The sequence below is a fragment of the Streptomyces sp. NPDC005784 genome (assembly GCF_042871525.1).
In the GTDB taxonomy this organism is placed as follows: Bacteria; Actinomycetota; Actinomycetes; order Streptomycetales; family Streptomycetaceae; genus Streptomyces.
Genome location: NZ_JBIAIQ010000021.1, coordinates 57,672 through 159,870, shown reverse-complemented (window position 1 = coordinate 159,870; position 102,199 = coordinate 57,672). Strand labels below are relative to the sequence as shown.

General features: G+C 70.2%; 89 protein-coding genes, 1 other RNA gene, 3 pseudogenes and 1 riboswitch (1 of these 94 running past the window's edge). Of the genes and pseudogenes, 55 read left to right on the top strand and 38 right to left on the bottom strand.

The features are described from left to right. Positions 1 to 211: 211 nt before the first annotated feature. Positions 212 to 1,597 (bottom strand): glycine betaine/L-proline transporter ProP, encoded by a 1,386-nt coding sequence (gene proP, locus ACFYR3_RS28885; protein WP_355848460.1) that lies wholly within the window; start codon positions 1,595 to 1,597, stop codon positions 212 to 214. Positions 1,598 to 2,044: 447 nt separating this feature from the next. Between proP and ACFYR3_RS28880 the strand changes: the two genes are divergently transcribed. After that, positions 2,045 to 4,093, top strand: coding sequence for a bifunctional glycosyltransferase 87/phosphatase PAP2 family protein (locus tag ACFYR3_RS28880; RefSeq protein WP_389285070.1), 2,049 nt, complete (start codon positions 2,045 to 2,047; stop codon positions 4,091 to 4,093). Between the two features lie 204 nt (positions 4,094 to 4,297). Here ACFYR3_RS28880 and ACFYR3_RS28875 read toward each other — a convergent pair whose 3' ends face one another. Next, complete coding sequence (locus ACFYR3_RS28875) at positions 4,298 to 5,542, bottom strand: cytochrome P450 (RefSeq protein WP_355848466.1); 1,245 nt, start codon at positions 5,540 to 5,542, stop codon at positions 4,298 to 4,300. A gap of 341 nt (positions 5,543 to 5,883) precedes the next feature. Here ACFYR3_RS28875 and ACFYR3_RS28870 point away from each other — a divergent pair, with 341 nt between their 5' ends. Then, positions 5,884 to 7,053: a steroid 3-ketoacyl-CoA thiolase gene (locus tag ACFYR3_RS28870; RefSeq protein WP_355848469.1), complete on the top strand. Its 1,170-nt coding sequence runs from the start codon at positions 5,884 to 5,886 to the stop codon at positions 7,051 to 7,053. A 104-nt stretch (positions 7,054 to 7,157) separates the two neighbouring features. Here ACFYR3_RS28870 and ACFYR3_RS28865 read toward each other — a convergent pair whose 3' ends face one another. The 7 genes from ACFYR3_RS28865 to ACFYR3_RS28835 form a co-directional block, all read right to left on the bottom strand. Next, positions 7,158 to 7,847 (bottom strand): YoaK family protein, encoded by a 690-nt coding sequence (locus tag ACFYR3_RS28865; RefSeq protein WP_389285069.1) that lies wholly within the window; start codon positions 7,845 to 7,847, stop codon positions 7,158 to 7,160. Between the two features lie 199 nt (positions 7,848 to 8,046). Further along, complete coding sequence (locus ACFYR3_RS28860) at positions 8,047 to 8,466, bottom strand: transglycosylase SLT domain-containing protein (protein WP_328555801.1); 420 nt, start codon at positions 8,464 to 8,466, stop codon at positions 8,047 to 8,049. Between the two features lie 378 nt (positions 8,467 to 8,844). After that, positions 8,845 to 9,723: an ECF transporter S component gene (locus ACFYR3_RS28855; RefSeq protein WP_389285068.1), complete on the bottom strand. Its 879-nt coding sequence runs from the start codon at positions 9,721 to 9,723 to the stop codon at positions 8,845 to 8,847. Then, positions 9,720 to 11,549, bottom strand: a complete 1,830-nt coding sequence (locus tag ACFYR3_RS28850) for an ABC transporter ATP-binding protein (protein WP_389285067.1) — start codon at positions 11,547 to 11,549, stop codon at positions 9,720 to 9,722. Before ACFYR3_RS28850 ends, ACFYR3_RS28855 begins: the two co-directional genes overlap by 4 nt. Continuing rightward, the gene (locus tag ACFYR3_RS28845; RefSeq protein ID WP_389285066.1) at positions 11,546 to 12,835 is read right to left on the bottom strand and encodes an energy-coupling factor transporter transmembrane component T; all 1,290 of its coding nucleotides are present in this window, start codon (positions 12,833 to 12,835) and stop codon (positions 11,546 to 11,548) included. Before ACFYR3_RS28845 ends, ACFYR3_RS28850 begins: the two co-directional genes overlap by 4 nt. Before the next feature lie 10 nt (positions 12,836 to 12,845). Further along, positions 12,846 to 13,502, bottom strand: a complete 657-nt coding sequence (locus ACFYR3_RS28840; RefSeq protein ID WP_389285065.1) for an SCO2322 family protein — start codon at positions 13,500 to 13,502, stop codon at positions 12,846 to 12,848. After that, on the bottom strand, positions 13,499 to 14,740 hold the full coding sequence (locus tag ACFYR3_RS28835) for a prenyltransferase/squalene oxidase repeat-containing protein (protein ID WP_355848487.1): 1,242 nt from the start codon (positions 14,738 to 14,740) through the stop codon (positions 13,499 to 13,501). Before ACFYR3_RS28835 ends, ACFYR3_RS28840 begins: the two co-directional genes overlap by 4 nt. 133 nt (positions 14,741 to 14,873) lie before the next feature. Then, a riboswitch (cobalamin riboswitch) is annotated at positions 14,874 to 14,937 on the bottom strand. 154 nt (positions 14,938 to 15,091) lie between these two features. Here ACFYR3_RS28835 and ACFYR3_RS28830 point away from each other — a divergent pair. Further along, the gene (locus ACFYR3_RS28830) at positions 15,092 to 15,754 is read left to right on the top strand and encodes a phosphotransferase (RefSeq protein ID WP_355848489.1); all 663 of its coding nucleotides are present in this window, start codon (positions 15,092 to 15,094) and stop codon (positions 15,752 to 15,754) included. A 106-nt stretch (positions 15,755 to 15,860) separates the two neighbouring features. Here ACFYR3_RS28830 and ACFYR3_RS28825 read toward each other — a convergent pair whose 3' ends face one another. Continuing rightward, positions 15,861 to 16,940, bottom strand: coding sequence for a PP2C family protein-serine/threonine phosphatase (locus ACFYR3_RS28825; RefSeq protein WP_355848492.1), 1,080 nt, complete (start codon positions 16,938 to 16,940; stop codon positions 15,861 to 15,863). Positions 16,941 to 17,130: 190 nt separating this feature from the next. On the opposite strand from ACFYR3_RS28825, the gene ACFYR3_RS28820 reads away from it, so the two are divergent. Continuing rightward, positions 17,131 to 19,227 carry an ATP-binding protein gene (locus tag ACFYR3_RS28820; RefSeq protein WP_389285064.1) on the top strand — a complete coding sequence of 699 codons (2,097 nt, stop codon included), beginning with the start codon at positions 17,131 to 17,133 and terminating at the stop codon, positions 19,225 to 19,227. 349 nt (positions 19,228 to 19,576) lie between these two features. Here the strand turns inward: ACFYR3_RS28820 and ACFYR3_RS28815 are convergent, their stop codons facing one another. Beyond that, complete coding sequence (locus tag ACFYR3_RS28815; protein WP_389285063.1) at positions 19,577 to 20,656, bottom strand: MBL fold metallo-hydrolase; 1,080 nt, start codon at positions 20,654 to 20,656, stop codon at positions 19,577 to 19,579. A gap of 193 nt (positions 20,657 to 20,849) precedes the next feature. Between ACFYR3_RS28815 and ACFYR3_RS28810 the strand changes: the two genes are divergently transcribed. Both ACFYR3_RS28810 and ACFYR3_RS28805 read left to right on the top strand, forming a co-directional pair. After that, the gene (locus tag ACFYR3_RS28810) at positions 20,850 to 22,307 is read left to right on the top strand and encodes an aldehyde dehydrogenase (RefSeq protein ID WP_355848501.1); all 1,458 of its coding nucleotides are present in this window, start codon (positions 20,850 to 20,852) and stop codon (positions 22,305 to 22,307) included. A 2-nt stretch (positions 22,308 to 22,309) separates the two neighbouring features. Beyond that, positions 22,310 to 22,543, top strand: a complete 234-nt coding sequence (locus tag ACFYR3_RS28805; RefSeq protein ID WP_261708451.1) for a ferredoxin — start codon at positions 22,310 to 22,312, stop codon at positions 22,541 to 22,543. 73 nt (positions 22,544 to 22,616) lie between these two features. Here the strand turns inward: ACFYR3_RS28805 and ACFYR3_RS28800 are convergent, their stop codons facing one another. Further along, entirely contained in the window at positions 22,617 to 23,318 is a 702-nt protein-coding gene (locus ACFYR3_RS28800; protein ID WP_355848504.1) for a TetR family transcriptional regulator, read from the bottom strand. A 239-nt stretch (positions 23,319 to 23,557) separates the two neighbouring features. Here ACFYR3_RS28800 and ACFYR3_RS28795 point away from each other — a divergent pair, with 239 nt between their 5' ends. Genes ACFYR3_RS28795 through ACFYR3_RS28785 form a run of 3 tightly spaced genes read left to right on the top strand, consistent with a single transcriptional unit; the run spans position 23,558 to position 26,879 of the window. Continuing rightward, entirely contained in the window at positions 23,558 to 25,033 is a 1,476-nt protein-coding gene (locus ACFYR3_RS28795; protein ID WP_389285062.1) for a glycosyltransferase family 4 protein, read from the top strand. Next, positions 25,027 to 25,800, top strand: coding sequence for a class I SAM-dependent methyltransferase (locus tag ACFYR3_RS28790; protein WP_355848510.1), 774 nt, complete (start codon positions 25,027 to 25,029; stop codon positions 25,798 to 25,800). Before ACFYR3_RS28795 ends, ACFYR3_RS28790 begins: the two co-directional genes overlap by 7 nt. Next, complete coding sequence (locus tag ACFYR3_RS28785; RefSeq protein WP_355848512.1) at positions 25,797 to 26,879, top strand: prenyltransferase/squalene oxidase repeat-containing protein; 1,083 nt, start codon at positions 25,797 to 25,799, stop codon at positions 26,877 to 26,879. Before ACFYR3_RS28790 ends, ACFYR3_RS28785 begins: the two co-directional genes overlap by 4 nt. A 76-nt stretch (positions 26,880 to 26,955) precedes the next feature. On the opposite strand, the gene ACFYR3_RS28780 is transcribed toward ACFYR3_RS28785, so the two are convergent. The 7 genes from ACFYR3_RS28780 to ACFYR3_RS28750 all read right to left on the bottom strand — a co-directional run bounded on the left by ACFYR3_RS28780 (position 26,956) and on the right by ACFYR3_RS28750 (position 34,386). Then, positions 26,956 to 27,249, bottom strand: a complete 294-nt coding sequence (locus ACFYR3_RS28780; protein WP_355848663.1) for a hypothetical protein — start codon at positions 27,247 to 27,249, stop codon at positions 26,956 to 26,958. Positions 27,250 to 27,667: 418 nt separating this feature from the next. Then, positions 27,668 to 28,678: an LLM class F420-dependent oxidoreductase gene (locus tag ACFYR3_RS28775; protein WP_355848515.1), complete on the bottom strand. Its 1,011-nt coding sequence runs from the start codon at positions 28,676 to 28,678 to the stop codon at positions 27,668 to 27,670. Between the two features lie 114 nt (positions 28,679 to 28,792). After that, positions 28,793 to 29,626 (bottom strand): hypothetical protein, encoded by an 834-nt coding sequence (locus ACFYR3_RS28770; RefSeq protein WP_389285061.1) that lies wholly within the window; start codon positions 29,624 to 29,626, stop codon positions 28,793 to 28,795. Positions 29,627 to 29,799: 173 nt separating this feature from the next. After that, positions 29,800 to 30,774 carry an N-acetylmuramoyl-L-alanine amidase gene (locus ACFYR3_RS28765; protein ID WP_389285060.1) on the bottom strand — a complete coding sequence of 325 codons (975 nt, stop codon included), beginning with the start codon at positions 30,772 to 30,774 and terminating at the stop codon, positions 29,800 to 29,802. Positions 30,775 to 31,030: 256 nt separating this feature from the next. Beyond that, entirely contained in the window at positions 31,031 to 31,444 is a 414-nt protein-coding gene (locus ACFYR3_RS28760; RefSeq protein ID WP_356782348.1) for a hypothetical protein, read from the bottom strand. A 277-nt stretch (positions 31,445 to 31,721) separates the two neighbouring features. Further along, on the bottom strand, positions 31,722 to 32,372 hold the full coding sequence (locus tag ACFYR3_RS28755; protein ID WP_355848526.1) for a class I SAM-dependent methyltransferase: 651 nt from the start codon (positions 32,370 to 32,372) through the stop codon (positions 31,722 to 31,724). Positions 32,373 to 32,640: 268 nt separating this feature from the next. Next, positions 32,641 to 34,386, bottom strand: coding sequence for an MFS transporter (locus tag ACFYR3_RS28750; RefSeq protein WP_389285059.1), 1,746 nt, complete (start codon positions 34,384 to 34,386; stop codon positions 32,641 to 32,643). A gap of 295 nt (positions 34,387 to 34,681) precedes the next feature. Between ACFYR3_RS28750 and ACFYR3_RS28745 the strand changes: the two genes are divergently transcribed. The 5 genes from ACFYR3_RS28745 (at position 34,682) to ACFYR3_RS28725 (ending at position 41,407) form a co-directional block, all read left to right on the top strand. After that, entirely contained in the window at positions 34,682 to 37,111 is a 2,430-nt protein-coding gene (locus ACFYR3_RS28745) for an acyl-CoA dehydrogenase (protein WP_389285058.1), read from the top strand. Between the two features lie 7 nt (positions 37,112 to 37,118). Continuing rightward, positions 37,119 to 38,312, top strand: a complete 1,194-nt coding sequence (locus ACFYR3_RS28740) for a lipid-transfer protein (protein ID WP_389285057.1) — start codon at positions 37,119 to 37,121, stop codon at positions 38,310 to 38,312. Positions 38,313 to 38,549: 237 nt separating this feature from the next. Then, on the top strand, positions 38,550 to 39,983 hold the full coding sequence (locus tag ACFYR3_RS28735; protein ID WP_389285056.1) for an MFS transporter: 1,434 nt from the start codon (positions 38,550 to 38,552) through the stop codon (positions 39,981 to 39,983). A 51-nt stretch (positions 39,984 to 40,034) separates the two neighbouring features. Further along, entirely contained in the window at positions 40,035 to 40,574 is a 540-nt protein-coding gene (locus ACFYR3_RS28730) for a SigE family RNA polymerase sigma factor (RefSeq protein WP_389285055.1), read from the top strand. Further along, positions 40,574 to 41,407, top strand: coding sequence for a hypothetical protein (locus tag ACFYR3_RS28725; RefSeq protein WP_355848543.1), 834 nt, complete (start codon positions 40,574 to 40,576; stop codon positions 41,405 to 41,407). Before ACFYR3_RS28730 ends, ACFYR3_RS28725 begins: the two co-directional genes overlap by 1 nt. Before the next feature lie 98 nt (positions 41,408 to 41,505). Here ACFYR3_RS28725 and ACFYR3_RS28720 read toward each other — a convergent pair whose 3' ends face one another. Then, positions 41,506 to 42,138 carry a response regulator transcription factor gene (locus tag ACFYR3_RS28720; protein WP_355848666.1) on the bottom strand — a complete coding sequence of 211 codons (633 nt, stop codon included), beginning with the start codon at positions 42,136 to 42,138 and terminating at the stop codon, positions 41,506 to 41,508. A 377-nt stretch (positions 42,139 to 42,515) separates the two neighbouring features. Here ACFYR3_RS28720 and ACFYR3_RS28715 point away from each other — a divergent pair, with 377 nt between their 5' ends. Continuing rightward, on the top strand, positions 42,516 to 44,009 hold the full coding sequence (locus ACFYR3_RS28715; protein ID WP_355848669.1) for an alpha-L-arabinofuranosidase B: 1,494 nt from the start codon (positions 42,516 to 42,518) through the stop codon (positions 44,007 to 44,009). A gap of 186 nt (positions 44,010 to 44,195) precedes the next feature. Here ACFYR3_RS28715 and ACFYR3_RS28710 read toward each other — a convergent pair whose 3' ends face one another. Genes ACFYR3_RS28710 through ACFYR3_RS28700 form a run of 3 tightly spaced genes read right to left on the bottom strand, consistent with a single transcriptional unit; the run spans position 44,196 to position 47,061 of the window. After that, complete coding sequence (locus tag ACFYR3_RS28710) at positions 44,196 to 45,446, bottom strand: sensor histidine kinase (protein WP_389285054.1); 1,251 nt, start codon at positions 45,444 to 45,446, stop codon at positions 44,196 to 44,198. A 14-nt stretch (positions 45,447 to 45,460) separates the two neighbouring features. Continuing rightward, entirely contained in the window at positions 45,461 to 46,180 is a 720-nt protein-coding gene (locus ACFYR3_RS28705; RefSeq protein WP_355848549.1) for an ABC transporter permease, read from the bottom strand. After that, complete coding sequence (locus ACFYR3_RS28700) at positions 46,180 to 47,061, bottom strand: ABC transporter ATP-binding protein (protein ID WP_355848672.1); 882 nt, start codon at positions 47,059 to 47,061, stop codon at positions 46,180 to 46,182. Before ACFYR3_RS28700 ends, ACFYR3_RS28705 begins: the two co-directional genes overlap by 1 nt. 382 nt (positions 47,062 to 47,443) lie before the next feature. Here ACFYR3_RS28700 and ACFYR3_RS28695 point away from each other — a divergent pair, with 382 nt between their 5' ends. The 3 genes from ACFYR3_RS28695 (at position 47,444) to ACFYR3_RS28685 (ending at position 50,476) form a co-directional block, all read left to right on the top strand. Continuing rightward, positions 47,444 to 48,301 carry a MaoC/PaaZ C-terminal domain-containing protein gene (locus ACFYR3_RS28695; protein ID WP_355848552.1) on the top strand — a complete coding sequence of 286 codons (858 nt, stop codon included), beginning with the start codon at positions 47,444 to 47,446 and terminating at the stop codon, positions 48,299 to 48,301. A gap of 34 nt (positions 48,302 to 48,335) precedes the next feature. Then, the gene (locus ACFYR3_RS28690; protein WP_355848555.1) at positions 48,336 to 49,412 is read left to right on the top strand and encodes a Zn-dependent alcohol dehydrogenase; all 1,077 of its coding nucleotides are present in this window, start codon (positions 48,336 to 48,338) and stop codon (positions 49,410 to 49,412) included. A 107-nt stretch (positions 49,413 to 49,519) separates the two neighbouring features. Continuing rightward, the gene (locus ACFYR3_RS28685) at positions 49,520 to 50,476 is read left to right on the top strand and encodes a 3-oxoacyl-ACP reductase (protein ID WP_355848558.1); all 957 of its coding nucleotides are present in this window, start codon (positions 49,520 to 49,522) and stop codon (positions 50,474 to 50,476) included. A 242-nt stretch (positions 50,477 to 50,718) separates the two neighbouring features. Here ACFYR3_RS28685 and ACFYR3_RS28680 read toward each other — a convergent pair whose 3' ends face one another. Together ACFYR3_RS28680 and ACFYR3_RS28675 are read right to left on the bottom strand one after the other, a co-directional pair. Beyond that, positions 50,719 to 50,889 carry a hypothetical protein gene (locus tag ACFYR3_RS28680; RefSeq protein ID WP_261708426.1) on the bottom strand — a complete coding sequence of 57 codons (171 nt, stop codon included), beginning with the start codon at positions 50,887 to 50,889 and terminating at the stop codon, positions 50,719 to 50,721. 1,482 nt (positions 50,890 to 52,371) lie between these two features. Beyond that, positions 52,372 to 53,484: pseudogene (locus ACFYR3_RS28675) on the bottom strand (hypothetical protein); the annotation flags it as partial. Between the two features lie 270 nt (positions 53,485 to 53,754). On the opposite strand from ACFYR3_RS28675, the gene ACFYR3_RS28670 reads away from it, so the two are divergent. The 3 genes from ACFYR3_RS28670 to ACFYR3_RS28660 are packed head-to-tail and all read left to right on the top strand — an operon-like array spanning position 53,755 to position 56,888. Continuing rightward, the gene (locus ACFYR3_RS28670; RefSeq protein ID WP_355848561.1) at positions 53,755 to 54,606 is read left to right on the top strand and encodes a Nif3-like dinuclear metal center hexameric protein; all 852 of its coding nucleotides are present in this window, start codon (positions 53,755 to 53,757) and stop codon (positions 54,604 to 54,606) included. Next, on the top strand, positions 54,603 to 55,346 hold the full coding sequence (locus ACFYR3_RS28665; protein ID WP_328558295.1) for a C4-type zinc ribbon domain-containing protein: 744 nt from the start codon (positions 54,603 to 54,605) through the stop codon (positions 55,344 to 55,346). The genes ACFYR3_RS28670 and ACFYR3_RS28665 overlap by 4 nt, the downstream gene beginning before the upstream one ends. A gap of 12 nt (positions 55,347 to 55,358) precedes the next feature. Continuing rightward, the gene (locus tag ACFYR3_RS28660; protein ID WP_389285053.1) at positions 55,359 to 56,888 is read left to right on the top strand and encodes a bifunctional RNase H/acid phosphatase; all 1,530 of its coding nucleotides are present in this window, start codon (positions 55,359 to 55,361) and stop codon (positions 56,886 to 56,888) included. 12 nt (positions 56,889 to 56,900) lie between these two features. On the opposite strand, the gene ACFYR3_RS28655 is transcribed toward ACFYR3_RS28660, so the two are convergent. Next, positions 56,901 to 57,701, bottom strand: a complete 801-nt coding sequence (locus tag ACFYR3_RS28655; RefSeq protein WP_355848570.1) for a helix-turn-helix transcriptional regulator — start codon at positions 57,699 to 57,701, stop codon at positions 56,901 to 56,903. A 130-nt stretch (positions 57,702 to 57,831) separates the two neighbouring features. On the opposite strand from ACFYR3_RS28655, the gene ACFYR3_RS28650 reads away from it, so the two are divergent. Beyond that, positions 57,832 to 58,848, top strand: coding sequence for an NAD(P)-dependent alcohol dehydrogenase (locus ACFYR3_RS28650; RefSeq protein ID WP_355848573.1), 1,017 nt, complete (start codon positions 57,832 to 57,834; stop codon positions 58,846 to 58,848). Between the two features lie 70 nt (positions 58,849 to 58,918). Here the strand turns inward: ACFYR3_RS28650 and eda are convergent, their stop codons facing one another. Both eda and yaaA read right to left on the bottom strand, forming a co-directional pair. Further along, entirely contained in the window at positions 58,919 to 59,563 is a 645-nt protein-coding gene (gene eda / locus ACFYR3_RS28645) for a bifunctional 4-hydroxy-2-oxoglutarate aldolase/2-dehydro-3-deoxy-phosphogluconate aldolase (RefSeq protein ID WP_355848576.1), read from the bottom strand. A 69-nt stretch (positions 59,564 to 59,632) separates the two neighbouring features. Beyond that, the gene (gene yaaA / locus ACFYR3_RS28640; RefSeq protein WP_355848579.1) at positions 59,633 to 60,433 is read right to left on the bottom strand and encodes a peroxide stress protein YaaA; all 801 of its coding nucleotides are present in this window, start codon (positions 60,431 to 60,433) and stop codon (positions 59,633 to 59,635) included. A 127-nt stretch (positions 60,434 to 60,560) separates the two neighbouring features. On the opposite strand from yaaA, the gene ACFYR3_RS28635 reads away from it, so the two are divergent. The 4 genes and pseudogenes from ACFYR3_RS28635 (at position 60,561) to rnpB (ending at position 64,522) form a co-directional block, all read left to right on the top strand. After that, positions 60,561 to 61,994, top strand: a complete 1,434-nt coding sequence (locus tag ACFYR3_RS28635) for an RNB domain-containing ribonuclease (RefSeq protein ID WP_355848581.1) — start codon at positions 60,561 to 60,563, stop codon at positions 61,992 to 61,994. A 294-nt stretch (positions 61,995 to 62,288) separates the two neighbouring features. Then, positions 62,289 to 63,131, top strand: coding sequence for an AraC family transcriptional regulator (locus tag ACFYR3_RS28630; RefSeq protein ID WP_355848584.1), 843 nt, complete (start codon positions 62,289 to 62,291; stop codon positions 63,129 to 63,131). A 78-nt stretch (positions 63,132 to 63,209) separates the two neighbouring features. Continuing rightward, positions 63,210 to 63,989: pseudogene (locus ACFYR3_RS28625) on the top strand (DMT family transporter); the annotation flags it as partial. A 118-nt stretch (positions 63,990 to 64,107) separates the two neighbouring features. Further along, positions 64,108 to 64,522, top strand: an RNA gene (gene rnpB / locus ACFYR3_RS28620) — RNase P RNA component class A. 173 nt (positions 64,523 to 64,695) lie between these two features. Here rnpB and ACFYR3_RS28615 read toward each other — a convergent pair. From ACFYR3_RS28615 to ACFYR3_RS28580, 8 genes and pseudogenes are all read right to left on the bottom strand, one after another. Further along, the gene (locus ACFYR3_RS28615) at positions 64,696 to 66,042 is read right to left on the bottom strand and encodes a tyrosine-type recombinase/integrase (RefSeq protein ID WP_389285052.1); all 1,347 of its coding nucleotides are present in this window, start codon (positions 66,040 to 66,042) and stop codon (positions 64,696 to 64,698) included. 1,203 nt (positions 66,043 to 67,245) lie between these two features. Next, positions 67,246 to 68,127, bottom strand: a complete 882-nt coding sequence (locus tag ACFYR3_RS28610) for an aminoglycoside phosphotransferase family protein (protein ID WP_389285076.1) — start codon at positions 68,125 to 68,127, stop codon at positions 67,246 to 67,248. Then, complete coding sequence (locus ACFYR3_RS28605) at positions 68,127 to 69,092, bottom strand: hypothetical protein (protein WP_389285075.1); 966 nt, start codon at positions 69,090 to 69,092, stop codon at positions 68,127 to 68,129. Before ACFYR3_RS28605 ends, ACFYR3_RS28610 begins: the two co-directional genes overlap by 1 nt. Before the next feature lie 186 nt (positions 69,093 to 69,278). After that, positions 69,279 to 69,464 (bottom strand): annotated as a pseudogene (locus ACFYR3_RS28600) (helix-turn-helix transcriptional regulator); the annotation flags it as partial. Between the two features lie 349 nt (positions 69,465 to 69,813). Beyond that, entirely contained in the window at positions 69,814 to 70,011 is a 198-nt protein-coding gene (locus ACFYR3_RS28595) for a DUF397 domain-containing protein (RefSeq protein ID WP_389285051.1), read from the bottom strand. A 12-nt stretch (positions 70,012 to 70,023) separates the two neighbouring features. Further along, positions 70,024 to 70,926, bottom strand: coding sequence for a helix-turn-helix domain-containing protein (locus tag ACFYR3_RS28590; RefSeq protein WP_389285050.1), 903 nt, complete (start codon positions 70,924 to 70,926; stop codon positions 70,024 to 70,026). 463 nt (positions 70,927 to 71,389) lie between these two features. Then, the gene (locus ACFYR3_RS28585; protein WP_389285074.1) at positions 71,390 to 71,875 is read right to left on the bottom strand and encodes a TrmO family methyltransferase; all 486 of its coding nucleotides are present in this window, start codon (positions 71,873 to 71,875) and stop codon (positions 71,390 to 71,392) included. Between the two features lie 75 nt (positions 71,876 to 71,950). After that, positions 71,951 to 73,336 carry a Tat pathway signal protein gene (locus tag ACFYR3_RS28580; protein WP_389285049.1) on the bottom strand — a complete coding sequence of 462 codons (1,386 nt, stop codon included), beginning with the start codon at positions 73,334 to 73,336 and terminating at the stop codon, positions 71,951 to 71,953. A 275-nt stretch (positions 73,337 to 73,611) separates the two neighbouring features. On the opposite strand from ACFYR3_RS28580, the gene ACFYR3_RS28575 reads away from it, so the two are divergent. The 21 genes from ACFYR3_RS28575 to ACFYR3_RS28475 all read left to right on the top strand — a co-directional run bounded on the left by ACFYR3_RS28575 (position 73,612) and on the right by ACFYR3_RS28475 (position 93,708). Beyond that, complete coding sequence (locus ACFYR3_RS28575; protein ID WP_389285048.1) at positions 73,612 to 74,103, top strand: ATP-binding protein; 492 nt, start codon at positions 73,612 to 73,614, stop codon at positions 74,101 to 74,103. 74 nt (positions 74,104 to 74,177) lie between these two features. Continuing rightward, positions 74,178 to 74,861 carry an HAD family hydrolase gene (locus tag ACFYR3_RS28570; protein ID WP_389285047.1) on the top strand — a complete coding sequence of 228 codons (684 nt, stop codon included), beginning with the start codon at positions 74,178 to 74,180 and terminating at the stop codon, positions 74,859 to 74,861. Next, positions 74,858 to 76,705 carry a hypothetical protein gene (locus ACFYR3_RS28565; protein ID WP_389285046.1) on the top strand — a complete coding sequence of 616 codons (1,848 nt, stop codon included), beginning with the start codon at positions 74,858 to 74,860 and terminating at the stop codon, positions 76,703 to 76,705. Before ACFYR3_RS28570 ends, ACFYR3_RS28565 begins: the two co-directional genes overlap by 4 nt. Next, positions 76,702 to 77,658, top strand: coding sequence for a thymidylate synthase (locus ACFYR3_RS28560; protein WP_389285045.1), 957 nt, complete (start codon positions 76,702 to 76,704; stop codon positions 77,656 to 77,658). Before ACFYR3_RS28565 ends, ACFYR3_RS28560 begins: the two co-directional genes overlap by 4 nt. A gap of 8 nt (positions 77,659 to 77,666) precedes the next feature. Further along, positions 77,667 to 79,385, top strand: coding sequence for a carbamoyltransferase (locus ACFYR3_RS28555; protein ID WP_389285044.1), 1,719 nt, complete (start codon positions 77,667 to 77,669; stop codon positions 79,383 to 79,385). Then, positions 79,382 to 80,431 carry a hypothetical protein gene (locus tag ACFYR3_RS28550; protein ID WP_389285043.1) on the top strand — a complete coding sequence of 350 codons (1,050 nt, stop codon included), beginning with the start codon at positions 79,382 to 79,384 and terminating at the stop codon, positions 80,429 to 80,431. The genes ACFYR3_RS28555 and ACFYR3_RS28550 overlap by 4 nt, the downstream gene beginning before the upstream one ends. 96 nt (positions 80,432 to 80,527) lie before the next feature. After that, positions 80,528 to 81,040, top strand: a complete 513-nt coding sequence (locus ACFYR3_RS28545) for a topology modulation protein (protein ID WP_388267294.1) — start codon at positions 80,528 to 80,530, stop codon at positions 81,038 to 81,040. A 31-nt stretch (positions 81,041 to 81,071) separates the two neighbouring features. Further along, positions 81,072 to 81,917, top strand: a complete 846-nt coding sequence (locus ACFYR3_RS28540; RefSeq protein WP_389285042.1) for a class I SAM-dependent methyltransferase — start codon at positions 81,072 to 81,074, stop codon at positions 81,915 to 81,917. Then, complete coding sequence (locus ACFYR3_RS28535; protein ID WP_388267290.1) at positions 81,914 to 82,672, top strand: phosphotransferase; 759 nt, start codon at positions 81,914 to 81,916, stop codon at positions 82,670 to 82,672. Before ACFYR3_RS28540 ends, ACFYR3_RS28535 begins: the two co-directional genes overlap by 4 nt. 2 nt (positions 82,673 to 82,674) lie before the next feature. Further along, positions 82,675 to 83,331, top strand: coding sequence for a histidine phosphatase family protein (locus ACFYR3_RS28530; RefSeq protein WP_388267391.1), 657 nt, complete (start codon positions 82,675 to 82,677; stop codon positions 83,329 to 83,331). Beyond that, positions 83,328 to 84,164: a phosphotransferase gene (locus tag ACFYR3_RS28525; protein WP_389285041.1), complete on the top strand. Its 837-nt coding sequence runs from the start codon at positions 83,328 to 83,330 to the stop codon at positions 84,162 to 84,164. Before ACFYR3_RS28530 ends, ACFYR3_RS28525 begins: the two co-directional genes overlap by 4 nt. Positions 84,165 to 84,196: 32 nt before the next feature. Further along, positions 84,197 to 85,198 carry an NAD-dependent epimerase/dehydratase family protein gene (locus tag ACFYR3_RS28520; RefSeq protein ID WP_389285040.1) on the top strand — a complete coding sequence of 334 codons (1,002 nt, stop codon included), beginning with the start codon at positions 84,197 to 84,199 and terminating at the stop codon, positions 85,196 to 85,198. Between the two features lie 26 nt (positions 85,199 to 85,224). Next, on the top strand, positions 85,225 to 86,346 hold the full coding sequence (locus tag ACFYR3_RS28515; protein ID WP_389285039.1) for an adenosylhomocysteinase: 1,122 nt from the start codon (positions 85,225 to 85,227) through the stop codon (positions 86,344 to 86,346). Between the two features lie 5 nt (positions 86,347 to 86,351). Beyond that, the gene (locus ACFYR3_RS28510; RefSeq protein ID WP_389285038.1) at positions 86,352 to 86,918 is read left to right on the top strand and encodes an NUDIX hydrolase; all 567 of its coding nucleotides are present in this window, start codon (positions 86,352 to 86,354) and stop codon (positions 86,916 to 86,918) included. A 25-nt stretch (positions 86,919 to 86,943) separates the two neighbouring features. Further along, positions 86,944 to 87,756 (top strand): 3-deoxy-manno-octulosonate cytidylyltransferase, encoded by an 813-nt coding sequence (locus tag ACFYR3_RS28505; RefSeq protein WP_389285037.1) that lies wholly within the window; start codon positions 86,944 to 86,946, stop codon positions 87,754 to 87,756. Positions 87,757 to 87,949: 193 nt separating this feature from the next. Next, complete coding sequence (locus ACFYR3_RS28500; protein ID WP_389285036.1) at positions 87,950 to 89,452, top strand: hypothetical protein; 1,503 nt, start codon at positions 87,950 to 87,952, stop codon at positions 89,450 to 89,452. A 786-nt stretch (positions 89,453 to 90,238) separates the two neighbouring features. Continuing rightward, positions 90,239 to 91,717: an ATP-binding protein gene (locus tag ACFYR3_RS28495; protein WP_389285035.1), complete on the top strand. Its 1,479-nt coding sequence runs from the start codon at positions 90,239 to 90,241 to the stop codon at positions 91,715 to 91,717. 34 nt (positions 91,718 to 91,751) lie between these two features. Then, positions 91,752 to 92,174 (top strand): roadblock/LC7 domain-containing protein, encoded by a 423-nt coding sequence (locus ACFYR3_RS28490; protein ID WP_389285034.1) that lies wholly within the window; start codon positions 91,752 to 91,754, stop codon positions 92,172 to 92,174. After that, positions 92,174 to 92,548, top strand: a complete 375-nt coding sequence (locus ACFYR3_RS28485; RefSeq protein ID WP_388267271.1) for a DUF742 domain-containing protein — start codon at positions 92,174 to 92,176, stop codon at positions 92,546 to 92,548. Before ACFYR3_RS28490 ends, ACFYR3_RS28485 begins: the two co-directional genes overlap by 1 nt. Continuing rightward, the gene (locus ACFYR3_RS28480; RefSeq protein ID WP_389285033.1) at positions 92,526 to 93,143 is read left to right on the top strand and encodes an ATP/GTP-binding protein; all 618 of its coding nucleotides are present in this window, start codon (positions 92,526 to 92,528) and stop codon (positions 93,141 to 93,143) included. Before ACFYR3_RS28485 ends, ACFYR3_RS28480 begins: the two co-directional genes overlap by 23 nt. Beyond that, positions 93,136 to 93,708, top strand: coding sequence for a GAF domain-containing protein (locus tag ACFYR3_RS28475; protein ID WP_388267267.1), 573 nt, complete (start codon positions 93,136 to 93,138; stop codon positions 93,706 to 93,708). The genes ACFYR3_RS28480 and ACFYR3_RS28475 overlap by 8 nt, the downstream gene beginning before the upstream one ends. Before the next feature lies 1 nt (position 93,709). Here the strand turns inward: ACFYR3_RS28475 and ACFYR3_RS28470 are convergent, their stop codons facing one another. Continuing rightward, positions 93,710 to 94,909, bottom strand: a complete 1,200-nt coding sequence (locus tag ACFYR3_RS28470; RefSeq protein ID WP_389285032.1) for an acyl-CoA dehydrogenase family protein — start codon at positions 94,907 to 94,909, stop codon at positions 93,710 to 93,712. Positions 94,910 to 95,568: 659 nt separating this feature from the next. Here ACFYR3_RS28470 and ACFYR3_RS28465 point away from each other — a divergent pair. Continuing rightward, entirely contained in the window at positions 95,569 to 96,507 is a 939-nt protein-coding gene (locus tag ACFYR3_RS28465) for a hypothetical protein (protein WP_389285031.1), read from the top strand. 140 nt (positions 96,508 to 96,647) lie between these two features. Here ACFYR3_RS28465 and ACFYR3_RS28460 read toward each other — a convergent pair whose 3' ends face one another. Beyond that, the gene (locus tag ACFYR3_RS28460) at positions 96,648 to 97,118 is read right to left on the bottom strand and encodes a hypothetical protein (RefSeq protein ID WP_389285030.1); all 471 of its coding nucleotides are present in this window, start codon (positions 97,116 to 97,118) and stop codon (positions 96,648 to 96,650) included. 351 nt (positions 97,119 to 97,469) lie between these two features. Between ACFYR3_RS28460 and ACFYR3_RS28455 the strand changes: the two genes are divergently transcribed. From ACFYR3_RS28455 to ACFYR3_RS28425, 7 genes are all read left to right on the top strand, one after another. After that, complete coding sequence (locus ACFYR3_RS28455; protein WP_389285029.1) at positions 97,470 to 98,288, top strand: hypothetical protein; 819 nt, start codon at positions 97,470 to 97,472, stop codon at positions 98,286 to 98,288. Between the two features lie 91 nt (positions 98,289 to 98,379). Further along, the gene (locus tag ACFYR3_RS28450; protein WP_389285028.1) at positions 98,380 to 98,955 is read left to right on the top strand and encodes a GntR family transcriptional regulator; all 576 of its coding nucleotides are present in this window, start codon (positions 98,380 to 98,382) and stop codon (positions 98,953 to 98,955) included. Between the two features lie 884 nt (positions 98,956 to 99,839). Further along, positions 99,840 to 100,148: a hypothetical protein gene (locus ACFYR3_RS28445; RefSeq protein WP_389285027.1), complete on the top strand. Its 309-nt coding sequence runs from the start codon at positions 99,840 to 99,842 to the stop codon at positions 100,146 to 100,148. Positions 100,149 to 100,242: 94 nt separating this feature from the next. After that, positions 100,243 to 100,971 (top strand): hypothetical protein, encoded by a 729-nt coding sequence (locus tag ACFYR3_RS28440; RefSeq protein ID WP_389285026.1) that lies wholly within the window; start codon positions 100,243 to 100,245, stop codon positions 100,969 to 100,971. 410 nt (positions 100,972 to 101,381) lie between these two features. Further along, on the top strand, positions 101,382 to 101,660 hold the full coding sequence (locus ACFYR3_RS28435; RefSeq protein WP_389285025.1) for a hypothetical protein: 279 nt from the start codon (positions 101,382 to 101,384) through the stop codon (positions 101,658 to 101,660). Continuing rightward, positions 101,657 to 102,118, top strand: coding sequence for an NUDIX domain-containing protein (locus tag ACFYR3_RS28430; protein WP_389285024.1), 462 nt, complete (start codon positions 101,657 to 101,659; stop codon positions 102,116 to 102,118). Before ACFYR3_RS28435 ends, ACFYR3_RS28430 begins: the two co-directional genes overlap by 4 nt. A 59-nt stretch (positions 102,119 to 102,177) precedes the next feature. Continuing rightward, positions 102,178 to 102,199: the start of an ATP-binding cassette domain-containing protein gene (locus tag ACFYR3_RS28425; protein ID WP_389285073.1), read on the top strand. 1,832 nt of this gene lie beyond the right edge of the window; only the first 22 of its 1,854 coding nucleotides appear in the window; it begins with the start codon at positions 102,178 to 102,180; its stop codon lies beyond the right edge, outside the window.

Sequence of the window (102,199 nt, the reverse complement as noted above, 5' to 3'; positions counted from 1 at the left end):
GGAGCGTCCCGCTTCGCGGGACGCTCCCGAAAACCAGCACGAACCCTTACGGACCACCCACGCCAGGGTTGACGAAACAGATAGGGGCACCCCCCCGGCGGCCCGGTCCCAGAGCAGGGCGCGGGGAGGACGCCCCCGGCGGCAGGGCGAGGGGAGACGCCCCGGCCCGGTTCCGGGGCAGGGCGCGGGGAGGGCGCCCAGAGGTGCGACGTCAGTGGCGGGCGGGTTCCACGGCGGGCGCGGAACCCGGGAGCGGCCGGCCCGCCGACTCCGCCATGAACCAGACGGCCGCACCGCCGATGATGGCCGCGGCCATCATGTAGTACGCGGGCATCATCATGTTCCCGGTCGCTCCGATGAGGGCCGTGACCACCAGCGGGGTCGTGCCGCCGAAGAGCGAGACCGAGATGTTGAAGCCGATGGACAGCGAGCCGTAGCGGACCCGCGTCGGGAAGAGAGCCGGGAGCGCGGCGGGCATCGCGGCGGTGAAGCAGACCAGCAGCAGACCGAGGGCGCCCATGCCGAGCGCGACGGCGAACAGGCTGCCCTGGCGGATCAGCAGCAGCGCCGGGACGGACAGGGCGAGGAAGCCCGCGCAGCCCGCGGCGATCACCGGGCGACGGCCGATCCGGTCGGTCAGGGCGCCCGCGAAGGGCTGCACGATCATCATCAGCGCCATCACGCCGAGGACCACGAGCAGACTGTGCGTCTCGTCGTACTTGAGTTCGCTGGTCAGGTAGCTCGGCATGTAGGACAGCAGCATGTAGTCGGTGACGTTGAAGACCAGCACCAGGCCCACGCACAGCAGCAGGGTGCGCCACTGGCCGGCGATCATCTCGCGCAGCGGCACCTTGGGACGGTCGGCCTCGGACTTCTCGATCTCCGCGGCGAACGCCGGGGTCTCCTCCAGGCGCATCCGCAGATAGAGGCCGATGATGCCCATCGGGCCCGCGATCAGGAACGGGACGCGCCAGCCCCAGGACAGCAGGTCGTCGGTGGACAGCAGGGCGGTCATGAGGGTCACCAGACCCGCGCCGCCGATGTATCCGGCCAGCGTGCCGAACTCCAGCCAGCTGCCGAAGAAGCCGCGCCTCTTGTCGGGCGCGTACTCGGCGATGAAGGTCGAGGCGCCCGCGTACTCGCCGCCGGTGGAGAAGCCCTGCACCAGACGGGCCGCGAGCAGCAGGATCGGGGCGCCGACGCCGATCGTGCCGTACGACGGGATCAGGCCGATCGCGAAGGTGCCCGCCGCCATCATGATCATGGTGAGCGCGAGGACCTTCTGGCGGCCGATCCGGTCGCCGAGCGGGCCGAAGACCATGCCGCCGAGCGGGCGGACGAGGAAGGCCGCGGCGAAGGCGCCGAAGGTCGAGAGCAACTGGGCGGTCGGGTTGCCGGAGGGGAAGAAGACCTTGCCCAGGGTCACGGCGATGTAGCTGTAGACACCGAAGTCGAACCATTCCATCGCGTTGCCGAGCGCTGCCGCCTTCACGGCGCGCCTGACGAGCGCGGGGTCGGTGACGGTGACCTCGGGGGAGGCCGGGCGTGCGGGGGTCGGGACGGGTGCGGCGTGGGCTGTCGGGGTCGCGGTCTGCAAGGGCCTTCCTTTCGCCGGGGACAGGGACGGGTTCGCCCGGGGGCGGACCGGTGGCTCGCTCGGACGTGGGCCGACGGTTCGCCCGGAGGCGGACCGGTGGCTCGCCCGGGGCGGGCCGAAAAGCGACCTTAGGACGGTTCGTCCACGTCACGTGCGGTGCGCGACCCGCCGCACAGCGCACATAAATGCCGCGTACGCAGGCGCGACGAGGTGGCCGGGACGGTCTCTTCGGAGGGTCATTTGTGATCTATGTCGCGACGTCGAGGGGGGACCTGACCCTTCGCCGACTATCGTCATTCGGACAAAACGGAGACGGATGTCAGGTGAAGCGGGGGTTTCCTGTGTCTCTCGACGAGGGTGGTCGTGCCCCATAAGGTCCTGATATGGACTGACGTATGGGATGTGTGGGACAAGAAGGAATCAACGGGGCGGGAGAGCCGACGGGGCGTGGCGAACGTGGAGCACGGCGGACGAGCGGGCAATGCCTTCGCGGGGGTGGCGGAGACGGCGCGAGCACGGCTGCGCGCGCTCCGCGTCGGGCTCTGGGTGATCGCCGCGATACTGGCCGTACGACAGGTCGCCGCCGTCCTCAGTACGCCCAAGGCGGACCGGCTGACGGATCTGGAGACCTGGGTCGGCCCGAACGGCGTACTGCATGTGAAGGGCTCGCTGTACGACTCGACGCGCTTCACCGGCACCCCGTTCGGCGGACTCGTCCTCAAACCGCTCACCCGGTCGGCCGAACAGGCTCTCGGCTGGGGCTGGACCTTCGGCACCCTGCTGCTCGTCGTCGCGCTCGGCATGGTCGCCGCGCGCGCCCTGCCGCCCCCCGTGAGCCGGCGTACGTCCCTGCTCGCCGCACCCGTCGCCATCAGCCTGCTGATGCTGTCGCTCCCCGTACGCAACGCCCTCTACCTCGGCCAGACCAGCATCATCCCGGTGCTGCTCGTCCTGCTCGGCTGCTTCGCCGTCCGCGGGGAGCGCGCCTGCGGGGTCCTCATCGGGCTCGCGGCGGCCCTCCAGCCGACCGTGCTGCTCTTCGCGCCGCTGCTCTGGTTCACCGGGCGCCGCCGCGCCGCCGCCTCCACCGGGACCACCTTCGCCGCCCTCACCGGGCTCGCCTGGGCCGTGATGCCGCACGACTCGAACACCTACTGGGTGCACCACCTGGCGGGCGTCGGCCTCGGCAAGGACGCCGACGACGTCGCCAACCAGTCCCTGCACGGCGCGTTGCTGCGGCTCGGCCTCACCGGGCCGCTGGAGATCGCCCTGTTCCTGGCGCTCGGCGCGGCCGTCGCCGCCGTCGGCCTCCGTCGCGCGGTGCGCTGCGCACGCGACGGGCAACTGCTGCTCGCCGTGGCCATGACCGGCTGCGTCGCCGTCGTCGTCGCGCCCACCACCTGGCAGCACCAGCTGCTGTGGGTGCTGCTCGCGCTCGCCGGCCGGGTCGGGCGGAGGGCCTCGGACCGCTATGTGTGGCCCGTCGCCGTCGTCCTCGTCATGACGCTGCCCGCCAGGATGATGCTGCCGGACAAGCCGCTGCTCGAGCCGTTGCGCGACAACGTGGTGCTGATCGCCGCGCTGGCCGCCGCCACCGTCGTACCGTTCCTGTCCCGCACCTCGGAGTTCTACCGGGCCCCGATCCCCACCGACCACGCGGCGCCCGTCCCCGCCCGGTGGAAGCGCGTGCCGCTGCTCCCGTTCCTGGGCCGGGTCCTCACCCGCCCGAACCTGCTGCTCGAACTGCTCCTGATCCGCGTCGGCTACTCCGCCTACGCGTCCGTGCGCCTCGCCGTGACAGGCGGCTCCAACGCGGACGGCCGGGCCGCCGCCGAGCACCACGGCGGCCAGATCCTCGCCGTGGAGCGGTTCCTGCGCCTCGACATCGAGCGCGGGGTCAACCACGCGGTGGTGAAGGTCCCCTTCCTGCGGGACTTCTTCGACTTCTACTACCAGTCTTTCCACTTCGGCGTCCCGCTCACCATCCTCGCCGTGCTCTACGTCCGCCGCCCCGCCGACTACCGCTGGGCCCGCTCCGCCCTCGGCTTCACCACCCTGCTCGCCCTCGTCGGCTTCTGGCTCTACCCGCTCGCCCCGCCGCGCCTGATGCCGGGCCTCGGGGTCATCGACACCGTGCACGGCGCGCAGGACTTCTCCAAGCCGGACTACGGCACCCTGACCGAGCTGACCAACCAGTACGCGGCGATGCCCTCGCTGCACTTCGGCTGGTCCCTGTGGTGCGGGGTCGTCATCGCGGTTCTGGCGCCCAGGTGGTGGATGAAGGCGCTGGGCCTGCTGCACCCGTTCTTCACGGTCTCCGCGATCGTGGCGACCGGCAACCACTGGGTCCTGGACGCCGTGGGCGGCGCGGCCGTGGTCGCCGCGGGCTTCGGCCTGACCCATCTCCTCCAGGGCCCGCGGCCCCGGACCCCGATGAAACGGGCCGAGGTCGGCACGAAGGAGCCGGTCCCGGCGATGGGCCGCACTCCGAGCTGATCCGGTACGCCCCGGCTCGGATGTGCGGGTGCGGGTGCGGGTGTGTCGGTTGTGCGGGTTGTGCGGGTTGTGCGGGTCGTGGCCGTGCCTGCGCCCGTGTGCGGGTCTCGGGGGAGGCAGGGGCGGGCGCGGGGGAGTGCCCCTGCCTCCCTCGGGACGGGCCGACGGTGCCGGGAGGCCGTCGGCCCGAGCATGCGGCTCCCGTCAGACGTGACTGACCTGGAGTTCCTTGACGCCGTTCAGCCAGGCGGAGCGGAGGCGGCGCGGGTCGCCGACGAGACGCAGGTTCGGCATCGCGTCGGCGATGGCGTTGAAGATCAGGTCGATCTCCAGGGTGGCCAGGGACTTGCCGAGGCAGAAGTGCGGGCCTCCGCCGCCGAAGCCGAGGTGCGGGTTGGGGTCACGGGTGATGTCGAAGACCTCGGGGCTCTCGAACACCTCGGGGTCGTTGTTGGCGGAGGAGTAGAAGATGCCGACGCGGTCGCCCTTCTTGATCCGCTTCCCGCCCAGCTCGGTGTCCTGGGTCGCGGTCCGCTGGAAGGCGACGACGGGGGTCGCCCAGCGGACGATCTCCTCGGCGGTGGTCTTCGGCCGCTCCCGCTTGTAGAGGTCCCACTGCTCGGGGTGGGTGAGCAGGGCGTGCATCCCGTGCGTGATGGCGTTGCGGGTCGTCTCGTTGCCGGCGACGGCCAACAGCAGGACGAAGAAGCCGAATTCGTCGGAGGCGAGGTTCCCCTCGTCCTCCGCCGCCACCAGCGTGCTCACGATGTCCTTGGCGGGGCACTGCTTGCGGTCCGCCGCCATGTTCATCGCGTACGAGATGAGTTCGGTGGCCGACTCGGCGCCGATCTCCTCGGTGATCGCGTACTCCGGATCGTCGTACGCCACCATCTTGTTGGACCAGTCGAAGATCTTGACGCGGTCCTCCTGCGGGACACCGATCAGCTCGGCTATGGCCTGCAGCGGCAGTTCGCAGGCGACCTGGGTGACGAAGTCGAAGGCGCCGTCGGGGCCGGCCTGCGCGAGCGCGTTCGCGACGATCGAGCCGGCCCGGGCGCGCAGCGCGTCCTCCAGGGAGCGGATGGCGCGCGGGGTGAAGCCGCGTTGCACGATCTGACGGACCCGGGTGTGCTCGGGCGGGTCCATGTTGAGCATGATGAGCCGCTGGACCTCGATCTGTTCGCGCTGGATGTGCTCGTTGAAGCGGATGACGGCCGTGTTGAGGAACGAGGAGAAGAGCTCGGGGTGCGTCGAGACGTACTTGACGTCCGCGTGCCGGGTGACGGCCCAGTAGCCGTCGTCCTCGAAGCCCGCGACACCGGGCTGTTGCGGGATCCAGCGGACCGGTTCGGCCCGGCGCAGCTCGGCGAACTCCGGGAGGGGCACGCGGTGGTGCAGCACATCGGGGTCGGTGAAATCGAACCCGTCGGGCAGCGCTGGACAGGGCATCGGCAACTCCAGGTCTCGCGCCTACGGTGGTGCCTGCGGTGGTGACGGGCCGTCCCCGCGGATAGTTCTGACGGTCCATCAGGAACGTGGAATCGCCGTGAAGGTAGTAACGGGTTCTACAAGTGGCAAGAGGTGCGGGCCCACCAATTGCGTGCGGGATTCGTGCAGATCACGACTTCGGGAGCTGCAGGACCCTTGCGGCGCGGGGGGTTCGCTCAGCAAACTGCACGCAGAACTGGTACGCGTTCTAGTTCTGCGCGGTGGGTGGGCCGGGACGCCCCGCGCTGCGCGGGTCAGCAGGGCCTGGCCGCCGGGCAGGCCTGAGGAGAGGACGAGCCCCCATGGCCGCGGAACCCGTGATCGTCGAAGCCGTACGGACCCCCATCGGCAAGCGCGGTGGCGCGCTCGCCAATCTGCATCCCGCCTATCTCCTGGGCGAGACCTACCGTGAACTGCTCGGCCGCACCGGCATCCCCGCCGACTGCGTCGAGCAGATCGTCGGCGGCACGGTGACCCACGCCGGCGAGCAGTCGATGAACCCCGCGCGCACGGCCTGGCTGACGATGGGGCTGCCCTACGAGACGGCGGCGACGACGGTCGACTGCCAGTGCGGCTCCTCGCAGCAGGCCTCGCACATGACCGCCAACATGATCGCGGCGGGTGTCATCGACGTCGGGATCAGCTGCGGTGTCGAGGCGATGTCGCGGGTGCCGCTGGGTTCGGGGTCCAAGCACGGTCCGGGCAAGCCGTTCCCCGACGAGTGGAACGTGGACCTGCCGAACCAGTTCGAGGCCGCCGAGCGCATCGCGCGCCACCGCGGTCTGACCCGCGAGAACGTCGACTCCCTCGGGCTCATCTCGCAGGAACGGGCCGCCATCGCCTGGTCCGAGGAGCGGTTCAAGCGCGAGACGTTCGCCGTGCAGGTGCCCACCACCGAGGACGAGCAGCGGGCCGGGCAGGGCATGTGGCGGCTCGTCGACCGGGACGAGGGGCTGCGCGACACGTCCATGGAGGCGCTGGCGAAGCTGAAGCCGGTGATGCCGACGGCCGTTCACACGGCCGGCAACTCCTCCCAGATCTCCGACGGCGCGTCCGCCATCCTGTGGGCGTCCAAGCGGATGGCGCGGGCGCTGAAGCTGCGGCCGCGGGCGCGGATCGTGGCCCAGGCCCTGGTGGGTTCCGATCCGCACTTCCACCTGGACGGCCCGATCGACGCCACCCGGGCCGTGCTCGGCAAGGCCGGGATGTCCCTGAAGGACATCGACCTCGTCGAGATCAACGAGGCCTTCGCGTCGGTGGTGTTGAGCTGGGCGCAGGTCTTCGGACAGGACCTGGAGAAGGTGAACGTGAACGGCGGCGGCATCGCGCTGGGCCATCCGGTGGGTGCCACGGGGGCCCGGCTCATCACCACGGCGCTGCACGAACTGGAGCGTGGCGACAAGGAGTTCGCGCTGATCACGATGTGCGCGGGCGGGGGGCTGGCCACGGGGACGATCATCCAGCGGCTGTAGGCGCCGTTCGGCGGCCGTGAAGAGGGTGCGGGTGCAGGTCCAGGTGCGGGTGTAGGCACATCCGCGTGCCGCGTGTGCCGCGCTTCCGGTGCTCCGGAGGGGCGTCACTCCCGGCCGGAGGCCGTCACCGCGAGTGCCGCCGGGACGAGTGCGGCGATCAGCAGCGGGAAGCCCAGGCCGTGGTTCAGGACCAGCCAGGCGCCGAGCAGGGCGCCCGCCAGCATCGCCGCCACGGAGGCGATGCGGCGCGGGGTGTTGTGGTGGCCCGCGCCGCTGCCGAGGCGGGAGTCGGCGGCCAGGCCCGTCAGGGTCATCGTCAGGACGGTCGTCGTCAGGTCGGCCACGCCGAGCTTGCGGACCGTCGCGTTGCGCAGGCCCATCGCGAAGGCCGTGACGGCGATCACGGTGTAGGCCGTGGCGGTGGCGTCCGGGGCGGCGAAGGCGACTGCCGCACAGGCGGCCGTCAGGACCGCCTCGGCGGCGAACGTGCCGCGGGCCCAGGTGCGGCGCGAGCCGTTGCCGAACCGCGCGGCGATCCGTCCGCCGGTCGCCGCGCCCGCCAGGAAGCAGCACAGCGAGGTCAGTGTGTGCGGTACGGAGAAGCCGGGCGCTCCGGCCGCCGCGAAGCCGAGCACCACTACGTTGCCGGTCATGTTCGCCGTGAAGACGTGCCCCAGGCCCAGGTAGCTCACCGCGTCGATGAGTCCGCTGACCACGGTCAGCGACAGCAGCGCGGATGTCAGTCGCAGGCCTCGTGACTCAGGGTCGTGCGGCGTGTCCGTCTGCGTGGTCATGGAGGTCAGTCCACCACGGGGGCGCTCGCGCTCGCGTCCGGTGCCGGGTTTGTCGCGGGCCGGTTCAGCCCTTCCGGCGTTCGAGGAGCGGGGTCCGGGGCGAGCCCCGGGGGCGGGACGGACGAGTCCGGGTACGACGAAGGCGGCAGCCCCGGGAACGGGGTGCCGCCTTGCGTGTGCTGTGAGGCTCTTGGGCTGATCAGTACCAGCCGTTGGCCTGCCAGAAGTTCCAGGCGCCGGCCGGGCTGCCGTAGCGGGAGTTCATGTAGTCCAGACCCCACTTGATCTGCGTCTTGGGGTTGGTCTTCCAGTCGGAGCCGGCGGAGGCCATCTTGGAACCGGGCAGGGCCTGGACCAGGCCGTACGCGCCGGACGAGGAGTTCGTGGCGCTGATGTTCCAGCCGCTCTCGTGATCGACGATCTTGCTGAAGGCGTTGAACTGCGAGGCGTCCGGAATCATCGCGTGGGCGATCGACTTCGCGGAGGAGGCGGCGGTCGGCGTGGCGGCCTGGGCGGGCGCCGCGACCAGAACCATACCGGCGGTGGCAGCGGCCACGGCGGTAGTGGCGAGGGCCTTCTTCGGGGAGGAGACGATGCGGCGGATGACAGAGACGGACACGGAGAACCTGTTTCTTAGGGGGCATGGAGTCGCTCGTACGCCGTGACCACGTGGTGTGTGGAAGGGGCGGCGTACGTCGGCGCCGCGACCCGTATGGGCTCGTGGCGCCTGGCGACTGCTCCAGACAAACAGGATCGGAGCCCGTCCGCAATGACCCCCTTTACTAGTGGTGGTCGCATCCGGGGTGAAAGTCCCTCATGTGACGTGGCTCTCAAACCCCAGGTCAGAGGGCATAATGACGCGTCCATGCCATGAGATTCAGTCTACGAAGCCGCTTCGTATGTGACGGGGGTCCTGTGGGCCGCTTCACCCCGCACCTGACGGACGGTACGGGGGTGCCCACCCAGTGCGGCCGGGCGGTGTGACGCGGGCCGCAGCTCAGCCGGGGTCGAAGGTGACCGGGCTCTCGAAAGCGGCCCGGCGCGTGGCCCGGCGCAGTGCCTTGAGGAGGGTCGGGCCGATCGTCAGGGTCAGGACGACGGTGACGACCGCCCGGCCCAGGTCCCAGCCGAGCGATGTGGCCAGGCAGTACGCGAGGAAGCGGGCGAGGTTGGCGGGGAGGGCGGCGTGCGGGTCGAAGGCGATGTTCGAGGCCAGCGCGTCCATGAAGGGCCAGCCGGCCAGATTCATGACGGTGCCGTACGCGAAGGCGGCGAGGAAGCCGTATCCGGCGAGCATCAGCAGCTCTCCACGGCCGCGGAGCCGGTCCGGACCCGGCAGCAGCCCCGAGCCCATCGTGAACCAGCCCATGGCCAGCATCTGGAAGGGCAACCAGGGGCCCACCCCGCCGGTCAGCAGCGCCGACGCGAACATGGTCACGGACCCGAGCACGTACCCGAAACCCGGCCCGAGCACCCGCCCGCTCAGCACCATCAGGAAGAACATCGGCTCGATGCCGGCGGTCCCGGCCCCGATCGGGCGCAGCGCGGCGCCGGTCGCGGCCAGCACGCCGAGCATGGCGACCGCCTTCGGGCCCAGCCCCGACTCGGAGATCGTCGCCGCGACCACCGCGACCAGCAGGACGAGAAGCCCCGCGAACAGCCATGGAGCGTCCTGCGCGTGCGCGCTGACCTGCGAGCCGGTCCCCGCGAAGAGCGGCCAGCCGAATCCGGCGGCTCCGGTGGCACTGACCAGGGCCAGCGCGGCGACGGAACGCGGGCCGAGGCGGACGGCCCTGGCCTGGCGCTGTGGCTCTGGCTGCGGCCGGGGCTGCGGCTGCGACGGGGGACGGCGGGCCGAGGCGTCGGCGGCGCTCATGCGAGGGCCCTTCTGACCTGGGCGACGGTGAGCCACTGCTCGGGGGCCAGGATCTTGGCGACCTGCGGGGCGAACGACGGGGACGCGACGACCACCTCGGCGGTGGGGCCGTCGGCGACGACCTCACCGTCCGCGAGGATCACCACACGGTGGGCGAGCTCGGCGGCGAGTTCCACGTCGTGGGTGGCCAGCACGATGGCGTGTCCCCCGGCGGCCAGCCCGCGCAGCACGGTGACCAGCCGGGCCTTGGCCGCGTAGTCGAGGCCGCGGGTCGGCTCGTCGAGGAGCAGCAGCGGGGGGCGGGCCGTCAGCACGACGGCCAGCGCCAGCGCCAGCCGCTGTCCCTCCGACAGGTCACGTGGGTGTGTGTCGTCCGCGATGTCCGGCAGCAGCTCGGACACCAGTGCCCGGCAGGTCCCGGCGGCGGCCCCCGCGTCCTCGTCGGCCGCCGCGCACTCGGCGGCCACCGTGTCCGCGTACAGCAGATCCCGGGGCTCCTGCGGTACGAGTCCCACACGGCGTACGAGGTCGCGCGGCACCGTGCGGTGCGGTACCGCCCCGCCGACCCGTACGGACCCGGCGGTCGGCTCGACCAGCCCGACGAGCGCCCCGAGCAGCGTCGACTTCCCGGCGCCGTTGCGGCCCATCAGCGCGATGGTCTCGCCGGGTCCCGCGGTGAGGTCGACCCGCCGGAGCGCCTCGACCCGCCCGCGCCGGACGGCCAGGGAGGCGACGACGGCCACGCCGGCCGGGGACGGGTCGGGGTCGGGGGTGCGCCTGCCGGGGAGGCGCAGGAAGCGGGAAGAGCGGTAAGGGGAGGGGGAGGCCATGGGGGAGGTGGGGTGGGTCGGCGCCGAAGGCAGGGGGAGGGCAGCGGTGGGCCGTGCTCCTGCGGCGCCTTCGGTGCCGTTGGCCGGTCCGGCGTCGTCGCCGAGTCCGGTGGGCCCGGCGCCTTCGGCGTGTGCCGTGGGTCCAGGGTCTCCGGTGACCGCGGCGGATTTCGCCGACGCCGCGGCGAGCCGCTCGCGCAGTGCGCCCGCCCGGCGTCGCGCGTCGCGGACGGTCAGAGGGAGCGGGGACCAGCCTGCCAGGCGGCCCAGTTCGACCACCGGTGGGCAGACCGGGGAGACGGCCATGATCTCGGACGGGGTGCCGAGCGTCAGGGGTGCCCCCGGCGCGGGGAGAAGGGCGATCCGGTCGGCGTACTGGACGACGCGCTCCAGACGGTGCTCGGCCATCAGGACCGTGGTGCCGAGGTCGTGGACCAGGCGCTGCAGGACGGCGAGGACCTCCTCGGCCGCGGCGGGGTCCAGCGCCGAGGTGGGTTCGTCGAGGACCAGGACCCTTGGGTGCGGGGTGAGCACCGAGCCGATCGCGACCCGCTGCTGCTGGCCGCCGGACAGCGTGGCGATCGGGCGGTCGCGGAGGTCGGCCAGGGAGAGGAGGTCGAGGGTCTCCTCCACGCGGCGGCGCATCACCGCCGGTGCCAGACCCAACGACTCCATGCCGTAGGCGAGTTCGTCCTCCACCGTGTCCGTCACGAAGTGGGACAGCGGGTCCTGGCCGACCGTGCCGACCACGTCCGCGAGTTCGCGCGGCTTGTGCGTACGGGTGTCCCGCCCCGCGACGGTGACCCGGCCGCGCAGCGTTCCACCCGTGAAATGCGGGACCAGTCCGCTCACCGCGCCCAGCACCGTCGACTTGCCGACCCCGGACGGGCCGACCAGCAGCACCAGTTCGCCCTCCGGGACCTCGAAGTCCACGCCCCGGACGGCGGGTTCGGCCGCCCCGGCGTACGTCACGGAGACATCCTCGAAGCGGATCACGATCGTTCCTCGGGGGCCGGGGTTCGCTGGGGGGGCGGGGCCAGGAAGGCGGGGAGCAGGCCGAGCATGACCACCGCCGTCGGCCAGAGAGGGAGGGCCGGGGTCACCAGGGGGATGACGCCGGGGCTCAGCGCGTCGGGGTCGTAGGACGCGGCGACGATCATCAGGGCCGCGACCGCCACGCCCGACCCGGCGACCAGCCAGGCACGGACGCCCCAGATGTCCGGCCGGTACCGCGTCCGCGGTGAGCGGCGGCCGCCCAGCCACAGGCCGCCGAGCGCCGCGCCGAGCCCGGCCAGCAGGACCGGCAGGCCGTAGGTGTCGCCCGCCGCGGTCAACAGCCCGTAGGTGCCCGCGCAGACGCCGAGCAGACCGCCCAGGGTGAGGGCTCCGGTGGTCCGGCGGACGGCGGGCGGGACCTGGGCCGTGCGCCCGTACCCGCGTGCGTCCATCGCCGCCGCCAGCGCGACCGAACGCTCCAACGCGCCCTCCAGGACCGGGAGTCCGACGTGCAGCAGGCCGCGCAGCCCCCGATCGGGGCGGCCACGGAGCCGGCGCGCGGCGCGCAGCCGCTGGACGTCGGCGATCAGATGCGGGGCGAAGGTGAGCGCGACGACCACCGCGACGCCCGCCTCGTACAGCGCTCCCGGCAGTGACTTGAGCAGCCGTGCCGGGTTCGCGAGGGCGTTCGCGGCGCCGACGCAGACGAGCAGCGCGGCCAGCTTCAGGCCGTCGTACAGCGCGAAGAGCAGACCCTCGGCGGTGACCCGGCCGCCGATGCGAATCCCCTGCGCCCAGTGCGGGAGGGAGATTTCGGGAAGCGTGACGATCACGTGGGTGCCGGGGATCGGGGAGCCGAGGAGGACGGCGAAGGCCAGCCGGATGACGAGGACGGCCGCGGCCAGTTTCACGAAGGCGGTGTAGGAGCGGGCCCAGGGGGCGTCGGTGCGGTGGGTGGCCACCACGAAGCCCGCCACCGCGATGAGGAGCGCGAGGAGGAGGGGGTTCGTGGTGCGGGAGGCCGCCGTGCCGAGCCCCAGGGCCCAGATCCACCAGGCGCCGGGGTGCAGGGCGTTCGCACGGGTCACTCCCGGTGTGCGGGAGAGGGAACGGGTACGGGGGCGGGAGTTCGGCGGTCGCCCGGTCGGGTCGGCGTCCGGTGCCGGGCGCTGGGGTCCCACCGTCCCGGGTTCCCGGTCCTGTTCGGACAGGGGAGACCCCCACCGCGCCGCGGGCCGGCGGCGCGCGGCGCCGGCGGTGGGGCGTTCGGGGTCGCCCTTGGTCATGATCGGCGCCTCAGCCCTTGCGCCGGCGGGCCTGCCGGACGGCCGCCGCGCCCAGCACGGCCACCGCCGCCGCTCCCGCCAACAGGCCCACCGAGGGGCCGTGATGGGTCGGTTCGGAGGCGTGCGGGCGGGCGGACGCGGTCGGTCCGTCGGCCGCGACCGGGTCGCCGCAGCCCGCACGCGGATAGCCCGAGATCGCGCACAGCAGGGCGTTGGTGTCGTAGCGCAGCGGTTTGGCGACCGCGGCCAGGGCCTCCGCGGTGCTCGCGTCGGGGGCGACCCGGGCGCAGGCGGTACGCGGGGACGGCGGCCGCTCGCCGGACGGCGCGTCGGCGGCCGTACCGGGGTCGATGACCAGGGCCACCCGCTTCTTGCCCCGCTGGGCGGGCTTCCTGGCGCATATCGCGGCGAACTCCCGCTCCCCGCGCGGCTGTACGGCGTGCTGGGAGTCCTCGCTCACCGCGAAGCGGAAGCCTTGGACATCGCCGTCGGACGGCCGCGCGGTCGACGGACCCTGGGTGGCGTACGTCCACTTCCCACCGGTCAGGTCCCAGAAGGACCAGTAGCGGTAGCCGACGGCCCGGGCCTGCCCCGCGCCGCCGAGGACGAGGAGCAGGAGAGCCAGCGCGAGTGCCAGGGCGGGCGCGGTCGTCCGACGGCCGGTCACAGCTGCCGCTTCTTGTTGCGGCCGCTGATCAGGAAGCCGATGCCGATGCCCGCGACCAGGCCGACGCCGATGATCCACCAGACGCCGAGCCCGTTGCCGTCGTCCTTCTTCTCGTCCTTCTTCTTCTCGCTCGGGGTGGCCGAGGCACCCGCCGCACTCGGCGCCGGGCCCGTCGCACCCAGCAGCGCGACCAGGTCCTTGCCGCCGAAGTCGCGCGGGTCGGTGCCGGTGGCGTGCGCGGCGAAGATCAGCTGCGCGTACGCGGCGGGGCCCGACTTGGCCGCCCAGTCACCGGAGTTCTTCTCCAGCCAGGCGAGCGGCTTCTGCGCGTCCTTCGTCGCGCCGATGGCCGCGAGGGCCGCGACCGCGTCCGCCGTGTTGCCGTAGTCGGGCTGGTCCTTGGCGCCCGGGAGCGCGGACTTCAGGTACGAGGTCTTTGCCATCGCCTTGGCGAGATAGTTGGCGCCGTTCCCCGCCGCGGTCGCCATGTCGGGGGCGTCGGAGATGACGCAACCCGTGAGGTCGAACGCGTAGCCGGTCGCCGCCACGAAGCCCTGGCCCATGCCGGCCGTCACGCCCGCCGCGGTCGCGTCCGCGTTCGCCGCCAGCTTGCCCTTCTTGTCGGGCTGGTAGGCGAAGGCGCCGTCGCCCTCCGCGTCGCAGGCCGTCGCCAGCTTCAGCAGGGCGTCGAAGGGTGACTTGCCGTCCTTGGAGACGCTCGCGGGCTTCTTGCCGACCGCCTTCAGCGCGCCGATGACGACGGACGTCGAGTTGGTGTCGCTGGGTCCGCCGGCCATGTAGCCCCAGCCGCCGTCCTTGTTCTGCGCGGACTTCAGCCAGGTGACGGCCTTGCCGGTGGCGTCGTCGTGTCCGCCGAGCGCGCCGAGGGCCTGGACGGCGGCCGCGGTGCTGTTGGTGTCGACCTGCGTCTTGGCGTCGCACGCGGCACTCGCGTCGGCGCGGTACGCCGCGAAGGCCCCGTTCGCGCACTGCTGACCGGTCAGCCAGTCCACGGCCTTGACGGCGGGCCGTACGCCGACGGTGTGCTGGGCGAGCAGCGCGAGCGACTGCCGCCAGACGCCGTCGTAGGTCGGGTCGGCGGAGCCGAACAGGCCCGAGGGGAGCGCCGCCGAGGGCGACGGCGAGGCGGACGAGTCGGCGGCGGAAGCGGCCGGTGCGACGACCGCCCCGATGACGGCGGTGGCGGCCAGTACCGCTGCGGTGCGGCGAACAAACATGACTCTCCCTGCGGGGAGCCGGGCAGCACCGGGCACGCTGAGGCATCCGGGCGGCTCCGGCTCCGTATCCCTCGACGGTGCCGGCCGTCGGCGGGCTGCCGAGGGCGCGAGCCGGTCACGTCCCGTGCGAGGCGATCCGGCTCACCACCGAAGTGGCTCACGGTTGCGGGTCAGCGCCGGATTTGCACCGGCTTCTCCTCGTACGGGCGTGATGACGACGCGCTCACTCTACCGGCCGCACGGAATTCCCCGAGTGCCGCCTGTGGAGCGGGTGTGGGAACGGCAGGCGGGTGTCGTTCGGATCACCCGCGGACCGGGGCCGAGCCGAAGCGCATCCGCTAGGTTCGGGCCATGCGAACGGGGAGACTGCTCGGCTCGGGGCGTTCGGCGGACGTCTACGAGATAGACGAGGCGTGGGTGCTGCGGCGGGACCGCGGCGGCTGGGGCGACGCGACGGCCGAGGCGGCGGTGATGCAGCACGTACGCTCGCACGGCTACCCGGTGCCGGGTGTGCGGGCGGCGACCCGCGGCGATCTGGTGATGGAGCGGCTGTCCGGGCCGACCATGCTGGAGGCCTTCGGCCAGGGCCTGCTCTCCGCCCAGGAGGCGGGCCTCATCCTGGCCCGGCTGCTGCGCAAGCTGCACGCCGTGCCCGCCCGGCTCTCCGCCGACCCCGCCGTCCGGGTCCTGCATCTTGATCTGCACCCCGACAACGTGATGCTCACCCCGGACGGACCGAAGGTCATCGACTGGACCAACGCCGAGGAGGGTCCGCCCGGTCTCGACTGGGCCATGTCCGCCGTGATCCTCGCCCAGGTCGCCGTCGGCGGCGAGGCGATCGGGGACGTGGCCGAGGAGACACTGGACGCGCTGCTCGACGGGAACGAGGACCAGGTGACAGAGGAGGGGCTACTGGAGGCGGGGCGGCGCCGCGCGGCCAACCCGACGATGAGCCCGCACGAGGTCGAACTCCTGGGTGAAGCGGACGAGTTGATCCGGGCGCTACTGAGCTGAGCGGCTGAACGGTGGCCGGCCGACGCGGGTCACGGCACGCGGCGGAGCACGCGCCCGGCGAACCGTGGTCCGAGCCGTCGGCGTCGGCGGCCGACCCGACCGGCAGTCACAGGACGCGCGCGGGGACCGCGGCCTCCACCGGCTGGCACAGCACCAGCGCGAGATCGTCGGACAGCGGCGCCCCGGTGTGCCGGAGCAGGCTGGCGTGCAGGGTGTGCAGGGCGTCCTCGGGGAGGGGTTCGCGCAGTGCGAGGGCGGCCTCGCCGAGCAGCGGGAACGGGATGCCGTCCTGGTCGCGGCCCTCGGTCAGACCGTCCGTGTAGAGGAGCAGGCGGTCACCGGGCTGGAGCCGCACGCGGTACTGGTGGGGTTCGGGGCGCAGCCCCAACGGCGGTGTGGGGACCTTGGGTTCGAGGAACTCGACGCTCCGGCCGGAGCGCAGGGGCGCGGGGTGACCGCAGTTGACCAGCCGCACCTCACCGGGCGCGAACTCGGCGAGCAGGGCGGTGACGAAGTCCTCCGGTCCCAGCTCCGGCGTGAGACGGATGTCGAGACCGTCGGCCAGGGTCGGCAGATCGGGCGCGGTGTAGGCGAGTTCGCGGAAACCGGTGATCGTCTCGGCGGTCAGCCGTAGGGCGTCGACGCCGTGACCGCGCACGTCACCCACCAGGACCCGTAGCCCGTACGGGGTCACCGCGACGTCGTACAGATCGCCGCCGACCGTCGACTCGGAGCCGGAGCATTGGTAGCGGGTGCACACCTGAGTGCCGTCCAGTGTGCGGGAGATGGGCCGCAGGATCGCCTCCTGGGTGACCCGGGCGACCTCGCGGGCCCGCGCGAGCGCGGCGCTCAGGCGCTCGTGCCGGCCGGCCGCGTACAGCGTGATCGCGCAGCCGAGCAGCAGCCCGCCGAACTGGAAGCCGAAGTCGAAGCCGGTCGCGTCACCGTCGGCGAGACCCGTCGCGAGCCCCAGCAGCGCCGACCAGCAGCAGACCAGCAGGGTGCAGCGCACCCCGAACCGCGCGCACGCCAGCAACGGCCCGATCAGCAGCAGCGTGACCAGGGGCGGCACCCGGTCGTCCAGCAGATGCGGCAGGACCGCCGCCGGACAGGCGGCCGGCGGCACGAGCAGCGGCCACGAGGACCCGGCTCCGACCTGCCCACCGCCTCCGTCGCCGGCGGACATCCGCTCGCTCCGTTGCTCCCTCTCGCGCATCACCCGACAATCCCCGAAATCCGCCCGTGTCGCCCACGCCGACGGAGAGTTGATCACATCTCGTCGGAAGGTGCCCGGAAGTGGCGTCACGATGTGGGTCTTTTGTCCGAGTAGGGGGAGTGGGGCATCGCACGTGTGCGATCCGGTCACACTGGTGCGCGTGTCCGACAACACGGCCGGTGGACGGCCCGGCAGCACGTCCGGTGGGCCGCCCGGCAATCTGCCCTCACCGACGCGGAGTTTCATCGGCCGGCTGGACGAACTCGGCCGGCTGGAGCGAGAGCTGGATCCGGCCAACGGAATCGACCGGCTGGTGAGCCTGGTCGGCGTCGGCGGAGTCGGCAAGACCCGGCTCGCGCTCCAGGCCGCCGGCCGGATCGACGGCGCGTACCCGGACGGTGTCTGGCTGGTGGAGCTCTCCCCGCTGCGCAGTGCCGGACTGGTGGGCCTCGCCGTCGTGGAGGCGCTGCGGCTCTCCGACCGGTCGATTCGGCCGGTGACCGAAGTGGTCGCCGAATGGGCCGAGGGCAAAAGGCTGTTGCTGGTCCTCGACTCCTGCGAGCACGTCCTCGCGGACTGCGTGGCCTTCGTCGGGACGCTGCTGCCCCCGCTGCCCGGCCTGCGGGTCCTCGTCACCAGCCGCGAGCCGCTCGGCCTGCCGGGCGAACGCGTCCTGCGTCTGGACCCGCTGCCGGTCGCGGGCGACGCGGTGGCCCTGTTCGCCGACCGCGCGGCCGACAGCGGATTCACCCTCGACGACGCCGACCGCCCCGCCGTGGAGGCCGTCTGCCGCCGCCTCGACGGCATCCCGCTCGCCATCGAACTCGCCGCCGTCCGGCTCGGCGAACTCACCCTGGACCAGCTGAGCGGCCTGCTCGGCCGACGGCTGCCGTCCCGGCTCGACCTGCTCGCCGCGCGGGAGGGCGAAGGACCGCCCCGCCACCAGACCCTGCGGACGGCCATCGGCTGGAGTCACGAGCTGTGCGCACCGCTGGAACGGCTACTGTGGGCCCGTCTCTCGGTGTTCGCCGGCGGTTTCTGCGCGAGCGCCGCCGAAGAGGTCTGCGCGGGCGGTCCGCTGCCCGCAGGCCGGATCCCCGGCCTGCTCGACCGGCTCGTCGAGCAGTCCGTCGTGCGCCGCCACCACGCCGACCCCGTCCGCTACCGACTCCTCGGCACCGTACGGGAGTTCGGTGCCGACTGGCTGCGCGCGCTGGGCGAGGAACACACCCTGCGGCTGCGCCACCGCGACCACTACCGGCGGCTGGCCCGCGACGGCTGCGCCGAATGGAACTCCGGACGCCAGGCGGCCTGGTGCGAGCGCATCCTCGCCGAGCACGCCAATCTCCGCGCGGCCATGGACTGCGTGCTCACCGAGCCCGACGGACGGGTCGCCCTCGCGATGGCGGCCGACATCGGCTTCCTGTGGCGGCACTGCGGCTATCTGCGCGACGCCCAGCACTGTCTCGACCAGGCGCTGGCGAACGGCGCGCCGCCCGGCCCCGACCGCATTCGCGCGGTGTGGACACGGGGTGCGGTCGCGCTGCTCCAGGGTGATCTGGAGGTCGCGGCCAACTGGGCGGTGCGCTGCGCCGACGTGGCGAGGGAACAGGGCGACCCGGTGGCGGTGGTGGCCGCCAGGTACATCCGGGGCGGCCAACTCGCCCTGAGCGGGCGCCTGTCCGAGGCGGTCCAGGTGCTGGCCGACGCACCTCGGCTGCCCGTCCGGCGGGACTGGTTCGGGGCGGCGCAGCTCCAGGTCCGGGTGGCGCTGGCCCATGCGTACCTGTTGGGCGGGGACCACGGGCGGGCGCGTGCGGTGGCCGAGGAGGTGCGTGCGGCGAGCATGGCGTGCGGGGAGTCGTGGGCGGGAGCCTTCGCCGACAGCGTCGTGGCCCAGACGGACCTGGTCCGCGGGGACACCGCCGCGGCCGTCGGCAACGCCCGCACCGCGCTGGCCGGGCACGCGCTGCTGCACAACACCGTGGGTGCCGCGATGGCGCTCGACGTACTCGCGGCGGGGGTCGTCGCCGCGGGCGACGGCCACCGGGCGGCCCGCCTCCTCGGCATCGGCGAGCGCCTGTGGGCACTCACCGGGCGTGCCCAGATGGACTCGCCCGACCTGATGGCCACCCGCCGCTCGAACGAACTCCGGGTCCGCGGCGAGATCGGCGACCCGGCCTACGAGAAGGCGTACGAAGAGGGTCGCGCCATGCCGTACGAAGAGGGGCTGGACTACGCGGTCCACGGGTGGTGAGGTGCGTCCCCCGAGATCCGCGGGCGCGACGGATGCCCCGTGACCGGCGACCGGCGACCGGCGACCAGTGGCTCGCGGTCGGCGACCGGCGATCAGGGACTCGTGATCGGCGACCGGCGACCGGCGACCGGCGACTGGTGACCGGCGACTGGTGACCGGCGACCGGGGATCCGTGGCTGGTGACGTGGACCGGCGACACGCGAATCGTGATGCGCGACCGGCGACCGGCGACCGATGGCCGGCGACCGGCGACCGATGGCCGGCGACCGGTGGTCGGTGGCTCGTGACCGGTGGCCGGTGGCTCGTGACGAATGGACCCGCGACCCGCGACTCGCTGGACGCGAGGGCGTCACACCGCCACGTACGTCACCGGGTCGCTGCCCGGCACCGCCTCCGCCCTCCCCAGCTTCACCAGTCGGCGTACATGGGCCTCGGCCTCCGAGACCGCGATGTTCCGTGATCCGTAGGGGATGTCGGCCCAGGGGCGGTTCCACTCCATGCGGACGGCGAGCTGCCAGGGCGTGAGCGGGACGGAGAGCAGGGTGAGCAGGCCGGTGAGCCGCTCCTCGTGGTGCGCGAGCAACTCCGCGACGCGGGACGGGGCATCGGTGAACACGTGCTGGTGGGCCGGGAGCACCTCGGCGGGGTCGAGACGGCCGACACGCTCCAGGGAGTCGAGGTAGTCGCCGAGCGGATCGGCGATCTCCCCGAGGCTCTCGATCCCGTCCGCGTACGGGGGACGCCCGTGGGTGCCCGGGTCCTCGTAGAGGCCGATGTGCGGGGTGATCCTCGGCAGCAGGTGGTCGCCCGAGAACAGCCGTCCGTTCCCCGGTAGTCGGTCCGGGTGGTTCTCCTCCAGGTGGAGGCAGACGTGCCCGGGGGTGTGGCCGGGGGTCCAGACGGCGCGCAGCCGGCGGCCGGGCAGGGCGACGAACTCGCCGGGGACGATCTCGCGGTCGGGAAGAGCGGGGGAGAAGCCGGGCAAGGTGCTGGGGCGGCGTACGGACGTGCTTGCGTCGCGCAGCGGGGCGACGTGCTCCTCCGGGGCGCCGGAGGCGGCCAACTTGGCCGCCATGTAGGCGAACCAGCGCTCGGGCCGGTTCTCCCGGGTGCGCCGGACGATCGCCGTGTCGGCGGCGTGCATCGCGATCCAGGCGCCGGAGGCTTCGCGGACCCGGCCCGACAGACCGTGGTGATCGGGGTGGTGGTGGGTGATGACCACGCCGTGGATCTCCGCGACGGAGGTTCCGCAGCCGGCGATTCCCTCGACGAGGGTGTCCCAGGAAGCGGGGTCGTCCCAGCCCGTGTCGATGAGCACGGGCCCCGCGTCGGTGTCGACCAGATACACCAGCGTATGGCCGAGCGGGTTGTCCGGGATGGGGACCCTGATCGACCGTACGCCCCCGCCGTGATCGGTCACCTGCGTCATGCGCTTCCACCCATCGCCGAGTTCTCGCCACTATAACTAGAACGAGTTCCAATGGGAGCCCAAGTCGACTGTTCCGTCCGCGCGGACGGCCGCGTCCGCGCCGTGGACTCATCCGGCCGGAACTGGTATCAGTTCTCATATCTGATGAAGCGTCAGAAGTGGTGGCAGAGAGCGTCCTTGGAGGCAGTCGGCCATGACCGAGCTCGTGGAACACGGACAGCTGTTCATCGGCGGGGAGTTGACCGACCCCCTCGGCAAGGACGTCATCGAGGTGATCTCGCCGCACACCGAGGAGGTCATCGGCCGGGTGCCGCACGCCTCGGCGGCGGATGTCGACCGGGCCGTCGCCGTCGCCCGCCGGGCGTTCGACGAGGGCCCCTGGCCGCGGATGAGCCTCGACGAGCGGATCGCGGTCGTGACGCGGATCAAGGACGCGATCGCCGTACGGCACGAGGAGATCGCACGCGTCATCTCCTCCGAGAACGGCTCCCCCTACTCCTGGAGCGTCCTCGCGCAGGCCCTCGGCGCGATGATGGTGTGGGACGCGGCGATCACGGTCGCGCGCGGCTACACCTACGAGGAGACGCGCGACGGAGTCCTCGGCAAGCTCCTCGTCCGCCGTGAGCCGGTGGGCGTGGTGGCGGCCGTGGTGCCGTGGAACGTCCCGCAGTTCGTGGCGGCGGCCAAGCTCGCGCCCGCGCTGCTGACCGGCTGCACCGTCGTACTGAAGCCGTCCCCCGAATCACCCCTGGACGCCTACCTGTTGGGTGAGATCGCGAAGGAGGCCGGGCTGCCCGAAGGGGTGCTGTCGATCCTCCCGGCGGACCGTGAGGTCAGCGAGTACCTGGTCGGACACCCCGGCATCGACAAGGTCTCCTTCACCGGCTCGGTCGCGGCGGGCAAGCGGGTGATGGAGGTCGCCGCGCGCCATCTCACCCGCGTGACCCTGGAGTTGGGCGGCAAGTCGGCGGCCGTCGTGCTGTCGGACGCGGACCTCGGCACCTCGGTCCCCGGGATCGTCTCGGCGGCCTGGATGAACAACGGCCAGGCCTGCGTCGCCCAGACCCGCATCCTCGTACCGCGCTCGCGCTACGACGAGTTCGCGGACGCCTTCGCCGCCGCGGCGAACGCGCTGGTCGTCGGCGATCCGCTCGACCCGGCCACCCAGGTCGGCCCGCTGGTCGCCGAGCGGCAGCGCCGGCGCAACCTCGACTACATCCGCATCGGCCAGGAGGAGGGCGCCAAGATCCTGGCGGGCGGCGGGCGTCCGCAGGGGCTCGACCGCGGCTGGTACGTCGAGCCGACCCTCTTCGGCGACGTCGACAACTCGATGCGCATCGCCCGGGAGGAGATCTTCGGCCCGGTGATCTGTCTGCTCCCGTACGGCGACGAGACCGAGGCCGTGAAGATCGCCAACGACTCCGACTACGGGCTGAGCGGCAGTGTGTGGACGGCGGACGTCGCCCATGGCATCGACATCGCCCGCCAGGTCCGTACCGGCACCTACTCGGTCAACACCTTCAGCCTCGACATGCTGGGCCCCTTCGGCGGCTACAAGAACTCGGGCCTGGGGCGGGAGTTCGGGCCCGAGGGATACGGCGAGTTCCTGGAGCACAAGATGATCCACCTGCCGGCCGGCTGGGAGGCCTGAGGATGGGCGACCGCTGGCAGGTGGAGGTCGACCGCTCCGTGTGCATCGGCTCCGCCCAGTGCGTCCACCACGCTCCGGACGCCTTCCGTCTCGACGCCGGCATGCAGTCCCATCCGGTCGAGCCGGAGACCGACGCCAACGAGAAGATCCTCGAAGCGGCCGAGGGCTGCCCGGTGGAGGCCGTCATGATCTCTCTGCTGGGCAGCGGCGAGCCGGTGTTCCCGCCGGAGGAGTAGGCCCGCCGTGGCCGGGGTGGGGCCGGATGCGGGGACGACCCGGTGGTCCAGGGGGCTCCCGGCCGTCCGGGACCTACTGGCCCCTCGGGTCGGTCAGGTCGATCAGGCGGCACACCGTCTCGATGTCTATCTTGACCTGGGCGATGGACGCGCGGCCGGAGAGCCAGGTGATCAGGGCGGAGTGCCAGGTGTGCTCGATGACGCGGACGGCGGAGAGCTGGGCGGGCGTCGGGTCGTCGAGGCCCATCGCGTCCAGGATGATCACGGTGGTCTGCCGCGAGACCTGGTCGACCTCGGGGCTGACACTGCGGTCCGCGAACGTCAGCGCGCGGACCATGGCGTCGGCCAGGTGAGGCTCGCGCTGGAGGGCACGGAACGCCCGCATCAGGGTCTCCGCCACCCGCTCCGCCGCCGTGTCCCCGGCCGGCGGCTTCTTGCGCAGCGTGCCGTGCATGTGCTCCAGCTGGTCCTGCATCGTGGCGACCAGCAGATGCACCTTCGAGGGGAAGTAGCGGTACAGGGTGCCGAGGGCCACCTGCGACGACTCCGCGACCTCGCGCATCTGCACGGCGTCGAAGCCGCCCCGGCTGGCCAGCTGCGCGCTCGCGTGCAGGATCCGGCGACGGCGCGCCTCCTGCCGCTCGGTGAGCGGGGGAGAGGCGGGATGCGAGATGGGGTGCGGCCTGGAGGGCGCGGCGGTGGAAGGCGCGGCGGGCGTGCTGGCTCCCGGCGCCGGTCGCGCGTTCTTCGAGTCCGCCTTGGCTTCCGCAGGCATGGGTCCGTTCCGTGACATCAGCGAGAGGGAGCGACGAGTCGGCATGGCAGGGTGGGGCACCACGTGCGGACCGGTCGACCCCGCCGCGCCGTCGTGGCGTGAATCACCTGATCCACCGCTCACACTGGCGCTACCTGCCGGTAGATTCAATGCTCCTTGAACGATCAAGTCTGAAACTTGTTCTAGATTAGCGTCCCGGCGTAATCTCGCGGGAAAGTGCAGGGAGAAGGGGACCGGAAGTGACCGCTGAGGCCATGGAGGCGGGCCCCGGGAAGGGTGCGGCTGCCGACGGGGAACGACCCCTGCGCATCGCGCTCCTCACCTACAAGGGAAACCCGTTCTGTGGCGGCCAGGGTGTGTACGTACGACACCTCTCGCGCGAGCTCGCCCGCCTCGGCCACCGTGTCGAGGTCATCGGATCCCAGCCCTACCCCGTCCTCGACGAGGGCCTCTCCGAGCTGAGCCTCACCGAGCTGCCCAGCCTCGACCTGTACCGCCAGCCCGACCCCTTCCGCACCCCCGCGCGGGGTGAGTACCGGGACTGGATCGACGCCCTCGAGGTCGGCACGATGTGGACCGGCGGCTTCCCCGAGCCGCTGACCTTCTCGCTGCGCGCCCGTCGGCATCTGCAGGCCCGGCGCGGCGAGTTCGACGTCATCCACGACAACCAGACGCTCGGCTACGGCCTGTTGGGGGACGTCGGCGCCCCGCTGGTGACCACCATCCACCACCCCATCACCGTCGACCGGCAACTGGAGCTGGACGCCGCCGAGGGCTGGCAGCGCCGCGCGTCCGTCCGCCGCTGGTACGCCTTCACCCGGATGCAGAAGCGCGTCGCGCGCCGCCTGCCGTCCGTGCTCACCGTCTCCGGCACCTCCCGCCAGGAGATCGTCGACCACCTGCGCGTCGAGCGGGACCGTGTCCACGTCGTCCACATCGGCGCGGACACCGACCTTTTCTCGCCGGATCCGTCCGTGCCCCAGGTGCCGGGCCGCATCGTCACCACCTCGAGCGCCGACGTGCCGCTCAAGGGCCTGGTGTTCCTCGTCGAGGCGCTCGCGAAGGTGCGCACCGAACACCCGGGCGCGCACCTCGTCGTCGTCGGCAGGCGCGCCGAGGACGGTCCGGTCGCCCGGGCCATCGAGCGGTACGGCCTCGACGGCGCCGTCGAGTTCGTGAAGGGCATCTCCGACGCCGAGCTCGTCGACCTCGTCCGCTCGGCCGAAGTCGCCTGCGTGCCCTCTCTGTACGAGGGCTTCTCGCTGCCCGCCGCCGAGGCGATGGCCACGGGGACGCCGCTGGTGGCCACCACCGGCGGAGCGATCCCGGAAGTCGCGGGCCCCGACGGCGAGACCTGCCTCGCGGTCCCGACGGGCGACTCGGGCGCGCTGGCGACGGCCCTGATCCGGCTCCTCGGCGACCCCGGACTCCGGGCACGGCTCGGCTCCGCCGGACGGGAGCGCGTCCTTGCGCGCTTCACCTGGGCCAGGGCGGCCGAGGGCACGGTGGCCCACTACCGTGAGGCGATGGCCCTCTCCGCGTCCCGGCTCCGCTCCCGCGGGACGGCCGCCGCCACGGGTACCGACGAGCACGGCAGCGCGCCGGGTGCCGGCCTCGCGGCGACCCCGGGCCCCGACCGCTCCGAGGCCGCGGAAGAGACTCTCGCCGCCGAAGAACTAGTTGCAGCCAACCGCGAAAGCAGGGCCACGTGCTGACCGTCGACTTCTCCCGGTTCCCGCTCGCCCCGGGCGACCGCGTTCTGGACCTCGGATGCGGTGCCGGCCGGCACGCGTTCGAGTGCTACCGGCGCGGCGCGCAGGTCGTGGCGCTGGACCAGAACGGCGAGGAGATCCGCGAGGTCGCGAAGTGGTTCGCGGCGATGAAGGAGGCCGGGGAGGCGCCCGCAGGGGCCACCGCGACGGCCATGGAGGGCGACGCGCTCGCGCTGCCCTTCCCCGACGAGTCCTTCGACGTCGTGATCATCTCCGAGGTCATGGAGCACATCCCGGACGACAAGGGCGTCCTCGCCGAGATGGTCCGCGTGCTCAGGCCGGGCGGTCGTATCGCCATCACCGTGCCGCGCTACGGGCCGGAGAAGGTCTGCTGGTCGCTGTCCGACGCCTACCACGAGGTCGAGGGCGGCCACATCCGCATCTACAAGGCGGACGAACTGCTCGCGAAGATCCGCGAGGCCGGTCTGCGGCCCTACGGTTCCCACCACGCGCACGCGCTGCACTCGCCGTACTGGTGGCTGAAGTGCGCGTTCGGCGTCGACAACGACAAGGCACTGCCCGTGCGGGCGTACCACAAGCTGCTGGTCTGGGACATCATGAAGAAACCGCTGGCCACCCGGGTCGTCGAACAGGCGCTGAACCCGCTGATCGGCAAGAGCTTCGTGGCCTACGCGACCAAGCCGCACCTGCCGAAGCTCGCCGGCGCGACGGATTCCGCGACGACCGCTTCCGAGGCGGACGCCACGTGACCACTCCCCGGCGGACAGAACACCTCGTCCTGCCCGGGGTTCTCACCGCAGAGGAGGCCGCCGCCACGGTGCGCGGCATCCTCGGGGTGCAGCGCCCCGACGGAGCCATTCCGTGGTTCCGCGGCCACCACCTCGACCCGTGGGACCACACCGAGGCCGCCATGGCGCTCGACGCGGCCGGGGAGCACGAGGCCGCCGAGCGGGCCTACGCGTGGCTGGCACGGCATCAGAACGAGGACGGATCCTGGTACGCGGCCTACGCCGACGGGGACTCCGAGGACGTCACCGACCGCGGCCGGGAGACCAACTTCTGCGCGTACATCGCGGTGGGCGTCTGGCACCACTACCTGGCGACCGGCGACGACGCGTTCCTGGACCGCATGTGGCCCACCGTCTTCGCGGCCGTGGAGTTCGTGCTCCGGCTCCAGCAGCCCGGCGGGCAGATCGGCTGGAAGCGCGAGGACGACGGGACCCCGGTCGACGACGCGCTGCTGACCGGCAGTTCGTCGGTCCACCACGCGTTGCGCTGCGCGCTCGCCATCGCCGAGCAGCGCGAGGAGCCGCAGCCCGACTGGGAGTTGGCCGTCGGCGCGCTGCGGCACGCGATCCGGCTCCACCCGGAGCGGTTCCTCGACAAGGACCACTACTCCATGGACTGGTACTACCCGGTGCTCGGCGGCGCGTTGACGGGCGCCGAGGCCAAGTCCCGTATCGAGGAGGGCTGGGACCGCTTCGTGGTGCCCGGCTTCGGGGTGCGCTGCGTGGTTCCCAACCCATGGGTCACCGGTGGCGAATCGGCCGAACTCGCCCTCGCGCTCTGGGTGGTGGGCGAGTCCGACCGCGCCCTGGAGATCCTCCAGTCCATCCAGCACCTGCGCGATCCGAAGACCGGTCTGTACTGGACGGGCTATGTCTTCGAGGACCGGGCCATCTGGCCCGAGGAGCTCACCACCTGGACGGCGGGCTCCCTGCTGCTGGCCGTCGCCGCACTGGGCGGCGACGAGCCCACCTGCGCCGTCTTCAGCGGCGAGCGCCTTCCGACCGGCCTGGACCCGGACTGCTGCACCCAGACCCGCTGAACCATCCGGACGGTCCGGGCCCTTCGAGCCTTCGGGAGAGTCCGGACGCTCCGGACTCTCCGGGTGCTCCGGGCCGTCAGTGCCGGTGCATGCGGTTGGCGATCGCGTGGCCCAAGAACAGGTAGACGACGGCGGCGAGACCGTAGCCGGCCACGACACGCGCCCATGCCTTGTCGAAGGTGAACAGGTCACGCGACCAGCCGGCCAGCCAGCTCGCCGTGTTGTGGATGAACTGCACGAGGTCGTTGCCACGGTTGGCGTCGAGCAGATACATCAGAATCCAGAGACCGAGGATGACGGCCATAACATCCGCGACGATCGCGATGACCGTCCCCGCCTGATTCGAGCCGTTGCGATATCTAGGGGACATGTCCAGCGGGTTGCCCGTCAATCCTGAATGAAACCCGAACGGGTTCTCTTGAGTGGCACGGGAGATGGGGCCGGGCGGATCCGGGCAGGACACCGCCGCCGTGGTGCGGGCGGCCGGGAAGAGCACGGGTGCCGAGGTCGAGGACAAGGTGCCGTCGGCGTCCCGGCTCAGCGGAGGCCAGGCCCGTCCGGCGGATCCGGCGCGATCCGGTCCGCCCGTGCGGCTAAGGCCTGTCGGACAATTCCCGCCGGGTCCGCGGCGCCTGGCACCGTACTCCCCCGAGCTCTTCGAGCAGGGGGACCCCCACGCCGCGTTGTCGGGCACGCCCGAGTACGCCCAGTACGAGGGCGACCCTCCGCCTTGCGATGCACGGCACCGGACGCCGCGGCCTGATCCGGCCCGCATTGTCAGACAGGACCTAGGAGTTCAGCTCGGCCAGCACGCGCAGTGTGCGGCGGTCCGGGGAAAGGACCAGCAGGTCGGTCACCGGGCCCTTGCGCCACAACTCCAGCCGCTCGGCGATGCGTTCACGCGGTCCGACGAGCGAGATCTCGTCCGCGAAGGCGTCCGGGACGGCCAGTACGGCCTCCTCCCGGCGCCCCTCCAGGAACAGCCGCTGGATTCTGCGGGCCTCCTCCTCGAAGCCCATCCGGGCCATCAGATCGGCATGGAAGTTGTGGGCCGCGTGGCCCATCCCGCCGATGTAGAAGCCGAGCATCGCCTTGACCGGCAGCAGCCCCTCGGCGACGTCGTCGCAGACGTGCGCGCGGGCCATCGGCGCCACGAGGAAGCCCTCGGGCAGGTCGGCGAGCGAGGCCTCGTACGCCTGAGGACGCGTCGGCGACCAGTACAACGGCAGCCAGCCGTCGGCGATCCGGGTCGTCTGCGCGATGTTCTTCGGGCCCTCGGCACCGAGCAGGAGCGGCAGTTCGGCCCGCAGCGGGTGCGTGATCGGCCTCAACGCCTTGCCGAGTCCCGTGCCGTCGGCGCCCCGGTACGGGTGGGAGTGGAAGCGTCCGTCCAGCTCGACCGGCCCCTCGCGCCTGAGGACCTGGCGTACGACATCGACGTACTCCCGGGTCGCGGTCAGCGGCGACTTCGGGAACGGCCGCCCGTACCAGCCCTCGACGACCTGAGGTCCCGACAGGCCGAGCCCGAGCATCATGCGCCCGCCGGAGAGATGGTCGAGGGTGAGCGCGTGCATCGCGGTGGTGGTGGGGGAGCGGGCGGCCATCTGCGCGATCGCCGTGCCGAGTTGGATGCGCGTGGTGTGCGCGGCGATCCAGGTGAGCGGGGTGAACGCGTCCGAGCCCCATGACTCGGCGGTCCACACCGAGTGATAGCCGAGCCGCTCCGCCTCCTGGGCGAGCGGCACATGGTCCGCGGAGGGGCCGCGCCCCCAATAGCCGAGCGCGAGACCGAGCCGCATGTCGCCTCCAGAAGCAGAATCCTGACGGTCCGTCAGTTCTTGGCGTGCTGCGACTGTACGACAACGGCCCCCCGCCGGAAAGGGCGAGGGGCCGTCGCTGCGACGATGAGAGGATCAGCCGCGCTGGATCCCCGAGGTGTCCTGAAGCACACCACGACGGCCGTCCTGCGTCTGCGCCACCAGGGTGGCGCCGCGCTGCTCGACGGCCAGGTACCAGGTGCCCGGCGCCAGTTCGGCGATCGGTGCCTGCGTGCCGTCCTCCGAGAACAGCGGACGCGCGACCGGCACGGCGAACCAGAACGGCGAGAAGTCCTGAGCGGGCTGCTGCGTCTGCGGGGCCGGCGGCTGACTCGGCTGCGCGCCGAACGGCTGCCCCGGCTGCGACGGCTGAGCGCCGTAGGGCTGCTGGCCGGGCTGGCCGGGCTGACCCGGCTGCGAGGCTCCCGGGTAGCCGTAACCACCCTGCGGCTGACCGCCGTAGGGCTGGGGAGCGGGGGGCTTCGGGGCACCGACCAGGGCGGCGCCCAGGGCCGGGACCAGCGGGGTGGCGATCGCGGCCGCCGCCAGGACCAGGGTGCCGATCAGGCCGAGGATGAGACCGGCGCCAGCGCCGACGCTTCCGAGGCCGAGGGAACCGCTGAACGGGCCCAGCGGGTCGACGATCGTCCAGAACGCGGTCCAGACCGCGAACAGCGTGAGCGCGACACCGAGTTGACCGAGGTCGAGTCCGATGACCTTGCGCGGCTGCGGAAGGGCGCGGGAGACAACGATCAGAGCCGCACCGGCGATGCCACCCACATACATGCTCATCACCAGGCCCAGGTTGTCCCAGGCGTTGGGGGCGTCGCTGCCGGCGCTGTCGAACGTGTGCAGGAACGACGCGATGAACAGCAACACCGCTGCTCCGATCACCACGCCGTCGCCTCGAGTGAGGGAGCGGATATTCACTTCAGGTCCTTCGTCAGTCGTCTCGTCGTCGGTGAGGCATCGCTGTTCGCCGTGTCGCCGTCATGGTGTCGCCGTCGGGACTCGGTGTGAAGCGCGGGGGTGGGCCCTTTATCGTATGGACGACACTATCGTCCGGACGATCAGGGTGTCCGCCGGGTTGGGACCGTAGATCACTACCCGTGCAGGAAACCAACGATTCCTTCAGAGATCCCCCGTGCCGCCTTCTCTCGCCACGCGCCACTGGTGAGCAGCGCAGCGTCCTTGCTATCGCGCATGTTGCCGCACTCGATGAACACCTTGGGAACCGTTGACAGATTGAGACCGCCGAGATCCTTCCGGACCACCAGTCCGGTGCCGTCACCGACGTAGTTGGAGGGCGCGCTGCCCGTCTCGCGGACGAACAGGCCCGCGATGCGCTCGCCCAGGTCGCGGGAGGAGGCCACGATCGGACGGGTGTCGGCGGCGTGCGCGTGCACCGAGGCCGGGAGGATCACATGGAAGCCCCGGTTGCCGGCCGCCGATCCGTCGGCGTGGATGGAGACGACCGCGTCCGCGTGCGCCGCGTTGCCGATGCGGGCCCGCTCGTCGACGCAGGGGCCGAAGGAGCGGTCGCCGTCCTGGGTCAACTTCACCGTGGCGCCCTGCTTTTCGAGGATCGCCCGCATCCGGTGCGCGACGTCGAGCGTGAACCGGGCCTCCGTGTAACCCGCGTTGGTCGACGTGCCGGTCGTGTCGCACTCCTTCCAGTTCGTGCCGATGTCCACCTTGCGGTTGATCTCGGACGTGTGCTGGAAGTTGCTCGGGTTGTGCCCCGGGTCGATGACGATGACCTTGCCCTTGAGGGAGCCGGAGGCGCCGGGCGCGGAGGAGGAAGAGGAGGGCGGCGGGGCCGACGACGTACTCGGCCGGCCGTCGTCCGTCGCCGAGGCGGACGCCCGGCCGGAGGGGGAGGCGGAGCCGGGCGCGGAGGACGACGACCCGGGAGCGGCCCGGTCGGACCCGCCCCCCGAATCGTCTCCCACGGCCTGGTACACCAGCCAGCCGGCCAGCGCGCCCGGTACGAGCGCGGCGAGCGCGACGGTGAGCGGCCCGCGCCGGAAACGGCGCGGCTGCTGGGGCGGATCGAAGTCAGGGCCTACGTACGACACGTCAGCCACCCTAGCGGGCGTCCCTGGCGTCCATGACGTCCATACGGAGCGGGGAGCGAACAGGCCGCAGGCCGGTGAGCCGCCTCCGGCCGTCGGGCCTGTGAGATGTACACCTGCCGGGACCGGGGCTGGGGCTCACCCCCGGCCACCGGTGAGGGAACCGGACAGGCCCGCACCCCGGAGTGGGGTGCGGGCCTGCGGACCCCCGGGGCGCTGTCGTTCCTCGCCGCTCAGGAGACGTCGTTCCGTGCGGTGCTCAGGAATGTCCGTCCCAGTAGACGGGGTGGTAGCTCGTGTCGCCGTTGACCTTGGTGACCTTCATGCGAATGGGAGTGTTCTCGGCGATGTTGCCGCTGTCCCAGCCCGAGCAGTAGGGCGAGGCGTGGCCACGCGTGGAGATGGTGCGTTCGTAGCTGCCGTCCCGGTTGATGTCGAGCTTCACCTCGATGCCCCAGCCGTCGGCCTTGATGTCACAGGCCTTGATGGCGTCCCCCGGAGCGGGATCATCGAGTTCGTCATAGCCCGGGTCCTGCATCCAGACCCCGTAGCCCCCGCCCTCGTAGGCTCCGTAGGCCTCCACGGCAGCCGCCGAGTTCGCCGTGACCAGCACCAGTCCGAGCGCCCCGAGCAGGGCGTAGAGGGCCTGAGTCCGCCTCTTGGTCAACTTCACGTGTGGTTCCTTCCCTGAGTGCCGGCCGAGCCCTCCCGTGGCCGCCGGTCGCCTGCGGGGTGAACGGCGGATGGCTGCCGACTGTCCAGGAATGGTAGACGTTTCATGATCCTAAATGTGCCAACTGGCCTGTTCCGAGGCGTCGATTGGCCGAGAATCCGAGAATCCGAGAATCCGGGAGCGAGGAACGCGGAGGGATCACCCAACTCCCGGAATACGCCCCTGACCAGGGCGGAGGCGGGGTTCGGCAGAGCAGGTCAGCGCTCGGACCGGGCGCTCAGATCCCTGTTCCGGTTCGCCGCAGGACGCGCAGGGAGTCGGTCACCGCGATCTCGGTGAACGCGCCCGATTCCAGGGCCCGGAGGTATACGCGGTAGGGGGCCTGGCCGGTGAACTCGTCGGCGGGGTCCGGGAACACGTCGTGGATGACGAGGAGGCCGCCTTCGGCGACATGCGGCGCCCAGCCCTCGTAGTCGCCGCTCGCGTGCTCGTCGGTGTGGCCGCCGTCGATGAAGACGAGACCGAGGGGCGTGCGCCAGAACGCGGCGATCTGCGGCGAACGGCCGACCAGCGCGACCACGTGGTTCTCCAGGCCCGCCCGGTGGAGGGTGCGGCGGAAGGTGGGGAGCGTGTCCATCAGGCCGATCTCCGGATCGACCGTGGACGGGTCGTGGTACTCCCAGCCGGGCTGCTGCTCCTCGCTGCCCCGGTGGTGGTCGACCGTGATCGCGGTCACTCCGGCCTCGCGCGCCGCGTCGGCGAGCAGGATCGTGGAACGGCCGCAGTAGGTGCCGACCTCCAGGAGCGGCAGCCCGAGCCGTCCGGCCTCGACGGCCGCCTCGTACAGCGCGAGTCCCTCACCCCGCGGCATGAACCCCTTCGCGGCCTCGAAGGCGGCGAGGATCTCGGGCTTGGGTGCCGCGGGCATGGGGTCTCCTCCATCGATGCGCATGACGGGGTGTGTGGCGCAGGTGCAGTAAAGGGTATTCAGATCGGTTCGTGCTTCCGGGGCGGTCTCCGGCGCGTGCGTCCGGCACGGAAGAGCGAGTCGCGCGGACGTCCGGCGTGGACACCTGGCGCGCACTGCCGGTGCGAACGAACCGGCAGTACGGGCCCCTGGCCGCCCCATCGTGCACCACGCCCCCGCCGCGTGGGCGGCGGGGGTGTCGACGATCACTTCGGGGCGGGTCCGGGCGTCAGGCGGTGACCTCGGCGTTCTCGCCCGGCAGGGACAGGTCGAGGGTGACCGGCCGGTCGTCGCCCGCGTGCGTCGCCGACGAGGCGAGCGGGCCGTGGCCGGTGGCCCGCGCGGCGAGCACGTACGCGCCCTCGGCTGGCACGGCGAGCGCGTAGCTGCCGTCCTCGGCGGAGAGGGTGGCGCCCGCCTGGCGGCCGCGCCGGTCGATCAGGGTGACCTTGGCGCGGGGGACCGGACCGCCGTCGGCGTTCAGGACCCGGCCGCGGAAGCCGCCGAGCACCTCGTGCGCCCGCTCCATCGCCGCGTCCTCCTCGCTGCTGGCGCGCAGCTGAGGCTTGGTGGCCGGGGGACGGCCCGGCAGGAACAGCGCCATGAGCAGGCCGACCGCGACCGCGCCCGTCGCGATCAGGAAGGACACGCGGAAGCCGTGCATGGTGGGGATCGCGACCCCGCCGACGTGGTTCGCCGTGTTGGCGAGCACCATGCCGATGACGGCGCTCGACACGGATGTACCGATGGAGCGCATCAGGGTGTTCAGGCCGTTGGCCGCGCCCGTCTCCGAGGCCGGGACGGAGCCGACGATCAGGGCGGGCAGCGAGGAGTAGGCGAGGCCGATGCCCGCGCCCAGGACCACCGCGATGACCAGGGACTGCCAGGCGGCGTTCATCAGGCCGAGACCCGCGCCGTAGCCGATCCCGATGATCACCATGCCGATGATCAGCGTGACCTTCGGGCCGTACTTCGCCGACAGCCGGGCGTACACGGGGGCGGTGAACATCATCGTCAGGCCGAGCGGCGCCACGAGCAGACCCGCCTTCACCATCGACTGGCCGAGACCGTAGCCGGTGGACGTCGGCAGCTGGAGAAGCTGCGGCAGGACCAGCGAGACGACGTAGAAGGAGACGCCGACCATGATCGAGGCGAGGTTGGTGAAGAGGACCGCGGGGCGGGCCGTGGTGCGCAGGTCGACCAGCGGAGCCTTCAGGCGCAGCTCCATCACGCCCCACAGGAGGAGCACGGCGAGCGACGCGCCGAACAGGCCGAGCGTGGTGGGCGCGGTCCAGCCCCAGTCGCTGCCCTTGGTGATCGGCAGCAGGAAGAGCACGAGCCCGACGGACAGGCCTATCGCGCCCAGTACGTCGAAGGTGCCCTCGGCGCGCATCGGGGACTCCGGCACGACGAGGAGGGTGAGGACGATCGAGAGGACGCCGAGGCCGGCGGCGCCGTAGAAGAGGGCGTGCCAGTCGGTGTGCTGTGCGACGAGGGCCGCGGCGGGCAGCGCGAGTCCGCCGCCGACGCCGATCGAGGAGCTCATGAGGGCCATCGCGGAGCCGAGCTTCTCGCGGGGCAGCATGTCGCGCATCAGGCCGATGCCCAGCGGGATCGCGCCCATCGCGAAGCCCTGGAGCGAACGGCCCACGATCATCGGCACCAGGGCGCTGGTGAGCGCGCTGATCAGGGCGCCGACCACCATCACGGCCAGGCTGGTGAGCAGCATGCGTCGCTTGCCGAAGAGGTCGCCGAGGCGGCCCATGATCGGTGTGGCCACGGCGCCCGAGAGCAGCGTCGAGGTCAGGACCCAGGTGGCGTTGCTGGGCGAGGTCCCCAGCAGCGTCGGCAGGTCCTTGATGACCGGGACGAGCAGGGTCTGCATCACCGCGACAACGATGCCCGCGAAGGCGAGCACGGGCACGGTCGCGCCGCTCGGCCTCCGCGCGGGCTGGTCGGTCGTCGTGTGCGTCATTGCGGGGGGCCTCCAGGCCGTAAGGAAGGGAGCTCTCGGGAGAGCGGCAAAGGGGGGTGATCCGTGCGGATGCGGGGACGGTCGGTCGGGTGATCCATGGGGATACGGGGACGTCGGTCGGGTGATCCGCGCGGGATACGTGCAGTGAGAACCCGGTGCGCCTGGGCAACTATTCCGATGCTTCGGCGTACTAACGAATTCTTGACCGATCCATGGGTATCTGACCTACCGTCAGAATGAAACGTGTTCTAGTCTGGCGCGGATCCACGCACCTTGGGCCTTTGGGGAGGCACGCATGGGGATCGCGGTCACGCCGGAGCAGCGGGAGCTGGCCGAGGCCGTACGCGGCTGGATCACCCGCGCCGTGCCGCCCGAGGAGGTCCGCAAACTCCTGGACGCTCCGGGAGGCGGCAGGCCACCGTTCTGGGACGCGCTCGCCGCGCAGGGGCTCCTCGCCGTGCACCTTCCCGAGGCGTACGGCGGTGGCGGCGGCGACCTCGTCGACCTCGCCGTCGTCGTGGAGGAGGCCGCGCGGGCCGCACTGCCGGGACCGTTCGCCGCGAACGTCCTGGCGTCGGCCGTGCTGGCGGCTGAGCTTCTCCGCGAGGAGCTTCTCCGTGAAACGGGCGATCCGGTACGTGTATCGGGGCACGGTCATCCGGTACGGGCACAGGAGCGCGGCCATCCCGTACGGGTGTCGGGGCGCGGCGATCTCGTCCGCGCGTCGGAGCTCGGTGATCTCGTACGGGCGCTGGGGTGCGGGGAGCGGATCGGCGCCGTCGCGTTCGGCGCGGGCTCCCTGACGGCCGTGGCGGTGGACGGCGGATACGTGCTCGACGGGACGGCGCCGCCCGTGCTGTCCGGCGCCGACGCGGACGTGCTCGTGCTGGCGGCGGCCTGCGACGGGGGGACGGCGGCCGGCGGAGACCGGGCGGCGGGAGGGGACACGCCCCCCAGCGCTGGCGCGGGCGCGGAGACACAGACAGGTGGTGCCCTGCCGCCGGGAGAGGGCGACTGGTCCGGCGCCGGCGCGGTGTCGGACGGAGGCGGCGCGTCCGGCGGCACGCTCTGGCTGGTCGTGGACGCCGCCGATCTAGTCGTCCGGCCGCACGAGAGCGCCGATCCGACGCGGCCGACCGCCGAGGTCCGGGCGGCAGGGGTCCGGGTCCCCGCCGACCGCGTCCTCGCGGTCGACCCGTCACTGGTCCGGGACCTCGCCGCCGTCGTCCTCGCCGCGGACGCCTGCGGCACCGCGGCCTGGGCGCTGGACACGGCCGCCGGGCACGCCAAGGTCCGCGAGCAGTTCGGCCGTCCGATCGGACGCTTCCAGGGCGTGAAGCACCTGTGCGCCGACATGCTCGTACGGCTGGAACAGGCACGGGCGCTCACCTGGGACGCGGCGCGCGCCGGGCAGGAGCCGCCCGGCGTACGGGAGTTGGTGGCCTCGCTCGCGGCCGGTGCCGCCCTCGACGCCGCCTCGTCCTGCGCCAAGGACTGCGTGCAGATCCTCGGCGGCATCGGATTCACCTGGGAGCACGACGCCCACCTCTACCTCCGACGAGCCCTGGTGGCACGGCAGTTGCTCGGGGCCGGCAACGGACACCTGCGCAGGGCCGCGCGGCTCGCACGGGACGGCGTACGACGGGAACTGCGCCTGGAGCTGCCGCCCGAGGCGTCCGGGTACCGGGCCGAGGCCCGTCAGGTCATCGACCGGGCGCGCGGGCTCGGCCCAGTGGCCGCCCGCCGGTCGCTGGCGCCCACCGGGTACGCCGCCCCGCATCTGCCCCCGCCGTACGGACTCGGCGCCGGCCCCGTCCAACAACTCGCCGTACAACAGGAGTTGGCGGCGGCCGGGGTGCGGATCAGCGATCTGGGGATCGCGACCTGGGTCGTACCGTCCCTCATCGCGTACGGGACCGGCCCGCAGCAGGAGCGCTATCTGCTGCCCACTCTGCGCGGTGACCTCCTCTGGTGCCAGCTCTTCTCGGAACCGGGCGCCGGATCCGACCTCGCCTCGCTGCGGACCCGCGCCGAGCACACGGCCGACGGGCGGTGGCGGATCAACGGGCAGAAGGTCTGGACGAGCGCGGCGCAGTGGGCCGACCACGGAATCCTCCTCGCCCGGACGAACCCGGCCGCGCCCAAGCACAAGGGGCTCACCTACTTCGTCGTCGACATGAAGAACACGGACGGCATCGACATCCGCCCCCTGAAGGAGATCACCGGGGACTCCCTCTTCAACGAGGTCTACTTCGACGACGTGCTGCTGCCAGCTGACGCGGTCGTCGGCGAGGTCGACGACGGCTGGCGGGTCGCCCGCAACACGCTCGGCAACGAACGCGTGCACATGGCCGACCAGTTGACCTTCGACACCGGCCTCGAAGCGCTGATACCGGCCGACGTGGACGGCTCCCGGCTCGGAGCGCTGCTCGCCGAGGCGCACGCCCTGGCCTGCATCGCGCTGCGCACCACCCTCCGCCAGGTCTCCGGCGTGGAACCGGGCGCGGGCGCCTCCGTCCGGAAACTGGTGCAGACCGCGCACCAGCAGAAGGTCGCCGAACTCGGACTCGAACTCCTCGGCCCCGAAGGCGCGTTGTGCGAAGGGCCGGGCGAGCGGGCCGTGCACGGATTCCTGCTCTCCCGCTGCCTGACCATCGCGGGCGGCACCACCCAGGTCCAGCTCAACGTCGTGGCCGAGCGCATCCTCGGTCTGCCGCGAGACTAGGAGTGCCATGAAGACGTACGTCGTCGGTGTCGGAATGACCAGGTTCGAGAAGCCCGAGACCCGGGAGTGGCAGTACTGGGACATGGTCCGGGAGGCCGGCTCCAACGCCCTCGCCGACGCGGGGATCCCGTACACGGACGTGGAACAGGTGCCCGTGGGTTACTGCTTCCGGGCCTCCACCGCCGGCCAGCGCGCCGCCTACGAACTCGGCCTGACCGGCGTCCCCGTCTACAACGTCAACAACAACTGCGCCACCGGGGCGAGCGCGTTGATGCTGGCCCGGCAGTTCGTGTCCGGCGGGATCTCCGACTGCGTCCTCGCGCTGGGCTTCGAGAAGATGAAGCGGGGTGCCCTCGGATCGGGCGCCGACGGCGGGGACTTCTCGACGTCACCCGTCGCCCGGCACTACGGGATCATGGCCGCCCGGCACGGCTTCGAGATGACCCCGCCCACCGCGCAGATCTTCGGCGACGCGGCCCGCGAGCACATGGAGCGGTACGGCACCACGGAGGCCCAGCTCGCCGCCGTCGGCGCCAAGAACCACCGGCACTCGGCGCACAACCCGAACGCCCAGTTCCAGGACGTGTACTCCGTCGACGAGATCCTCGCCGCCAAGGCCGTGCACCGGCCGCTGACCAAGCTCCAGTGCTCGCCCACCTCTGACGGAGCCGCCGCCGCGGTCGTCGTGTCCGAACGGTTCGCCGAGCGGCACGCGTTGGAGGACAGGGCCGTCGAGATCGTCGCCCAGTCGATGACCACCGACACCGAGGAGTCCTTCGCCTCCGGCTCCTGCATCGACGTCGTCGGACAGCCGATGTCGCGGGAGGCCGCGCGCCAGGTGTACGAACGCTCCGGACTCGGTATCGAGGACGTGGACGTCGTGGAACTCCACGACTGCTTCTCGATCAACGAACTGCTGACCTACGAGGCGCTCGGCATGTGCGGGGAGGGGGAGTCGGGCGAACTCGTCGAGTCGGGGGCCACGACGTACGGTGGACGCTGGGTGGTGAATCCCTCCGGCGGGCTGATCTCCAAGGGCCATCCACTGGGCGCGACCGGAATCGCCCAAGTGGCCGAGCTGGTGTGGCAGTTGAGGGGAGAGGCCGGGGTGCGGCAGGTGTCGGGGGCGCGGGTCGGGCTCGCCCACAACATCGGACTGGGCGGCGCGGCGGTGGTCACCCTGCTGCGCGCGGGGGCCTGAGCGGAACGCCGAACCGGACGGCGCTGAACCGGACGGCGCTGAACCGGACGGCGCCGAACCGGACGGCGCCGAACACCGAGATTCAGCCGGTCCGGCGCCGAGCCGCACGGGCCGCCGACGGCGGCCAACACTCCTGGTCACCCCTGATCCGCGTGTGGTCCTAGGTCCCGTGACGCACGCCCGCCTGCGTCGAAATCCTGATGCAAGGGGCGTAGGCCGGTTGAGAGCATGACACCCATGCTCCGAGCCGCTGAAGACACCCGGATGTCAGCCCGTATCGCGCCACCCACCTGGGTGGTGATCGCGCTCGCCTGTGCCGGACAGTTCCTGGTCGTCCTGGACGTGTCCGTCGTCAACGTGGCCCTGCCCTCCATGCGGACCGACCTGGGGCTGAGCGGCCCGGGGCTGCAGTGGGTGGTGAACGCCTACTCGATCGCCTTCGCCGGATTCATGCTTCTCGGCGGCCGGGCCGGGGACCTGTACGGGCGCAAACGGATGTTCCTGGTGGGTCTCGCGCTCTTCACGCTCGCCTCGGTCGGCGGCGGCCTCGCCCAGGAAGGCCCCCAACTGCTGCTCGCGCGGGCCGCGCAGGGACTGGGGGCCGCGGTGCTCGCGCCCTCGACCCTGACGATCCTGACGTCGGCCGTCCCGGAGGGCGCCGCACGCGCGCGGGCCATCGCGACCTGGACCGCCGTCGGCGCCGGTGGCGGCGCGGCGGGCGGACTCGTCGGCGGACTGCTGGTCGACGGGCTGTCGTGGCGCTGGGTGCTCCTCATCAACGTGCCCATCGGCGCGGTGGTGCTGGCCGGCGCGGCGCGATGGCTGGTGGAGAGCCGGGCCGGGGACGGGCGACGACTCGACCTGCCGGGCGCGCTCCTGGTGACGGCGGGACTCGCGACCCTGGCGTACGGGATCGTGCAGACGGAGGCCGAGGGGTGGACGGCGGCGGCGACGCTCGTGCCGCTGTGCGCCGGAGCGGCTCTCATCGGGGTCTTTCTGGTCGTCGAGGCGCGCACCGCGGCGCCGCTGATGCCGCTGAAACTGCTGCGGCTGCGGTCGGTGTCCTCGGCGAACGCGGCCATGTTCGTCTCCGGCTCAGCGATGTTCTGCATGTGGTTCTTCATGACCCTGTACGCGCAGAACGTGCTCGGCTACTCGCCGCTGGGCGCGGGCCTCGCGCTCGTGCCGAGCTCGCTCGCCGTGGTCATCGGCTCGAAGTCGGCGCCGCGCCTCATGCCGGTCGTCGGGGCGCGCAACGTGGCGGTCCTCGGCACGCTCCTGGCCGCAGCCGGCTTCGGCTGGCAGTCGACCATGACGGCGGACGGTTCGTACCTCACGGCGATCATGCTCCCCGGCATCCTGATGATGGCTGGCGCGGGCCTGGCCGCGACACCGCTGGCCGCGCTCGCGACCTCGGGCGCCGCGCCGGAGGACGCGGGGCTGGTGTCGGGCCTGGTCAACACCTCACGCGTGATGGGCGGTTCGCTGGGACTCGCGGTCATGTTCACGATCGCCGCGAACCGTACGGGGGGAAGCACGTCCGGGGAGGCCCTGACCGCCGGGTACGCGCTGGCGTTCCGCGTCAGCGGGGTACTGCTGCTGGCGGGGGCGGTCCTGATGCTCGTATGGCTGCCGCGGAGCATCTCGCCGCGGAGAATCTCGCGGCTGTGAGGCAACGAAATCCGATGCTCGTGGACTCCTTCAAACATCTAGGAGGTGCTCATGGGGGATCGGAAACAGGCTCGGGACGAGGAGTTCCAGAGTTTCGTGGTCGGCCGCTGGCCGCGGCTGATGCGTACGGCATTTCTCCTGACGGGGGAGCAGCACGGGGCGGAGGACCTGGTCCAGACGACTCTGGAGCAGGTGTACGTGGCATGGCGCAGGGTCGGCGCGGCCGACGAACCGGAGGCGTATGTGCGGCGGGTGATGATCAACGCGCACGCTCGCAAACACCGCAGAAAACTCAAGGAGTTCCTCGCACCGAAGGACGACTCGGGCCTGGCGCGCGAGCTGCCCGACAGCGGTGACCCGATCGCCCGCGCCGACGACCGCGGCGCCCTGCTCACCGCGCTCGCCCAACTGCCTCCGCGCCAGCGCCAGGCGGTGGTCCTTCGCTACTGGGAGGACCTGAGCGAGAGCCAGGCGGCGGCGGCGATGGGCTGCTCGGTGGGCGCGGTGAAGAGCAACGCGGCCAAGGGGATCGCGAAACTCCGCGTCATACCGGGCCTGGCCGACACAGTGACGCACGGAGGGCGGAAGTGATGAGCGCGAACCGGGAGACGAATCACGACATGGCGACGGACACGGACATCGCCTTCCTGCTGGCCGAGGCGGCGGACGAGGTCGAGATCGGCATAGCCCCGTACCAGGCGGTGCTGCGCGGCGGGCGCCGCCGCAAGGCGCGCCGCTGGGCGATGGCAGCGGCGGCGGCCCTCGTCATCGCCGGTTCCACGGGGACGCTGGCGCTGGCGGGGGGGACGGAGAGCGACGGCAGGAAGGCCGTTCCGGCCGTCACCGCGCCGTCGACGCCCGAGAAGCGGCATGTGTACGAGCCGCAGGCGACCACCGTGGCGCGCGGGACCGAGCACGGCAAGGAGTGGAGTGTCGAGGTCATCGTCTGGGGGGCGCCGAAGAACGAGATGGAGGCGCAGTACCAGCGGTCCCAGATGAGCGAGTACGCCCTCACGCCGACGGGCACGGAAGTCGCCTCGGACCTCGTCGGCAGGGGCTGGGTCTTCGTCCGCCTCCACGCGGGGGACGCCGGTGGGATGACGCTGCTGGACGGGGCGGTCGAGAAGGGCGACTCGTTCTCGGGCACGGACCTGGAGTCCGCTTCGACCCCGCTGAGGTTCGACGCCGCTTCGTCGGACACGTCTCAGCGGCTCGTGATCGGCAAGGTCGCCCCGACCGCCCGGGAGGTCACCTGCTCCTGGGACGACGGCACAACGATGAAGGCCGGGAAGGCCGCCCCGGAGGCGGACCAAGCGTCCCACGCGGTGATCAGGCCGGTGGACGGCTCCCAGCCGAACTGGTTCCTGTGCCTGGCGCCGGAGGGCAAGCACTACACATCCGGGACGGCGAAGGTGACGAGGTAGCGGCGGCGGACGACGAGGAGTGACCTGGCGGGTGGCCGTCGCCGGACCCGGCGGCGGCCACCCGGGTGATCCCCAGCGTGGTGCCGGACGAACAGGCCCTACAGCCAGCCCTGCTGGCGGGCCTCCCGCATCGCCTCCATGCGGTTGCGGGTGGCCGTCTTGCCGATGGCGGAGGAGAGGTAGTTGCGGACGGTCGATTCGGAGAGGTGCAGTTTTCCGGCGATGTCGGCGACGGTGGCGCCGTCCACCGAGGCCTTCAGCACGTCGCACTCGCGGGCGGTGAGTGGATTGGGCCCGGCGCTCAGCGCGGCGGCGGCGAGCGCCGGATCGATGACGGTCTCCCCGGTCAGCACCCGCCGGATCGCCTCGGCCAGTTCCTCCACGGGCCCGTCCTTGACCAGGAACCCGGCGGCCCCCGCCTCCATGGCCCGCCGCAGATATCCGGGGCGGCCGAAGGTGGTGAGGATCAGCACCCGGCAGTCGGGCGCCTGCTCACGCAGTTCGGCGGCGGCGTCCAGCCCGCTCATCCCCGGCAACTCGATGTCCAGCAACGCCACATCGGGCCGGCTGATCAGCGCCGTGTCCACGATCTCGTCGCCCGCGGACACCTGCGCGACCACGTCGATGTCCGGCTCCATACCGAGCAGCAGAGCGAGCGCCCCGCGCATCATTCCCTGGTCCTCGGCGAGCAGGACACGGATGGACTTGGCGGGCCGGTGGTCCTGGGGCATCTCGTTCACGGGGCAAGCGTAAGGCGGACAAGGTCCCCGCCGGTCGCGGTGTGCGCGTCGGGGGCCGGGCCGGGGGCCGTGTCGGTGCCGATAAAAAATCGTCCTCGTTCGCGTCCGCGAGTCTTGACGGCCCCCGGCTGCGGGCAAATAATCGCCTCGGAATTCAGCGCTCCCCTTTGTAATTCCTGAGCCGGGTCGATTTTCGCAAACGTTCGGCATTTCGACCGGAAATTGGTTCGGTATTTCGATCGAACGTTGTCCGGTATTTCGACCAGGCACCCGCACTGTCCTACCAGGAACGGAAGAGGTGCACCGTGTTGTCATCCTTAGCGCCGTTGCGGCGTCTCAGAAACGCGGCCCTGGCCGTGCTGTCGGTGATGGTGGCCGTCGCCGCGCTCGCCGTGGGCTCGCCGCAGGCCACCGCCGCAGGTTCGCTCCCGTGTGACGTCTACGCGACCGCGGGTACGCCCTGTGTCGCGGCGCACAGCCTCGTCAGGGCGCTCTACTCGTCGTACAACGGCTCGCTCTACCAGGTGCAGCGCGCCTCCGACAGCGCCACCGCGAACATCGGTCTCCTGGCGGCCGGCGGGTACGCGAACGCGGCGGCGCAGGACTCCTTCTGTACCGGCACCACCTGCATCATCACGAAGATCTACGACCAGTCCGCGCGCCACAACGACCTCACCGTCGAGGGTGCGGGCGGGGCGGGCGCGGCCGATGTCGGGGCGCCCGCGGACGCGCTGCCGGTGACCGTCGGCGGGCACCAGGTCTACGGTCTGGAGATCTCGGCCGGCATGGGCTACCGGGACAACTCCACCTCGGGCGTGGCCACCAACGGGGCGGCCGAGGGGATGTACATGGTGACCTCCGGCACCCACGTCAACGGCAGCTGCTGCTTCGACTACGGCAACGCCGAGACCAACAACAAGGACACCGGCAACGGCCACATGGACGCGATCAACTTCGGCACCGAGTGCTGGTTCTCGCCCTGCTACGGCCAGGGCCCGTGGGTGCAGGCCGACCTGGAGAACGGGCTGTTCCAGTCGGACTCCGGATACAGCAAGAACACGTCGAACACCGGCACCGGGGCGATACCGTTCGTGACCGCTTTGTTGAAAAACAACGGTCAGGACCATTTCGCGCTGAAATACGGCAACGCCCAATCGGGCAGTCTCACGACCACCTATTCCGGGGGTGAACCCACCACCAGTGGCTACTCGCCCATGCACCAGGAGGGCGCGATCGTCCTGGGCACCGGCGGAGACAACAGCAACGGCTCCATAGGGTCCTTCTTCGAGGGCGTCATGACCTCGGGCATCCCGACGGACGCCGCCGACAACCTGGTCCAGTCGAACATCGTCTCCGTCGGCTACGGCGCCTCGACCGGGACCACCGGCTCCCTGACGGCCGGGTCGGAGATCTCGCTGCGCGCGACCACTTCGTGCTGCACGACCGACTACATCCGCCACCAGAACAACGCGGCGGTCGTCTCGGCCATCACGTCGAGCAGTTCGGCGCTCGACAAGAGCGACGCCACCTGGATCGTCCGCAGGGGTCTCGCCGACAGTTCCTGCTACTCCTTCGAGTCGCGGAACTACCCGGGCGACTTCCTGCGGCACTCCAACTACCAGCTCTACCGGCAACCCATGGTCGGCACCGCGCAGTTCAGACAGGACGCCACGTTCTGCGCCGGGACCGGCAAGAGCGGTACGGGGACGTCGTTCGCGTCGTACAACTACCCGACGAGATACCTCCGGCACTACAACTACAACGTCTACATAGCGAGCAACGGCGGCTCGAACGCCTTCGACAGCGCCACCTCGTGGACGGACGACGTGAGCTGGGCGGTCACGGCTCCCTGGGCGCCGTAGTCACCGGGGAAGACGCCAAGTTCGCCGATCTCCCAGGGAGTTCGGAGCTGACGTGAACCGCCGCGCGGCGACGGGCCGGCCCGCACGGCCCCGCCCGCCGCCGCATGGTGTTCCGTCGGCCCCTCCGGCCGCTGCCGCCCGGCGGCGCGGGGCCGGCGGCCCGCCGGTTTCCGCGGTGGCCGCCGCTCAGATCGACGCCTCCGTCAAGTCGGCCGCCTCCACCGGAAGTTCGGCCCTCACCTCGAAGCCGCCGCGCGGAGTCCGTCCCGCGCGCAGGGAGCCGCCGGCCGTGGCGAGGCGTTCGGTGAGGCCCTTGAGGCCCGTGCCGCCCATGCCCGGCACCGGATCGGACGCGGAGGCGTCGGAGCCGTTGTCCGAGACGGTCAGACGGACGAGGTCCGGGGTGCCGTCGACGGTGATCTCGCAGCGCGTCGCGTCGCTGTGACGGACGACGTTGGTGACCGCCTCGCGGAGCACCCAGCCGAGCAGGGCCTCGGTCTGCGGGCCCAGCGGCGGCCCCGACTGCCGTACGACCGGCTCCACCCGCGCCGCGGACAGTGCCGAGCGGGCGCGGTCCAGCTCCGTGGCGAGGCTGCCCTCGCGATAGCCGGTCACCGCCTCGCGGATCTCCGTCAGGGCCTGCCGGCCGACCGACTCGATGTCCGTGACCTGCACGAGTGCCGCGTCCAGATCGCGGGGGGCCAGCCGGCGGGCCGCCTCCGACTTCACCACGATGACGGAGAGCGTGTGCCCGAGCAGGTCGTGCAGGTCGCGGGAGAACCGCATCCGTTCCTTCTCGACCGCACGGCGCGCCAACTCCTCACGGGCCTCGCGCAGTTCACGTACCGCCTCGGAGAGGGACAGGATCGCGGCCGTCACCATCGTGGACAGGAAGGTGCCGTAGGCGATGTTCACCGCGTCCCAGCCCGCCCGGACCGCCGAGACTCCCGCGGCGAGTGCCGTCAGGCCGAGGCCGATCTTCCCGAGCCAGGGGCCGCGCAGCACCGCCCCGGTGGCCAGCCCGAGCAGCGGGAAGAAGTACAGCCAGCTCCCGCCGTACCCGAGGGCCAGCGCGCAGGTGACCACGCTCATCAGGACGAGCGCTACCCGGGTCGAGCGGGCCTCCCGCGCCGTCTTCACGAACGCGCGGAACGTCACGTAGATGTAGAGGGAGTTGAAGACGAACAGGCCGAGGCCGCCGATCCAGGGCTGCGCCGTCCTGCCCTGGAGGAGGTTGGAGAACGCGCCCATCCCCAGGAGCAGCCACGGCAGCAGCGCGAAGCCCGTCGGCGGTGGGCCCGGGTTCTCCGGCATCTCGCCGCCGCTCCTGCGCGCGGCCCGCTGTTCGGCCTTGAACCGTTCCATGTCGGCCTTCCAGCGGTTCCGCTCGGCCCGCCACCCGCGGACCTGGCAGCCGATGCTTTCCATCAAGGGCATGTCCAGCTCCCCCTTCAGACGGTTCGGGCGGATCGACGGTACGAGACCACAGCGTACGAACCGAACGCCAGCAGCCAGGCGGTCAGCACCGCCACCGCTCCGAGGTCCGGCGCCCGGCCCTCGGTGACCGACACCCCCAGCTGCGCGAAGCGGTTCGTGGGCGTGTACGCCGATATCGAACGCAGCCAGCCGGGGAACAGGGCGAGCGGGAACCACAGGCCCCCGACCACCGCGAGCCCCAGATTGCACACCATGTTCGCGACACCCGTGGTCTGCGCGGTCATCCGGTAGCCGTTGCCGAGGCCCAGCAGAGTGAAGGGGACCGAGCCGAGCCACAGCAGCAGGGCCGTCGCGGCCCACTGCCAGGCGTCCAGCCGTACGCCGTTGACCAGGCCGCCGGCCGCCAGCACCGTGACGATCGAGGGCAGCACGGTCACCGAACCGGTCAGCGCCCGCCCGAGCACCACCTCGCGCGGTGTCATCGGGGTCACCCGAAGCTGCCGCAGCCAGCCGGTCACCTTGTCCTCGGCGACCCCGCCGCCGGTGTTCAGCGCCGAGCCGACCGCGCCGTACGCGGCCATGCCGACCATCGATGCCGTCCTCCACTGCCCGTCGTCGCCACCGCCGAGGTTGGTGAACAGCAGATACATCATCACCGGCATCGCGACACCACCGATCACGAAGCCGGTGTCGCGCAGCGTCCGGCGCACTTCGAGCCGCAGATAGTCGAACATCACACCTTCTCCTGAGCGCGTGAGGTGAGTGCCATGAACGCGTCGTCCAGGGACGCGGGGACGACCTCCAGGCCGCGTATCGCGCCCCGCTCGGCCAGCGCGATCACCGTCGCGTCCGAGTCGTCCGTACGCAGCCGCGCCCGCTCCCCGCGCACCTCCACGGCCACCACGCCGGGCAGCAGCGCCAGGTCCTGCGCGCCGCCCCCCGTCAGGTCGAAGGAGACCAGATTGCCGCCCGCCGACCGCTTGAGCTCCTCGCCGGTCCCGTTCGCGACGATCCGCCCCCGGTCGATGACGACGATCCGATCGGCGTGCGCGTCGGCCTCCTCCAGATAGTGCGTGGAGAAGAGCACGGTGTGGCCGCGCCGGGCGTAGGCCCGCATCGACTCCCAGAACGCGTGCCGTGCCTCCACGTCGAGCGCGGCGGTCGGCTCGTCGAGCACGATCAGCGCCGGGTTCCCGGCGAGCGCCACCGCGAACCGCACCCGCTGCGCCTGCCCGCCGGACAGCCGGTCGACGCGCCGCCCGGCCAGCTCCGGGATGCCCGCGAGCCGCAGCGCCTCGGCCACCGGCAGCGGCGCGGGATAGCGCCCCGCCACGAAGGAGACCAGCTCCTGGACGGTGACCCTTGGCACCGGCCGGGTGTCCTGGAGCATCGCGCCGACCCGTCCGGCGCGCACCGACGCCTCCGGGCGGCCGCCGAAGAGCGCGACCGAGCCCTCGTCGGGCTCGTCCAGACCGAGCAGCAGCGAGATCGCCGTCGACTTGCCCGCGCCGTTGCGGCCCAGCAGCGCCACCGTCTCGCCGCACGCCACGTCGAGGTCGAGACCGGCCACGGCACGCACATCGCCGAAGGTCTTGACCGCGCCCCTGAACGACACGGCCGGTGGTGTCCCCGCCGTCCCCGGCGTTCCCGCCGCCGTCCCCACGGTGTTCCCCGCGGTCGTCCCCGTCGTCTGTGCCATGGGAACGACGCTAGGGGGCCGGGGCGCTGCCCCGGCAGATGCACTTGTCGTCGATCCGCCGGGACAAATGTCACGGCCGCCCCGCCGCGGCACGTTCCCTTGCCGGGCTGCCGCGACGGCTCGATCTGACATGGCGTCAGTAGTCTTCACAAGTAATGGGCGCTGGGCTATACAAGGGTTCGCCGGACTGGAACGCGTTCTAGAACGAGCGGGTTCCACGGCCCAGTGTCGACCTCGGTGCGGCCGACGGTGCGGACGGCCGCACCGAGGTCTTTCGCGCAGTCGAGTCAGGAGCCACATGCCCATTGACGCCGCCAAGGCCGTCGCAGCGGAACCGCGGACCGGAGAGATCACCTGGACCTCCAAGGACGTCCAGCTCTACCACCTGGGCCTGGGCGCGGGCATCCCCGCGACCGACCCCGATGAGCTGCGCTACACCCTCGAATCCAGGCTGCACGTCCTGCCGAGCTTCGCCACCGTCGCGGGCGCCGGCTCACCGGGCGTGATCAGCGGCCTCTCCATGCCCGGTGTCGACGTCGACCTCGCCCGCGTCCTGCACGGCGGCCAGACCGTCCGGCTGCACCGCCCGATCCCGGCCGAGGGCACGGCGACCGCCACCGGGCGCATCGCCGCTGTTTACGACAAGGGCAAGGCCGCCATCCTCGTCATGCGCACCGAAGTGGCCGACACCGAGGGCCCGTTGTGGACGAACGACGCCCAGATCTTCGTACGGGGTGAAGGCGGCTGGGGCGGCGACCGCGGCCCCAGCACCCGCCTCGAAGCGCCGCCGGGCCCACCGGACAGAACCGTCGAACGCCCGATCCGCGAGGACCAGGCCCTGCTCTACCGGCTCTCCGGAGACTGGAACCCGCTGCACGCCGACCCCGAGTTCGCCAAGCTCGCCGGATTCGACCGGCCGATCCTGCACGGGCTGTGCACGTACGGCATGACGCTCAAGGCCGTCGTCGACACCCTGCTCGGCGGCGACGTGACCCGCGTCCGCTCGTACACCACCCGCTTCGCCGGAGTCGTCTTCCCCGGCGAGACCCTCCGCATCCGGATGTGGAGTAGTGAGGGCGGGGTCCGGGTGGCGGTGAGCGCGGTCGAACGGGACGACGCGCCGGTCCTCGCCGACACCGTCGTCGATCACACCTGACTGTCGTACGAACCGTCCTGAGGGGAGCCGCACCATGCGCGCAGCCGTACAGCACGAGATAGGCCAGGACAAACTCGAAGTCCTCGACGACGTCGAGGCGGTGGGCTTCGGACCCGGCAAGGTGCGCATCCGGGTGCGGGCCACGGGGCTGTGCCATTCGGACCTGTCCGCGATGAACGGCGTCCTGCCGCAGCCCGCTCCGTTCGTGCCCGGACACGAGGGCGCCGGCGAGATCACCGAAGTCGGCGAAGGCGTCACCCACGTGAAGCCCGGCGACCGGGTCGTCATCTGCTGGCTCCCGGCCTGCGGCGTCTGTCCCGCCTGCAAGCGCGGCCAGACCGAACTGTGCCTGGCCGGATTCATGAACGCGGGCACCCCCAACTTCAAGCGCCCCGGCGGTGACGTCTTCGGCTTCGCCGGCACCGGCACCTTCGCCGAGGAGGTGGTCGTCGCCGCGGGCTGCGCGGTCCCCATCCCCGACGACGTGCCCTTCGACATCGCCGCCCTGATCGGCTGCGGCGTCACCACCGGACTCGGCGCCGCCCTCAACACGGCTGACGTGGAGGCCGGTTCGTCGGTCGCGGTCATCGGCTGCGGAGGCGTCGGCATCTCCGCGATCCAGGGCGCCCGGCTCAAGGGGGCCGCCGAGATCGTCGCCGTCGACCCGGTCGCCTCGCGCCGGGAGGCCGCGCTCCGGTTCGGCGCCACGAAGGCGGTCTCGCCCGACGAACTCGCCGACGCCAAGCAGTCGGTGACCGCGGGCGAGGGCTTCGACTACGTCTTCGAGGTCGTCGGCAAGTCCGCCACCGCACGCACCGCCTACGACCACACCCGCCGCGGCGGCACCCTCGTCGTCGTCGGAGCCGGCGCCATGGACGACTTCCTCCAGCTCAACATGTTCGAGCTGTTCTTCGACGAGAAGCGCATCCTGCCCTCCATGTACGGCGGCGGGGACGTCCTTCGGTCGTACGAGCGCACGATCGCCCTGTGGCGTGCGGGCCGCATCGACCTCGCGGGCCTGATCACCCACCGGGTGCCGCTGGCCGAGATCAACGAGGCGCTCGACCAGATGCGTTCGGGCACCGCCCTGCGGACGTGCATCGAGATCTGACCCGCGAGATCTGACCGGCCACGACCGCCGAGGACCTCCACGACAACGGCTGAGGAACCTCCACGACAACGGCTGAGGAACCTCCACGACAACCGCTAAGGACCTTGATGTCACTGCCACTTGAAGGCCTCACCGCGATCGTCACCGGCGCGGGGCGCGGGCTCGGCCGGGCCGAGGCGCTGGAACTCGGCCGGCTGGGCGCGGCCGTGGTCGTCAACGACTACGGGCAGCCCGGACGGGACGGCTCGGGCGAGGCCTCGGCCACCCCGGCCGAGGAGGTCGCCGCCGAGATCCGTACGGCGGGCGGCCGGGCCGTCGCCCACACCGGGGACGTCGCCGACCACGAACAGGCCCGCGAACTCGTCGAGTCGGCGGTCACCGAGTTCGGGAAACTGGACATCCTCGTCAACAACGCGGGCATCCTGCGCGACCGGATGGTCTTCTCGATGACCGAGGACGAGTGGGACTCGGTGATCCGGGTCCATCTCAAAGGCCACTTCAACACCACCCACTTCGCGTCCGTGCACTGGCGGGCCCGCTCCAAGGCGACCGACGGGCCCGTCTACGGACGCATCGTGAACACCTCCTCGGAGGCGTTCCTCGCCGGCTCCGCAGGACAGCCCAACTACGCGGCCGCGAAAGGCGGGATCGTCGGTCTGACCACTTCGACGGCGCTGGCGCTCGCCAAGTACGGCGTCACGGCGAACGTCATCTGCCCGCGTGCCCGGACCCGTATGACGGAGGACGTCTTCGCCGGATTCGGCCGGCCCGACGACGGCCTCGACCCGCTCGCCCCCGAGCATGTCGCCCCGCTCGTCGGCTACTTGGCCGCACCCGCCGCCGCGCACGTCAACGGCCAGCTCCTCGTCGTGCACGGCGGCATGGTCGCGGTCGTCGAACGGCCGCGGGTGGCGGCGAAGTTCGACAGCAAGCAGGACACGTTCAGCCACGACGAACTCGACGCGTTGCTCACCCCGTACTACGCGGACCGGCCCAGCGGCGAGACGTTCGCGGCGGCGGAGGTGCTGGGGCTCAAGCGGGACCGGGCGGGCTCTCCCCGCTGAGCAGCCGGCGCCGTCGGTGGACGGGGGAGGGTACGCGAGCCGCGGCAGATGGTGCCGTGGGGGAGCCCCCACACGGGAACGGCCCCGCTCGTCGGTGCGAGCGGGGCCGTATGCCGGTTTCGGCGTGCCGTGGGGTCCGTCGGGCCGTCGCGTGCGTCGGCCGTCCTGTCCTCGGGCTGTCGTGCCTGTTGTTCGTGTCGTTCCTGTCGGGCGCTGTCCTGCCCGACCTGTCCTGCGGTCCGTCAGGCCTTCGTGGCCGACTGGCCGGACGGCTTGCGGTGGCGGCCCTGAGGGGTCGCCTCGTCGTCGTGGCCGGAGACCGGGCCGCGGTGTCTGCCGTGGCCTTCGGACCGGGTCGCCGACGTCTCGTGGACGTCCGTGCCCGGTGCTTCCATGGTGCTGAAGTCGTTCATTGAAGTGTTCACCCCGTATGCAAGATCCTTCTTTACAGCCGGGGGATTCTAACGTGCGGTCATCGCTCGGGAGTCGGAGGGTGACGTTTCTTCGCCCGTGCCGCCCCTTTCCTCCCCGTCCGTGTGGGCTAACGCACCCGTACCCCCGGCGGGCGGGGCGGCCTCGTCCACACCCACCGGACCGGCCGGCCGGAGCGGACCGGTGCCGGCGTTGGGCGGACCGGCGTTGGTCGGACCGGCGTTGGTCGGACCCGCGTTGGTCGGACCCGCGTGGAGAGCCCGGCGGGCGGGCGGTGCGGTCCGCGGTCCGGCTTCCTCCTGGTACTCCGCGGGTGCCTGCGATACGGCGGCGAGGGCCGAGGCCGCTTCGGCCTCGAACCCCGGACGGCTCACCGCGGTCCTCAGGGCCACCTGGCCCCTGAACTCCCCGAAGGCCGACGGCGTGTTTCCGTTCCCGGCCCCGGCCCCGGCCCCGGCCCCGGCCCCGGCCCCGGCCCCGGCCCCGAAGCCCGCGTCGGCCGGGAGTGTTCCGCCCGCCCTGGTGCCGAGGCGCATGCCGGCCGGTGGAGTTTCGGCGACCTTTGTCCAGAGGTTCGGCTCGGGCGTGGGTGTTTCGGCGGCCTTGGTCCAGAAGTGCTGCGCGGGCGGGAGCGGTTCGGCGGGCGCGGCGCCGGGGCCCGCGGCGGCCGGGAGTCGTTGGCCGGTCCCGTGGCCGGGGCTCGCGACGGCCGGGAGTGGTTCGGCGGTCCGGGCACCGTGGGCCGTGAGGGCCGGGAGCGGCCCGGCGGGCGCGATCCTGCCGGAACCGGCATCAGTACTGACACCGGCGCCAGCAACAGCACTGACACCGGCGCCAGCACCGGCGCCTGAACCGGCACCGGCATGGACGCCCGCGCCGCCGCCGATTCTCGTGACCGGCGGGAGTGGTTCGGTCGTTTCGATGCTGAGGGTCATGCCACCCGGGCGTGTTCCGTCGGCCCTGGACCTGAGGCGCATGCCGGGTGGCGGTGTTTCGGCGACCTTTGTCCAGAGGCCGGGCTCGGTCGTGGGTGCATCGGTGACCTTGGTCCGGCGCTTCGGCTCGGTCATGGGTGTTTCGGACACCCTGGTCCAACGGCTCGGCTGGGGCGGGACCGGTTCGGTGGTCGCGGTGGGTTGCGCGACGGGCCGGAGCGGTTCGGCCTTCCCGGCGGTGAGCCGTACAACGGGCGGGAGCGTCCCGGCTGTCTCGTCGCCGGGGTTCGCATCGGCCCGCCGCCCTTCGGCGGGCGCGGTCCAGGCGGTGAGGCTCGTCACCGGCGACGGCCTCTCCGGGGCCGCGGGCGCGGGGCCCGTACCGGCGGGCGATGTGCCGTCGACGTCGTGGATCGCTTCCTCTCTCGGGGAGCGAGCGGTGTCCGTTCTCAGGGCCAGGCGGACCAGGAGCGGTCGCGTCGGGCCGCTTCTGGGGGCCGGGTACGGCGAACCGGCAGGCCGGCTCTTCAGGGGCGCGTGCTGGAGAGGGACCGGGCGCGGAGAGAGGCGTTCCTGGGGAGCCGGATCCCCCGTGTCCGGCTCCCCCGCCCCCGCGGGTGCCCCCAGCCGCGCGACACCGCACGGGACGGCCCCCGTGGCGTACGGCAGTCGGAGCACCCCCTCCGCGGTCCACAGTCCGGTGCCGGGCAGCCAGCCCTCGGGCGCCGGGCGATGGTGGATCCGGCGCTCGGACGGGCGCCACAGGCCCACCCAGGTACCGCCCGGTCCGTCGATGCGCAGGGCGACGCCGCAGGACTCCGGCATCAGCACCTGGCCCGGCTGGATCGCGAACGGGGTGATCGAACAGCCCGTCGCGGTCAGGCAGTCCGGGAAGCGGACGGGCAGGGCGCTGCCGAGCACGCCCCAGCCGAGACGGTCACGGCCGGGGGACGGCGCGTCGGAACGGATGAGCAGAAGTCCGCTGTCCGCGTCCGCGAGGAGCAGCCGGTCGTTGCTGTGGTCGGCGATCTGGAGGAGCGGCGACACCTCTCCGCCGCGCTCCAGGTCGACGACCACGGTCTTGGTGCGGCCGTTCTGCAAGCGGTCCAGCGCGAGCAGACGTCCTGTGCGGTCCAGCCACACGCCTCCCGAGCAGTGGCCCGGCACCTCGGCCAGATGCTCGGGGCCGAACGCGCCGCCCGCCACCAGCCACACCGCCGTCGACCCCCGGCCCACCGCGAGGGCGTAAGCCCGTTCCCCGTCCGGTGCGGGCGGCAGCAGCCGCAGCACGGTGCCGACGTCGGGGCACTCCACCGCACCGAGCGGGAGCTCGCCGGTGCCCGGCCCGGTCGGGTAGAGGAGGGAGAAGGCGTGGCGTCCGTCGTCCGCGCGATGGATCAGCACCCTGCCGTCGGTCAGCGGCAGCACCTCGGTGCCGGGCTCCTCCGGCTGCGGGCCGGGCAGCGGTACGGCGTACGGCTCGGGGCCGTCCAGCGTCCAGCGCTCCGGGTACCAGGACCCGCCGTCGCGGGCGAGCCGTGCCCCGTAGGTGCCGTCGGCGGTGATCACACAGACGGGACGGGCGGCCCACCGACCCGCGTCGTCGCCGTACTCCACGCCGTTCTCGCGTTCGCTCTGCATCACGGGTTTTGTCGCACCGGCCGTCATTGTTCGGTCACCTCCGGCGACGAAGGTAGTTTTCGTACGCACAGGCGGGGGTGCGACGGGCTGCTGCTTCACACATAAGGGTGGCCATGTCGGGATTCGCCTGAGGGAACGGGACGGATGTGCTGAACGATGGTGGGGAGGCGGGGCCGGAAGGGCGGGAACCACGTTCCGGTCGTTGCCCGAGCGTCGGCTCCGTGGCCCGCGACCGGTCGGACCGGGACATTAGCCAGGTAGCCTTTCCTCGTGCCCCGTCTGTCTGAAGTCATCGCCGCGCTCGACGCCCTCTGGCCCCCGGAGCGGGCCGAGGGATGGGACGCGGTCGGCACCGTCTGCGGCGACCCCGACCAGGACGTCACGCGCGTTCTGTTCGCCGTCGACCCCGTCCAGGACATCGTCGAGGAGGCGGTGAAACTGGACGCCGACCTGCTCGTCACCCACCACCCGCTCTATCTGCGCGGTACGACGACCGTGGCGGCCGGCACCTTCAAGGGCCGTGTCGTGCACACGCTGATCAAGAACGACATCGCGCTGCACGTCGCCCACACCAACGCCGACCGCGCCGATCCGGGAGTCAGCGACGCCCTGGCCGGGGCGCTGGACCTGCGGGTCGTACGACCGCTCGTCCCGGACGCGACCGACCCCGAGGGCCGCCGCGGCCTCGGCCGCGTCTGTGAGCTGGACCACCCGCTGACCGTGCGCGAGCTCGCCGCGCGGGTCGCCGAGCGGCTGCCCGCCACCGCGCAGGGCATCCGTGTCGCGGGCGACCCCGAGGCGCTGGTGCGGACCGTGGCGGTCAGCGGCGGCTCCGGGGACAGCCTCTTCGAAGACGTGCGCGCCGCCGGCGTGGACGCCTTCCTCACCGCGGACCTGCGGCACCACCCGGTGTCCGAGGCCCGCGCCCACAGTCCTCTCGCGCTGCTCGACGCGGCGCACTGGGCCACCGAGTGGCCCTGGTGCGAGCTGGCAGCCGCTCAGCTCGACGAGATCTCCGACCGGAAGGGATGGGGACTGCGCGTCCACGTCTCCCGGACGGTCACCGACCCCTGGACCGCCCACGCGGCCTCACACACCGACACATCAGGAGCCCCCAACTGAACGCCGCGCCCGCCGACCAGATCCGACTTCTCGATGTCCAGACCCTCGACGCCCGGCTGCAGCAGCTCGCGCACAAGCGGAGGTCGCTGCCCGAGCACGCCGAGATCGAGTCGCTGAACAAGGACCTCACCCAGCTGCGCGACCTGCTCGTCGCCGCGCAGACCGAGGAGAGCGACTGCGCCCGCGAGCAGACCAAGGCCGAGCAGGATGTCGACCAGGTGCGTCAGCGCGCCGTCCGCGACCAGCAGCGCCTCGACTCGGGTGCCGTCACCTCCCCCAAGGACCTGGAGAACCTCCAGCGCGAGATCGTCTCCCTCGCCAAGCGCCAGGGCGACCTGGAGGACGTCGTCCTCGAGGTCATGGAGCGCCGCGAGTCCGCCCAGGAGCGGGTCGCCGAGCTGACCGAGCGCGACGCCTCCGTCCAGGCGAAGATCGACGACGCGACCGGGCGCCGTGACGCCGCCTTCGAGGAGTTCGACGGCGAGGCGGCCACGCTGACCAAGGAGCGCGAGGTCATCTCCGCCTCGGTGCCCGCCGATCTCCTCAAGCTCTACGACAAGCTGCGCCTTCAGCAGGGTGGCGTCGGCGCGGCCCGGCTCTACCAGCGCCGCTGCGAGGGCTGCCGCCTGGAGCTCAACATCACCGAGGTCAACGATGTGAAGGCGGCCTCCCCCGACACCGTGCTGCGCTGCGAGAACTGCCACCGCATCCTCGTGCGTACGTCCGAGTCCGGCCTGTAGGGAGTTCGGCTCGTGCGGGAGTTCATCGTCGAGGCGGACGGCGGTTCCCGGGGCAACCCGGGGCCCGCGGGCTACGGCTCCGTGGTCATCGACGCGGCCACCGGGGAGACGCTTGCGGAGCGCGCCGAGTACATCGGCGTCGCCACCAACAACGTCGCGGAGTACCGGGGCCTGGTCGCCGGTCTTGAGGCGGCCCGCGACCTCGACGCGACCGCACGGGTCCGGGTCCGGATGGACTCCAAGCTCGTCGTCGAGCAGATGTCCGGACGCTGGAAGATCAAGCACCCGGACATGAAGCCGCTGGCGGCGCGGGCGGCCCGGGTTCTGCCGCCCTCCCAGGTCACCTACGAGTGGATGCCGCGCGAGCGCAACAAGCACGCGGACCGGCTGGCCAACGAGGCGATGGACGCCGGCAAGCGCGGCGAGGCGTGGTCGCCGTCGGCGTCGACGGCGGAACTGGACGCGCGGGCGGCACGGTCCGCCGCCCCCGAGCCGACGGGCCCGCCCGGCGACGCTGCAGCGGGCGCGGCAAAGGCCCGAGCGGCCCTGAAAGAAACCCGCGGCGAAGCGCCCCGCAAGGGGCGCGGGGAACTGCGCGACCAGTCTGCGACGGGCGACAGCCGGCCGGCGGCCACGGGTGGCACCCCATCCCCCGGCGGCGAAGCCGCGATCCCGGAGGTGGGGGCCGTGCCCCGTGAGGGGCGCGGGGAACTGCGCGACCAGTCTGCGACGGGCGACAGCCGGCCGGCGGCCACGGGTGGCACCCCATCCCCCGGGGGCGAAGCAGGCAAGGCGGTTGCAGGCCCAGGACACGTCGGCCGAGCCGGGAAGGCGGGCGACGACCAGCGGGCCGCGAGAAACGTGGGCGCCACCCCGACCACCACGCCGGCCGCAGGCTGGAGCGCCGCCCCCGACATGGGCGCCCCCGCCACCTTCGTCCTGCTGCGGCACGGCGAGACCCCGCTGACCCCGCAGAAGCGGTTCTCGGGCAGCGGCGGCAGCGACCCGTCGCTGTCCGACGTGGGAAGGGAACAGGCCGAGCGCGTGGCCGCGGCGCTGGCGGCGCGCGGCACCATTCAGGCCATCGTGGCCTCCCCGCTGGCCCGGACCCGGCAGACCGCGGGAGTCGTCGCCGCCCGGCTCGGCCTCGACGTCGCCATCGAGGACGGCCTGCGCGAGACGGACTTCGGCGCCTGGGAGGGACTGACCTTCGGCGAGGTGCGCGAACGCCACCCGGACGACCTGAACGCCTGGCTCGCCTCGCCGGAGGCCGAACCGACCGGCGGCGGCGAGAGCTTCGCCGCGACCGCGCACCGCATGGCGGCCACCCGCGACAAGCTGATCGCCTCCTACGCGGGCCGCACGGTCCTGCTCGTCACACATGTCACCCCGATCAAGACCCTCGTACGACTGGCCCTCGGCGCCCCGCCGGAGTCCCTGTTCCGGATGGAACTGTCGGCGGCGTCCCTCTCGGCGGTGGCCTACTACGCGGACGGCAACGCGAGCGTCCGGCTGTTCAACGACACCTCGCATCTGCGCTGAGCGGGACGTCGGTCAGACCCGCCGGTCGGCGCGGTCGCGAAGGATCCCGGCGGTCTCCCGGTCCGCCGGGAGGAACGCCTCCAGATGGAGTTCGGCGAGCGTGACGTCCACCGCGGTCGCGAACGACGTGAGCGTGGTGAGCAGTCTCAACTCGCCCTCCGGGCACCGCAGTCGCAGCGGCACGGCGAACCCGAGATAGTCCGCGCCGGGCTCGCTCGCCGGAACGTACTCCGCCAACTCCTCCACCAGCGCGTCGAGATGCGGATCGGGGCTGCGCAGGGACCGGGCCCGCAGGTTCTCCACGATGTGCTGTCCCCAGGCGTCCAGGTTCACCACCCGTGACGCCATCCCGCGCGGATGCAGGGCCAGCCGCAGTACGTTCACCGGAGGCTCCAGCAGCTCGGGAGCGGCTCCCTCGGCAAGGACGTCGAACGCCGCGTTGGCCGCGACGAGTTCACCGCGCGGTCCCGCCACCACCGCCGGGTACGGCAGATGCCCTTCGAGGATGCTGTCCAGCGCCTCCCGTACGGGCTTCAGCGCGGCCGCGTCGAGCGCCGACTCGGTGAACGCGGGCGCGTAACCGGCCGCCAGGAGCAGCGCGTTGCGCTCCCGCAGGGTCAGCCCCAGCGACTCGGCGAGCCTGATCACGATCTCTCTGCCGGGCACCGAACGCCCGCGCTCGATGAAACTGACGTACCGCTGCGTCGTGCCCGCGCGGGAGGCGAGCTCCAGCTGGCTCACCCGGCGCGCGTGCCGCCAGCGCAGCAGCTCCCGGGCGAAGGGAGGGGGTTCGGTGGAGATGCCGGTCGTCATGCGGTCAGTTGTACGTCACGGGTACGGCACCGGCACGGGAGTACTCGTCATACCTTGCCGGGAATTGAGCGGGGCACCCGTTCCGAACAGCATGGACGCATCCACTCGGCAGCCCACTCAGGGAGCGGACATGCGCGCCTATCACCTCGAAACGCCCGGCACCGTCGACGGGATCGTGCCGCGCGAGTCGGCCCGGCCCGAACCGGGGCCCCGCCAGATCCTCGTCCGGGTCCGTGCCGTCTCCCTGAACAAGCGTGACCTGCTGATTCTGAAGGGGACCTATCCGCTGAAGGCCGTGCCGGACGTGATCCCGCTGAGCGACGGGGCGGGGGAGGTCGTCGCGGCGGGGGCCGAGGTGACCCGGTTCGCGGTGGGCGACCGGGTGGCGAGCACGTACTTCCCGAACTGGCTGGACGGCCGGATCACCCCCGACCGGTTCGACCAGCCCGGCGCCACCCTCGACGGCATGCTGACCGAGTACGCCTGCCTGGACCAGGAGGCCGCGGTGCGCGTTCCGGACCATCTGACCTGGGAGGAGGCGGCCTGCCTGCCCTGCGTCGGGGTGACCGCCTGGCAGTCCCTGACGGGCGGCGAGCCGCTCACCCCCGGCCAGACCGTACTCACCCTCGGCGCCGGCGCGCTGTCCCTCTTCGTCGTGCAGTTCGCCAAGATGCTGGGCGCCGAGGTCATCGCGACGACCTCCGGCGAGGCCAGGGCGGACCGCCTCAAGGCCCTCGGCGCGGACCACGTCGTCAACTACGCCGAGAACCCCGAATGGGGGCTCGCCGTCAGGGAGTTGACCGGCGGTCGCGGCGCCGACCTCGTCGTCGAGACCAACGGACCCGACACCATCGAGCAGTCGATGCGCGCAGCCGCGCTCTACGGCCAGATCGTGCTGCTGACCACCGGCTACCCGCGCAGGCACGTCATCGAGATCTCCAGCGCGGCATACGCGGCGAGTCTGGCCACGATCCGCCGGGTCTTCGTGGGCAGCCGAGCGCACTTCGAGTCCATGAACAGGGCGCTGGAGCTGCACGGGACGCGCCCGGTCGTGGACCGCGTCCTCGGTTTCGAGGAGGTGCGGGAGGCGTTCCGCCACTACGAGAGCGGCGTGGCCTTCGGCAAGGTGGTCATCCGCGTGAACTGAGCGAAGGTGGGCGGAGCGAGGGCGGGCGGAGCGAGGGCGGGCGGGCGGGCGGAGTGAGAGTGCGCTTCGGCTACCGGCGCAGCGCCGACGCCTCCCGTGCCAGGTTCTCCACCCGGCGCCAGTCCCGTGCGGCGATCGCGTCGGCCGGAAGCATCCAACTTCCGCCCACGCAGCCCACGTTGGGGAGTGCGAGGTAGTCCGGCGCGCATTCGGGGCCGATGCCCCCCGTCGGGCAGAACCGCGCCTGCGGGAGCGGCCCCGCCAGTGACTTCAGATACGCCGTGCCGCCCGCCGACTGCGCCGGGAAGAACTTCATCTCGCGCACTCCCCGCTCCAGCAGCGCCACCACCTCCGAGGTGGTGGACACTCCCGGCAGGAACGGCACCCCGGACGCCTTCATCGCGGCGAGCAGTACGTCCGTCCAGCCGGGGCTGACCAGGAAGCGGGCGCCCGCCGCCACCGACTCGGCCACGTGCTCCGGCGTCAGGACCGTGCCCGCGCCCACCACCGCGTCGGGCACCTCGGCCGCGATGGCCCGGATCGCGTCGAGCGCTGCCGGGGTACGCAGCGTCACCTCGATCGCGGGCAGCCCGCCGGCGACCAGCGCCCGCGCCAGCGGCACGGCGTCGGCGGCGTCCGCGACCACGACGACGGGGACAACGGGCGCGAGATCCAGGACGGAGGCATGCGGAGACGGGGGCGATGACGAAGTCATGCCCACATCCTGCCCGGGGTGTACAACATGCGCAAAGGTCGTTGCGCATGTTGCAACGTCACGGGTGGTTCAGTGGATCTCCTTCACCACGACGTCGAGCGCCCACGGCCTGCCCGCCGTGCCGGGGGCTTCCGCCTCCACCGTGTATCCGAGGTCCCGCAGCGCCTCCACCAGCTCCGCCGGGTTCCTCGGCGCAGCGCTCGCGGTCAGCAGGCTACGGACGATCTTGCCCTTGGTCGCCTTGTTGAAGTGGCTGACGACGGAACGCTTCTCGACCCCGTTCACCAGCTGCGCGTGCAGCACCCGCACGGTCGCCGTCCGTCCCGCGACCTCGCCCCTGGGCCGCCACGCAGCCGTGTACGCCGAGGACCGCAGGTCCAGCACGAGCCCGTCGCCCGCGGCCTCGGGGAGCGCGGCGGCCATCGGCGTACGCCAGTGCGCGCCCAGCGCTCCGAGACCCGGCAGCTTCACGCCCATCGAGCAGCGGTACGAGGGGATCCGGTCGGTCACCCGCACCGCGCCCCACAGCCCGGAGAAGACAAGCAGCGAACGGCCCGCGCGCCGCTTGGCGGGGGTGTCCAGCGAGGCCAGATCCAGGGCGTCGTACAGGACCCCCGTGTAGATCTCCCCGGCCGGGCGCGCACCCGCGGTCCGCAGTTCCGTGTTCTTCGCGATCTCGCCGCGCAGGCCCTCGCTCAGTCCGAGGACCTCGCGGGCCTTCTCCTCGTCGGCCACGCACAGCTCGACCAGCTCGTCGAGGACCGCCTGACGCGCCTCCGTGAGACCCGGCAGGGACAGCGACTCCGGCTTGAGCGCGGTTCCCCGGCCGGAGGGCGCCTTGCCTTCGGAGGGCGGCAGCAGCACGAGCACGGTTGGTTCTCCTCACGGTGGATATGGCCCGCGCCAGCCTACGGGGTACGACCGAGCCGCCTTAGCCGCCCGGTTCCGCCGCTCGGCTCGGCGTGCTCAACGGTCGACCCCGGCCTACGCTCGACCCATGCCTCGCCGTCACGTCCGCGTCACCGGTGCCCCGGAGGCCCCGCTGCGAGCCGCCCTCGGCGCGTTGCGGACCGAGCTCGGCGTGCCCGGGAGCTTCCCGGCCGAGGTCCTCGCGGAGGCCGGGCGGCCACCCCGCCTGCCCTCGGACGACGCGACGGACATCCCCCTCTTCACCATCGACCCGCCGACGTCCAACGACCTCGACCAGGCGATGCACCTGTCACGCCGCGAGAAGGGCGGCTACCGCGTCCAGTACGCCATCGCCGACGTCGCCGCCTTCGTGGCCCCCGGCGGAGCCCTGGACGCCGAGGCGCACCGGCGCGTGGCGACCCTCTACTTCCCGGACGGCAAGGTCCCCGTCCACCCGCCCCAGCTCTCGGAGGGCGCCGCGAGCCTCCTCCCGGACCAGACCTGCCCGGCCGTCCTGTGGACGATCGACCTCGACCCGGACGGCCGTACGGAGACGACCGGCGTCCGCCGCGCCCTGGTCCGCAGCCGCGCCAAGCTGGACTACGCGGGGGTGCAGCGGCAGATCGACGCGGGGACGGCGGAGGAACCGCTCGCCCTGCTCAAGGACATCGGCACCCTGCGCGAGGCGCTGGAGGTCGAGCGCGGCGGCATCTCGCTCAACGTGCCCGAGCAGGAGATCGTCGAGAAGGACGGGACGTACGAGCTCGACTACCGGGCCCCGCTGCCCGCCGACGGCTGGAACGCGCAGATCTCCCTGCTCACCGGGATGGCGGCGGCCGATCTGATGCTCGCGCACGGCACGGGAGTGCTGCGGACGCTGCCCGCCGCGCCCGACGGGGCGGTCGGACGGCTGCGCCGCACCGCGCGGGCCCTGCGCATCGACTGGCCGCACCACGTCTCCTACGCGCAGCTCATCCGCTCCCTCGACCCGCACCGGCCGCACCACGCGGCCTTCCTCCAGGAGTGCACGACGCTGCTGCGCGGCGCCGGGTACACCGTCTTCCGGGACGGGGCGCTCCCCGAGGTCACCGCGCACGCCGCCGTCGCCGCGCCCTACGCCCACTGCACGGCCCCGCTGCGCCGGCTCGTCGACCGTTACTCCTCGGAGATCTGCCTCGCGGCCGTCGCCGGCCGGCCGTCTCCCGAATGGGTCCTGGCGGCCCTCGACGCCCTGCCCAAGGAGATGGCGGAGGGCAGTCGGCGCGCGGGCACCGTCGAGCGCGAGTGCGTCGACATCGTCGAGGCCGCGCTGCTCAAGGACCGGGTCGGCGACCTCTTCGAGGCCTGGGTGGTGGACGTACAGGAGCACGAACCGACTGTCGGCACCGTGCAGTTGGAGTCGCCGGCGGTCTTCGCCCGGATCGCGGGCGGCACGACGGAGCTGCCCCTGGGCGAACGCCTGCGGGTCCGGCTCACCCAGGCGGACCCCGGGACGGCGAAGGTGCAGTTCGCACCCGCTTGATCCCCGTGGCGAACGCCGGCATGGAAACGGGGGACGCGCGTGTTGACGCTCGTAGAGCGCACGCGGTGAACACTGCGGCAACGGGGAGAGGCGGCCATGGCCGGACGGGGAGACACGACCGGGACCGTACGGGGAGAGGTGACCGGTCCCGAACGGCAAGGGCGGACGGTGTCCGTATCGCGTGGAGCGACCACGTCCGCGAAGAGATCCACGAACGAATCCGCGAACCAGGTATCCGCGAACCAGGTATCCGCGAACCAGGTATCCGCGAACCAGGTATCCGCGAACCAGGCCGTGCAGGGATCCACGAAGCTGTCCGCGAAAGAGGAGGCCCGTTGGACCCGGGCCACTCTCGGGCGGGACGGCCGGCCCCTGGATCTGCTGACCGCCCGCTTCGACCGGCACCGCTACGCCCCGCACGCCCACGACGAGTTCACCATCGGCGTCTGCGTCGGCGGCTCGGAGATCATCGACTACCGCGGCGGCCACATCCGGACCGGCCCGGGGTCCATCGTCGTGCTGGCCCCCGGCGAGATGCACACCGGCGGTCCCGCCGCCTGCGACGGCTACGCCTACCTGGCCCTGTACGCGGAGCCGTCCCTGCTCTCCGAGGGTGCCGTCGGCGGCCTCCCGCACTTCCGTGAACCCCTGCTCGACGACCCCGAACTCGCCGCCGCATTGCGTACCGCGCACACCGAACTGAGCGCCTGCCCAGACCCGTTGGAGGCGGAGTCCCGCTTCCCGTGGCTGCTCGCCGCGCTGGCCCGGCGCCACTCCACGGCCCGCCCGGACCGCGACGAGATACCGGGCGCCGCGTACATAGCCGACGCCGTGCGGGACCGCCTCGCCGACGAACTCCTGGACCCGCCCTCCCTCGCCTCCCTCGCCACGGACCTGGGCCTGTCCCGCTACCAGCTCCTGCGCGCCTTCCGTACGACGATGGGGATACCGCCGTACGCCTGGCTGGCCCAGCACCGGGTGAACCGGGCCCGCCGGCTCCTGGAGTCCGGACTGCGTCCCGCCGAGGTCGCCGGGCTTGTGGGCTTCGCGGACCAGGCGCATCTGACACGCTGGTTCCGCCGCGTGCTGGGGGTGACACCGGCGGCGTACCGCGCGAGCGTGTTCCCGTCGCCGTGAGGCAGACGGTCACGTCGCCGCCGTCGGCGCGCAACAGCGTTCAAGACGCGCCACCCGACGGTGACCGAGACTGCCGCCATGACTGCACGCGGCTGGTTTCTGTTCTCCCTGATGGGAGTGATCTGGGGCATCCCCTATCTGATGATCAAAGTGGCGGTGGACGAGGTGTCCCCGTCGGTGGTGGTGTTCACGCGATGTGCGGTCGGCGCGCTGCTGCTGCTCCCCTTCGCGATCCGTCAGGGCGGCCTGACCAGGACCGTACGGGCCCACTGGCGCCCGATGCTGGCCTTCGCGATCATCGAGATCATGGTCCCCTGGTGGACCCTGACGGACGCCGAACGCCATCTCTCCAGCTCCACCGCGGGCCTGCTGATCGCCGGGGTGCCGATCATCGGCGTGGCCGCGGCCCGCTTCTTCGGCGACACGGAACGGCTCGGCACGCGGCGGATCGTGGGCCTCGCGCTCGGCCTGACCGGCGTCGCGGTCCTCACGGCACCGCACCTGACCGGCGGCGACGCCCGCTCGCTCGTCGAGGTGCTGCTGACGGTCGTCGGCTACGCCACCGCGCCGGTCATCGTCGCCCGCCACCTCAAGGACGTGCCGTCGCTCCACCTCACCGCCCCCTGCCTGGCCCTGGCGGCGCTGGTCTACGCCCCGGCGGCGGCCGTCACCCGGCCGGACGCGATGCCTTCCGGACAGGTCCTGGCCGCCCTCGCGGGCCTGGGCGTCATCTGCACGGCCGTCGCCTTCGTGGCCTTCCTGGAACTGATCAAGGAGGCGGGCCCGGCCCGGGCGACGGTGATCACATACGTCAACCCGGCGGTCGCGGTCGCGGCGGGCGCCTTCTTCCTGAACGAACGCCTGACCCCCGGAATCCTCGCCGCCTTCGCCCTCATCCTGGCGGGCTCGGTCCTGGCCACGGCGACCGCCGGTCCGCGGCGCCCGGCCCGCCCGGTACCATGGTCGACACGGCAGACGAGCCGGGCGGACGGCCGCGTGGAGTCCCCTTAGGGGGCTTCCCGAGGAACGTCCGGGCTCCACAGGGCAGGGTGGTGGCTAACGGCCACCCGGGGTGACCCGCGGGACAGTGCCACAGAAAGTAAACCGCCGAGAACTCCGGTTCCCGGTAAGGGTGAAACGGTGGTGTAAGAGACCACCAGCGCCTGAGGCGACTCAGGCGGCTAGGTAAACCCCACCCGGAGCAAGGTCAAGAGGGGCCGCTTTCCCGGAAGAGAAGGCGGCTCTGCGCGGACGTTCGAGGGCTGCCCGCCCGAGTCCGCGGGTAGACCGCACGAGGCCGGCGGCAACGCCGGCCCTAGATGGATGGCCGTCTCCCCGGCCGCCGCGAGGCGACCGGGCGACAGAACCCGGCGTACAGCCCGGCTCGTCCTGTCGCACCCCTCCGGCCCTGGTCGGAGGGGGTATGCCCTCTTCCCTATGCCTCCGGGGTCGAATCGGGGTCGAATCAGGTGGGTTGGCCGTTCCACGGGTCCAACTCACCCTTCGCGCCACGATGGTTAGCCTCGTTGCGTCAATGAGTCTTGCACATCAGGGGCCGCTGGGGTCAAGTCCCCAAGCCCGGGTTCACCCGGCCGCGAGGGTCAGGTCTGCCAGCACTGCTACGCCGCCTGCTCGGTGTCGGCTGCCCCTCCGGACCGGGCTGATCCGGGCCGAAGAGACGGCTGAACGTCCTCACCTTCACGCCCTGCACGGCCACCGGCGGGTGCGCGTAGGTGTCCCACGTCTCGGAGAACTCGGCGTGCCGGGAGAGCGCCTGCACGGTCTTCGGATCATGCCTGTCGACCTTGTCCGCGCCCAGCCGGGATGTGTAGAAGTGTTTGAGGTCGTGAAACCGGGTGCCTTTTGGAAGCCCGGCCAATTCCACCGCCGTCCGCCACACGTCGTTGAAGTGGCTCCGGGTCAGCGAGCGGCCCTGTACGGTCGTGACGATCAGTCCCTCGTCCGGCGGCGGCACGTAGTCCCGCTGGCGGCGCTTTTGCTCTGCGGCCTTGGACACCGGCGCCGGCCCTCTGAAGTGCGTCAGATGGTAGGCGAGGCGCTGCATGAGGAAGTGGTCGACCGGCAGCGTGGCATAGCTCGCCTTGGTCTTCAGCTTCACCTTCTTGCCCTTTTGCCGCTGCTCCTCGACGTAGAGGAGATCCTGGTCCCAGCCCACGCGGCCTTCTGTGAGGCCGAAGGCTTCGCCCTCACGCAGGCCCGCGCACGCTGCGATCCACACCAGGACCTCGTACCGCGGCTGGACTTCCCGCATGGCGCGCGCTAGATCCGCTACCTGCTCGGGGGAGAGAGCGACCTCGACGCGGTCCTCGACCTCGGGCAGGTCGATCCGGGACACGATGTTTGCCGGGAGTGGGACATCCGCATCAACCATGTAGTTGACCAAGATGCGCCACGTCTTGAAGATCTGTACGACGTAGTAGGCCGACTCGATTCCCGGCTTGTCGATCAGATGATCCACAAGGCCCGTCGTGTCCCGTCGCTTGAGTGTCTTAGCTATCCGGTTGCCCATGAACGGGACGATGTGCGTACGCAGGTGACTCTCGTAGGTGCCCGTTGTGTTCTCGTTCTTATTCCTCTTCTTCCGTCCTACGATCAGTTGGTCCGCGAACACCGCGACCTTCTCGTTCCCGATGTCGGGATCGACCCAGGTGCCGTTGCGCATGTCCACCCGGACCTCGTCCAAGTGGTCGCGGGCCTCCTGCCAACTGTCGAATGCGGGACGCCGCGGCTTCCCGTTGGGGTCCGTGTAGCGGGCCTGCCACTGCTGGCCCCGGCCATGGTCGGAAGACGGGTAAAGCGGCTTCCTCCTAGTGCCGCACTTGCAGGGAACTTCGCCCTCTTTTGGGTATCTCTTGTGCCACCGATCAAACGGCGCATCGAACTCGGCCATGTGCCCCTTCCGCGGAAGAACTTCAACCTTTCTCGGCCTGTAGCACCTAGGAGTCCAGCGGTTTGGGCGAGTGAGCGAGCTCGCCCCTCTTGATGCGCTCGAACAGGTCGTTGACCTGCTTCTCGCTGTAGCGCACCCGGCTGCCATTCCTGTTTCCTTCCCGGTTATCTCCTGGACCGGGTCGGTAGTACGGGCCAAGAGGATAGGCGCGCAGAAGACCGCGATTGGTCCAACGGCGCCGCGTTGAGGGTGAAATACCAAGTCGGCGTTCCACCTCTCGGGGCATCATATAGCGATCGACGGAATCTGATGGAGTGGTTTCGGATGTCCTATTTGATTTGCTTATCGAGGCGCCCGAGTCTGAAATTTCGGGTGAACTCGAAGCCGAAACCCTCCTGCTCCTGAACCTGGCATCCGGCAAGATCCAGCCTCCTGTAGCCCGCGTCTCTACACCCGTGGCGGGTTGGGCTGGGCGCCGAGCTTCCACGCGAGCGCGCCAGAGCCATCCATCTACAGGTGTTTATGAACGGAAGCGACGGTAGCTCAACCTCTCCGGAAGTGACAGGCGTCAGATGGGCGCTATGGCAGTTTATAGGCCAGTATGTCGTAAACACCTGTAGAGAAAGGTGTGAGGTGCGGGCTTCGTGTGCCGCTCCCGGCGGGCATGAAGGGGCTGCTGACCTACTGATGCGAGGTCAGAAACGCGAGTCGGTCCCTGACGGCGGGGCCTCTTGCAGAGCCAACGCCCAAGTAGATGAAGAAGGACTCTTTGCAGCGCTGCGCGGCAAGTTCGGTGTCCCCCTGCTTCTCGGCGGCGCTGCTCAAGAATTCTATGGCAGCGGCTGGCCGGCGAGTTGCCCGGCGGCCTGGCGTGCGGCGTGTGCGACACACAGTTTGCGCACGGCTCCTTCGTGATTGCGTGCTACTGCGTCGTCGAGGCCGAGGAATGAGAGAGCTCTTTCCCGGTTATCGCACTCAGGGGAAAGGGTCATGGCCAAGAGGTTGCCGTACGCCCTGGCGAAGCAGTGAGTCGATTCGCTAAAGGAGGCCGGTGTCATGAGTCTCCCGGTGTAGTGGCGTGATAAATGGAGCTGACCGGGCGGCATCAGCCGTTGGCAGCATAGAGCCACTATGGGGAGAGGTTGCCAGCAATGCGGACTACGCGACAGCATGCAGATAGCGATGCCGCATCAAGAGTTGTGTCTAGGCCACGGCCTTCCAATGCCATGGCCGCGGACCTGAAAGCCCACGCATGCATGCGACTCGATACTTTGCTTGTTCCAGCATTGCGGGGTTGTCATCTGCTGTCTGCAATGCGAACGACGTAAGTCGAAGTTCTCGAATATTGCGAAGCGTGGGATAGCCAGACCAGCTCATGACGTCATTTCCGTAGGCTTCGCAGAATTTCGCGTACGCGGATTGAGAGATTTTTCCAAAGGTCTCCGCGGCAACGGCGGTCGATGTCAGATCCCACTCTGGGGGCCCCACCGCAGTGCGCTCAAAGTCCAACAGAAAGACACCGCTGGAGGTAACCGCCGTGTTGCCGCCCCAAGCGTCTCCATGAACTACGCACGGCCGTAGGCCTTGAGGCAGGTCCGTCCATGCTGCCTGGAGATTCTCTAGTCGTCGAAGGAGCCACGCTTGATCTTCTCGACTGACAGATTGGGCGGCCTTGATGCGGTCCGCGATCCGCACGAAGGGGGCTATCTCTCCGAGAGTGAAGGGTGGGGATGGCAGCTCATGCAGACGGCGTAGGAGTGGGGCAAGGTCCGACTCGTCTCCTGCACGGTGTGGTGGTAGTTCTTCCCAGAATGTCGCCGTGCGCCCGTCGACGGTTACGGGCTGGTCCATGTCCAGTGGCCGTACCGCTGGAACGCTGTTCTGTGCAAGCCACCGCGTGACCTGTACTTCACGGGCCGCAGCGGCGGATTGTCCCCTGCGGGCGATGCGCACGACGACTTGCCCCGGAAGACGCCATAGGTCGTTCTCGGCCAGGCGGATGGGCTCCGCACCGTTCGGACTGAGACCGACCGCCTGCACGATCTTCTCCAGAACATCGAACGACTCTTGGATGCGGGGAGACATCATGCCTGAACAGTAGTGCGGATGCGTTCGCGCAGATCAGCGACTCCGGCGTTACGGCTGCGTGAAGCCGCGATGCGTCGCAACTCTTGTACGTCATCAACGGCGCGTTGAGAGTGAAGGCGTCCAACCTCGTCGAGGGCGCGGTGGCCAACCGTCACAGCTTCCTGGGGATCGCCGGTGGCCATTCGGAGCGAAGCGAGCTTCGTCCCGGAGAGCGCACGGGACCGCACGTATCCGTCTCCGTGCTCCTTGATCGCGATCTCCAGACGCCCGGCTGCCGCAGTTGGAGAGTGGCCGGCGAGCAGCGTTAGGTCGAAGAGCGCGTGGCCTGTGTCGCCGTGATGCTGTGCGCGGTCGTAGTAGCTCATCCACGGGGCATCTTCGCCCTCCGTGGCGTGAGAGAAGATCTCGTCCGAACGGCCAATCGCTCGAACTGCTTCGTCGATGTCCCGCATTTTGGCGTGGGCACGGGCGCGAGCGTTATGCAACATCGCCTGCTCCTTCGGAGTCAGACGATCGGAGCGAACAAGGCCGTTCTCCGCGTGAGTCAATCCGTGGTCTGGTTCTCCGACCCAGATCGCCTGACGGGCCAGCCAGTTCATTGCCGACGCCCGGAGATGCCAATTTCCAGCCCGCTCAGCGCACTTGGCGCCCACGCTCAAGTAGAACCGCGCGTCATCATGCTCGTACGCATCAAAGGCGCTCGCTCCCATGACGATGGCGAGACGGCCGACCGCAGTAAACAGCTCGGGTTCCAGGCGGCCGGGGCACCGTACGTCAAGCAGAGACGTAGCCCAGCGGTACAGGCCGATCGACGCGCTGCGGACCAGACCTGCGCCTCCATACTGATTGTCCCACTGAGCGAGAAGGATCGACGCCGTCCACGCCTGCTCAATGTCGTCTTTACGGATGACCTTTGGTAGTGCGGCACTGCCAAGCGCTCCCGTTCCCATCGGGCTCAGCATGGCGGCGCCACCAGCGAGGAACGACCGACGTTCCACGTCACTCCCATCGACTTCAGCAGGTGTCCTTCCCTCTAGCGTGCCCAGTGCGTCTAGGTTCGAGGCCCGTACCAAAGGTTCGGACTGGAGCTTGTCCGCATCACGGCCCTGGCTGTCCGCATCCGCTTCGACGCGACGCCAGAGTCGTCGCAGCGCCCCCCTTGCATCAAGTGCGTCATCCAGCGAAGCCGCCAGGTCGGCGTTGCATGGCCGCTCTGCCTTCTCGATCCTCTGGATGGAGGACCCGCTGAGGTGCACCATTGTCCCGAGGGCGGTGGTTGAGAGGCCTCGCAGCTCACGCCAAGTTCGTAGTTCCACCCCGAACCAATGCGCCATGGACTGTGAGTCATCGAGAGGTCTGGGCTTCTGCGGCATGACGCTCCCCTCGACAGTCCGATGCGGACAGTTTGCCGTGCACGTCCACTGTCCGCATCAGCATCCCCAAAGCGGGGTTTAACTCCTCAGGAGAGCAGCGAACCGGCGTGATCAGGGTCATTCAATACTCCGCATGGTTCATCTCGGCCTGCCTGAAGCTAATTTGACGTTACGTCAGATTGCGTTGGAGGGTGGGCCCGTAGTGCGGGTCGCAACCTGAAGTCGCTGGGGGTGGGGCTGCCGCCCTGAACGCGCTTCCACCCCGGCAGCCGAAAAGTGCCGGGGTGGAAGCGTGTTCAAGGCGGAGTCGCTAGGAATCGATCTCCCCGTGCTTCACCGCGCTGATGAACGACATCCAGGCATCGCTCTCGAAGGTGTGGTGAGGACCGTCTGGGTCCTTCGAATCGCGCACCTTCACCCGCATGGCAGTAAGGAAGGCGGCCTCTACGCAGTCCGTCGACGGTTGGCCGCTGTAGCTGCTTTTGAACCAGTTGGGCTGTTCGATCACTTTTCTTCCTTGTTAGGCGCGCAGGTGCTTCTTGCGGGCCTCGGCGATCAGCTCCGCCGAGGACTCTATCGAGAGGGCTTCGGCGTGCAGGTAGTCGAACGCTGCCGAGTACAGTCGGCGCTCCTCGTCCTGTTCCAGGTACAGCGAACCTGAAGTGTTCTCTGCGTAGATGACGTCGAAGTCGGGGTCGGTGGCCCCGAGAATGATGAAGCCGGTCAGGGCCGCGGAATATGCGCCTCGGTCGAACGGCAGGACCTGCATTGTGGTGCCCGGCGCCGAGCTGCGTTCGAGAAGGTGATCGAGTTGCTCGGCCATGACGTCAGGTCCCCCGACACGGCGACGGAGGACGGATTCGTCGAGAAGGACGTGATACCGAGGGCAGCTCGGCTGATCGAGCAGCTGCTGCCGTCGCATGCGGGTATCTAGGAAGGATTCGACTTGCTCCGGGGGTAGTTCGTAACCCGGTGTGCCCTTGATTGACCGAGCGTAGCTACTGGTCTGCAAGAGTCCAGGGACGACGCTTGAAGCGAACTGGCGGAGACTGGCGGCCTCGTTCTCCAGTGCGATCAGCATGCCCAATGTGCTTGGCACGGAACCTGCGCCCGGCACCCACCAGCCGTTTGTGGCCTTGGATGTCTTGGCCAGTTCGACCAGGGCGGCACGTTCTTCGTCGGAAGTGCCGTAGACCCTGCAGAGCTGGTCGACTTGGTTCCAGCGAACGTTTCCCTTGCTGGTCTCGTATCGGCTCACTGTGGCCTTGGAGACGCCCGCGCGCTCGCCGGCCTCCTCGGCGCTGAGACCCTTGGATCTGCGCAGCTCCAGCAATCGGAACGCCAACTGGCGGCGGCGGGTCGTCGGGCCGGGACCTTGAGTCGACTCGACGGCTCCGCTGGAGCCGTGCGGCTCGTCGGTCATGCGGCCCCCTCAGGACATCGTGCTTCCAGTGTCAGGTTCAGTTCGTAGTAGCCACAAGGAAGTTACACGGCGGAACAGTCATGGCGTTACGGACCTGACAAATCGTGGATCGCTCATGCGGACACTTCCGCCATGAGCGTTACATGAGGAGCGGTACGCGCTCCATACTCCACCTCAGCCGTTCTGCCAGTAGTTCCTCGGGGACGGTGAGCGATCTCGATCCGAGTGCGTTACCCCCACCGCGAGGACAGCCACCATGATCCCTTCGTCTCAACTCCAACGTTCCGAGCCTCTTGCCTGTCGCGCGGGGACGGTCGGCGGGGTTGATGACCGGGTGACCGTGCGGGCGGTACCTACTGCTCGGCACCGGCCCGGACAGGTTCGACCCGCTATCGGTGAGCCGTTGAGAGGTGATGGAGCTGAGGGTGGCTTGATCGACTTCGGCTTCATCCCCCCTGCCGGGTTAGCGTTCGGAAGCGTCTCGCCAGTAGTCCTCCAGCATCTCGCTCGGCCAAGAGGGCTGCGAAACGGGGCCGCGAGGGAGCATCTCCTTGAACGCCGCTACCAGATCGACCACGAGTGTGCCGTCATCCGCATCGAGGTCGGTGACGTGCAGGTCGTGGCCTTCAACACGCAGCAGCCGTGGGAACGATGTAGCGAGTCGGGCCGGCCGTCGGTGGTTGTGGTGCACGAAGGTCCCCGTTGCCGGCCAGGCCGGATTGTCACGGGGGCTGCGAGCGTGGAGTGCAACGTCGTCGGGGGATCCGAAGTTGAAGAACCAGGTGACCTGGAGATGGGAGAATTCCTCGATCCCCTGCAGCGTCTCCACAGGGTAGTTCGGGTGCAACCGAATGATCGATTCCACACCGCCCTTGAAGTCGTCGAGCCGCCCAGTGTGGCCTCCCACCACAGTGGCGATCACAGGCACTTCGATGGACTGTGTGGACACGAGTTTCCCCTTCTCGATTTCGAGCAGGGCGGGACGCACGGCTGCACCGTGTTCGTCCTCGCCACCACGGCGCCGTCAGGCTACTCGTTCGAGTACGGCCTTGGCTCGCTCGTCGATCTCCGCTGCCGCGTTGATCCCGCGGTTTCGGAAGGGAGACAGCACCCTGCGCATGTTCACGACGGCCTCACGTGCTCTTCCCGACTGGACGCCTTCCATTGCGTCAAGAGCCTGTTCCCACGTGTGGCAGGCTGCCTCGACGTTGCCCTGTTTGGCCTGCACAGTGCCCATGTAGCCCAGGGTCACGGCGTGGGTCCGGCTGAACGTGACGGCCTTCCTTGTGAGCACGCTGTTGTGGAACTCGCGAAGCGCCCCTTCGAGGTCGCCGAGGGTCCACAGGGTGCGTGCAGTCTCGTGAGCCAGCGAGGCTCGTTGGAAGAACCACACCCGGTGGGGATCTTCGTCACCGGGCCGGGCGGCAGCGAGGTCGTCCTCGGCCCGGAGGAGGGCTGCAACCGCCTCACGCTTCTGCCCGTCGGTCGCGAGGCTGCGCGCCTGTACGACGCCGAGCAGCGCGCGCTCCCGAGGTGTTGCCAGGGTGTACCGCTTTCGGTCCACGGACGCTGCCGCAAGTCTCACCCCTGCGCGGGGATGTCCCAAATCGGTTGCCTGATGGGCCATGGCGCGCAGAATGTGACCTGCCAGCGGAGCTTCGTCGGCTTCGGCTGCGAGCTTCAGGGCCAGTGTGAAGTAGCGGCGCGCTGCTTCGTGTTGAGAAGCATCGAAGCTCATCCAGGCGGCCACGTACACAGCTTCGGAGGCGGCAGCGAGAAGGTCACGGTGTGTCTCCTCGCTCGTGAAGACCCCACCCACGTATGCAGCGACGTCATCGAGGATGTACTGCCGCAGGGCTGTGCGGCCGTCCATCCCGCCGTGCCGTTGGTCTCGCTTAGAGAAGAACTCGGTCATCTCTCGGACGGCGGCGACCTCGCCGGCACCGATCCGACGACTTGTTGCCGCTGGACGGGACCTGGCTCGCTCTGGGGCGTCGTCCCACCACTGCTGGGCGGGCAGCATCAGGCCACCCACCGAGTAGGCGGCCCCAGCCAACAGTTGGCGGCGTTCCAAGTCCACGTCGCTCCTCCCCAGATCCACCAGCGCGGTCAGCGTATCGACGCGCCATTCGGATGCCGGGGCGGCCTCGGGTGTCGATGCCGAGAGCCCAATTTCCGCCAGTGTGACCGGGCGCTGCAACCGCCGGGACAACGTCTCGCACAAGATACGGGGTGCCCTGCCGGCGGGGCGTGTTCCGGAGATCCACATCGCGATGTGCGAACGGCTCGTGCTGAACAGTTCGTCCGCACCAACCTCCGCAGCAACCCTGACCACCGCCGCAGCAACCTTGGGCTGCGACCAGCCGGTCTCCGCAATCACAGCGGCCAGTTGTTCGTTCCTGCGTGCCATCCTGCGTCCCCGTTCACAAGAGAACGATCTTTGACGGGTTTGACGGCATCGCGGACTGGCCGGGGATACCCACCCGTCGTCATTCACGGTTCGCTCAAGGTCAACGAAACCACCATCTGCCTTTGCCCGGGAGGAACTCCGGTGAAGACCAGCCACACGTCTGGTGCCGACGCCAGGACCTATCCCGGCGCCTCAATAACCGCTACCGCCGTCTCGGGGGCGGAAGAGGGCTGGGAGTCGCAGTCCGCCCAGGTACGAGCCGTCAGGAGCCGGGCATGAGTCAGCCACAGGTCCAGGACGACTACATCGACGCCCCCGAGCACCAGAAGAGTCTGACGCTGGCAGCAAATGACAGTGCCCCTCGGGTGGCTCGTTCCTTCACCCGCGATGCTCTCAGCGCCTGGGGGTTGGACGACCTCTTGGACGATGCCGTGCTGATCGTCAGTGAACTCACCACTAACGCCGAGCGCTATGGCCGAGTCTCCTCCGAGGCTGTGGAGAAGGATCGGTCCACAGAACAGGGCAAGCGCAACGAGGAGATCACGCTGACGCTCGTGGTCCAAGCCGATGTCGTGACGATCGAGGTGGAGGACAACTCGCCTCACGCCCCAGTTGAGCGGGCTCCCGATCAAGACGCGATCAGTGGACGCGGCCTGCATCTCGTGTCGGCAATGGCCGAGAGCTGGACCAGTTGCCCCACCGAGGACGGAACCGGCAAGCGGGTGTTCGCCTTCATCAAGCGCCCGGATCCGACCCCCACTTCCTGAACCTCGTCATCCCCTTGTCCTCTTTGGAGACCTTCGTCATGCCTCCTCAACCATGTCCCTTTGCTTCGTCCTCCGTGACGGGGAGCAAAGCCGACTCCGGCTCCGAAGCACCGCCTGGCCTCCTCCTCGACTTGGACGGTGTCCTCGTCGACACGCGTCCAGTGATGGAGAGAGCGTGGCACGCAGTCCAGGAGGCCCATGGCCTCGGTGTGCCTTTCGCGGCGTACCAGGAGCACCTCGGCCGTCCCTTCGACGACATCATGGGACGTCTCGGTCTGGCCAACGCCGTGGAGATTCACCGGACATACACGGAGGCGTCTACGGCTGCGGCCCACCTGGCCCGGGCGTTCGATGGCATCACGGACGTGCTTCTCGCGGTCGCTGCCGCCGGCTGGTCGCTCGGGGTCGTCACGTCCAAGCCGTTGCTCCGGGCAACCCCGCTTCTCGCGGAGCTGGGATGCCCGTTCGCCACGGTTCGCGGGCCCGGCGGGCAGGGGCGGGGTAAGCCGGCGCCGGACCCGATCCTGCTCGCCTTGATCGACCTTGGCACTGATCCGGCCGATGCAACGTACGTGGGCGACATGGCGGTCGACCAAGAGGCTGCCCGCCGGGCCGGCGTCCCCTACATCCATGCAGGTTGGGGATACGGCCGTCCGAATGGTCCGTCCCCCGTGGTCGCCGAATCGCCCAGGGAGCTGTTACACCTCCTCGGCGTCATCACCCCTCCGGCCTCATTCATTGAAGGGGGCCTGCTGTGAAGGCAGTTGGGTACAGCGCGCTCGGCCTGGTCCGAACGGGTGCCGCTGGGCAGCCGTTGTGGGCTTTGGTGGGAGAGGGCGCTCTCGCCAACATGCGGGCGGAGCAGATCACCACACGGGGCCTGGAGGCTCTGCCGCTTGACTCGGTCGAGGCGGACGAGCACGTCGACCGGATCATGGGTGCCCTTGAGACGTACAGCGCGCACCTCGTGGCAACACCGGGCGGCGCGGGATGGCTCTATGTGCAGCATGTGCCGGTCCGGCGTCTGGTGGCGCAGCTGGTGCGCAAGCTGATGGCGCTCAGTACCTGGGAGCCGTTCGCGAAGGCCCCTGGCCCGATGACGCTCGCGCCGTATGAGGGGCTCGTCGGCGTGCGGTCGAGTAGTTCGCGGGAGTACCGGTCTTACACCGTCAGCTGGTCCGGTGTGGCCTTCGTACTGGGCGCGGCAGCCCCGCACAACCGGCTGCGATCCGCAGCATTGCGCGCTCTTCCCGCTCCTCATGTGGCCGCTGCGGCCCCGTCTGCTTCCGGGGACTTGAGCGGTGAAGTGGTAGCGCTGTCATGGTCGTCGCGTCACGCGGCGACGCTGCTCCCCGTGCTCGACGTACTCGCGCGTGACGGGCAGAGGAGCCTGCTGATCGACCTCGCCACCGATGCGGCGGAGCGGTGTGCGGCTCCAGATTCCGAGGAATTGGGGGTGTGCTCGCCGTCCGCTGGTCTCTTCGGGCTCCGGGGTGTTGTGGAAGGACTCCGGCCGCAGGAGGACGGTGCCGTCGTTCGGGTGAAGGAGCACACCGTCCTGCTGGGCCGGCTGGTCCGGCTCCTTTCAGTGCTGCTGGAGACGAGCGGGGGATGCACCCAGCCGTCGTGGCGATCCGTCGTGGAAGCGGAAGCCTGGCTGGACGACGTCCTTACCGCGGCCCGGCCGCACACCATGCTGCTCAGCAACGACACCAGCCCGCTGGGAGCACTCGCCGTGCACGCCGCCGAGCGCCACGGCATCAACACGGTGCACGTTCAGCACGGCGCGTGGACAGCCGAGTCGGTCGCGTGGCCTGCCCTCCACAGCCGTCACATCGTCGTCATGGGCGAGCGCGACGCCGCCCTCGCGAACGCCTGGGCACGGCATTCCGACGCCGAGGTCCACGTCCTGGGCCAGCCTCGCTTCGACGGCTTGGCTCATCTCGATCGTGAGGCCCAACGGCACTATCTGGCACAGCTGATGGCCGCCGCCACGGGGAGTGAGCCCGCCCGGATCGCGGTGTGGGCCTGCCAGCCTTTCGGCCCTGACCGACTCCGCGCCCAGGCAAACCTGCTCATGGACGGGCTGCGTGGAGCCGACGGTGACTGGGGACTCGTCATCGCCCCTCACCCCGCGCAGAGCGCCGGCGCGTTCTCCAGCCTGACCCGACAGAACGACGGACCGCTCGTGGCCGTGGCCGACCCGCGCGTCGGGGCACGGGGGTGCTTTGCCGGTGCCGATGCTCTGGCGAGTGCGTACTCGACCTGCGGTATCGAGGCGGCCCTCCTGAACGTGCCCGTCCTCGAAATCGGCCCGGCAGGCGCGCGCACGCTCGGGCTGGCCGACCACGGTCTCGCCTCGCGCTGCACCAGTGCCGACGAAGTCGCCGACACTCTCTCCGCGCTGGCCCGTCCCGACCAGCCCGTCGTCCAGAAGATCCCGGATGCGGTGTGCCGGTGGCGCGGTAGCAGCGCTGTCGACATCGCGCACCTCATCCTCAGCCGTGCCGACGGCTCTGCCGCATACCCCGACCCCGTCCACCACGATGCCCCCGGCGCTGATCGCGCACAGGCGCGGGGCGAAGGAGTCCGTGCCCGATGACCCATCTGATCGGCGACAGCGTTGCCGAACTTTTCGCCGGGGCCGTCACGCTGGCGAAGGCCGGCGAGAAGGTCGCGCCCCGCGGTATGGCGACCCGTGAGGTCCTCGACGTACACATGCGGTTGACCCAGCCCCGGGCCCGCCTGCTGTGCGCGCCGCCGTCGAGGATCCTGAATCCAGCGTTCGCGGTAGCCGAGACCGTCTGGCACCTCTCCGGCTCGGACGCCGACTGGATCTTTGACTACAACGCCCTGTTGAGGCAGTACGCCGATGACGGCGTTCTGCGGGGCGCGTACGGGCCACGGATGCGGAACTGGGCGGGGAAGGTTGACCAGCTGCGCCGCGTCGTCGAAATCCTCACGGAGGACGCCGACTCCCGCAGGGCTCTGATACAGCTGTACGACCCGGCCCTGGACGCCGCCGGGCACAAGGACGTGCCCTGCACGCTCGGCTTCGCCTTCCACCTTCGCGCCGGCCGCCTCCACATGACGACCACCATGCGCGGCCAGGACGTGTGGATCGGCATGCCGTACGACCTGTTCTTCTACACGGTCCTGCACGAGCTGGTCGCCGGGTGGCTCGGCGCCGAACTCGGCGACTTCCACCACCACGTGGGGTCCCTGCACATCTACGAGCACCATCTCGACCAAGCCGAGCAACTCACCTCGCTCACCGCGAGCGAGATCATGCCCGACCTCCGTACCCCGTGGGACGGCTTCGACGAGCTGCTCCGGCACGTCCAGGCCGGGGAGCTGACCGGACATCCGGGCTGGGACGCGATGACCGAGACGATGCACAGCTACCGGCTATGGAAGGACAACCTGCGCGATCCGGCGTGGCAACAGGCCCACCGGATCAACGGTCCACTCGGCCCGGCGCTGGCGTCCTGGTACAGCGAGCTGAACCGCCGTGCTGCATCCGCGTCCGCCCGCGCTGTGGCAGGGATCAGGTGACGATCGCCATGGACCACATTCCGTCCGTCATTCTCGGCCTGTGCTCCTACACCCATGACTCGGCCGCCGCGCTGCTGGTCGACGGGGACCTGGTCGGATTCGTCGAGGAAGAGCGGCTGTCCGAGGACAAGCACACCAAGGCATATCCACGCCATGCCGTTGCATGGCTGCTGAAGGAGGCCGGGATCAACGCCGGCGATGTGGACGCCGTCGCCTACAACTTCCAGCCCGCCCGCTACCTCGCAGAGGCCCCGGCTGCACTGCGCCTGGGCCTGTCGGCGACGACACGCGAGCGGGCGCTACCCAGGGCCCACGGCTTCGCCAAGGTGGCACTGCGCACCCAGCACCGCGTCCGCACCCTCGGCCGGCTGTTCCCCTCCGCCCGCGTCACATCGGTTCAGCACCACCGGGCCCATCAGATGGCCGCCTTCGCCGCGTCGGGGTGGACCGAATCTGCGGTGCTCGTCGTCGACAGTCTCGGCGAACGGCAGACCATCACCATCGGCCACGGTCACGAAGCGCTGCGACCGCGCACCCGCATCGTCGAGGCACTCCGCGACCCGGCGTCTTTGGGCTACGTGTACGGCGCGGTCACCGAACACCTGGGGTGGCGCCGCGGGGATGAGGAGGGCACCGTGATGGCCCTCGCCGCTCTCGGTGACCCCAAGCGGTTCCGGCACCTGTTCGCGCGCGCCGTCCGCACCACGGCGGCCGGCTTCTTCGTCGACCCGGCCTACTTCCCCCCGCGCACGCTGTCCTCCGGGTACTCCCGGACCTCCCGTCGCTTCATTACCGAGACGTGCCCCGCGCGCCACCCGGACGAGCCGCTCGTGGACGTCCACCAGGACCTGGCGGCGGCGCTCCAGGAACGCACCGAGCAGGTCATGCTGCACCTGGCCCGGCGGGCCAGGATGATCACCGGTTCGCGCCGCCTGTGCGTCGGCGGCGGAGTCGCCACGAACTGCGTGAGCATCGGGCGCATCATCGAGGCCAGCATCTTCGACGAGGTCTTCGTGCCCCCCGCCCCGGGTGATGCCGGCACCGCGCTCGGCGCCGCGGTCGCCCTGCACATGGACGGGGGAAACCGACGCCCCGTGTCGGGCATCGCCCGCGCCTGCTACCTCGGTCCGTCCTTCCACGACCTTGCCCTCGACCTCACCCCGTGGCCCGGGCTGCAGCAGAAAATGCTGGGCATCGAGACCGCCGAGTTCCTCGCCGACCAGCTCGCCCACGGTGTGATCGTCGGCCTGTTCCAGGGCCGGGTGGAAGCCGGACCCCGCGCCCTGGGGAACCGCTCGATCCTTGCCTCTCCTCTCCAGCCTGGGGTGGTGAAGCGGCTGAACGCCACCGTGAAATACCGCGAGCATTTCCGGCCCTTCGCTCCCATGGTCCTGGCCGAGCGCGCCCGGGAGTTCTTCACGCTCGGCCAGGAGGCGCCCTACATGTCCATGGCCTCCGGCGTGACTCAGACCGCACGCGAGCGGGTGCCGGCCATCATCCACGCCAACGGCACCTCCCGCCTGCAGACCGTCACCGCCGCACAGAACCCGTTCATGCACGCGGTCCTGACCGCCTTCGCCCGCCGCACCGGCGTCCCGGTCCTGATCAACACCTCGCTCAACGTCAAGGGCAAGCCCATCTGCGGGACGCCGGCCATGGCCCTGGACTGCCTGGCCGACTCCGGCCTGGACGCTCTGCTGTTGGAAGACCGGTGGATCACCAAATGAAGATCGGATACAGCTTCTGGGGATTCCTCGGCAACGGCATCACCAACACCCCGGACGGGGGCCGCAGCCACCGCCGCCCCTTCATCGACGCCCTCCTCGCCCGCGGGCACGAGATCGTCTTCCTCCAGGCCAACCGCGACCTGTCGGAAGCCGACGACGGCCTCGGCGGCACCTACGCCTTCGACAACGGCATCCCGAAGATCGACGCGCTGTTTCTCGAATGGCGCTGGGCGATCAACGGACGCAACACGACCCCGTGCGGCACCGAGGACCACGCCTGTGACCTGCACCGCCAGGCCGAACTCATCACCCGCTACACCGCGCGGCGCGGAACGCCGACCGTGATCTGGGACAAGGACCGCACGCTGCGGCCCGAGAGCATCTGGCGCGGCACCCTGCAGACCGCTGTGTGCGAAGCGGCCCTCGAACCCTCACCGGGCGCCCACCGCCTGCTCTTCCCCGTCGACGACCGGCTCCTGGCCCAAGCCGACCCCGTCGCACTTACCGCGCAGCCGCGTGACCTGGTGCTCGGCTATGTCGGCAACCAGTACGACCGCGACGCGCACTTCGACCGCTACTTCGCCCCGGCCGCCGCGCATGTGGCGCACGTCGTCGGCGGCAAGTGGCCCCAGACCGACCGCTGGCCGCATGTCCGCTTCCTCGGAAGGATCCCGTTCCAGGAGGTCCACGGACTGTACGGCAGGTCCCTGGCCACCGTTCTCATGCTGCCCGAGCGGTATGCCGCGGTCGGGCAGATGACCCAGCGGATCTTCGAGGCGGTGCTCGCCGGCTGCCTGCCGCTGGCGCCGGCCGACATCCGTCACGTCGAGGAGTTCGTGCCCGCCGAGCTGATTGTGACCTCCGGCCAAGAGGTGATCGAACGGCTCGCCCATCTCCGGAAGATCGCCGGGAGTCAGCAGCACACGGACCTGATACGAGCCTGTCTGGACCGCCTGGACCTGTTCCGCCTGAGCCGGCAGGTCGATGCGCTGGAGAGCGTGCTGGCCACGATCGCCCGTGGCGCGGACGAGCGAGGAGCAGCCTGATGCGAAAGATCTCCCAGGCCGCTATGCCTGGATCATCCGTATGTGTCCCGGCGGCCGGTCCGCTCGGGCACGGAAGCGACTCTAAGCTGGAGCACCATGATGAAGGTTGCCATTGTCGGCTGCGGAGGCAGCGGCAAGTCGTACCTGGCCCGCGAGCTGGGGAAGATCCTCAACGCCCCTGTGACGCATCTGGACGCCGCGTTCTACGACGACGACTGGAACGCGTTGCCGATGGACAAGTTCGCCGAGCTGCAGCGGGAGCTCGTTGCCGAGCCGCGGTGGGTGATCGACGGCAACTACAACTCGACGCTCCAGATCCGGCTGGAGTCCTGCGACACCGTAGTCCTCATGGACGTGTCCACGATCTCCGCGCTGTACGGGATCTTCTCCCGGCAGCTGCGGCACGGGGCCGGGCACAAGGGCAACGGGGTGCACAACCGGATCCACTGGGGCGTGATCAAGTACGTGGCGACGTACCGCCGCAGGATGCGCCCCCGCGTCATGGCCAAGATCGACGAGTTCGCCTCCAGCCGATCCGACGTCGTGCTGCTGGCCACCCGGCGACAGACGCGCCGCTGGCTGCAACAGGTGGCCGCCCAGCACAGCTGAGCCATCCGCGCCCGCGAGGGGAGGGCGCGGCATGACCGAGGTCAATCCCTTCCTCGACCCCGTGCTGCAGGCGGACCTCTACGGTGATCCGTCTCGCCTAGCCGGCCGGTCCAACGCCCTGATGCGGGCCAAGACCGCAGGCCGGCCCGTTCCGGACACGATTGTCCAGCTGGTGCGGGCGCACCACGCGCGAGCGGACCGTCTCGGTGTCGTCCTGGACATCGGCTGCGGGCGCGGTACGAGCAGCAAGGTTCTCGCCGAACTGCTGCACCCGGAGCGGGTCGTCGGGTTCGACGCGGCCCCGGCCCTGATCGACCAGGCCCGCGAGCGAACCCGCCATCTGCCGGGCGTGCAGGTGAGCTTCCTCCAAGGAGACTTTCACCAGCTCCCCCTGCCAACCACCTCGTGCGACCTAGCGGTGGCCGCGTTCTGTCTGTACCACTCGCCGCGCCCGCAGACGGTCATCGCAGAGATCAACCGCGTCCTCGCCCCCGGAGGGCTGGCCGTGCTGGTCACCAAGAGCCTCGACAGCTACCGAGAGCTGGACCAGCTGGTCGCCGCAGCGGGCCTCGACCTTCGCGCCGAGCAGCACGAGAGCCTGTACGCCTCGGCGCACAGCGGCAACCTCGCCGCGCTGGCCGCGACATCGCTCGACGTGGTGACCGTCGAGAACGAGGAGCACGTCTTCACCTTCGACGGCCACGACCACCTCGCCGAGTACCTGGCCACCAACCCGAAGTACGACCTCGCCCCCGGGCTGTACGGCCATCCGGGAGCCCTGGCCGCCGTGCTCCACGAGTTCGTGCCGGACCGGCCGCTGACCGCCCGGTCCGTCATCACGTTCGTCGTGGCCCGGCCCCCGGAGGGCCGATCATGACGAGCGCCCACTTCACCAAGTTCTACGAGACGCCCGATCAGGTCTCCGCAGCGGTCCGTCACCACTGGTGGCTCACCGAACACGCGCACCCCATGCGGCTGCCGGCGTTCGTGGTGATCGGGCATGCCAGCCTGACGTACCAGCGGATCGAAGGACGCCCGGTCCAGCCCCACGACCTGACCGCGCTGGCCACGCTGCTGGGCCATGCCCACGGCTGCGCCTGGGCCAGCGACCTGCAGGCCGCCGACCTGGCCACACCGCACCGCTTTGAGGACGGCACCACTTTCGCCGACTACCTCAGCCCTCGCAGGGCCGCGCTCCAACACCGCCTGGAACAGGGCTACTTACCCAACAAGGCCGCCCTGCACGCGGTGTTGGCGTTGCTGGAGAAGACGGCGGAGGGGCCCGCCTCCTTCTACAAGGACAGCAACCCCCGCAACTTCCTCATCACTCCTGCCGGGGCCGTCGTCACCGTCGACACCGACGACCTCACGCTCGCGCCGATGGCGTACGACCTCGCGAAGCTGATCGCGACGCTACTGCTGACGTACGGACCGCTCCCCGATGACGCCACCGGTACCGCACTGAGCGCTTACAACGAGGCCGCCGGGCAACACGACATCCGCCTCGGTGCCACGGACCGCCCTCGCCTCGACGACTTCCTCGCCCTGCACGCCGTCCTGACCGCCCCCTACGTCGGGCGCAACGGCTACAGCTACGGCTGGCCCCCCACCTACCCCAGACTCCGAGGTTGAGCATGATCACCAGCGAACTCGTCTTCGTCCGCCACGGCGAGGCACAGTGCAACGCCGACGGACTGGTCGGCGGGCCTCGGACCTGCACCGGACTGACCAACCGCGGCTACGCCCAGGTGGAACAGGTCACCCGGCGGCTCGCCGACGAACACCGCCACCAGCCGTTCGACGCGCTGTACGCCGGACCGCGCCTGCGCCTGCTCCAGACCGGCGAGATCATCAGCCAGGCCCTCCGGATCCCGCTCACCACGGACGTACGGCTCGACGGCCCGGTCCACGGCGACGCCGACGGCAAACCCTGGGCCGAGGTGAAGACCGCCGCCGACGGCGGGCCTCACGCACACCCGGACACTCCCTGGGCCCTGGGCTCCGACACCTGGAGCGGATACCTGGAACGGGCCGGCGCGCACCTGGCACAGCTCATCGCCGAACACGAGGGTGACCGCGTTCTGTTCGCCGCGCACGGCGAGACCGTGATCGCCGCCCACACCCTGCTCCTGGGCCTTCCGCCCGGCTCCCCGGCGGGCTTCACCATCACCCACGCGTCCGTCACCAGATGGCAGCACCACCGCAACCGGCTCGACCAGACCCGGTGGATCCTCGACCGGCACAACGACACCTCGCACCAGGCCCTCCCGATACAGGAGGCCACCTCGTGATCACGTCCCCCGTCGATCCGCGCCTGGACCTGGCCCGCGACCGGATCGGAGCCGTCCGCGTCATACCGGACCCGTCCCTTCCTCCCCGCCTGCTCCAGCTGGCCGACAGCCAGGGACGCAGATACTTCGCCAAGCAGCACGGCGGCAGGGCCCGGTACGTCCAGGAGGTCCACGCGTACCGCACCTGGGCGCCGCACCTCAACGGGCACGTGCCCGACCTGGTCGGCTGTCACGACAGCACGCACACGCTGCTGGTGACCGCGCTGTCCGGCACGCCTGCCGACACCGTCGCCCCGGGATCGCCCGAGGAGGAACTGGTCCACCACGAGGCAGGCCGCATCCTGCGACTGCTCCACCAGGCCACCCTCATCCCGCGCTCCGGAGCCGTCGGCCCTGACCTAGCAGACCGCCTCGCCCGCTGGATCCAGCGGGCGGATGAGGCCGGCCTCATTTCCGCCGACGAACGCGTCCTGCTGGCCATCCACCAAAACGTCCTGGCGGGCACGCTCATGGACAGCGCGGCCTGCCACCTCGACTACCAGCCGCGGAACTGGAACATCGGCGAGTCCTTCAGCGTGTACGACCTGGAACACATGCGGCGCGATGCCCGCATCCGGGACTTCGCCCGCCTCGAATTCCGCCGCTGGCAGGCGGCTCCCCGCTTGAGGGACGCCTTCTACTCCGGATACGGCCGCCGCCCCACCGACACCGAGCAACGCCTCCTCGAATCCTTCGGTGCCATCGAGGCGGTCACCGCCCTCGTCCGCGGAAACGAGCAGGAGGACCTCGCCCTCACCACCCACGGCCGCACCGTCCTGAACCGGCTGAGCTGAAACGCCGACCCCACCGCTACTGGAGACGCACCGTGACACAGCAGCTGAGCCCCCAGCACCCCCCGCTTCCCCGCCGCGCCGTCGTGACCGGCGCTGCCGGCTTCATCGGGTCCCACCTCGCGCACGCCCTCGTCCAGGCCGGGACCACGGTCATCGGCGTCGACCGCCGTGACCCGGCCACCGACCAAGCCGCCGCGGCCAACCTCGCCCCCCTGCGGTCGCTGCCCGGCTACATGAACGTTACGGCCGACCTGATCGGCTGTGCGATTGATCCCCTTCTCGTCGATGCGGACGCCGTCTTCCACCTCGCCGCCATCCCCGGCGTCCGCCCCTCCTGGGGAGCGCAGTTCGGCGACTACGTCGCCTCCAACATCGTGGCCACCAAGCGCCTGCTGGACGCCGCAGCCCGTCTGCACGTTCCCCGCCTGGTCGTCGCCTCCTCTTCCAGCGTCTACGGCACCACCGACGGCGGCCCCAGCGTCGAGACCGACCACCCGCGGCCCGCATCGCCGTACGCCGTCACCAAGCTCGCCGAGGAACAGCTCTGCCTCGCCCACGCCACGCAGCCCCACTGCCCCACCACCGTCGTCGCACTGCGCTACTTCACCGTCTACGGCCCCCGCCAGCGCACCGACATGTTCACCCACCGTGCGCTGCTGGCCGCCCTGACCGGCCAGCCCCTGAGTCTGTACGGCGACGGTCACCAGCGCCGGGACTTCACCTACATCGACGACGCGGTCGCCGCCACGATCGCGGCGGCCACCACGCCCGACGCACACGGGGTGATCAACGTGGGGGGAGGGGCGAACGCCTCCCTTCTCGAAGTGATCCACATTGCCAACAGCCTCGTCGGCCGCGACATCGAGGTGCTCCAGGACAGCCCCCGCCATGGCGACGTCCTCACCACCCGCGCCGACCCCGGTCGCGCCCACGCGGTCCTGGGCTGGCAGCCGCACGTCGACCTCCACAGCGGCATGCGTGCCCACATGCAGACCCTCGCCGCCGCGCTCACCGTGCACGGCCAGGCCGCCTAACCAGCAGGAAGTCAGGAGGAGCCGCTGTGGAGAGCCCCGAGCGAGCACGACTCGACACCTTCTTCCGGCGCGTCACCGAGCAATTCCCCGCCGCCGGCCCGATCACTTCACTGATCATCACGCACCTGCTCTCCGAGCGTCCGGCGTTCCTGCGTGCGATGGCTGCGGCCTCGACCGTCGGTGCCGTCCTGCCCAAGCCCAAGTCCGTCGACCACCAGACACTGGATGTGGTCCGGGATCTCTATCCCGTCCACGACCTCAGCAGGGAACTGTTCGCCGACTCCACCCGTGCACTGGAGTACATAGAGGAAACCGCGGGGGGACAGGACGTCGTCCTTGCGGACATCGGCGGCTACTTCGCTCCCAGTCTCCACACGGTGGCGGAGAAGTTCTCCGGCCGTGTCCTGGGCGTCGTGGAAGACACAGAGAACGGACACCAGCGATACGCCGCGCTCGATCATGTCCCCTGCCCCGTCATCTCGGTAGCCCGCTCACCCCTCAAGGACTGCGAAGACCACCTCGTAGGCCGGTCCATCGTCTTCTCCACCGACGCTCTGGTCCGCGCCCGCGGTGACATCCTGACCAGCCGCAACGCCTGCGTCCTCGGCTTCGGCAAAGTCGGCCGCTCCATCGCGCAGACCCTCCGCGCACACGACCTGCGGGTCACGGTCTACGACAAGGACCCCATCCGGCGGGTGCAGGCGCACTCCTACGGCTTCCGTACGACCACGACCACCACCGATGCAGTCAGGGACGCCGAACTGGTCCTGTGCGCCACCGGGAACCTCGCCCTGCGCCAGCACGACTTCAACGCCCTGCGCAACGGCGCCTACCTCGCGTCAGTGACCTCGTCGGAAGACGAGCTGGAGCTTGCGCCCCTCCACGAGCTCTACCAGCGCGTCAAGGTTGGGGAACAGCTGACGCGCTACGAGATGACCGGGCACTACTTCTACGTGCTCGCCGACGGAGGCGCCGTCAACTTCGTCCATGGAGCGGCCGTTGGTACCTACATCCACCTCGTCCAGGCCGAGATACTCGCCGCCACCGCCGCCCTCAGCCACGGCCACTTCCAGCCCGGCCTGCACACCATGCCCACCACCGACCGCCAAACCATCGCCAGGATCTGGCTCGACCACTTCGACAGGTGAACCACATGCCGCCGTCCCCCCACCACATCCGCGCCACCGCCGAGGCGTACCTCAACCGCCATCCGGGCGAACGGCAGCTCCTCGACCCGCTGTTCGCCGCTCTGGCCGGCACACCGGACCCCGCGCACCGCAAGACCTTCCCCGCTCACGTCACCTGCAGTGCGATCGTTCTCGACGCCACCGACCGTGTGCTCCACATCCATCACAACGCGACCGGCAAGTCCCTCGCACCCGGCGGGCACCCCGAACCGGACGATCAGGACCTCGTCCATGCCGCCGTCCGCGAACTCTCCGAGGAAGCCGGCATCCCCCATGACGCGGTCACCCCGCTCCCCGGGTTCGAGACGGTTCCCCTGGACATCGACGTGCACGACATCGACGCCAACCCCGCCAAAGGGGAGCCGGCGCACCAGCACATCGACTTCCGCTTCGTCTTCCGGCTCACGGCGCAGCGCCCGGTGACGCTCCAGACCGAGGAAGTCAGCGGCTACCACTGGCGGCCGTTTGGGGAGACCGCTTCTCCGACCGTCCGCGCCAAGCTGGCGCTCCTTCCACGTCCTACACGTCCCTGAAACGCCGACCGCCCGGGGGTATGCCATGTCTGCCGCCTCACCAGCACAACCGCGTACCGCACGCCGCCATGTCGCGGTCATCCCTTGTCGGTGGGGTGCCTCGCGCTTCCCCGGCAAGCCCTTGGCCATGCTCGGGGACAAGCCTCTGCTGTGGCACGTGCACCAGCGCTGCCTGGAGGCCACGCGTCTCGACGGTGTGCTGGTCGCGACGGACGACGAACGCATCGAGGCCGTCTGCCGCCGTCTGGGGATCGAATGCCTGCGCACCCGGGAACACCTCACCGGCACCGACCGTGTCGCTGAGTGCGCCAGGCGCGTGCCCGCCGACGGCTACATCAACGTTCAGGGCGACGAGCCGTTCATCGAGCCGGCCGCGATCGACGCCGTCTCCGAGGCTCTGCACCACCTCACGGCTGGCACCCTCGCGGTGAACGCCTACACGGAACTGGGCGACGCCGGCTCCGTTCTCGACCACAACGTCGTGAAAGTCGTGCTGACAACAGGTGGCAACGCCTTGATGTTCTCGCGCCAGCCGATCCCTTATCCGCGAGCAGACCGCCCGACGTATCTGCGGCAGCTGGGGCTCTACGGCTTCACTGGTGAGGCACTCCGGCAGTTCCGGCGGCTCCCGCAGGGGCCGCTGGAGCGAACCGAGGGCGTGGAGATGCTGCGCTTCATCGAGCACGGGTACGGCGTTCGGATGCTTCAGGTCGCGGACGAGGGCATAGCCGTTGACACGCCCGAGGATCTCGCACGGGCCTTCGCAATCCTGCGCAGCCGTGGGCACCATCCCGATCCGGCCGGAAAGAGCATATCTGAGGAGATTCCGGTGCAGTGATAGAAGGATCCCAGCATTGATCAGCGCTCGAATTGCCGCGTGACCCGGAGAAGCGTCAGCCCCGTCAGGCCAACTCCACATGGGCGAGAGCGAGGGCCACCCGGTCGCTGAATGCTCCGCCCTCCTTAGTGAATAACTAGGGCCATTTCAACTCAGTTGGGGCTTTTACCCCTCGTGCAGTGAAAGGAGAATCATGCGTCACCCGACGCTCCTCGATGCCATCCTCCATAAGCGTGGATGGCGGCGCTACGAGGTATTCGTGACGCAGCTTGCTAATGCAGGAGCCCGAGCGGCAAAGCGCTACGAGAATCCGCGCCTGGCCAGGGTGAGGAGTGTCACCCGAACCACATTCGGACGGTGGTGTGCCGGTACGCAGGAACCGCGGGGCGACGCGGCAACGGTCGTGGAGTTTTGGCTCGGACACACGGTGAAAGAGCTCCTCGGACCGGCGCCAGAGCGGGAACTCGTGCTTGCCAGAAGCCTCCATGACGCTTCACTCGCTGCCGTGCACCGGCTGGACATCAGGTTCGACACGTCCTTCCTGTCCATTGCCGCACCCGTTCCGGGAACCGGCGGAGTGTGGCACATGGACGGCCTGCGGATCCTGGACGGGACGTCCGTCGCAGTCCAAATGTACGAAGCGGCACCTCAGCCCGGCTCTGTAGTGATCGGGCCGGAGGACCTTGAGCATCTGAGGTACTTCACCCGGTCAACGCGCAGGGCCTTGCTCCTCGGGTCCCTGGGTGCCCAAGGGGCCGACGATCTCTATGCGCTGGACGCGGCGCACGCACGGCGTCAGCTTGCGATGCCCGTGCAGCGGCTATCGATTCCCATGCCCTACCGGCTCGACGAGTTGACATACGCTCTGCTGTGGGCCTGCTTGAATCTGGACGACAGCCTTCTCGCCGACGACGGCACTCTCCATATCGAACAGCAAAGGCTCGACTTCCACCTAGACCGGGGCCGCTCAGCTGCGGCCCGAACCGCCTATTCGGATCTTTCCCAGGTTGGATCCCTGTGGCTCGGATCGCACGCCTGCGCAGCGTTCGTCGAGCGCCATCTGAAAGTCGACGACGTGAGTCCCGTCATGTGGTCGCGGGCCCAGTTCGGTGAACAAGCAGCGGCCTGGCTCCTGTTCCGCGAGCGCCACGGTATTCTTCAGTTCATGCGAGACCGCTCCTCGCGACTCGAAAACACCCCCGGCTGCGCCCTGTGCGTGCCTGAATCCGCCGTACACGGCAGCGAGCCGTATGAACGGCTGTTGCTGCTTCTCATGGTCGCGTTGATGGAGTCATACGGCCTGACCGTCTGGGTCTGCACGCAAGAGGACTACGTTCGACTCCCCGAATTCCACCTTGCCTCGGACCGGCGTGTCATCGTGGCCGACTGGCTGGGTGCCGACGCGGTGTGGAACGTGGAGAGCATCGACGGCAGAGGTGCAACCGACGCCTTCACCCAAGCGATCAATCATGCTCGGACGAGTACCGTTGCCGACGGTGCCACCCCCGTCGAGCGGATACGCGCGTTCGCCGAGTACCTCGGCCTCGGCCAGGAATGGGGCCGACTGATCGAACGCTGCCGCGAACTCGGCTCGTACGGCACTGCCGGCCTCCTGCGGGCGCGAAGCCGCTTGATCCACACAGGCGAAATCGACCGAGTCCTGCGCTTCCTTGGAGAATTCGACCTCACATCCTGAAGGTACAAATCCCACCAGGGCATACAACATCGCCTTGAATCAGCTGGGTCGAACGATGAGCCCGACGCCCCCTGCGCCAGGACCAATGCGGCGCAAGGTGGCGTCTTTCCACGAGCGCGAACACCAGGGCTCGCCCTTCACCGTCCTAGCGTGAGTCACCCAGCCCGGAGGGCGACTCACGCGCGGTCCGTGAGCGACTCCGGCACGGCACGCCCATCGTTCTCGCGTCGTTCCGTCCATCTCGATCTCATTCCAGACGTCGATTCATTCGGAAAGCCCGAATCCGACCGAGCCAAACCGTCCACGTGCACCTTGAAACGACTCATGAACGACTCCCGCAGATGTAGCGACGACCGGTTGAATCGAGCAAGCTCTTCGTTACTCCTGATGCTGGCGGGAGCAGGCTTCCCTGCGGGGCCGCTGGCTGCTGCCGAGGAGACGCGCTAGACGGGTCTCAGCCTCATGGCAGCGTTCAAGTGTCGTCCGCCGGGCCCCGCTTGGTCGGCACTCTTGATGCCGCCGGCAAGGCCAGTTCGCGGCAGAGAGTCTCGTCGGCATCGGGCGGTCAGCGACGCGTCGGCACTGAGCCGGAGCTCAATCCATCCTGTCGTTTCGAGGACATCGATGTCTGCATTCACTTCGCCCGCTGCCGAATCGCCGGGCCCGGTTCGTAAGGGAGTCCGGCACCGCCGGATTCGCAAGGATCCCGATCCGGCAGTCCGGGAGCTGCGCCGGCGCCTGATCTGGCTGGCGGTGGTTCCTGCCGGATTCGTGCTCCTGCTGACGGTGGCCGCCGGCCTGTTCGTCAGTACGGCGAACGCCTCCCACAAGGCAGTCACCTTGGTGATCGCGGGGGGCGCAGCGGCAGGTGTCATCGCCCTGGTGGCGTCTTTCCAGCGCGCATCGGCAGTAGCCGGGGAAGTTGAGGGGGAGAAACGGCTCGTCGCGGAGTGGCTGGAATACCTGCACAAACAGGTAGCGGCCGGCCGAGAGGAGGCTCGGCACGCGGCCGTCCGGTTGCAGAGAGGACAGCGCCCGGTCGTGGCTACTGCCGTGTCCGATATCGAGGCTGACCACCCATTCGCCCAGCTGGCGCGTGAACTGAGCGACTACCGGGCAGCGGTGGGAAACGCCATGACGCAGGCGGCGGGTCAGCGGGTGCAGGTCTTCGTCAACTTCTCCGACCGGCTGAAGAGCCTGGGCAACGCGGCGCTGGCGAAGCTGGACGACGTTGAACGCGATGTCGACGATCCCGACCATCTGGCAGCTCTGTACAGCGTGGACCACGACATCACCCGCATCAAGCGGGCGGCAGAGAGCATGGCGGTGATGGGCGGTGTCCAGTCGTCGCGCCATGAGGACCCTCAGTCCGTCAAGGCCGTGCTCAGGCTGGGCATTCAGGAGATCCACACCTACGCGCGAGCCAAGGTGATCATCGCTCCGGACGCCTACCTTCCGGGGTATGCCGTGGCCTCCGTGACCCACCTGCTGGCCGAGCTGCTGGAGAATGCGACCGCTTTCTCCAATCCGTCCACCCGGGTGGACATGAGTGCGTCGCTCATCCCCGTCGGACTGCTCGTCGAGATCGACGACAAGGGCCTGGGCATGGAGCCTGAGGTCCTCGCTGAGATGAACGCCCTGCTCGCCGATCCCGAAGCCTCCGACGCCGGCGCGCAGTTGATCTCGGCAGGCCAGAACGGGCTGTTCGTCGTCGCCTCGCTCGCCCGCCGGTATGGCATCACCGTCCAGCTCCGTCAGAACATGTACGGCGGGGTCCAGGCAGCAGTAGTCGTACCGCACGCCCTTCTGGAAGCCGGCCGCCTGGAGGTAGCCGAGCTGCAGCGGCGGGTTGCCCGTACGCAGGTCTCCCACCGCTCCGCGCCACGGCCGCAGGCAGCGACACCTGCCGGCCAGAATTCCCCGGCCGCAGCAGCGCGGAGCGCTGTTGCCCACCTGAGCAGGCCGACGGGCCGGGCCGAAGGGCACGTGCTCGCGCCCGTGGTACCAGGTTCCCCTGAGACGGCCACCCTGTACCTGGTCGACGGTGGTACGCCCGGCCCCGTCGGGGGCCTGCGCCCCCTTCCCGTACGCCCCGACCATCCGCAGTCTCCCGAGGCGAATCCCGCGCTGGCGGGGACAGATACGGGTCACGACGTCCCCCCGACCGAACACAACTGGCAGCTGGCCGACCAATTCACCAGCGGTTGGCACTCGGCCGTGCGTGATGAAGGCGCAGGACCCGAGCAGCCTGCTCCCGCCAGCTGACCCCCCCACCCTTTGATCCAAGGAGAAGATCACCATGACCACCGACACCTCGGCCGAAGGCAACGGCGGCTTGGACTGGCTGCTGTCCAACCTCGTCGACACCGTGCGCTCGGCGACCGGCGCCGCGGTGTCGTCCTCGGACGGCATGCTCAAGCACTACTACGGCATCAGCAAGGACGACGCGGACAGGCTGGGCGCGCTCGCAACCGGCGCCTTCTCACTCTGCGGCCAAGTGAGTTCGTTCTTGCCGGACGGCAAGGGCGGCGTGGGAGTCCAGGTGATCATGGAGACGACTGCCGGGATGATGTTCGCCGCGCGGGTGGGTGGCAACAGCGTGTTGGCGGTCCTCGGCACCAAGGACATCGACGTACGCGTGGTCGGATACGAGATGCGGATGCTGGCCAACCGGGCCGCGCCGACGCTGGCTACCCCGGTGCGGCCCGCCGTGGTCGGCTGATGCCGGCCTCCGAGCGCCCGCCCCAAGTCTCTGCCGGCGGCGGTCCGCTGAGGCTGCGCCCGTACACCGTGAATGACGGGCGCACCCGCCCGCGCCTGGAGCTGGAGCGCACCACGCTGGTCAGGGCGTGCCGCACCGCCGCGCATCCGCCCCAGGGGGCGCCAGAACGCTCGGACGCATTCGAGTTGTGCCGCACCGGCACACTCACGATCACCGAGATCGCCGGACGGATGCGACTGCCGGTGCAGGCCGTCAAGGTCCTCGTTGCCGACCTGATCACCGAGAAGTTCCTGATGACCATCGCCGCCCGCCAGGCCAATGCCAAAGACCCGGCCATCCTGAGGAGAGTTCTTGCAGGTCTCGAAGCCCTCTGACCAGCCGATAAGCCAGTTGAAGGTGGTCATAGCGGGCGGTTTCGGCGCGGGCAAGACCACGCTGGTCGCCACGGCGAGCGAGATCGAACCGCTCTCGACCGACGAGCAGTTGACCACGGCCGCGATCGGCACGGACAGGATCGACGGCGTGGAGGGCAAGACGACCACCACGGTGGCCTTCGACTTCGGTCGAATCAGCCTCGACAGCCAGAACTTGGTCCTCTACCTCTTCGGCACCCCGGGCCAGGAGCGCTACCAGTTCATGTGGGACGACATCGTCGAAGGTGCCATTGGTGCCGTGGTCCTGGCCGACACGCGCCGTCTGGAGGACTCCTTCGACTCCATCAACTACTTCCTGGAACTGGAGTTGCCCTTCATTGTCGCCGTCAACCTGTTCCAGGGGGCTGACCGCTACTCGATCGACAGTGTCCGCACGGCGCTGCGGCTTCAGGCGGATACACCGGTCGTCGGGTGTGACGCCCGTGACTCCCGCTCGGCCCGCCACGTGCTGATCACCCTCGTCAAGCACGCGCACTCCATCGCCGTCCGCGCGCGCCATTCACCCTCTACTTCCGCCCGGAGCCAGCATGTCTGACCTCACGCGTACCCAGCGCACCCTGCACGCCCAGACTCCCCATCGGCTGGCGCGGCTGCACCAACTCGGCCTCGCCGACCGTGCCGACGAGGAGTTCGACCGCTTCACCGCGACTCTGGCCCGTGATTCAGGAGTTCCGGGGGCGCTGGCGATGTCCAACGCGATCTCGGACCGCCAGTTCTTCACCGGCATCCACCTGCCCTCGGGAGACGAACTCGGCTCCGCCGCCGAGGCCGAGGCCCTGGCCGCAGCCGTGGGACGGGTCATGCCGCTGGAACACGGCTACTGCCCCGAGACGCTGGACCGGACGAAGGCCCTGGTCCTTCCCGACGTGTGCATGAAGCCCGACTTCGCGGGCAACGAGGTTGTGGACCTGGTCGGTATCCGCACGTACATGGGCATCCGGCTGATGGACAAGGAGATGGGGATCGCCCTCATGACGATCTGCGTCGTCGGCCGCGACACCCGCCCGATGGAAGACGGCCGACGGATGCTCGACTACATCAAGGAGCGAGGAGCACAGGGCCAGTACCTCCTCGACCAGCGCATCAACGCACTGCGGTAATTCACACGGGGATCATCGACGGCGCGGGCGCAGCAAACCGCTGGGACCACTGCGCTCCCGCCGTCGCTCCCCGTGCCAGCCGGGCCAGCCGCAACCGCTGTACGTCAGAAGTCCCGGCTGGCGCATAGATCGGCTGGGCATCCCGGAAGAACCGCTCCAGCGGCCGGTCGGTGAACACCCCGCACGCGGCGTGCACCTCCATGGCCAACCGTGCTGACTTCACGCCGAGTTCGTAGTTCATCAGCTTCGCTGTCATCAGCGGACCGTCGCAGGCCAGGCCGCGATCCTGCATGTCGGCCGCTACATAAGCGAGGGTCCCGGCCGTCTCCAGGTTGGCCACCATCTGGCCCAGCCGCTGCTCCACGGTGCTCAGCTGGCTCAGGGGCCGGCCATAGCGTTCCGTCTCGTCGGCGAAATGCAGCGTCTCCTCAAGGGTCGCCCGGTGCACACCGAGTGAGACCGCGGCCAGATTGGCCCGCCCGTACAGGACGCTGGAGGAGTCGGCCGCGTCTTCGCCTTCGCCCACCCTCCCCAGCAGGTTCTCCTCCGGTACCCATACGTCCTCCATGATCACGGTGCCGAAGGAGAACCCGTTCAGCCCCAGGGCCGGCACCTGCGGGCGTACGGAGACGCCGTCACGGTCGCTCTCCACCAGGAATGCCGACAGGTCACCTCGCCCCGGCCCGGTCCGTACGACCACGCAGTGCAGGTCGGCGACATGACTGTTGCCCACGTGCGCCTTTTCCACGGTCAGCAGCCACCCGCCCCGCTTCCGGCGAGCTCGCCCCTGCATTCCCGCTATCTGGCTGCCCGAGACCCGCTCGGTCACCGCGATCGTGGGAAGGCACTCTCCCCGGCAGATGGGCGGGAGCCACCGGGCCTTCTGCTCTGCGCTGCCATAGTTGATGATCATGGCGACCGGGATCAGAGATGCCTGAACCGCAGCCCCCATCGCCCCACAAGCGCGGGCGAGTTCCTCGATGATGATCGTCTTCGCGAGATGGCCCGCGCCCATCCCACCGTAGGCGGGGTCGACGGTGACACCGATCCATCCTTGCCGGGCAGCCTCCCGGATCAGCTCGTCATCGACACATCGGATCTGCTCCCACAAAGGTATGCGAGGCAGCACTTCGGCCTCGGCGAACGCCCGGACCCGAGCCCGCAGCTCATCGTGGCGCTCCGTGGTGACGCAACCGAACACCAACGCCCTCCCTCGACAGGCCCCAACGGCCGCAGCCCGCACGTACAACGGCGTACGTCGGCCGCGGCCTTGACGGGGCCGACCACCGTTCCCACAACGCTCTCCGGACTGGCGGACCAGCTCGGACGGACACGGCCCACGCTGCCCATCCGGGCCCCGAGGGTGATGCCGCACCTCCACCGTGACGATTTATCGCCTTCGTTGCACCACCACTGTTGAATCGTTCAAGCATCGTTTCTCCCAGCCGGCCGATCCCACTGTGCCAACTCCGAGGTGGAAAGTGGTGGTTCGCCGGGCTTCCTCGAACAGTGCGTCGTGCCAACGACCGCTGAACGATCCCCCTGCCGCGTAGCAGCGATCAGGGCCTTCGGCCAGAGTTGTACCGCCCCGGGCAGCCGTGCCGACGCACCGGCTTTCGGTCCACGCGCTCGGCGTCGCGTTGCCCTGAGACACACGGGAAGTCCGGCTTCCCGTACGCCGGTGGGGCGGGTGCCCGCCGTCCGGTGTTCTCGGGATTCCGCCGGGAGTCACGCCCCCGACATCGGCGCCGCACAGGGTTCGGCTCGCCCGGTAACTGCTCCGCCGCCAAACAGCCTCTATGTCCCTCTGCTTGACAGAACGTAACGCTCGCTCAACGGCCCGCACGCTTAGGGAAGATCATGTCAACTGCTCGGCGTATCAGGATCGCCAGCTGCAACTTCGAACTCAACGGCAACGGTGACTACGAGAAGTGGCTGGCCATGCAGCAGCGGCTGGCCGGGCTTCGCCCGACGATCCTGTGCCGGCAGGAGACCTTCGGCTATGCCCCGACCGGGCGCGGAGCGACCCTGTTCGGTGAGTCCAAGCGCATCACGAAACTCGTCGGCGACCTCGGCCCGGTCAAGCACGCCACCGCCCTGTACTACGACCCCGCGGTGTTCGAGCAGATCACTCTGTGGGACACCGAGTGGCCCGGGTGGCTCCTGCACCCCACCGCGATGACCCTCCGCGTGCGCGGTACGCGGGACGTCGACGTGGTGGCGGGCTGCGCCCACCTCTCCTACAACTCACCGACTAAGCGGAAGGCCGAGGCCGAGGATCTGACGCGGCTCGCCGACCGTGTCGAGACCTACGAGAACGAGCGGGGTGCGGGGAAGCGGAAGCTCCCCGTGCTCGCGATCGGCATGGACTGCAACAGCTACATCGCCCCCGAACGGATGGTTCCCGGCGAGCTGCCGGTTCCCCGGCTTGACGAGATCAATGACCTGCCGCACCGGGCCCACCGCAGCTATGAGGTCGTTCCCGGACAGCGGGTGCTGGATTCCGAGCCTGACCGCATCCTGCTGACCGCGGGTTTGGAGGACGTCGCCCGGCACGCTGCCCTCTCGCCCGGCGGACCCGGCCTGGCGGCCGTCGCGCCGACCGTGGATGCATGCGACACGCACGGCCCGGCCCACCGTGTGGACCGCGTCTACACCACCAGCTGGCTGTTGCCCGCCGTGGTGGACGTCGAGGTCGTCGACATGACGGACCAGAGTGATCACCACACGGTGGTCGTGACGTACGACCTCGACACGGTTATCGATCTCTACCGTGCCCGTTTCGCTCTCACCGACTGATCCATCACCAGGCCGGAACCGTCCGGCCCCAGGACCGCCAGTTCCGTCCGTGCCCCCCGTCGCGGGCGGAGCTGGCCTCCCCCTTTCCCCACACTGCTGACTGACCGCACCGAGAGCGCCCGACAGCGAAACTCATGACCCTAGCCTGCGAAGACCTCAACGACCTGCCTGCCGATTCGGCCGGTGCCACGACCGCGGCGCCGCCCGCCGGTGCGCCGGTTCTCCTGGAGGAGGAGGACCTGACGATCCTGCGTATGGTCGCGGCCGGGCGACGCCGCATCGACATCGCCGGAGAAACCTTCAGCAGCATCACTAAGATCGACGCGCGAACGCGGCAACTGTGCCACGTGCTCGCGGCGGACAACAGAGAGCATCTCGCCGCCCTCGGCGCCGTGTACGGCCTGGTCACCCGTGAGCGCCTGCCCGGTGTGCCCAGCACTCAGCGTCACGTGTCCGAGGACGATCAGGACGTCCTCGATCTGATCGTGGCCGGGTTGAGCAGCTCGCGCATCGCGGCCCGATTCCAGTGCGACGTCGACCCCGTGCACACCACCATTGCGCGGCTCGCCTTCGCGTTCGGCGCGGACAATCGGTGCCAACTCGCTGCTCACGCCGTGCTGGTGGAGGCGGTGACCTGCCGCGCCGTCTCTCCGCGCTTTCCCGCCACAGCGCTGTCCGGCCTGCCTCCGTTCCACGTGACCTCTACGGGCACCGGCGTCCTCCTGCACGCCACGCCTCCGCGGCCGTCGGCGGAATCCGCACGCCGGAGCCCGGCCAGCAGCATTCCGGCTGTCAGGGCACCCGACCCGGCCGAGGTAGGCGGAGGCAAGGGACCAGTTACCGGATCACGAAGGGGCCCGGCACCGATCCCGCCGGAGTTGGCCACCTGGGTCAACAATTACGTGGGACGCCATACGACGTGGGCCCTGCCCAACGACGCTTCTGGTGCCCGCTGTTGGCGGATGTCCTCGCCGGAAGGGATCATCGAGCTGCGGGTTCCCCGGACCCACGGCGACCTCCAGCGCGAGGTGTCCGCGCACCGGCACGCCATCGGCCGGCTGGGCGCCGGACAGGCGCCGCGCCTGCTCGGGTTCGATCCCAGACTGCGGGCGCTGCTGACGCGGCAGCCACGCGGCGAACGCGTGGATGACGCTCCCGACAAGGGCCTTCATCTGAGGGAATCCGTGCACGAGCAGGCTGGGCAGCTGCTGCGCATCCTCCACGAGAGCACGCTCAGGGCTGGCGATCGGCATGCTCAGGCTGCAGAGAACACCCTGCGATACATCGACTACGTCGACCGCGTGCTGGAACGGATCGATTCCCCGGTGCTGGCCGGGCACCGTGCGGTCATCCGGCGCTGCCTGGTCGTCCTGCGGGAGGCACTGCCACAGCTGCCCGTCGCCTTCTGCCACGGCTCGTTCGGTTTCGGCGCCTGGCGGTGGCAGCGGGTGACACGGTCCCTGGCTCTGACCGGGTTCGAGCGCTCGCAGGTGATGGCCGCCGTGGTCGACTTCGCCCGGCCGTCGCTGCTGTGGGCTGACCGCCCCGCTCTGCAGGACGCCTTCACCCGCGGATACGGCCGGCCCCTGGATGAGTGGGAGCGACGACTGCTGGTCGACTTCGCCGTCCTGGCCGCCGTCGAGGATCTGTGGCACACGAACCCGAAGGACGACGCCAAGACCTACGCGCGTCTTGTCGGTGCACTGCGTGCGGCGGCGGGCCGGCTACCCGTCCCCGAGACCGTCGCCGCCATTGACAGCACGGAGGCGCCGACCGGATGAGGGACCCCCACTGTGCCGCCGTCGTCGTCTGCCGGATCCATCCCGTGCCGGTGTCGTTCCTATCCACCGTGTCCCGCCCTGGACCGGGCGTGTGGCCAACCCCATCCCTAACAGCTCCGAATGCGGTGATCGCCCTTTGAACGCGTCAGCTCACCTCAGCGATGACGAGACGCGCTTGCTCGATCCGAAGCGAGCCGGGCAGGCCGGCCGGGTACACCGCGGCCTGCAGGAAGCGATCACCGAGGGAATCATCCCGCCCGGCGTCCTCCTGGTGTCCGCGGATCTGGCGAGCGGCTACAAGGTGGACTCCCACGTCGTGGCAGTCGCCCTGCGCGGTCTGGCCCACAACGGCCTGGTCCAGCTGCACCATCTAGGAGCAAAAGTATCGGATGCCCCAATCGCTCCTCCGATTCCGCACCTGAGTCCCCGCCAGGCCCACAGCCGCATCGAGCTCACGATCCGTCGGCGTCTCGCGACGAGGATCTACCAGCCCGGGAGCATGCTCCCTCGTCAGAAGGCGCTCGCGAAGGAGTTCGGTGTATCCCCTGCCGCCTACCGTCGCGCCATCAACCGGCTGGTCGAAGAGGGCTTCCTGATCCCGTCCGTGAACCCCAAGGGCACACGGGTCAGCAACCGCCTTCCACACGTTGAGACCGTGCCCTGCTGACCCCGCGGGCAGAAGACCCCCACACCGGCTGCCTCCCCGGCCGCTCACAGTACCCACCAGCTCCCGCAGCCCGTGCCGACCAGCCCGTCCTCGCTGCCATCAGGGGCGCGACAGGCGCCCAATCCCGTTTGTCCCTGGCCCCGAAGGATTCCCATGCCGATAGCCCGGCCGTCCCCCCTCGTCCCGTCGAAAGCCTCCTACTGTGAACGGGTCGTGCGACTGGTGCAGTCGAACGTCAAGAACGACGCCGGCCCCGAGGAAGAACCAGGCGCCCTTCCTCTCCTGTGGCATCAGAACTACGGGGAGCGGCTGGCTCCGCTGGAGGCTGACTGGCTGGGGCTGGCGGAGCTGACGTACTCGCAGGCCAGGCCCGATGCGAGCGCCGAGGTCAAGGAGGCCGCCGAACGGCGATGGCGGGCGCTACAGCAGACGGTCGGGATGCGCGGCTTCCGCGCCCGTATGGGCCAGGGCCGCAACCCGACCGGTCTCCTGGTGAGGGAGGCTACGTTCACCGCCGGTCCTCAACACCATCACCCCAAGGTGTTCCGGACGCCCCCCACCAATGTGCAGCTGACGCTCCCGGAAGTACCTGACGTGCCCATCGTGACGGCCGCCTTCCACAGTTCGTTCTGCTCGTCGGTCGGTCGGCCGGCCGGCCGGCCGAGGCGTACGAGCTGTCGGCACTGGCGGACAAGGTCAAAGCCCAGCACGGCGCCGACCCCGAGCGCCCGCGGGCGGCCTGCTGGCTGTTCGGCGACACGAACGAGTACCCGCTGCCCGCCGGCGAGTCGGTACCGGAGATCGACTGGACCACGGTCACCGACCTCGTGCACCGTCGCCACCGTGCCCTCAAGCAGGCGGACGGATCGTGGCGGAGCTGCACGATGCTGGACGATCTGATGCTGGACTGCAACATGCACGACCCGGCCCGGCTCGCCGCCCGCCGACTCGGCCAACCGGACGCCCTGGCCCCGACGGCGGGGTTCGCCGCCGTCGGCCAGGGCGGCGACTCCCGTATCGACCGGGGCTACATGGACCCGTGGACCGTCCAGGCAGTGCTGGGCGTCACCGTGCTGGACATGACCGGACTGAGTGATCACCACGCCCTGGTCGTCGACCTCTCCCATCGCAAGCTCATCGAAGCTCTGCGGCGGGCCTTCCCTCCATTGGCTGCCTGGGACTTGGCCGCCTGACCCGCACGGCGGACCCGCCTTCCACGAATCGCGGCACGTCTACAAACCGCTCGGCGCATCCCGAGCGTCCCACATGACAAGGAGCACCCGACTGGTGTCCACCCCTACCGAACTCCCGACCGCACCAGAGTTGTTCGTACCACTGCCGGTGCAGCGCGAGGCCGACGAGATGGTCCGGCAAACGGGGGCTCAGCCCGCGATCACCTATGACGGCCCGACGATCTGCCTCACTCATGACAGCGGCACTGTGCGGATCGAGATGGCCTTCCGGTACGGCAGCCGGGGATGGAAAAGGGCCAGCTGCCGTCTGTTCCACAACAGCGTTCCCGTCGATGAGACCCCTTCTTGGGAGCGGTACAGCACGCTTGCCAAGGAACAGTCCGCTCCCGGCACCGCGTCACTCCCCGTTCTGACGGCCTTCGGTGACCACGACACACTGCCGACGGAGATCCGGCAACAACTCGCCGTGCTGCAGCAGCGCTTGGACGGCCGGACAGATATCACCGTCCGCATCGGGCGGGACGACGAGGGCCACTATGTGATCGCTCTCGCATCTCCGAAGGTAACCGTGCACATGGTCTTCGAATGCCGACGCCGCCATGGCAGGCCGTACGCCGTGCCCGCCGGCATCGACCCGATCCGGGTGGTCACCGCGGACGGCAGGGACCTCACCAGGCAAGTCCAGGGAAAACTACACCAGGCACTCGCTCAGCTGCTCGCCGCACCTCCTGGCGCCGGCGCAGCGGATGGCGGAGCGGGCCTGGCAGAAGGGGCGCAGGCCGGTGGGCCAGCCTCCCGCAAGGGCACCGTCCTGCGCCTGTAGCCCACGCGGACGGCACCGGTCGCGCCCAGCCTCTGCTGCAGCCGATGTCTCCGGCCACGGCAATCCCTCGATCAGGCGACGCCCCCTATTCGAGTGATCGAACGTCACATCACAGCCACGTCACCCAATCCCCCCAAGGGCGGTCCGGCGCTCCTCGAACTTTCGACCGAAACGTCGCTCCCGGTCATCCGTAACTGCTTCTCCAGCAGGGAAGTTGTCAGATCGCCCCTACCACCCGGCCCTTCACAGGAGGAACCCATGAATCCCGTTCCCGCGCTCACGCTCGCTCCTCCTGCTCTCGAACAGAGGGGCCAAGCCACTTCGCCCGGTCAGACCCGGGTCATGCACGGTGTTGACGCTGTGCGCGTGTTCATCGCGGATATCTCAGGCCGGGATCCGAGGTGGGGGGCATGAGCGTCGCCAATCCGATTCCGCCTGTCCTCCACGAGTGGGCTCCGAGCATCGTCACCCGCCCGGCCTGCGGCGCCTGGGGTGGGCGTCCAGACCTGGAGGAGGCGTTCTGGGATGGGTATGGCTGCGTGCTCACTGGCGAGGAGGAGCGGGCTCTGCGTTGCCTGTCCGCGCTGGACGCGACGAGCGCCATCGCCTGGGGCGTGCCCAACGGCGACCTGGAGATCGTAGAGCGAGGGCGGGCGACGCTGGCCCGGTTGGAGGTGCAGGCCGCGTGAGCGCGTACCTGAGCCCGGCCAACGTGATGGTGCTGGTGCAGCGCGACGACGGGCGTGTCCTGGCCGTGCGGCACAACAAGACGTCGAAGACCTCGCCGAACCAGGTCACCGTGGTCGGCGGAAAGCTGGAGCAGGACGAGTTCGTCCACGAGGGCGCGCTGCGTGAACTGACCGAGGAGACCGGTGTCCACGTGGCGGCCGAGGACCTGGAGTTCTGCCAGCTGGTGCACTACCGGGACGCGGACGGTGTGCGGGTGATCGGCGTGGTGTTCACAGCACGGCGGTGGCAGGGCGAACCACGCAACACCGAACCGCACAAACACCAGCAGGTCCTGTGGATCGATCCCGGAAATCCGCCCGCCGACTGCCACCCCTACACCCGGCAGGTCCTGGCCAACTTCACCGCCGGACGGCTGTACGGCCCCATCGACCTTGCGGCGATCGGAGGCGCGGCATGACCCGTCCGACCGTGCCCACCCAGGGCTCCGGGCCCGAGAGCACTGCCTCTGACCAGACGATGTCCCGTCCGCCTTCGCCCG

What these genes read in the sequence shown, in the direction of transcription:
- ACFYR3_RS28545 (WP_388267294.1), top strand. Translation starts at nt 80,528, where the DNA reads ATGATGAAGGTTGCCATTGTCGGCTGCGGAGGCAGCGGCAAGTCGTAC.
- ACFYR3_RS28745 (WP_389285058.1), top strand. Translation starts at nt 34,682, where the DNA reads ATGGGGATCGCGGTCACGCCGGAGCAGCGGGAGCTGGCCGAGGCCGTA.
- ACFYR3_RS28610 (WP_389285076.1), bottom strand. Translation starts at nt 68,127, where the DNA reads ATGTCTCCCCGCATCCAAGAGTCGTTCGATGTTCTGGAGAAGATCGTG.
- ACFYR3_RS28835 (WP_355848487.1), bottom strand. Translation starts at nt 14,740, where the DNA reads ATGTTTGTTCGCCGCACCGCAGCGGTACTGGCCGCCACCGCCGTCATC.
- ACFYR3_RS28725 (WP_355848543.1), top strand. Translation starts at nt 40,574, where the DNA reads ATGAGCGCGAACCGGGAGACGAATCACGACATGGCGACGGACACGGAC.
- ACFYR3_RS28550 (WP_389285043.1), top strand. Translation starts at nt 79,382, where the DNA reads ATGAAGATCGGATACAGCTTCTGGGGATTCCTCGGCAACGGCATCACC.
- ACFYR3_RS28560 (WP_389285045.1), top strand. Translation starts at nt 76,702, where the DNA reads ATGACCCATCTGATCGGCGACAGCGTTGCCGAACTTTTCGCCGGGGCC.
- ACFYR3_RS28830 (WP_355848489.1), top strand. Translation starts at nt 15,092, where the DNA reads ATGCGAACGGGGAGACTGCTCGGCTCGGGGCGTTCGGCGGACGTCTAC.
- ACFYR3_RS28705 (WP_355848549.1), bottom strand. Translation starts at nt 46,180, where the DNA reads ATGTTCGACTATCTGCGGCTCGAAGTGCGCCGGACGCTGCGCGACACC.
- ACFYR3_RS28505 (WP_389285037.1), top strand. Translation starts at nt 86,944, where the DNA reads ATGTCTGCCGCCTCACCAGCACAACCGCGTACCGCACGCCGCCATGTC.
- ACFYR3_RS28730 (WP_389285055.1), top strand. Translation starts at nt 40,035, where the DNA reads ATGGGGGATCGGAAACAGGCTCGGGACGAGGAGTTCCAGAGTTTCGTG.
- ACFYR3_RS28500 (WP_389285036.1), top strand. Translation starts at nt 87,950, where the DNA reads ATGCGTCACCCGACGCTCCTCGATGCCATCCTCCATAAGCGTGGATGG.
- ACFYR3_RS28810 (WP_355848501.1), top strand. Translation starts at nt 20,850, where the DNA reads ATGACCGAGCTCGTGGAACACGGACAGCTGTTCATCGGCGGGGAGTTG.
- ACFYR3_RS28825 (WP_355848492.1), bottom strand. Translation starts at nt 16,940, where the DNA reads ATGTCCGCCGGCGACGGAGGCGGTGGGCAGGTCGGAGCCGGGTCCTCG.
- ACFYR3_RS28690 (WP_355848555.1), top strand. Translation starts at nt 48,336, where the DNA reads ATGCGCGCAGCCGTACAGCACGAGATAGGCCAGGACAAACTCGAAGTC.
- ACFYR3_RS28510 (WP_389285038.1), top strand. Translation starts at nt 86,352, where the DNA reads ATGCCGCCGTCCCCCCACCACATCCGCGCCACCGCCGAGGCGTACCTC.
- ACFYR3_RS28800 (WP_355848504.1), bottom strand. Translation starts at nt 23,318, where the DNA reads ATGCCTGCGGAAGCCAAGGCGGACTCGAAGAACGCGCGACCGGCGCCG.
- ACFYR3_RS28845 (WP_389285066.1), bottom strand. Translation starts at nt 12,835, where the DNA reads ATGACCAAGGGCGACCCCGAACGCCCCACCGCCGGCGCCGCGCGCCGC.
- ACFYR3_RS28865 (WP_389285069.1), bottom strand. Translation starts at nt 7,847, where the DNA reads ATGACCACGCAGACGGACACGCCGCACGACCCTGAGTCACGAGGCCTG.
- ACFYR3_RS28540 (WP_389285042.1), top strand. Translation starts at nt 81,072, where the DNA reads ATGACCGAGGTCAATCCCTTCCTCGACCCCGTGCTGCAGGCGGACCTC.
- ACFYR3_RS28775 (WP_355848515.1), bottom strand. Translation starts at nt 28,678, where the DNA reads ATGCGGCTCGGTCTCGCGCTCGGCTATTGGGGGCGCGGCCCCTCCGCG.
- ACFYR3_RS28805 (WP_261708451.1), top strand. Translation starts at nt 22,310, where the DNA reads ATGGGCGACCGCTGGCAGGTGGAGGTCGACCGCTCCGTGTGCATCGGC.
- ACFYR3_RS28490 (WP_389285034.1), top strand. Translation starts at nt 91,752, where the DNA reads ATGACCACCGACACCTCGGCCGAAGGCAACGGCGGCTTGGACTGGCTG.
- ACFYR3_RS28740 (WP_389285057.1), top strand. Translation starts at nt 37,119, where the DNA reads ATGAAGACGTACGTCGTCGGTGTCGGAATGACCAGGTTCGAGAAGCCC.
- ACFYR3_RS28755 (WP_355848526.1), bottom strand. Translation starts at nt 32,372, where the DNA reads ATGCCCGCGGCACCCAAGCCCGAGATCCTCGCCGCCTTCGAGGCCGCG.
- ACFYR3_RS28750 (WP_389285059.1), bottom strand. Translation starts at nt 34,386, where the DNA reads ATGACGCACACGACGACCGACCAGCCCGCGCGGAGGCCGAGCGGCGCG.
- ACFYR3_RS28530 (WP_388267391.1), top strand. Translation starts at nt 82,675, where the DNA reads ATGATCACCAGCGAACTCGTCTTCGTCCGCCACGGCGAGGCACAGTGC.
- ACFYR3_RS28615 (WP_389285052.1), bottom strand. Translation starts at nt 66,042, where the DNA reads ATGGCCGAGTTCGATGCGCCGTTTGATCGGTGGCACAAGAGATACCCA.
- ACFYR3_RS28455 (WP_389285029.1), top strand. Translation starts at nt 97,470, where the DNA reads ATGTCCTCGCCGGAAGGGATCATCGAGCTGCGGGTTCCCCGGACCCAC.
- ACFYR3_RS28535 (WP_388267290.1), top strand. Translation starts at nt 81,914, where the DNA reads ATGACGAGCGCCCACTTCACCAAGTTCTACGAGACGCCCGATCAGGTC.
- ACFYR3_RS28575 (WP_389285048.1), top strand. Translation starts at nt 73,612, where the DNA reads ATGAGTCAGCCACAGGTCCAGGACGACTACATCGACGCCCCCGAGCAC.
- ACFYR3_RS28680 (WP_261708426.1), bottom strand. Translation starts at nt 50,889, where the DNA reads ATGAACGACTTCAGCACCATGGAAGCACCGGGCACGGACGTCCACGAG.
- ACFYR3_RS28605 (WP_389285075.1), bottom strand. Translation starts at nt 69,092, where the DNA reads ATGCTGAGCCCGATGGGAACGGGAGCGCTTGGCAGTGCCGCACTACCA.
- ACFYR3_RS28465 (WP_389285031.1), top strand. Translation starts at nt 95,569, where the DNA reads ATGTCAACTGCTCGGCGTATCAGGATCGCCAGCTGCAACTTCGAACTC.
- ACFYR3_RS28685 (WP_355848558.1), top strand. Translation starts at nt 49,520, where the DNA reads ATGTCACTGCCACTTGAAGGCCTCACCGCGATCGTCACCGGCGCGGGG.
- ACFYR3_RS28715 (WP_355848669.1), top strand. Translation starts at nt 42,516, where the DNA reads ATGGTGGCCGTCGCCGCGCTCGCCGTGGGCTCGCCGCAGGCCACCGCC.
- eda (WP_355848576.1), bottom strand. Translation starts at nt 59,563, where the DNA reads ATGACTTCGTCATCGCCCCCGTCTCCGCATGCCTCCGTCCTGGATCTC.
- ACFYR3_RS28815 (WP_389285063.1), bottom strand. Translation starts at nt 20,656, where the DNA reads ATGACGCAGGTGACCGATCACGGCGGGGGCGTACGGTCGATCAGGGTC.
- ACFYR3_RS28435 (WP_389285025.1), top strand. Translation starts at nt 101,382, where the DNA reads ATGAGCGTCGCCAATCCGATTCCGCCTGTCCTCCACGAGTGGGCTCCG.
- ACFYR3_RS28580 (WP_389285049.1), bottom strand. Translation starts at nt 73,336, where the DNA reads ATGGCACGCAGGAACGAACAACTGGCCGCTGTGATTGCGGAGACCGGC.
- ACFYR3_RS28590 (WP_389285050.1), bottom strand. Translation starts at nt 70,926, where the DNA reads ATGACCGACGAGCCGCACGGCTCCAGCGGAGCCGTCGAGTCGACTCAA.
- ACFYR3_RS28555 (WP_389285044.1), top strand. Translation starts at nt 77,667, where the DNA reads ATGGACCACATTCCGTCCGTCATTCTCGGCCTGTGCTCCTACACCCAT.
- ACFYR3_RS28485 (WP_388267271.1), top strand. Translation starts at nt 92,174, where the DNA reads ATGCCGGCCTCCGAGCGCCCGCCCCAAGTCTCTGCCGGCGGCGGTCCG.
- ACFYR3_RS28720 (WP_355848666.1), bottom strand. Translation starts at nt 42,138, where the DNA reads ATGCCCCAGGACCACCGGCCCGCCAAGTCCATCCGTGTCCTGCTCGCC.
- ACFYR3_RS28475 (WP_388267267.1), top strand. Translation starts at nt 93,136, where the DNA reads ATGTCTGACCTCACGCGTACCCAGCGCACCCTGCACGCCCAGACTCCC.
- ACFYR3_RS28855 (WP_389285068.1), bottom strand. Translation starts at nt 9,723, where the DNA reads ATGAGCGCCGCCGACGCCTCGGCCCGCCGTCCCCCGTCGCAGCCGCAG.
- ACFYR3_RS28875 (WP_355848466.1), bottom strand. Translation starts at nt 5,542, where the DNA reads ATGCCCTGTCCAGCGCTGCCCGACGGGTTCGATTTCACCGACCCCGAT.
- ACFYR3_RS28780 (WP_355848663.1), bottom strand. Translation starts at nt 27,249, where the DNA reads ATGTCCCCTAGATATCGCAACGGCTCGAATCAGGCGGGGACGGTCATC.
- ACFYR3_RS28635 (WP_355848581.1), top strand. Translation starts at nt 60,561, where the DNA reads ATGCCTCGCCGTCACGTCCGCGTCACCGGTGCCCCGGAGGCCCCGCTG.
- ACFYR3_RS28650 (WP_355848573.1), top strand. Translation starts at nt 57,832, where the DNA reads ATGCGCGCCTATCACCTCGAAACGCCCGGCACCGTCGACGGGATCGTG.
- ACFYR3_RS28655 (WP_355848570.1), bottom strand. Translation starts at nt 57,701, where the DNA reads ATGACGACCGGCATCTCCACCGAACCCCCTCCCTTCGCCCGGGAGCTG.
- ACFYR3_RS28735 (WP_389285056.1), top strand. Translation starts at nt 38,550, where the DNA reads ATGCTCCGAGCCGCTGAAGACACCCGGATGTCAGCCCGTATCGCGCCA.
- ACFYR3_RS28695 (WP_355848552.1), top strand. Translation starts at nt 47,444, where the DNA reads ATGCCCATTGACGCCGCCAAGGCCGTCGCAGCGGAACCGCGGACCGGA.
- ACFYR3_RS28710 (WP_389285054.1), bottom strand. Translation starts at nt 45,446, where the DNA reads ATGCCCTTGATGGAAAGCATCGGCTGCCAGGTCCGCGGGTGGCGGGCC.
- ACFYR3_RS28445 (WP_389285027.1), top strand. Translation starts at nt 99,840, where the DNA reads ATGCTGGACGATCTGATGCTGGACTGCAACATGCACGACCCGGCCCGG.
- ACFYR3_RS28870 (WP_355848469.1), top strand. Translation starts at nt 5,884, where the DNA reads ATGGCCGCGGAACCCGTGATCGTCGAAGCCGTACGGACCCCCATCGGC.